The sequence below is a fragment of the Streptomyces sp. NPDC055239 genome (assembly GCF_053606205.1).
The window spans coordinates 1-112931 of sequence record NZ_JBSGRD010000008.1; the positions used below are offsets into that span (position 1 = coordinate 1).

Here is a 112931-nt window from a genome sequence, read left to right on the forward strand (position 1 = left end):
GGCATTTCTGCGGACGATGTCGGTCAGATTGCCGTCCGCGGGGACCTCGTACAGGGCCGGAAGGCTGAACTCGCGCAAGACTGCTGCTCCTACATAGGGCGCCGGCGCCACGACGTTGTGCGATGCGACGGTGCGGTCCAAGATCGGGCAGGTGCTCCGTGGAAATGGGGGGAAAGGCGGCTGGAGCACTACTGGACTGCCCGGACGTTACCCATGGGTATGGCTTGTTCGATAGGGGGTCCGGGCCAGATGTTCGGTGCGTCACACGTCGTTGTGGTCTGAACCGCACAGTACGCCACGCCATTCCCGACTCGTAAGTAACCGCAGGTCCGCCCCCTTCTCGATGCCTCTACCCACGTTTGCCCGCTCGTTCTAGGGTGATCGGCATGTCAGATTTCCGGGTCAACGTGGTCAGTGACGTGCACGGCAACACAAAGGATCTCGCCCGCGCGGGCGAGGGAGCCGACGCGCTCGTCTGTCTCGGTGATCTGGTCCTGTTTCTCGACTACGCGGACCACTCGCGCGGTATCTTCCCCGACCTCTTCGGCAAGGAGAACGCCGATCGCCTCGTCGAGCTGCGCACCGCACGCCGATTCGACGAGGCCAGAGACTTCGGCGCCCGGCTGTGGGCAGGCGTGGACCGCGGGTCCGCCATCGAGGGAGCGGTGCGCAAGCAGTACGCCGAGATGTTCGCCGTCCTCCCCACGCCGACGTACGCGACGTACGGAAATGTCGACATGCCGGCCCTGTGGCCGGAGTACGCGGGCCCCGGCACCACCGTCCTCGACGGCGGCCGAGCCGAGATCGGCGGCCGGGTCTTCGGGTTCGTCGGCGGTGGCCTCCGTACCCCCATGCGGACGCCCTACGAGATCAGCGACGAGGAGTACGCGGCCAAGATCGAGGCCGTCGGCGAGGTCGACGTGCTCTGCACGCACATCCCGCCGGACGTCCCGGAGCTCGTGTACGACACCGTCGCGCGCCGCTTCGAGAGGGGTAGCCGCGCTCTCCTCGCCGCCATTCACAAGACCCGCCCGAGGTACGCACTTTTCGGCCACGTCCACCAACCGCTGACCCCCCGTATGAGGATCGGGGCGACGGAGTGTGTGAACGTGGGGCACTTCGCGAGCTCGGGCAGGCCGTGGGCCCTGGAGTGGTGACAGTGGGCCACCCCATGCGCGGTAGCCTTCACGCGTCACACCCGTACACACACCAAGCCCCCCGTACCGGACCGCATCTGGAGGAGCCACAGCGATGGCGGAACACACCAGCTCGAGCATCACGATCGAGGCGGCACCGGCCGAGGTGATGAAGGTGATCGCCGACTTCGCGCGCTACCCGGACTGGACGGGTGAGGTGAAGGAGGCCGAGGTCCTCGACACCGACGACCAGGGCCGCGCCAAGCAGGTCCGCCTCGTCATGGACGCGGGCGCGATCAAGGACGACCAGACGCTCGGCTACACGTGGACCGGCGAGAACGAGGTCAGCTGGACCCTCGTCAAGTCGCAGATGCTGCGCTCCCTCGACGGGTCGTACCTCCTCAAGCCTTCGGGGACCGGCACGGAGGTCACGTACAAGCTGATCGTCGACGTCAAGATCCCCATGCTCGGGATGATCAAGCGCAAGGCGGAGAAGGTCATCATCGACCGGGCGCTCGCGGGCCTCAAGAAGCGCGTGGAGTCCGGCTCGAAGTAGCGGTGGCCGGGGGAGATCCGCCGCCGGGCGGCGGGCCTCCGCTCACGTACCGTTCACTCTTATGCGCACTCTCCTCGTCACCGGCCCCGGCGGCTCCGGCCGAACCACTGTCGCCGCGGCCACCGCGCTGTCCGCCGCCCGCGAGGGACACCGGGCCCTGCTGATCTCGGCGGACCGCGTCGAGGCCCTCGGCGTGGAACACGCGAACCTCACCGTCCGCGGTCTTGCCCCCGGCGACGAGTTCCGTGCCGACCTCATGGCCCTGCAGAAGCGCGCGGGCTCCGCGCTCGACCTGGTCGGCGCCGGACGCCTGGAAGCCGAGGAGCTCAGCCCGCTGCCCGGCAGCGACGAACTTGCCCTCCTTCGCGCCCTGCGCGACGCGGGCCAGGGCGCCTACGACACCGTGGTGGTCGATCTGCCCCCGGTGCACCGCGCCCTCGCCGTCCTCGCGCTCCCCGAGCAGCTGCGCCGCTACCTCCGCAGGCTCCTGCCGCCCGAGCGGCAGGCGGCCCGCGCCCTGCGCCCCATGCTCGGCCGCATAGCGGGCGTCCCGATGCCCGCCGCCTGGCTGTACGAGACCGCGGCCCGCTGGGACACCGAACTCGCCGCCGCGCAGGCCGTCATCGAGAACCCGGGCACGACGGTCCGCCTGGTCGCCGAGCCGGGCCCCGCGGGCGCCGACGCCGTGCGCGCCGCCGCCACCGGCCTCGCCCTCCAGGGCCTGCGCACCGACTCCCTGACCGCCAACCGCGTCCTCCCCGATGACACCGCCGACACCTGGTTCGCCGCTCTCATCGCCCAGCAGCGCAAGACACTGAGTGAGTGGGAGGAGACGTACGGCGAGAGCCTCGTTCCCCTCCGGCACCTGGGACGTGACCCGCGCGGCACCGACGATCTCGCCGCCCTCGGCGTGCCCGCCCCCGCCGCGGCCCCGGCCCCCGTGAAGTGGCCCGTCTTCGACGCCCTCGCCGAGGACGGCGTACTGGTCTGGCACATCCCGCTCCCCGGAGCCGTACGCGAGGAGCTCGGCCTCATCCGGCGCGGCGACGAACTGGTCGTCAGCGCGGGCCCGTTCCGGCGCATCGTCACGCTGCCCTCCGCCCTGCGCCGCTGCACCGTCGCGGGCGCCGGACTGCGCGAGGGCGAGCTGCGGGTGCGGTTCGCGCCCGACCCGGATCTGTGGCCGCAGACACGGTGAACGCGCAACCGCCGTTCGGGTAACGTCGAGAGTACGAATCCATCCGCCTCCGCAGGAGTCTGTCCGTCATGAGCGATGCCACCGAGCGCGAAGTGCCCGAACCCGAAGCGGCAGCCCCCGACGCCGACGCGTGGGAGAGGGCGTGCGCCGAGGACCTCGCGGCGGAGAAGGCCCGGCGCCGTGCCCAGTACGGACCGCCGCCCGGATCGGCGGCCGAGGAGCTGCGCAAGCTCGTCGACGCCGTCTCGGAGAAGCTGACGGGGCTCCAGACGCCGTTGCTCGGCGCGGTCGCGCAGGGCGCCGTCGAGCAGACCGTGAAGCAGGTCGTCCAGCAGGCGAAGGCCGCCGTCGAGCCGGTCATCGAGCGCAACCCCGACGTCTTCGACCACCTCGCCGCCGCCGGTGGCGAACTGCTCGCCGCCTACCGCTCCGCGGTCGAGGGCCAGGAGGGCCGCTGGACCCGCGGGAGCGACGCCGCGAAGGGCCCCGACCCGCGCGACGAGGGCCCCGGTCCCGCCGAACACATCGACCTGGACTGACTACCCCTCGGGTACGGTTGCCCATAGCGGGGCTCGACCGAAACTGAGGGACACATGGGACTCACCATCGGCGTCGATATCGGCGGCACGAAGATCGCGGCCGGAGTGGTCGACGAAGAGGGCACCATTCTCGACACCCACACGGTGCCCACTCCGCCGACCGCCGAAGGCATCGTGGACGCGATCTGTGCCGCCGTCTCCGGCGCCGGCAAGGGGAACGACGTGGAGGCCGTCGGCATCGGCGCCGCCGGTTACGTCGACGACAAGCGCGCCACCGTCCTCTTCGCACCGAACATCGACTGGCGCCACGAGCCGCTGAAGGACAAGGTCGAGCAGCGGGTCGGCATGCCGGTCGTCGTGGAGAACGACGCGAACGCCGCAGCCTGGGGCGAGTACCGCTTCGGCGCGGGCCAGGGCCACGAGGACGTCATCGTCATCACGCTCGGCACGGGCCTCGGCGGCGGCATCATCATCGGCAACAAGCTGCGGCGCGGACGCTTCGGCGTCGCCGCCGAGTTCGGGCACATCCGTGTGGTGCCCGACGGACTCCTTTGCGGCTGTGGCAGCCAGGGCTGCTGGGAGCAGTACGCATCCGGCCGCGCCCTCCTGCGTTACGGACAGCAGCGCGCCAACGCGACGCCCGAGTCCGCCGAGATCCTGCTCGGCCTGGGCGACGGCACCGTGGAAGGCATCGAGGGCAAGCACATCAGCGAGGCGGCCCGGCAGGGCGACCCCGTCGCCGTCGACTCGTACCGCGAGCTGGCCCGCTGGGTCGGCGCGGGCCTCGCCGACCTGGCCTCGCTCTTCGACCCCTCCGCGTTCATCGTGGGCGGCGGCCTCTCCGACGAGGGCGAGCTGGTGCTCGACCCGATCCGCAAGTCGTTCAGGCGCTGGCTCATCGGTGGGCAGTGGCGTCCGCACGCGCAGGTGCTCGCGGCGCAGCTGGGCAACAAGGCGGGGATGGTGGGCGCGGCCGACCTGGCCCGCCAGGGTTAGTCCCCGTTGACTTCCCGCTGCTCTCTCGCTGTTTTTCGCTGATGTCGACCGAGGCCCGCTGTCCCCTCCGGGGGGCGGCGGGCCTCGTCGTGGCGGCACGCTCGCACCGCGTATCTTGATCTCCATGGTGACGCTTCCCGACTCGCTTCCCAACTCCAGGACCGAGGACGACGGTTCAGCCGTGGTCCGGGTGCTCAGCTACAACATCCGGTCCATGCGGGACGACACCGACGCGCTCGCCCGGGTCGTCGCCGCCTGCGAGCCCGACCTCGTACTCCTCCAGGAAGCGCCCCGCTTCTTCCGGTGGCGCAAGAAGCTGGCGCGGCTCGCCCGCAAAGCCGATCTGGTGCTGCTCTCGGGCGGGGCCACCGCGTCAGGGCCCGCGCTGCTCTGCTCGCTGCGGGCCACCGTCGAGCGGACCGAGGACGTGCTGCTCCCGCTGACGCCAGGACTGCACCGGCGCGGCTTCGCGACCGCCGTCGTGCGGTTCGGCGGCGCGCGGCTCGGCGTCCTGAGCTGCCACTTGAGCCTGCAGAGCGACGAGCGGTACGCACAGGGCGGGATGCTGCTCGACCGGCTCGCCGGGATGGGCGTGGAGCACGCCGTCGCGGGCGGTGACCTCAACGACCGGCCCAAGGGCCGTACGTTCCGCAGGCTCGCCTCGGAGCTGCGGGACTGCTGGGCCACTACTCCCTGGGGCGGCGAGAACACCTCGACGCCGTGGGACCCGCATCAGCGCATCGACGCGATCTTCGCCACCTCGGGGGTCGAAATCCTCGGCTGCGGTGTGCCGTTGGAGCTCGACGGGGTGAGCGAGGCGGATCTGCGGGCGGCCACCGACCATCTGCCGGTGCTCGCCGCCCTCAGGATTCCCGCGGCCCAGGAGAGCGCGCGCGCCTAGACCACCGCGCCGCGGCCCGGATCCTCGTCCTCTTCGTCGTCACCCTTCATCCGCGCCACCAGCGTGGCGAAGCCGCCGAGGAAGCCGCCGATGCTGACCGTCGCCAGCCACCACGTCATCTGCCAGCCGAGCAGCACGGTGAGCAGAAGCAGCAGCGGTCCTCCCGTCACGGCCAGCCAGGCGAACTTCGCCGTGACGTCCGCTGCGGGCAGCGGCGGAGGCTCCGGCGGGACGAAGTGACCCTCGTCGTCCGCGTCCAGGTCGTCGTCGGACGGCTCGGGCGCCACGTGGTCACGCGGGCCGCCGCCCACGCCGGGGGCGAAGGAGACGGAGCCGCCCAGCGTCTTCTTGGAGCCTGAGTCGTCGGGGTCGTCCGGGGCGGTGGGGTTCTTGGTCTTCTCGGAGCCCGTCTTCTCGGAGCCCGCTCCCGCTCCCGCTCCCGATCCCGGAGTCTCGTTCGTCTCCGGTTCGAGCAGGGCCAGGTCCTCGATGGACTTGAACGGCTTGGCGCCCGGCGGGTCCGCCGGCTCCTGGCCGTACCCCGCGACGATCGCCTGCCAGGCCGCGTCCTCGTCGAGCGGCAGCCCCTGGGAGGGCTCATCGCGCTTCTCGGGCTCACGGCTCTCGGGCTCGCGGCTCTCGTCGCCGTCGGGTTCGATTCGGTCCTGCTCAGCCACCGGTGGCCGTCCCTTCCTTACCGACACTGGGGGCGAGCCGGCCGATGAACGCGTAGCTCTCCTCGAAGATCCGGTCCGCATCATGGTCCAACGTCGCGACGTGGTAGCTCTGTTCCAGGAGGGTCTCGGTGACGTCCGTGGACGACACCCGGCTGAGGATCCTGGCCGAGTCGACCGGCGGCACCACATGGTCCTGCGGGCTGTGCAGCAGGAGCAACGGCTGTGTCACCTGCGGCAGTTCACGGTCGAGCCGCTGGAAGAACCGGCGCATCGAGTGCGCCGCGTGCAGCGGAACCCGGTCGTAGCCGACCTCTGCCGAGCCCTCCAGGGCGATGTCGCTCGCGATGCCCTTCGTCGAGGGAACCAGATGCCGGGCGAGCGGCAGCGCGTGCGCGGCCAGGCCGTGCACCTTGTTCGCCGGGTTCACCAGAACGATGCCCCGCACCTCGTCGCCGTGCCTGGCCGCGAGCCGCAGCGTGAGCGCGCCGCCCATGGAGAGGCCGAAGACGAAGACGTCGGTGCACCGCTCCAGGAGCCCGCGCAGCTCGCGCTCCACCTCGGCGTACCAGTCCTGCCAGCCGGTGATCTGCATGTCCTCCCAGCGCGTGCCGTGCCCGGGAAGGAGCGGGAGCGAGACGGTCAGGCCACGGTCCGCGAGGTACTCGGCCCAGGGGCGCAGGGACTGCGGGGATCCGGTGAAGCCGTGACAGAGGAGGACGCCGACCTCGCCGCCCTCGTGGCGGTACGGCTCGGCTCCGGGGAGGACCGGCACTTCGGTCTCCTTCGTGAGATGTGGCTGCGTGGATGCGAGGAGTACTTCACCGTACGCGACCGGACTGACACCGACCAGGGCCGTCGGGCCCTTTGGGCTTACCGCGGGTTAAGGTCTGATCCACACATAACAGGAGGCACTCGGTTTGATCTACGGCGCAATGAAGGTCGCCATCGGAGGGCCGCTGAAGCTCGGCTTCAGGCCCTGGGTGGAGGGCCTTGAGAACGTACCCGCCGAGGGACCGGCCATCCTGGCGAGCAACCATCTCTCCTTCTCGGACTCCTTCTTCCTGCCCGCGGTCCTCGACCGCAAGGTCACCTTCATCGCGAAGGCGGAGTACTTCACGTCTCCGGGCGTGAAGGGCAAGCTCACGGCGGCCTTCTTCAAGGGCGTGGGCCAGCTGCCCGTGGACCGCTCCGGCGGACGCGGCGCGGGCGAGGCCGCCATCAAGAGCGGCATCGAGGTCCTGGAGCGCGGCGAGCTCTTCGGCATCTACCCGGAAGGCACGCGTTCGCCCGACGCGAGGCTCTACCGTGGCAAGCCGGGCGGCCTCGCGCGCGTGGCCCTCTCCACCGGGGCGCCCGTGCTCCCCGTGGCGATGATCGACACCGAGAAGATCCAGCCGCCCGGCAAGGTGATGCCGAAGCTGATGCGGCCGGGCATCAAGATCGGCAAGCCGCTCGACTTCAGCCGCTACCACGGCATGGATCACGACCGGTTCATCCTGCGGGCGGTGACCGACGAGGTCATGTACGAAATCATGAAGCTGTCCGGCCAGGAGTACGTGGACGAGTACGCGACGGCGGCCAAGCGCCGCATCTCGGACGCGGCGAAGGCCGAGAAGGAAGCGGAGAAGAAGGCGGAGAAGGCAGCGGCGGCGGCCGAGAAGGCAGCGGCGGCCGAGAAGGAACGGTCGGGCGCGTAGGAGCGTCGCTGCAAGGGGGAGCCGAGTGCCAGGGGGAGCCGCAGGGCACCCCAAGGGGTGGGGGACATGACCAAGCGCGTCCGTGTCATGAGGATGTCGGTCGAACAGCCGCTGTGGCGTGCGCTGACCGGCTACCGCGTACTGACGATGCTGTACGCGATCGGCCTCTTCGTGGCCGCGTACGAGAAGTTCGACCGCCCCTGGGTGGCCATCGGGTACTTCACGGTGCTCGCAGGATGGACCATCGGCACGCTGCCGAAGGTCGCCAACGCCGCGAGCTGCACCAAGCGGTTCCTGGTCACCGACCTGACCATCGCGATCGTCGGCATCCTGCTCACGCCGGTCGCCGACGCGCACCAGCGGATCGTCCACGACGGCCCGACGCTGCCCTCGATATGGACGGCGGGCGCGGTGCTCGCGTTCGCGATCAAGGGCGGCTGGCGGTGGGCGGCCTTCGCGTCGGCACTCGTCGGCGTCGCCAACATCGCGCAGCGCGGCAGGCCCACCCAGGACACGCTCCACAACGTCCTGCTCGTCTGTATCGCGTCCATCGCCATCGGATACGTCGTCGAGGTGGCCCGCGCCTCCGAGCGCACCCTCGCCCGCGCCCTGGAGATCGAGGCCGCGACCCGCGAGCGGGAGCGCCTCGCCCGCGACATCCACGACAGCGTGCTCCAGGTCCTCGCGATGGTGCAGCGGCGCGGCAGCGCGCTCGGCGGCGAGGCCGCGGAGCTCGGCAGGATGGCGGGGGAGCAGGAGGTCGCGCTGCGCACGCTGGTGGCGGGCGGCCTGGTGCGGACGTCGCACGAGTCCGAGGACGCCTCCCTCGGAGCCGTCGTCCGCGCGGTGGAGGAGCCCGACGACCACGCGGACGCCGATGACGGCGAGCCCTGCGACCTGCGCTCGCTCCTCTTCCCGTACGCGGGCGCGAAGGTGACCGTCTCGGAGCCGGGCGCTCCGGTCGGCCTCGCGCCGAGGGCCGCGCGGGAACTGGCCGCCGCGGTGGGCGCCGCCCTGGACAACGTCCACCGGCACGCGGGCCCGGACGCCGGTGCCTGGATCCTCGTGGAGGACGAGCCGGACTGCGTGATCGTGACGGTGCGGGACGACGGCCCCGGCATCCCCGAGGGCCGTCTCGCGGAGGCCGAGGGGGAGGGGCGGCTCGGTGTCGCCCTGTCGATCCGGGGGCGCCTGCGGGACATCGGCGGCACGGCGGAGCTGATCTCGGTGCCGGGCCAGGGCACGGAAGTGGAACTGAGGGTCCCGCGGGACTCGCCGAACGCAGGAAGCACACGGGGGAAGGCAGGAAAGGAACGATGAGCGAAAAGGAACAGCAGGAGGGCACCGTCAGGGTCATGGTCGTCGACGACCATCCGATGTGGCGGGACGCCGTCGCCCGCGACCTCGCGGAGGCCGGCTTCGACGTGGTCGCCACGGCGGGCGACGGCGAGCAGGCCGTGCGCCGCGCCCAGGCCGTCGTGCCGGACGTCCTCGTACTCGATCTGAACCTGCCCCTGAAGCCGGGCGTCCAGGTCTGCAAGGAACTCGTCGGCGCCGATCCCGCCCTGCGCGTGCTCGTCCTCTCGGCGAGCGGCGAGCACGCCGACGTCCTGGAGGCGGTCAAGTCCGGCGCCACCGGCTATCTCCTGAAGTCGGCCTCCACCGCCGAACTGACCGACGCGGTGCGCCGCACGGCCGTCGGCGACCCGGTCTTCACCCCGGGCCTCGCGGGTCTGGTCCTGGGCGAGTACCGCCGTCTGGCCTCCGATCCGGCGCCCGGCGCCCCGGACGAGCCGAAGGCCCCGCAGCTGACCGACCGCGAGACCGAGGTGCTCCGGCTCGTCGCCAAGGGGCTGAGCTACAAGCAGATCGCCGAGCGCCTGGTCATCTCGCACCGCACCGTGCAGAACCACGTGCAGAACACCCTGGGCAAGCTCCAGCTGCACAACCGCGTGGAGCTCGTGCGGTACGCGATCGAGCGAGGTCTCGACGACGCATGACCCTCGTATGAGTGAACTCGGGTGATCAACTCCCTTGTTCCGGCCAGGAATTGACCATCCGCACCGTCCCTGAGTGACCTGGATCACCATTAGCGTGACCCGCATACAGGTCACTCAGGGAAGGGACTTTTCTATGCGGGTCGGAGTACTGACCGGAGGCGGCGACTGCCCCGGGCTCAACGCCGTCATCCGGGGCGTCGTCCGCAAGGGCGTGCAGGAGTACGGCTATGACTTCGTCGGCTTCCGGGACGGCTGGCGCGGTCCACTGGAGGGCGACACCGTCCAGCTCGACATCCCGGCCGTGCGGGGCATCCTGCCCCGCGGCGGCACCATCCTCGGCTCCTCGCGCACCAACCCGCTCAAGGCGGAGAACGGCGTCCGCCGGATCAAGGAGAACCTCGCCAAGGAGGAGGTCGATTCCCTCATCGCGATCGGCGGCGAGGACACCCTCGGCGTCGCCGCGCGGCTCACCGACGAGTACGGCATCAATGTCGTCGGCGTACCGAAGACCATCGACAACGACCTGTCCGCCACGGACTACACCTTCGGCTTCGACACCGCGGTGGGCATCGCCACCGAGGCGATCGACCGGCTGCACACGACCGCCGAGTCGCACATGCGGGTCCTCGTGGTCGAGGTCATGGGGCGGCACGCCGGGTGGATCGCGCTGCACTCCGGGCTCGCCGGGGGCGCGAACGTCATCCTCATCCCCGAGCAGCGCTTCGACGTCGACCAGGTGTGTGCCTGGGTGACCTCGCGGTTCAAGGCGTCGTACGCGCCGATCGTCGTCGTCGCCGAGGGGGCCATGCCCAAGGACGGCGAGATGGTCCTCAAGGACGGGACGCAGGACTCCTTCGGGCATGTGCGGCTCTCGGGCGTGGGGGAGTGGCTGGCCAAGGAGATCGAGGGGCGTACGGGGAAGGAAGCGCGGACGACCGTCCTCGGGCACGTCCAGCGCGGCGGGACACCCAGCGCCTTCGACCGGTGGCTGGCCACACGCTTCGGCCTTCACGCGATCGAGGCCGTGCGGGACGGCGACTTCGGGAAGATGGTCGCGCTGCAGGGCACGGACATCGTGCGGGTCCCGATCGCCGAGGCGACGGCGAAGCTGAAGACGGTGGACCCGGAGCTGTACAAGGAGGTCGGGGTCTTCTTCGGCTGATCTTCTGCTGAGAAGGTCACGACGGGGCGGCGCCCGGCTTCCGGGTGCCGTCCCACCGGACGGTACATAGACTTCCCGCATGGAGATCCTCGCCTTCGGCGTGCAAGCCGACGAGCGGCCGCTGATCGAGAAGGCCTTCGCCGCGCACCACGACATCCGCTGCCTCGACGTCTTCCTCACCGAGGACACCGCCCCCATCGCCGCAGGCCACGAGATCGTCTCCACCAGCGTCAACGCCGACCTCGGCAGCCGCGTCCTGCAGACCCTCGCGGCGGGCGGGACGCAGATGATCGCCCAGCGTTCGACCGGGTTCAACAACATCGATCTTCAGGTCGCCGAACGCCTCGGCTTCACCATCGCCCGCGTCTCGTACTACTCGCCTTACTCCGTCGCCGAGTTCGCCTGGACCCTGGCGATGGCCGTCAACCGCCGCATCGTCCGCGCGAGCAACCGCACCCGCGACTTCGACTTCAGGCTCGACGGCCTGATGGGCAGGGACCTGCGCGGACGCACGGTCGGCGTGCTCGGCACCGGGAAGATCGGCGAGGCGTTCACACGGATCGCGCACGGCTTCGGCATGCGGCTGCTCGGCTGGGACGTCGCGGAGAACCCCGCGTGCGTCGAGCTCGGCATGGAGTACGTCGAGAAGGAGCGGCTCTTCGCCGACGCCGACCTCATCAGCCTGCACGTCCCGCTGCTCCCCTCCACGCAGCACATCGTCGGCGCCGACGCGCTGCGGATGATGAAGGACGACGCGATCCTGGTGAACTCAAGCCGCGGCGGCCTGATCGACACCGACGCCCTGGTCTCCGAGCTGCGGGCCGGGCGGTTCACGGGCGTCGGGCTCGACGTGTACGAGGCGGAGGCGGGGCTCTTCTTCCTCGACAAGTCCCTCGAGGTCGTCGAGGACGACACCCTGGCCCGCCTGGTGACGTTCCCGAACGTCGTGGTCACCTCGCACCAGGCGTACTACACCGTGGACGCCGTCGGGCAGATCATCGACACCACGGTGCAGAACGTACTGGACTACAGGGAGGGCCGCCGCAGCGAGAACGTGCTTGTCCCGGCGCCCCTCACGGCTTAGACGAGGACACCGGTCAGCAGCTCCCGCACGATCGCCGTCCCGCGCAGCGAGAGCACCGACTCCGGGTGGAACTGGACGCCCGCGAAACCGTGACCCCGCAGCGCGTGCACCTCTCCCGTGGCCGGGTCCCTGCTGACCTCGATGCCGTGCGCCGCCAGCTCCAGGGACGTCTCCTCGTCGCAGTGGGCCACGAAGCTGTTGTAGAAGCCGACCGTCTCCGGCCGCCCGAACAGGTCGATCCGCGTCTGAGCGCCCTGGTACGGGACCTCCTTGCGGACGATCTCCAGGCCCAGCTCGGCGGCAAGGAGCTCATGACCGAGGCAGACGCCGAGGACGCCGTGGCGGTGATCGCGGACGGCCTCGGCGGTCAGCGAGCGCAGGAAGCTCATCTTCGGGTCGGTCGAGTCCGAGGGATTGCCGGGCCCGGGGCCCAGGACCAGCGGGCCCTCGTGTTTCCGGACCGTCTCCCGCAGCCCCGGCTCGTCGTAGCGGCGTACGGAGACCGTGAGGCCCGATGAGCGCAGCAGATGCGCCAGCATCGCCGTGAACGTGTCCTCGCCGTCGATCACCAGGGCGTGCCCGGTCAGCTCGGCCGTCACCTCCTGCATCCGCAGCCAGAACGGCGCGAGCCCCGCCCGCCGCCCGTCGAGCGCGGCACGCACGCGCGGGTCGTCGGCGAGCGCGGGGCGTACGTGCTCGTCGCGGGGCCGCCCGGGACGTACGCCGAGCGCGGCGAGCACGCCCGCCGCCTTCGCGTGCGTCTCGGCCACCTCGCCCGCCGGGTCGGAGCCGCGCACCAGCGTCGCGCCGACCGGGACCCGCAGCTTCCCGTCCGCCGAGATGTCGGCGGTGCGGATCAGGATGGGGGAGTCGAGGGTCTGCGCGCCGCCCGCGTCGCGGCCGATGAGGGCGAGGGCGCCCGCGTAGTAGCCGCGCCCGCCCGCTTCGTGCCGCTCGATGACGCGGCAGGCGTTCTGCACGGGCGAGCCGGTGACGGTCGCCGCGAACATCGTCTCCTTGAGGACCTCGCGCACGTCGAGCGACGACTTGCCCCGCAACTCGTACTCGGTGTGCGCGAGATGTGCCATCTCCTTCAGCCGAGGACCGACGACGACACCGCCCATGTCGCCGACGGTGCACATCATCTTGAGCTCCTCGTCGACGACCATCGACAGCTCCTCGGTCTCCTTGCCGTCGGCGAGGAAACCGAGCAGATCGTCCGCAGTGGGGCCGTCGGCCGGGTAGCGGTACGTCCCGCTGATCGGGTTCATGACGACCGTCCCGCCGGACATCCGCACATGCACCTCGGGACTCGCCCCGACCAGGGTCCTGTCCCCGGTGTGCACGACGTACGTCCAGTAGGCGCCCCGCTCACCCACGAGCAGCCTGCGGAAGAGCGCGAGGGCGTCCGCCCTGCCGAAGCCGGGGATCTCACCCTCGTACGTACGCCGGATGACGAAGTTCGCGCCCTCGCCGCGCCCGATCTCCTCGCGCAGGACCCGCCCGACGATCTCCCCGTACGCGGCGTCGTCGACGTCGAAAGCCCCGCCCTCGACGCGCACGTCATGGGTGGGCAGCGTCGACAGGGCATCGGCGAGCGGGAGTTCGTACGTCTCGTCGGGCGTCAGGACCGCGAGCGGCGTGCCGTCGTCGCGTACGTCGAAGCCGCGCTCCCTGATCTGCCGGAAGGGGACGAGGGCGAGACCCTCGTCGGGGATGTCGGCGAGCCGGTCGTACGTGCCGACCTCGCCGATCAGGACCTCGACGGTGCCGTGGTCATGGCCGGGCGTGCGGCGGCGGAGCACGGCGAAGGGGCGGTCGTCGTCGACGAGATCGAGCAGGTGCGTCTTGGAATGCATCGGTTGGGTTCCTTCTCACTCGGAGAGGAACGGCCCCGGACCTGCGCAGGTCCACAAAACACTGAAGGCCGCCCCTCGGGCGGCCTTCGCGAGTCTTTGAGTACGCGCAGATTCAGTGGGCCGCCGGATGAGCGGGCCACCACCAGTTTCGGTTCGTCTGCGCGTGCATGTCCGGCACCATAGCGCATCGCCGCGCCCATGCCCGGCTGTGTCGGGTCCGTCTCACTTGGTGAGCGGGTGACTGTACGGCGGACATCACCCCGTAATGTTGTGGGGGTGACCGTGAACGCTAAGAGCACCCCATCCGGTGGCAACACCTGGCGAGACCTTCCCGCGGCGCAGCAGCCTGAGTACCCCGATGCCGAGGCTCTGCGCGATGTGATCGCGGAGCTCGAGTCGTATCCGCCGCTCGTCTTCGCGGGCGAGTGCGACCAGCTGCGCGCCCGACTGGCCTCCGTCGCCAAGGGAGAGGCGTTCCTGCTTCAGGGCGGCGACTGCGCCGAGGCTTTTGACGCCGTGTCGGCCGACCACATCCGAAACAAACTGAAGACGCTGCTCCAGATGGGCGCCGTCCTCACGTACGCGGCCTCCGTGCCCGTCGTGAAGGTCGGCCGCATCGCCGGGCAGTACTCGAAGCCGCGCTCCAAGGGCACCGAGACCCGCGACGGCGTGACCCTGCCGACGTACCGAGGCGACTCGGTCAACGGCTTCGACTTCGACGAGAAGTCCCGCATCCCGGACCCCGAGCGCCTGAAGCGGATGTACAACGCATCCGCGTCGACGCTCAACCTGGTGCGCGCCTTCACCACGGGCGGGTACGCGGACCTGCGCCAGGTGCACGCCTGGAACCAGGACTTCGTGAAGTCGTCCCCCTCGGGCCAGCGCTACGAACAGCTGGCGCGCGAGATCGACAACGCGCTCAACTTCATGCGCGCCTGCGGGACGGACCCGGAGGAGTTCAAGACCGTCGAGTTCTTCGCCTCGCACGAGGCGCTCCTCCTCGACTACGAGTCGGCCCTCACGCGCGTGGACTCGCGCACAGGACGGCTCTACGACACCTCGGGCCACATGGTCTGGATCGGTGAGCGCACCCGTCAACTGGACGGCGCGCACATCGAGTTCGCCTCCAAGGTGCGCAACCCGATCGGCATCAAGCTCGGCCCGACGACGACCTCGGAAGAGGCGCTGCAGTACATCGAGCGCCTCGACCCGGACCGCGAGCCCGGCCGTCTCACCTTCATCGTCCGCATGGGCGCCGACAAGGTCAGGGACAAGCTCCCCGAGCTGGTCGAGAAGGTCACCGCGTCCGGTGCGACCGTGGCCTGGGTCACCGACCCGATGCACGGCAACACCTTCGAGGCGGCGTCCGGGCACAAGACCCGCCGCTTCGACGACGTGCTCGACGAGGTCAAGGGCTTCTTCGAGGTCCACAAGGGCCTGGGCACGCACCCGGGCGGCATCCACGTCGAGCTCACCGGTGACGACGTCACCGAGTGCGTGGGCGGCGGCGACGAGATCTTCGTCGACGACCTGCACCAGCGCTACGAGACGGCCTGCGACCCGCGCCTGAACCGCAGCCAGTCCCTGGACCTGGCGTTCCTGGTGGCGGAGATGTACCGCGACCAGTAGACATCCAGATATTCCCGCGAGACGCGGCGGTGGGGCACGGATCCATGTGATCCGTGCCCCACCGGCGTATCGGGGGCTTTTGTGGACCCGGGGTCGTGGGTAAGGTTAGGTTAGCCTCACCGATTAATCGGGACGGCGCCGCCGATGAATCCTGCCCGGGAGGTGAACCGCGTGTACGTCTGCAACTGCTTCGGGGTCACCGAGGCGCAGGTGAAGCAGCACGCGGCGGACGGTGCCTGCACACCCCGCCAGATAGCGTCCGCCAGTAAGGCGGGCACCGACTGCGGTTCGTGTGTACGGAGCATTCAGGCGCTCCTGGGCCGGGGTGCGTGCCCCCGCAGGGAGCTGGCCAACCAGGGTGCGCCCGTCCTCACCGGCCTGGATTCCGGTCTGGGCGCCGATCTGGATACCGGCCTGAACGAGGCCGCCTAGCCCTAGCGCTAGTCCCAGCCCGCTGTCAGCTCTCCGGCTGCTCGATCAGCTGCGAGATGTAGAGCGGCTCGCCCAGCTTCTCGACCAGTTCGAGCTGGGTGTCGAGATAGTCGATGTGGTGCTCCTCGTCCGCGAGGATCGACTCGAAGATATTCGCGGAAGTGATGTCTCCCTTGCCGCGCATCACCTCGATCCCGCGCTTGAGGCGGTCGATCGCCTCCGCCTCGACCTGCCGGTCGGCCTGGAACATCTCCGTGACGGTCTGCCCCACGCGCACGTGGAAGAGCCGCTGATAGTTGGGCAGGCCGTCGAGGAAGAGGATCCGGTCGGTCAGGATCTCGGCGTGCTTCATCTCGTCGATCGACTCGGACCGGGTGTACTTGGCGAGCTTCGGCCAGCCGAAGTTCTCCTGCATCTTGGCGTGGAGAAAGTACTGGTTGATCGCCGTGAGCTCGGCGGTCAGCTGCTCGTTGAGAAATTCGAGGACCTCGGGGTCGCCCTGCATCGCAGAGGCTCCTTCCACGTGGTAACTGGGCAGGTTCCGCGCATCCTTGCACCGGCGCGAGAGACCGTCCAGTAAGTGCACGCTTAGTAGGAGTTGCCCCAATCGACGTCTGACCTGCGTACGACGAGGGCCTCATGGTCATGCCCACCGCCCCAGGTCTGTCAGGATGGAGACATGGGTCAGCCGGCGGATCGCGCATCTCGGGAAGCAGTGGAGCCTGAGCTCCCGCCGGGGCAGCGACTGCAGCGGGGCTGGCCGGTCACGCACTACGGCCCGGTGCCGAAGTTCCGCCCGGAGCGCTGGGAGTTCAGGGTCTTCGGGGCCACCGCCGACGGGGACAAGCACTGCTGGACGCACGAGGAGTTCTCCGCCCTTCCGTACGCCAGCGTGATCGGTGATCTGCACTGCGTCACGAAGTTCAGCATGCTCCGCGCCGAGTGGGGCGGTGTCTCAGCGCAGGCGCTCCTCGAGATCGCGCCGCCCGCGCCCGATGCCACGCACGTGATGATCTGGGCCGAGTACGGCTTCAGCTCGAATCTGCGGATGGCCGACTTCATGGACGAGCGCACGATTTTCGCCACCCACAAAGGCGGCGAGCTCCTGACCGCTGAGCACGGCTTTCCGCTGCGCCTCGTGGTGCCTCACCTCTACGCCTGGAAGGGCCCCAAGTGGGTCCGCGGTGTCGAGTACATGACTGCCGACCGCCGTGGCTTCTGGGAGGAGCGCGGCTATCACAACGTCGGCGACCCCTGGGTCGAGCAGCGCTACTCGTACCAGGAAGAGCCCGGGGACGGCCCCGAGCTCTAGTCCCGCCCGCGCTCATGGCTTCTGGCTGCCCCTGAGCTCCTTCAGGCGTGCCACGTCCGCCGCGTGCCCCTCCTTGCCGCCGGGCGTCTCGATGATCAGCGGTACGTTCTCGGTCGCGGGGTGGGCCATCAGCTCGCGGAAGGGCTCCTCGCCGATGTGGCCGGTTCCGATGTTCTCGTGACGGTCCTTGTGGGCGCCGACCACGTCCTTCGAGTCGTTGGCGTGCACCAGCTTCAGGCGGCCTTCGCCGACGGTGTCGACCAGCAGGTCGAGGGTCTGCTTCATGCCGCTCGGCCCGGTCAGGTCGTGGCCCGCCGCGAAGATGTGGCAGGTGTCCAGGCAGACGCCAAGCTTCGGGTGGGCGTCGAGCGCGTCGAAGTACGGGCCGAAGTCCCAGGTGCGCGAGCAGAGCGAGAAACCCTGGCCCGCGGTGGACTCCAGGAGGAGGAAGGGGTCGTCGTCGTGCGTCAGTTCGTCGAGGAGCGGCAGCATCCGCTCACGTACCTGCGCGAGCGCGACGGCGCGGTCCCGGCCGCCGGTCGCTGAGCCGGTGTGCACGACGACGCCGAGCGCGCCGATCTCGCGGCCCCGGCGCAGCGAGTGGCGCAGGGACTCCACGGACTTCTCGACGGTCGCCTCGGTGTGCGAGCCGAAGTTGATGAGGTAGGGCGCGTGGACGTACGCCGGAATCCGCTCGGCGGCGCAGGCCGCGCGGAACTCCTCGTCCTCCTTCGGGTTGCCGGGCCCGGTGGCCCAGCCGCGCGGGTTGGCCACGAAGACCTGGACGGCCTCGGCACCCAGTTCACGGGCGTACGGAAGCCCTACGGAGGCAAGGCCGCCGGCCACGGGGACATGGCCGCCGACGGGATTGCGGGACGGGGTGCTGGGGGAGTTCTCGCTGCTCACCCGCTCCAGGGTGGCACGGGTGCGCGCGGGACCTGCCCCCGGCCAGGACTAACGGATCTTGATGGTGATCGTCGAGCCCTTGGGCGCCTTGTCGCCGCCCTCCACCGACTGCCCCTTGACCGTGTCCCCGAAGAGGTTCAGGAAACCGCGGTCCTCGTCGACGTCGAAGCCCTTGTCCTCCAGCTGCTGCTTGGCGTCGTCGACGCTCATGCCCTCGACGTCCGGCACCTCGATCATCTCGGGGCCCTTGGAGAGCGTCAGCGTGACCGTGTCGCCCTCGGCGAGCTGCTTCTCGCCCTCCCTGGGCGACTGGTCGACGACGGTGCCCTTGTCCTCTTCGGAGTGCACCCGCTTCGCCGCGATCTTGACCTTGAGGCCCGCGTCCTCAAGATTGAGGGTCGCGTCCGACTGGGAGTCGCCCGTCACGTCGGGGACGTCGATCGCCTCACCCTTGCTGACGACCATCGCGATGGCGGAGCCCGCCTTGCGCTTGCTGCCCGAATCCGGGTCCGTGCTGATCACGGAGCCCTTGCGGACCTCGTCGCTGAAGGCCTTGGTCGTCATCCCGGGAGCCAGTCCGGCGTCCTTGAGCTTGCTCTTCGCCTCGGCGAGGGGAGTGCCCTCGAGGCCCGGGACCTTCACGATCTCGGGACCCATTGAGACGGTCAGCGTCACCCGGCCGTTGTCACGGATGCGCTCGCCCGACTTGGGGTCGGTCGCCATGACCGTGCCGCGCTTGTCGGTGTCGCTGTAGGCGCGCTTGACGTCCTTCACGTCGAGCCCGGCCTCGTCGAGGCGCTTCTTGGCCGCCGACTCGGTCTTCGCCAGGAGCGGCGGGACATTCGTGAACTGGCCGGAATTGATGTACCAGACGCCCGCGCCGAGACCCAGGGCGAGGAGGACGGCGGCGATGATCACGAGGACCCCGCGGCGCGGGGTGGCGCGGCGCCTGCGGTCGGGGGCCGCCGGTGGAGCGGGGGGCGGTGTCGCCAGGATGCTGGTGCGGTTGAGCTGGTCCTGTGGGTCCTGTCGGTCCCGCTGGTCCTGGATGCCGTCCGTGGGGAGCGGAAGCTGCACGGGCCGCACCGAGCGCGGGAGCACGTTCGTGCGGTCGTCGCTGTTGTCGCGCGGTTCGTGCTCCGCCGTACGCGCCTGCGGCGGCACCGCGTCGAGCTGATCCAGGGAGAGCGCGGCCCGCGCGTCCCTGGTCTGTCCGAGGAGCGCCACCGCGTCGTGCGGGCGGACCTCGGGGTTGCGGGCGGTGGCGGAGGCCACGAGGTCGTCGAGCTCGACGGCCAGGCCAGGAACGACCGCCGACGGGGGCGGCACGTCCTCATGGAGGTGTTGGTAGAGCACCTGGGCGGGCGACTCACCGGAGTGCGGCTTGGCGCCGGTCAGCATTTCGTAGAGCACGACCCCGCACGCGTACACGTCCACACGCGTGTCGGCCGTGCCGTGCTCTATCTGCTCGGGGGCGAGATAGGAGACCGTCCCGAGGATCGTGCCGGTCGTGTTCGTGACGGTGTCCACCGCGCGCACGAGTCCGAAGTCGGCGACCTTGACCCGGCCGTCATCCCCTATGAGGACGTTCTCCGGCTTCATGTCGCGGTGCACGAACCCGGCGCGGTGGGCCGCGCCGAGCGCGGCGAGGACCGGCTCCAAGATGTCGAGGGCCGCGCGCGGCTGCAGGGCGCCGCGCTCACGGAGCACGTCACGCAGGGTGCATCCCGCGATGTACTCCATCGCCAGATAGACGTACGCGCCGTCGGCGCCCTGGTCGTACACCCCCACCACGTTCGGGTGCGAGAGCCGGGCGATCGACTTGGCCTCGCGGATGAAGCGGTCGACGAACGAGACGTCGGCGGCCAGCGTCGGGTGCATCACCTTGAGCGCGAGCACGCGGTCGAGGCGGGTGTCCACGGCCCGGTAGACCGTGGCCATCCCGCCGACCGCGATCCGCCCGTCCACGCGATAGCGGCCGTCGAGCACCTGCCCGACGAGCGGGTCCTGAAGGGTCGTGTCCACGGAGGGAGTCTACGAGCCACCGCCGACAGCGATGCCCGCCCGGGCACGCTCGGGCCTCGACTGCAGCCGACCTGTAACAGGCGGGCGGGCCTTCGGAACGAGGCGGGCAGTCCTTCAGAACGCGGGCCGCTCCGGATCGAGCCGGGCCATCCCCTGCGCGGGCGACGACGCCTCGGCGAAGTGCCGACGTGGGATCCGTCCGGCCCGGTACGCGAGCCGCCCCGCCTCGACCCCGTGCCGCATGCCCTCGGCCATGAGGACCGGCTCCTGCGCCCGTGTAACGGCGGAGGCGAGCATCACGCCCGCGCACCCCAGCTCCATCGCGAGCGCCGCGTCGGACGCCGTCCCCGCCCCCGCGTCCAGAATCACCGGCACGCCCGCGCGTTCGACGATCAGCTGGAAGTTGTGCGGGTTGCGGATGCCGAGCCCGGAGCCGATGGGCGAGCCGAGCGGCATGATCGCCGCGCAGCCCACGTCCTCCAGCTTCCGGGCGAGGACCGGGTCGTCGTTCGTGTACGGAAGGACCGTGAAGCCGTCGTCGACGAGGATCTCGGCGGCGTCGATGAGCTCGATCGGGTCGGGGAGCAGCGTGCGCTCGTCCGCGATGACCTCCAGCTTGACCAGGTCGGTGCCGAGCGCCTCCCGCGCGAGCCTGGCGGTCAGGACGGCCTCGCCCGCGGTGAAGCAGCCCGCCGTGTTCGGCAGGACGCGGATGCCGAGCCGGTCGAGGACGGAGAGCACCGAGCCCTGCACGCCGGGATCGAGGCGCCGCATCGCGACCGTCGTCAGCTCCGTTCCGGAGGCGACGAGGGAGCGTTCGAGGATGTCGAGGCTCGGCGCACCGCCCGTACCCATGATCAGGCGTGAGGAGAGGGTGAGCCCGCCGATGACGAAGGGGTCGTCTGCCATGTCGGTTCAGCCTCCCTGGACTGCGGTGAGGACCTCGACGCGGTCCCCGTCGGTGAGCGGCGTGGTGGACCACCGCGTGCGCGGTACGACGGTTTCGTTGAGCGCGGCGGCGATCCCGGACGGGGCTTTGGTGAGCGTGGCGACGAGGGCTTCGAGCGTGGTGCCCGCGGCGACGTCGCGTGCCTCTCCGTTGACGGAGACGGCTGTTACGGCTGAGAGAGTCATGCGGGCTGCTCCATGAAGCGCTGCGTGAGGGGGTCGCCGGCGAAGCGCAGAGGAGTGAATCCCCTTGCCTCGTCGGGCAGTTCACCGGTGGTCAGGGCGTGCGCCATCACCTCACCGGTGACGGGTGTCAGGAGCACGCCGTTGCGGTAGTGCCCTGTCGCCAGCTGGAGGCCGGGGAGCGCGGTCGGGCCGAGCAGCGGCGCGTTGTCGGGTGAGCCGGGGCGCAGGCCCGCGCGGGTCTCGGTCAACGGCAGCTCCGTGATGCCCGGTACGAGCTCGTGGGCGTCCCGGAGCAGTTCGTACACGCCGCCCGCGGTGACAGTCGTGTCCCAGCCGAGCTCCTCGCTGGTCGCGCCGACGACGAGCTCGCCGTTCTCGCGCGGCACCAGGTAGACGTGGCTGCCGCGCACGACGGCCCGCACGGTGCGGCTCAGGAACGGCGCGTACCGCTGAGGCACCGTGAGCCGCAGGACCTGCCCCTTCACGGGGCGCACGGGCGGCAGCACGCCCTCCGGGACGCCGGAGAGGCGCCCGCTGAGGCTGCCCGCGGCGAGCACGGTCTGCCCGGCCTCCAGAGCGGTGCCGTCGGTGAGGACGACTCCGGTGGCCCGGTCACCTGCGACGGTGAGGCGCTCCGCCCACGCACGGTGGAAGATCACGCCCGCCCGCTCGCAGGCCACCAGGAGCGCCGCGGCGAGCCTGCGCGGATCGACCTGGTGGTCGCCGTCGACGCGCAGGCCGCCCCGGACCCCCGGTGCGAGCATCGGTTCGAGGCGGCGGCACTCGCGCCCGCTCAGCCACTCCGACGTGAGCCCCGACCGCTCCTGGAGGGCGTGCAGCTCACGCAGGTGGGCGCGGTCGTCGGAGTCGAGGGCGACAGCGAGCGTGCCGCACGCGCGGTAGCCGAGATCGCGGCCGCTCGCCTCCGTGAGCTCGGCCGCGAACTCCGGATAGCGCTGCGCGGAGGCCAGATTGAGGCCGAGCAGCGTCTGCTCGCCGTAGTGCAGCTCGGTGACGGCGGCCAGCATGCCCGCGGCGACCTGTGCCGCGCCGCCGCCGGGTTCGGGGTCCACGACCGCGGTGGACAGGCCGCGCTGGGCCGCCCGCCAGGCCGTGACCAGGCCGATGATGCCGCCCCCGATGACGACGACATCGGTCGCCTCGTGGGGTGATGTATGTGGATGCATGGGCGTCCAGCCCCTCCCTTCGCCGGCATGACCCGGATCAGGTTCGTACGGTCGGAGGCCGTCCCAGCCTCCCTCTCAGCCCGGTACGTCCGGGCTCCCGCGAGTGCTCTGCGTCCGCCACCCTAGTCCCTGGTCCCCGAGGACAGTAGGGGAGCTGTCCGGGTATGCGCCGTGACGGTGTGTCATAGATCTCCTCGTAGCGCTCTGCGAGGCTCGTCACCCGCCGCCCTACAGTGATCGGGTGAGCGAGCAGCGGAGGCAGGCAGAGCGGCGCGTTGTCATCGTCGGTGCGGGGATGGCGGGGGTGCAGACCGCCGTCGCCCTGCGCGAGCAGGGGTTCGCCGGTGCGGTCACCCTGATCGGCGCGGAGACCCACCGGCCGTACGACAGGCCGCCGCTGTCCAAGGCGGTGCTGCTCGGCAAGGCGGACGGCTCCGCCTTCGACATCGACTTCGAGGCGCTGGGCATCGAGCTGAGCCTGGGCCACGAGGTCACGGGCGTGCGCCCGGCGGACCACGCACTGGACACCGCGTCGGGCCCGGTGTCCTACGACACCCTGGTCATCGCCACCGGCGCCGAGCCGATCCTGCTGCCCGGCACTTCCGGGGTCCCCGGCGTCCACCTGCTGCGCACCCTCGACGACGCCGAGCGGCTGCGTCCCGTGCTCGCCGAGCAGCACCGTGTCGTGGTCATCGGCGCGGGCTGGATCGGCGCCGAGTTCGCGACCGCGGCGCGCGACGCGGGCTGCTCCGTCACTGTCGTCGAAGCAGCCGAGCGACCGCTCGCCGGGGCCCTGCCCGCGGAGGTCGCGGCGCCGATGACGTCCTGGTACGCCGACTCCGGGGCCGAACTGCGCACCCACGCGCGCGTGGACCGCGTCGAGCCCGGCAGCGTCCTCCTTGCCGACGGCACCCGGCTGCCCGCGGACGCGGTCGTCGTCGGCATCGGCGCACGCCCCGCCACCGGCTGGCTCGCGGACTCCGGCATCACCCTGGGCGCCCACCGGGAGATCGTCGCCGACGACCACCTGCGGACGTCGGAACCCGATGTGTACGCGGTCGGCGACTGCTCCTCCTTCCCTTCGGGAAGGTATGGCGAGCGGCTTCTCGTCCACCACTGGGACAACGCCCTCCAGGGCCCGCGCACGGTGGCCGCGAACATCATCGGCGAGACCCCTTCGGCGTACGACCCCGTGCCGTACTTCTGGTCCGAGCAGTTCGGCCGCTTCGTCCAGTTCGCCGGTCACCACGCGTCGGCCGACGAGCTGGTGTGGCGCGGCGACCCGTCGGGTGCGGCCTGGACCGTGTGCTGGCTCCGGCGGGGCGCCCTGGTGGCCGTCCTCGCGGTGGGCCGCCCCAGGGACCTCGCGCAGGGCCGCAAGCTGATCGAGGCGGCTGCCCGGCTCTCCCCGGAGCTCGCGTCGGATCCCGCGGTGCCGCTGAAGAAGGCAGTCCTTCCGTAAGCGCTGCCGTAGCCGGAGGGGTACCGCTGCCCGGCCGCTGTCAGTGGCCGGAGATACGCTTGTCCGTGTGACCGAGATTGACGCAAAGACTGATGCTCTCGTCCCCGAGTGGCTCCACCTCCCCGACATCGCAGAAATGCTCGACGTCGAGGTGACGCGTGTGCGCCAGCTGGTCAAGGAGGGCCAGCTGATCGCCGTGCGCCGTGGTGAGAACCGCGCGCTCGCGGTGCCTGCCGCCTTCATCGACGGCGACAAGATCGTCAAGGGCCTCACCGGCACCCTGACGCTCCTGCGGGACGACGGCTTCTCCGACGAAGAAATGCTGGAGTGGCTCTTCACTCCCGACGAGACCCTGCCCGGCACCCCCGCGCAGGCTCTGAGCGAGAATCGCGGCACGGAGGTGAAGCGTCGCGCCCAGGCGCTCGCCGTCTGACCGACCGACACGGAAAACCGTTGCGTACGGGCCGTGTGTCCCCCGGAGACCCGGGGACACGCGGCCCGTAGGCCACCGACGACATCGACGACACCGACGACCGGGGGGACCTCTTCATGGCCGCCAAGCCTGCCCGCGAGCAGCTCGCCGACGCCCGCCTCTACCTGTGTGTGGACGCCCGCAAGCGCCAGGGAGACCTCCCGGAGTTCCTCGACGCCGTCCTCGGCGGTGGTGTCGACATCGTGCAGCTGCGGGACAAGGGCATGGAGGCAGGCGAGGAGCTCGAACACCTCCAGGTCTTCGCCGACGCCGCCCGCCGGCACGGCAAGCTCCTCGCGGTGAACGACCGCGCGGACGTCGCGCACGCCATCGGCGCCGACGTCCTGCACCTCGGCCAGGGCGACCTGCCCGTGCCCGCGGCCCGCGGCATCCTGGGCGATGACGTCCTCATCGGCCGTTCCACGCACGCCGACGCCGAGGCCGCGGCGGCGGCGACCCAGGACGGCGTGGACTACTTCTGCACGGGCCCCTGCTGGCCGACCCCCACCAAGCCGGGGCGGCACGCCCCCGGCCTCGACCTGGTCCGGTACACGGCCTCGCTCGGCACGGACCGCCCGTGGTTCGCCATCGGCGGCATCGACGCGGGTAATCTGGACGAGGTGCTCGAAGCGGGCGCCCGCCGCGTCGTCGTCGTGCGGGCCATCACCGAGGCGGACGATCCGGCCGCCGCCGCGGCCGACTTCGCCAAGCGGTTGCGTTCGGCCTGATCGTCGATCTTCGGCCATCCTTCGGTGCTGCTGTCCGCAGGTTGGACGGAGATTGGCCGGTAGCGGTGCCCCGTCGCTAACCTGCCCGTATGGCCCTAGGCACTGCTTCCACCAGATCTGATCGCGCACGCACCGTGCGCGACATGCTCGCGACCGGCGAGACGACGTACTCGTTCGAGTTCTCGGCGCCGAAGACCGAGAAGGGCGAGCGGAACCTGTGGAACGCACTGCGCCGGGTCGAGGCGGTGGCTCCCAGCTTCGTCTCCGTGACGTACGGAGCGGGCGGCTCGACGCGTGCGGGCACGGTCAAGGAGACGCAGCAGATCGTCGCCGACTCGACGCTCACGCCGGTCGCCCACCTGACCGCCGTTGACCACTCCGTGGCCGAGCTGCGCAACATCATCGGGCAGTACGCGGACGCCGGCATCAGGAACATGCTCGCGGTCCGCGGAGACCCGCCCGGCGACCCGCTCGCCGACTGGATCAAGCACCCCGAGGGCCTCACGTACACCGCCGAACTGGTGCGCCTCATCAAGGAGTCGGGCGACTTCTGCGTGGGCGTCGCGGCCTTCCCCGCGATGCATCCGCGCTCGCCCGACTGGGACACCGACGTCCGGCACTTCGTCGACAAGTGCCGTGCGGGCGCCGACTACGCGATCACACAGATGTTCTTCTACCCGGAGGAGTATCTGCGCCTGCGCGACCGGGTCGAGGCCGCGGGCTGCTCGACGCCGATCATCCCCGAGATCATGCCGGTGACGAACGTGCGCATGCTGGAGCGGCTGCCCCAGCTCAGCAACGCTTCCTTCCCGCCGGAGCTCAAAGAGCGCATCCTCACAGCCAAAGATGATCCGGCGGCTGTACGCTCCATTGGCATCGAGTTCGCGACGGAGTTCTGCGCGCGGTTGCTGGCCGAGGGTGTCCCGGGACTGCACTTCATCACGCTCAACAACTCGACGGCGACTCTGGAAATCTACGAGAACCTGGGCCTGCATCACCCGCAGGCCTGACCGGCCGTACCCCTAGGGGGCGGCGGCCGCGGGGAGAGGGGCGTACATGGGCTGGACGGTCCTCTACATCGCGTTCGGATGCGTCGCGCTGTGGCTGCTCGGCGAAGTGCTGCTGCAGTACAAGGCGCGGCTGCGCTGGCGGCTGCTCGCCTTCGGCGGCTTCCTCGGCGTGGTCATCGGCGTGCTGCTTCCGTCGGTGGTGGTCATCGGGATCGGCGCGATCGCCTTCGCCACGGGGCAGACGTACGTGACGTTGTCGTTCCGCCGCGGCTTCTCGACCGGCTGGGCGCTCGGCGGCCAGCCCGGCCTGAGCAAGCGCCGCAAGTCGCCGCGAGGCGGGGGCGGCGAGGCTTCTCAGGAGCCGACGCTCCAGGTCTCCGACCTGGAGTACGAGGATGCGGGCCCGGCAGGGCCGCCGCCCGAGGCCGCTCCCGGCACCGGGGTCTACGCCCCGGAGCCGCTGCCCGACGACACCGGGCAGTACGGCGTCTACAGCGACGACGCGTACGCACAGCAACAGCATCAGCAGCAGCAACAGCAGCAACAGCAGCAACAGCAGCACCAGCAGCCCGGTCCGGCGGACAGCGGATACGGCTACGACACGTACGCCACCGCGGGCTATGACCCCCAGCAGCCGTACGCGTACGGCGAGACGGGGCAGCAGCAGTACGCCGCGTACTCCGACCCGTACATCGGGACGCAGACGTACGGCGGCGGGCAGGGCTACGACGCGTACGGCGACCAGCAGCAGTACGCGCCCTATCCCGCCGCCGATCCGTACGGCGCCGGGACCTACCAGGAGACGCCGCCCGGCGGAGTCTGGGTGCCCCAGCAGCGCAGCGTCGAGGACCCCTACGGCCAGCACGGCCAGCAGGGCCAGTACAGCGAGTACGGCGGCGAACTCCCGCCGGAGCAGCCGTACCCCTACCAGGGCGAGCAGCCCCAGGGGAACGGCTACGACGCGGGGTACAACGAGCAGTACCGCTACTGAGACCGGGGGGACCGGAGAGACGGGGAGGGCCGGGAGGACCGGGGGCTCACTGCGAGCCCCGGAAGTCCGGTCCCTCCACGATAAGACCGGCGGCCAGCGTGCCCGACATGCCCGCGTGCGGGAGTCCGCCGCCCGGGTGCGCCCAGCCGCCCACCGCGAAGAGCCCCGGCAGACGCGTGCTGTTGGCGGGGTGGAGCAGCCGTCCCTCGCCCGCCGCGAGCGACGGGGGCGGGACCGCGCCGCCGTCGGCGCCGGTGGCCTGCGCGATGTCGGCGGGGGCGTGGACCACGTGCCACAGCAGCCGCTCACGCAGGCCGGGGACGACGGACTCGGCGCGCGTCAGGAGCCGCTCCACGTCCGCGTCGGTGACCTCCGTGTGCGCGGGCACCGTGACCGTCAGCGTGAGCGCCTCGTGCTCGGCGTCGGGCGTGAGCGCGGGGTCGTCCGGGCGCAGCACCGTGAGGGTGGGGGCCAGGGGCAGCCCGGGGTGGTCGCCGAAGACCCGGTCGAGCTCGTCCTGGCGGTCGGGCGTGTGCAGCACCGTCCGATGAGGCGTCCCGCCCGGCCTCGCGCCGCGCAGCGCGAGGAAGACCATGAGACGGCTGGGCAGTCCGGAACGGGGCTGCACCTCACCCTCCGCCCGAATGTTCACACCGGAGGCGCCGGACATGCCGGATACACCGGACAACAAGCCGTCGAGTGCGCCGGGCGCGACACCGGCGACCACGAAGTCCGCCTCCTGTGCCGTCCCGTCCGCGAGCTCGACGCCCGTCGCGCGGCCGTCCTTCTCGACGATCCGGGCGACGGGGGAGTCGAACGCGAACTCGACCCGCCGGGCGAGGCACCGCTCGTACACGGCCCGCGCGAGCGCGCGCATCCCGCCGCGCACGGACCACGCGCCGAACGTGTGCTCCTGATAGGGCAGGACGGCCGCGCTCGCCGGGGTCGCCCGGGGGTCGAGGCCGCTCGCGAGGGCGTACTGCTCCAGGAGCGCCAGGAGCCGTGCGTCGCCGCCCAGTTCGAGCTCGCCGACCTCGGTGAGGGTCCTCGCGCGCCGCTCGCGCCGCAGGAGGCGCTTGTGCGGCACCGACGGATAGGGCTCGCGCTCGGCGAGGACCTGCCAGTTCGGCCAGAGCGGCTCTTCCAGGAGGGGGCGCCGGGTGCGGTCCCACGCCTCACGGGCGCGGTTCATGTACGCCGACCAGTGGGCGCCGGCGCCGCTGCCGAGCGCCGCGTCCAGGGCGTCGCCGACACCCGCGCGCGAGGCGTTCGGCAGGTCGGCCGCCGTGCCGTCCGCGAAGACGTGCCGCACGGCGGGCTCCACCTGGGACAGCTCGACGCACCGCTCCAGCGGCTCCTTGCCCGTTTTGACGAACAAGTCGCGGTAGACGGCGGGGAGCTGCAGGAGCCCGGGGCCCGTGTCGAAGACGAAGCCGTCACGCTCGACGCTGCCGAGCGCGCCCCCGTACGTACCCGACCGCTCGTGCACCACCACGCGGTGGCCCGCGACGGCGAGCCGGGCGGCGGCCGCCATCGCGCCCATCCCGGCGCCGATCACCACAATCCGTGCCATGCCAGGGACTTTATCGGCCGCCACTGACAGTCACGCCGGGAGCCCTCAGTCCGGCGGCCGTCCCCCGTGCGCCGCGAGCTGTTTCTCCTCGCGCCGCTGCGCCCTGCGCCGCAGGAACCGCCGGATCCGCGAGACCAGGAAGGTCAGTATGAGCAGGCCGAGCAGCAGAAGCACGGCCGCGATGATCGCCGCCGCCTCGGGGTAGAACATCGCGAAGCTGACGATCCCGCCGACCCCGAGATCCTCCGCCGTACTCACCGCGATGTTGCTGAACGGCTCGGGCGAGGTGTTGATCGCCATCCGCGTCCCGGCCTTGACGAAGTGGCTGGCCAGCGCCGTCGAACCGCCCACCGCGCCCGCCGCCAGGTCGGAGAGCGAACCGCTCTGGCCCGCGAGCAGCGCACCCACCACGGCGCCGGACACCGGCCGGATCACGGTGTGCACCGTGTCCCAGACCGAGTCGACGTAAGGGATCTTGTCGGCGACGGCCTCACAGACGAAGAGGACGCCCGCGGCGATCAGCACATCAGGACGTTGCAGCGCCTCGGGAACCTCGTCGCTGATCCCGGTCGCGCCGAAGACGCCGAGCAGCAGGACCACGGCGTACGCGTTGATCCCGCTTGCCCAGCCGCTGGTGAAGACCAGGGGGAGTACGGACACGGACGCGATCGTAACCAGTCGAGAAGATCTAGGCCTGGGGATGAGCACCCAGGTCTGAGTATCCGTACCTAGAGGTGGAGATGAGTATCAGCGCGGATGGGTCCCGACCTGCGAAGACGGAAGAGTGAGGGACACGGAGAAGGGCGCGGCGCCCGTACCGCCGACACGGGGCGGCGGAACGGCGCAGCGCCCTTGGCCGCTCCTCCCACCTCTTCGAAGGTGGGAGCGAGACACGGGGGAGACGGACGGCGACTCGGGGGTGACCACCCGAGGGGCCGAACGGGGGAAACGGGGGAGCGGGGAAACGGGGGAAACGGGGGAACGAAAGAAGCGCCGGTCCGGTGATGCCTGGAGATCAGGTGGCATCGGACCGGCGCTTCTTCGCGTGCGGTGTGCGCGGTCTGCGCGGCTCGCGCGATGCGCGCAGTGCCGGAGCGGCGGATCAGCGCCCGCCGCTCACCCGGCCCTGCAGCAGCCGGGAGAGCGCCGAGTGCACGTCGTCGAGGGAGCGCTCCGGCTGGAAGGCCTGCCAGTCGAGCGCCGCCACCAGGACCATCCCGACGAGTGCTGCGGCCGTCAGGGGGATGTCGATCTCCTCGCTGAGCTCGCCGTTCTCGACGCCTGCGCGCAGGACGTCCTCCACGACGGCCACCGCCTGCTGCCTGACCACCATCAGGGTGGACTGCCAGGCGCGGTTGGTGCGCCACAGCTCGGCGACGTAGAGCTGGGTGAAGGCCGGATAGCGGTCGATGAAGACCAGGCCCGCCCGGATCATCGCGTCAAGGGCGTCGACCTGCCGGCCGCCGTTCCCCGCCGTCTTCTCGGCCGCCTCCTTCAAGGAGGCCGTGAGCAGCCCGACGCCGTGCCGAAGGAGCTCCTCGAAGAGAACCGACTTGCTCGCGAAGTTGTAGTAGACCGTGCCCTTCGCGACCCCGGCCCGCTCGGCGATCTCGTCGACCGTCGTGGCCGAGAAGCCCTGCTCCGCGATGAGGGTGACGGCTGCCTCGTAGAGCTTCTGCCGGGTGGCCTCACGCCGGGTGCTGGTTGCGCTGCTGTCCATGGGCCCGATTCTCACAGGTCTTGACGCCCGCACAGGCGCGGTCGCGGGTCTCACAGGCTCAGCTCCGGGTGCAGACGGTCCAGGGTCCACACCTGTTTGCGGTGTGCGGAGAGCGCGGTGAGCGCGAGGGCGCCCGCGGTGAAGGCCGTCAGGACCACGCACGCCTCCCATACGGGGCCCAGTCCGCCGCCCGTGATGAGCCTGCGCAGCGCGTCGACGACGTAACTCATCGGCAAGAAGGGGTGGATCGCGCCGAAGAAGGACGGACTCGTCTGGACGGGGTACGTGCCGCCCGCCGAGGTCAGCTGGAGCATCAGGACCGCGAGGACGAGGATCCGCCCCGCCGCCCCGAAGCGTGCGTTCAGCCACTGCACGATCGCCGCGAAGCAGCACGTCACCAGGCAGAGGAAGCCCACCGTCCCGGCCGCCCGCGCCATCTGCAGGCCGAGCCCCCAGTGCAGCACCGACATCAGGGCCGCCGTCTGGAGCACGCCGAGTGCGGCGACCGGCAGCCAGCCCGCGAACGCGATCCGCCAGGCGGAGGCGCCCGCGGCGAGCGCGCGCCGGTTGAGCGGCTGGATCAGCATGTACGCCACCATCGCGCCGACCCACAGGGACAGCGGGATGAAGTACGGGGCGAAGCCCGTGCCGTAGTTGGGTGCCTTGTGCATCGACTGGGAGGCGAGCTGCACCGGGTCGGCCATGACGTCGGTGCGCTGGTTGCGGTCGTTCTTGTCGTAGTCGGGGATCTTCTTGACGCCGTCGTGCAGCCCGCCGGACAGCTTCTCGGAGCCGTCGGCCAGCTTGAACATGCCGCCCTTGAGGTCACTCGCGCCCGTCTGGAGCTTCCCCACGCCCGTGTCGAGGTCCGTGGCGCCTGTCTTGGCGGTGCCGAGGCCGGTGTGCAGCTTCTTGGCGCCCTTGGTGACCTTCGCCGCGCCCGTGTTGAGGTCATTGATCTGGGTGACGGCCGTGTTCAGGTCCTCGTCGAGGTGCGGTGCACGTTCGGCCAGGTCCTGGGACTTCTTCTGCAGCGTGGTCAGGTGCCTCTTGAGCTTCTTGACGTCGCTGTTCTGGTCCTTGACCACGGTGTTCATGTCGTCCGCGACGGTCGACACGTTGTCCGCGGCTGTCTTGGCCTCCTTGAGCTTCGGGCAGGCCGCGTCGGGCACCGGGAGGTCCACGCAGCGCTCCGTGTAGAGGTCGCCGATGGTCTCGGCCCCCTTCTTGGCGCCGTCGGCCGCCACGGGAGCGAGCTTGACCCAGGTGTCCAGGTGGTTCTTCAGGGCCTTGGAGGAGTCGGCGACGAGCTGGGCCGTGTCCCCGACGGTCTTGCCGTTGTCCTTCAGGAAGGGCCGCACCTGGTCCGCGGTGCCGTTGACCTTGTCGGCCAGCTTCTGGGTGCCGTCCGAGACCTTCTTCGAACCGTCCTGGAGGTCGCTGGCGCCCTTGTCGAGCTTCTTGATGCCCACGGCCAGGTCGCTGCTGCCGTCCTTGGCGTCGTCCAGGCCGGTCGCGAGCTTCTTGGAGCCCTTCTTGGCCTCGCCGATGCCGCTGTCGAGCTTGTCGGCCCCCTTGGCGGCCTTCTCCGTCGCCCCGTGGATGTCGGAGAACGAGATGAAGATCTTGTCGAGGAAGGAGCGCGACGCCTTGGTGGAGGCCGCCGTACGCACCTCGGAGAAGACCGTCCGGGAGATCTGCCCGACGATGTAGTTGTTGGCGTCGTTCGTACGGACGCGCAGAGCGCCCGTCTCCGGAGAGTCCCCGGAACTCGACGCGACGCGCTTGCTGAAGTCGGACGGCATCGTCAGGGACAGGTAGTACGTCCCGTCCTCGACGCCCTTGCGGGCCTCGGCGGAACTCACCTCGTGCCAGTCGAAGGTCTTGCTGTCCTCGAGGCCGTCGACGATGCCGTCGCCCACCGCGAGCTTCTTGCCCGCGGCCGTGGCTCCCTTGTCGTCGTTGACCAGAGCCACCGGTATGCGGTCGAGACGGCCGTACGGGTCCCAGAAGGAGCACAGGTACAGCGCGCCGTACAGCAGGGGCAGCAGCAGGAGCGCGACCAGCGCCATGCGCGGCAGCTTCCCCCTGCCGAAGCGCCTGAGCTCAAGCGCGGCCAGCTTCGGCGAGCGCATCGGCCGTCTCCTTGTCGTCGTCGTTCCGGCTGTCGTCGTCGTCCCGGTCTTCCGACCCGGACTCCGTGGTCTTTCGGTCCGTGGACACGGCGACCGCGTCCTCAGGTGCCTCGTTGCACACGGCGACGACGGTGATGCCGCTCTGTGTGAGGGACCTCAGCAGGGCCCAGGCCTCGTCCCGTTCGGCGTCCGACAGCTTGAGGTCGACGTCGTCGACGGCAAGGAGCAGGGGCCGCCCGATCAGGGCCAGGGCCACCGAGAGCCGCAGCGCCTCGAGGCGCTCCAGATCGCGCACGGAGGTCCGTCGGCCCTTGGGCAGCGACTCCATGTCGAGCCCGGCGGAGGTCAGCGCCGTGTCGATCCGCAGCCGCGCCTCGGCGGTCCGCTCGGCACGCGGCCTCAGCAGACCCCGTAGCGAACCGCCGAACCGACGCTCCAGGAGCGCCCGTTCGCGCAGATGCTCGGCGACGGTCAGCGCCGGATCGAGATCCGTCACGCCGGGTACGGGCCCGAGCGCGCTGATCCGGCGCACCGCCGCGAGCTGCTTGGGCAGCCGGAAGCCCCCGACGGAGGCCTCGCCCTCGGTGGGGCGCATCCGTCCGGTGAGCGCGAGCAGCAGACAGGTCCGGCCCGACCCCGAAGGCCCCTCGACCGCGATCAGCGACCCGGGCTCCGCCTCGACATCGACCGCACGGAACGCCCAGCCCCGTGGCCCTTTGAGCCCGAACCCCCGCACTGTGACGGCGGCTCCCCGCGTCCCGTCGTTCGGCCCGTCCACACTTCCCCCTCGCGTCTTCTCTCGAGCTGAGTTCTCTTGAACCGAGCCTTTTTGAACTGACTGGTCAGTGCAAAAACTAACGCGAACCCGCGATCGGGGCAAAGTCGCAGGTCAGAGCCGATTGTCAGTGGCGTACTACACGATGTGCACATACGGCCACATAGCCGTTACGCGACGACAGGAGGTTCGTCATGGCCAGCACTTCCGCAGCAGCCGCACGTCGGCACCACCCCGTCGGCCCTGCCCCTTCGAGTTCCGGCCCCGCGACCGACGTCCACCCCGTCCTGCGCCGGGCCACCGCCCCGCCCGCCGCACTCGAACTGCTCGCCCAGGCCCGCGCCGGCATCGACGAGGCCGAGCACCTGGAGACCTCGAACGAGCGCTATGCCACGGCGCACCTCGCGGCCCTGCGCACCGCGGCGGCCGTCCTCGCCGCCCGCGGTCGCCCCGAGTTGACCCCGCGACGCAGGCAGCGGATCCGAAGCGCCTGGGAAGTGCTCCCCGAGATAGCCCCCGAACTGACGGAGTGGAGCGCCCTGTTCGCCTCCGGCGCGGCGCGCAGAGCCCGCGCCGAGGCGGGCATACAGGGCGCGGCCACCATCCGTGACGCGGACGACCTGCTGCGTGACGTGGCGATGTTCTTGCGCCTCGTCGAGCGGATGCTCGTGCTGCAGCCCGTACTGCCCCAGCCCAGGCAGGAGCCGTCGCAGGAGCCGCCGGACGCGAGCCGGGAGGGGTGAAGAGGGGTGACGGGACAGTCGGCCGAAGGCAATAGGGTGGGAGCGCCCGCACCCTCCTGTCTGCCGCGAGCGCAGGCGGAGGGAACCCCCTAGCTCCGCCGCGGACGTGCGGTGGACGCGCCGAGGAGTCAACTGCCGTGTCGGACCCGATGCGCCCCCGCGCTTCTCTCCGTACCGCCGTGGTCTGGGAGGTCCTCAAGGACGCCCTCGATCGCCGGGTCAAGGCCACGAGCCAGGAGTCGCCCTCCCTCGACGTCCTTGACACCGGAGGCGGCAGCGGCAACTTCGCCGTGCCCGTCGCCCGCCTCGGCCACCGCGTCACCGTCGTCGACCCCAGCCCGAACGCCCTCTTCGCCCTTGAGCGCCGGGCCGCCGAGGCGGGCGTCGCCGACCGGGTGCGCGGCGTCCAGGGCGATGTGCACGGCCTCTTCGACGTCGTGGAGCGTGCCGGGTTCGACGCCGTCCTGTGCCACGGCGTCCTGGAGTACGTGGACGACCCCGCCGAGGGCGTGCGCAACGCGGTCGGCGCGCTGCGCCCCTCAGGCACCCTCAGCCTGCTCGCCGCCGGTCTCGGCGGAGCCGTGCTCGCCAGGGCGCTCGCCGGGCACTTCACCGAGGCCAGGCACGCGCTCGGCGACCCGGCAGGACGCTGGGGCGACGCCGACCCCGTGCCCAGGCGCTTCACCGCGGACCAGCTGACCGATCTTGTCGAGGGCGCGGGCGTCAGGGTCGACGCGGTGCACGGAGTGCGGGTCTTCGCCGACCTGGTCCCGGGCGTCCTCGTGGACACCGAACCCGGCGCCCTGGAGGCCCTCCTCAAGCTGGAGGCGGCCGCCGCCGAGCTCGCCGCGTTCCACTCCGTGGCCACCCAGTTGCACGTGCTCGGCGAGACCAGGGATGCCTCCGAGGGCTGACGTTCGCCCCGGCTGCCCCGCTGATCAGCACCGCAGCCGCACATGGAGTAGGGCACATACCCCCCGAACGGGCTATGGGCGCCGTATGATCGAGGCAGACCGTCCGGCATGCCGGACCGGCCGCTGGGGAATGTTTGTTTCAGTGAGCCGGAGCGGCAGGGTGGTCCGGTTTGGCGAAGTTGGCGCAGAGGGGCGGGTTTCACGGGGGCGATTCCCTGCCTATCCTGAAGGGGACCCCCGGTCGCCCCCGGCGACTGCACAATGAGGAGGACTCCGTGCCGCTCTCGGAGCACGAGCAGCGCATGCTCGAGCAGATGGAGCGAGCGCTGTACGCCGAAGATCCCAAGTTCGCGACAGCGCTCGAGGGAAGCGGGCTGCGTACGTACACCCGGCGACGGGTCTACCAAGCGGTCGCGGGCTTCCTTGTGGGAATCGCCCTTCTCATGGCCGGAATGGTCGCCCAGCAGATTTGGGTGAGCGTGGTGGGATTCCTCGTCATGCTGGGATGTGCGGTGCTCGCCGTCACCGGATGGCGCAAAGCGCCGAAACCGGGTGAACAGCCGGCAGCCGGTACGCCCACGGCACCGGGCAGCGCCCCGGCCCGTCGGCAGACCCGGCAACGGAAATCGATGATGGACCGGATCGAACAGCGTTGGCAGCGCCGCCGCGACGAACAGGGCCAGTGAGCTTTTAGATTTTTGGATTATGAGCTTTCACGTAAGGGGTGACCGCCCAGGCGGTCACCCCTTACGTATGTCCTCAGGCCCCCGCCGGGGGCCGGGCTCAGCCCTCCTGCTGCGAAGGCCTCCGCAGCGTCTCCCATCGCTTGGCGATCCGCTCGGACCACCTCGCCTTGAGCGCCGTCCAGCGGTCCGAGAGCGCCCACACCACCCGTGCGGCCGAACGCGGGGCGAGCGTCACCCGCAGCCGGGTCGCACGGCCCACGGTCGCCCCGAGGCCGTCGGACACCCGGCGCACGTCGTCGGCCAGACCGGCCGTCGGCTGCGGCCGTGGCGCGTAGAGGACCTGCTCGACCGCCGCGGCCAGGCGATGGACGGACTCCGCGGGTGCCGCGGCGAGCTGCCCGACCCGGACGATCCGGGCCGCCGCCTTGCGCGGGGTCTGCGACTCGTCCGGCGTAATGCCGTGGTCCCAGGCCGTGTCCGTCACCTCGAGCCAGGCCGCAAGGGTCCGCGCGGCAGCGTCCGCCTCCGTACGGCCGGTGGAGCCCAGACGTACCGCACGGATCCGCTTGCGCCACAGCATCGGCAGCAAGGGCAGGCCGAGGACCACGAGCGCTCCGAGGACCACGGCAAGGATCATGCCGATCGGTGGTCCGTCGCCGCCCGAGCCGCCCGCCAGCGCCGGGGCCGTGCTCGCGCAGCCGCCCTGCTTCTGCTGGTCGGCCGGGCAGCTCTTGGAGGCCGAAGGCTGGTCGGACGGAGCCGTCGTCGATGACGGCTCGGGCACCGCCGGATCGCTCGCGCCGTCGGACGGGGTGTCCGGGCGCGTGTAGTCCGGCACCGAGCCGCGGTTCGGGGTCGGCTCGAAGCGGGTCCAGCCCACACCCTCGAAGTACAGCTCGGGCCAGGCGTGCGCGTCCCGCAGGCCGACCGACATCGAACCGTCCCCCTGCGCGGCACCGGGCGTGAAGCCCACCGCGACGCGCGCCGGGATGTTCAGTGTCCGCGCCATCGAGGCCATGGCGAACGAGAAGTGGACGCAGAAGCCCTCCTTCTGCTCCAGGAAGCGCGCTATCGCCGCAGGTCCGCTGCCCGCCCGGACCTGCGTGTTGTACGTGAAGCCGCCCTCCGACGCGAACCAGTCCTGGAGCTTGACGGCCTTCTCGTAGTCGTTCGACGTGCCCTTGGTGATGCGGCGGGCCTCGGACGCCACCACGGACGGCAAGGTGTCGGGGACTTTGGTGAACTCGTCGGCGATCTGCTTGGGCGGCTTGGAGGCGCCCGCGAGCTGCTCGGCCGTCGGTTCCACGATGAGGCTCTTGACCTCGTACTGCGCGCCGCGCGTCGTCTGGCCGCGGTCGCCGACCAGGGCGCGGCCCACCGGCTCGTACCGCCAGCGGCCGTCGATCTTCACCTGGCTCGCCGGGTAGGGCATCGGCAGCCAGTTCTGCGCATAGCTGTCGGCGGCCGAGATGTTGGTCTGGATCTCGGTCCTGCGGACGTCGGGGTAGAGCCCGGGCGGGTCCTCGAGGCGCGACGGCACGTCGTCGATGGACCGGACGGTGGTCTTCCACGTCGTGCCGTCGAACTGGTCGAGGGAGACGATCCGCAGATAGAGGCTCTCGGTGGTCTTGGCGTTCGTCTTGTACGAGATGACCTCGCGGTCGTCCGGTTCGTTCAGGCTGTCCTGGAGCGCGACCAGCGGATTCACCGCGGAGATCGTGCCGCCACCGCCGGAGCCCGAGCCTCCGGCGCCGCCGGAACCGTCGAGGAGCCCGCCGTCGAGGGCGGGCAGCGCGAGCGGCACCACCAGGGCGATGCCAAGGGCGACCGCGCCGATGCGCCGCCCCGTGCGGACCGGCGCGATCGCACCGTTGTCGGTCTCGAGGCCTCCCGAGATCCGTCCTGGCGCACGCGCGGCGCCCCCGAAGACGCGCCCCCACTGGGAGAGCCGGTCCCGGCCCTCCGCCAGGAGCAGCAGCAGATATCCGGCGGCCGCGAGCAGGAACCACAGCCACCCCGCCCCGTCCCCGGAGAGCCCCGCGGCGACCGAGTACAGCGCGAGCAGCGGAAGACCCGCGGGCGCCGCCGTACGGAACGTCACCGCGAGGGCGTCCACCGCGAGGCCGATCACCAGGACGCCGCCGACCAGCATCAGCCGGATGCCGTCACTGAGCGGCGCCGGAATCGCGTACTGCCCGACGTCGTTGCCGCCCGCCTGGAGCAGCTGCCCGAACTCCCGGAACACGTCGGGGCCCGGCACCACCCCGCCGATCGCCTGCTCACGGGCGAACACCAGAGTGAGCAACAGGAGTGTCACCAGGGCCTGTACGCCGACCGTGACCGGCCGGGCGAGCGGGACACGCCGGGTGAGCGCGCCCACGCCGCTCTGCACCGCGAGCAGGATCGCCGCCTGGACGAACCACGTCGCCGGATCGACGAGCGGAAGCAGCGCCCCCGACGCCATCAGCGTGGCCGCCGTGGCACAGAGCGCGAGTCGCGCGCGCCCACTCATGAACATCCCCCTGTTGTCATACGCGTCGTACACGTCGTGCCCGCGGTCCCGCCGGAAGACGGCCCGTCGCTCATCCCCAGCCCCCGGTCGTCGTCCCCGCCGCCGGAGCGGGGCCCGTGCTCGCCCGCAGATGGTCCGCCTGGCGCCACAGATCCACCAGGGCGACCCCGGGAGGCACCGCCACGGCCGTCCAGCCCGCCTCGCGCAGCATCCGGACCCGCTCGTCGCCGGGGCCCGACGGAGCGCCGCCAGGGCCCTGGGCCCAGGCCGTGCTGTCCAGGACGAAGGCGACCGCGGCGCCGCTGCGTTGCCGCATCTTGGCGGCCACCGTCGCCTGCTCCTCGTCGAGGTCGCCGAGGAAGGCGATGAGGAGGCCTTCGTTGCCCCCGCGCAGCACGTCGTACGCGGGGGAGAGACCCGCGCCGTCCGAGTGGTCGATCACCGCGAGGGTGTCCATCATCAGCCCCGCCGCGTCCGCCGACTCCTGGCTCGCGCCCGCGAAACCGCCCGAGCCCTCGCCGGGCACGGAGTTGCCGGTGTCGGTCAGGAGCCGCACCGAGAAGCCCCGTTCCAGCATGTGCACCAGGGCGGACGCCGTGCCCGACACCGCCCACTCGAACGCCGAGTCGGGACCCGCGCCCCGGAAGGCGTGCGCCCGGGTGTCCAGGAGCACCGTGCAGCGGGCCCGCTGCGGCTGCTCCTCGCGGCGCACCATGAGCTCTCCGTAGCGAGCCGTGGAGCGCCAGTGGACGCGGCGCAGGTCGTCGCCGTGGCGGTAGCCCCGCGGGATCACGTCGTCCTCGCCCGCGAGAGCGAGCGAGCGGTGCCGCCCGTCGCCGTACCCCTTGGCCTCGCCGGTCAGACGCACCGGAGGCAGTGCCTCCACGCGCGGGATGACCGTCAGGGTGTCGTGCGTGGAGAACGAGCGGGTCAGCTCGCACATCCCGAAGGGGTCGGTCAGGCGCAGTTGGAGCGGGCCGAGGGGGTAGCGCCCGCGCAGGTCCGAGCGGACGCGGTAGGACACCTCGCGGCGGCCCCCGGCCTCCACCCGGTCGAGCACGAAACGGGGCCGCGGCCCCAGGACGTAGGGCACCCGGTCCTGGAGCATCAGGAGGCCCGTGGGCAGGCGCGAGACGTTGTCCATCCGCAGATGGACACGGGCCTCCGAACTGGCGGGCACGCGCGCGGGGGAGAGCCTGCGGCTGCCCGCGACGCGGTAGCGGGTGCGGTAGAGCACGGTCGCGCACACCAGCGGAAGGACGGCGAGCAGCAGCCCGACCCGGAGCAGATCGCTCTGCCCCAGGACGTACGCGCAGACGGCGGCGGCGATCCCGGCCGCGAGGAACGAACGCCCGCGTGTGGTCAGACCCGCGAGCGCGGTCCGCAGTCCGCCCTTGTCCTCATCGGCCTGCGTCGGCTGCGGCCCCCCGTCCGCCATCACAGCCTCCGCGCGCCGGGCGGCTGCTGGTTGAAGTAGCCGCTGTTGGGCTGTGCGGCGGCCGGTACGGGCGTGCGCTGGAGGATCTCCTGGATGACCGATTCGGCCGTACGACGGTTCAACTGGGCCTGTGCCGTGGGCAGCAGCCGGTGCGCGAGCACCGCCACGGCGAGGGCCTGCACATCGTCCGGCAGGGCGAACTCCCTGCCGCTGAGCGCGGCGGAGGCCTTGGCCGCCCGCAGCAGGTGCAGCGTGGCGCGCGGTGATGCCCCGAGTCTCAGGTCCGGGTGGTTGCGGGTCGCCCCGACCAGTTCGACGGCGTACCGCCGTACGGAGTCGGCCACGTGGACCGTGCGGACCGCGTCGATGAGCTTCACGATGTCGTGCGCGTGCGCCACCGGCTGGAGGTCGTCCAGCGGCGAGACACCGCCGTGCACGTCCAGCATCTGCAGCTCGGCCTCCGCGCTCGGATAGCCGATCGAGACGCGCGCCATGAAGCGGTCGCGCTGCGCCTCGGGCAGGGGATAGGTCCCCTCCATCTCGACGGGGTTCTGCGTCGCCACCACCATGAAGGGGCTCGGCAGTTCATAGGTCTGCCCGTCGATGGTGACCTGGCGCTCCTCCATGGACTCCAGGAGCGCGGACTGCGTCTTCGGTGACGCGCGGTTGATCTCGTCGCCGATCACGATCTGCGCGAAGATCGCGCCGGGCTTGAACTCGAAGTCCCGGCGCTGCTGGTCGAAAATGGACACACCGGTGATGTCCGACGGCAGCAGATCAGGCGTGAACTGGATACGCCGCACCGAGCAGTCGATGGACCGCGCGAGTGCTTTGGCGAGCATGGTCTTTCCCACGCCCGGTACATCTTCGATCAGCAAGTGCCCCTCGGCGAGGAGCACGGTCAGCGAAAGCCGTACGACCTCTGGCTTACCTTCGATCACACCCTCGACCGACCTGCGGACACGCTCCGCTGTGGCGGTCAGATCTGTGAGGCTCGCTCGATCGTCATAGGTCGTCACCCGGCCCTCCTCGGACACGTTCTCCGGGCCGACGCATGTGTGTGCGGCCCGGCCCACCCCGAAACACGGACACCGCGCGTGAATGGTTCAGCGCGATGCCACACACGCATTCTTGTTGGGCATACCGGGTTGTGTCACTCGCCCGCGGATAACTGGCGGCGGTATGTCAGCTCTTACGCCCTTTTGACTGCCGCATCGATCCGGAAAGGTCTGCTCCAGAACCGGTCACGCAGGGTCGATCTCCCGCAGCAGACCCGTGGTCACATCGAAGACGAATCCGCGCACATCGTCGGTGTGCAGGAGGAACGGCGAGGTCCGCACGCGCTGCATCGACTGCCGTACGTCCTGATCGACGTCGCGGAAGGCCTCCACCGCCCAGGCGGGCCGCTGGCCGACCTCGAGTTCGAGCTCGTGCCGGAACTCCTCGGTGAGGCTCTCCAGACCGCAGCTCGTGTGGTGGATCAGTACGACGCTCTTCGTGCCGAGGGCGCGCTGGCTGATCGTCAGGGAGCGCATGACGTCGTCGGTGACCACGCCACCCGCGTTGCGGATGGTGTGGCAGTCGCCCAGTTCGAGGCCGAGCGCGTCGTGCAGGTCGATGCGGGCGTCCATGCAGGAGACGACGGCCACGCCCAGGACGGGGCGTGCGTCCATACCGGGGTCGGCGAAGCCGGAGGCGTACCGCTGGTTGGCCTCGACGAGGCGGTCCGTGACGGTGCCGTCGGCGGTTATGCCACCGATCGGCTCTGCGGGGGAGTTTCCCGTAGGGGATGCGGAAGTCGACATGGCTATGACGGTAGTCGGCACTGATCGCCGGGGCCCGCTGTGAGAAGGGACAAAGAACGTCAATGAGTCTTGTTGTGAGCTAACCCACAGGAGTGCGCCGGCTACGCCCGAACGGGTGACGGGGCGCGATGTGCGGCTCCTTCGACGACCCGTCCGCGACGCGCAGGCCAGTTGATTGACCGGGCGACAGGGTGGACTAAAGTGACGCGAAGTGGGAGGGCCGTGACCTGCTCCCCGCTGGACTGTTCACCCGGGGATTGCCTTAAATCCCCCCGCGTACGCGGCGCGTACGTACGGCTCGGCCTCCTCCCGCTCCCGGTCGGCTGACGCCACTTCCCCGGCGCCAGCAGGCCATTCACCTTCCCGGGCGGGCGGGGACCCGGCCGTGCGCACGTCTCGCCGCGCCGGACCTGAGAGGGCCCTTTGAGCCACACCCGACATGTCCCGGTGATGCTCCAGCGATGCCTGGACCTGTTGGCCCCCGCGCTCGCCCAGCCGGGTGCGGTCGTCGTCGACTGCACCCTCGGACTCGGCGGCCACAGCGAGGCGCTGTTGTCCACGTTCCCGTCGGCCCGCCTGATCGGCCTCGACCGCGACAAGGAAGCGCTGCGGCTCTCCGGGGAGCGGCTCGCCCCCTTCGGCGACCGGGCCGAACTGGTCCACGCGGTCTATGACGAGCTCCCCGAGGTACTGGACCGGCTCGGCATCGCGAAGGTGCAGGGCGTCCTCTTCGACCTCGGTGTCTCCTCCATGCAACTCGACGAGGCGGACCGGGGCTTCGCCTACGCCCAGGACGCGCCCCTCGACATGCGCATGGACCAGACGACCGGCGTCAGCGCCGCCGAGGTCCTCAATACGTACGCGCCGGGCGAACTGGTGCGGATCCTGCGCCAGTACGGCGAGGAGAAGCAGGCCAAGCGCATCGTGGGCGCCGTCGTGCGCGAGCGGGAGAAGGAGCCGTTCAGCAACAGCGCGCGGCTCGTCGAGCTGATCCGCGACTCCCTGCCGCAGGCCGCCAAGCGCACCGGCGGCAACCCCGCCAAGCGCACCTTCCAGGCCCTGCGCATCGAGGTCAACGGCGAGCTGAGCGTCCTGGAGGCGGCCATCCCGGCTGCCGTGAAGACGCTCGCCGTGGACGGCCGCATCGCCGTCCTCTCCTACCACTCGCTCGAGGACCGCCTGGTCAAGCAGGTGCTCGCGGCAGGCGCCGCGACGACCGCGCCGGCCGGCCTGCCCGTCGTCCCCGAGCGCTACCAGCCCCGGCTCAAGCTGCTCACGCGCGGCGCGGAACTGCCCACCGAGGAAGAGATCGCCGAGAACCGCAGGGCGGCACCGGCGCGGCTGCGGGGTGCGATGCGCATCCGCGAGGAGGCTCTGTGAAGCGAGAGGCTCTATGACACGTGCCTGCCAGGAGCACCCGTGAACGGCGTCCCCCAGGAGGCCCCATGAGCAAGAAGCCGGAGTTGCGCGGAAGGGCCGCCCGGCTCGCGCGGCTCCTTCCGTCGGGGCCGAGCCAGGCCGCGCGCACGCCTTTCGTGCTGCTCGTCGTGCTGCTGCTCGGCGGTGGTCTGATCGGCCTTCTCATCCTGAACTCCTCCCTCAACGAAGGCTCGTTCCAGCTGAGCGAGCTCAAGAAGGAGACGACGGAGCTCACCGACCAGGAGCAGGAGCTCCAGCGTGACGTGGACGCCTACGCCGCCCCTGACGCCCTCCAGCGCCGCGCCCGTGAGCTCGGCATGGTGCCGGGCGGCGACCCGGCCTTCCTGAACCCGGACGGCACCGTGCGCGGCGTTCCCGGCGCCGCCGAGCGGACCTCCGTGCTGCGGCCCGAGCCGCGCCCGCAGGAGGTGGCGTCCCCGGCGCCCTCGGTCTCGGTCCCGGCGCCGCCCGCCCCGTCGGCCTCGCAGCCCTCGCCGCCCCAGGCGTCCCCGGCCCCCGCCGCCCCCTCGCAAGCCCCGCCCGTGCCCACCCCCTCCGCGAAGCCCGGCCCCACGACCTCCGGCAGGTGACGTAAGTGACGGACCGCCAACCCCCGCGACGCAGGGTCCCGGGTCCCGCGCGGCCTTCGCGCCCCGCCCGCCCCGGCGAACAGCGCCGCCCGGGATCAGGGGCCCGCCCCGCCGCCCGCCGCCCGCGCCCCGCCGCCAAGGCCCGCACCATCAGGCTCGGCAGCCCGCGGCCCCGCCTGCGCATGGTGAGCCTCGGCCTGACCCTGGTGATGCTGGCCTTCGTCGTACGCCTCCTCCAGGTGCAGGCGGTCGACGCGAGCGTCTACACCACCAAGGCCGAGAAGAACCGCTACTTCAGCCACGTACTGACCGCCGAGCGCGGCGGCATCACCGACCGCAGCGGCGTCGAGCTCGCCGCCAGCGTGGACGCGTACGACATCACGGCCGACCCCACGATGTTCACGGCGAAGGAGATGGGCATCAAGGACGGGCCCGAACAGGCCGCGGCCCTCCTCGCCCCGATCCTCGACAAGGACGTCGACCGGCTCACCGAGCAGCTCAAGACCCCCAAGACGCGCTACGTCCTGCTCGCCCGCCGGCAGACCCCGCAGGTCTGGAAGCAGATCAAGGACCTGCGCGGCGCGCTCGACGACAAGGCGAGCACCGACAAGAAGAGCGCCAACGTCCTCGCGGGCGTCTTCCAGGACCCCAGCAGCAAGCGCGTGTACCCGAACGACAGCCTGGGCGCCGGGATACTGGGCTGGGTCAACGCCGAGGGTAAGGGCGCGGGCGGCGTGGAGCAGCAGCTCAACAAGGAGCTCTCGGGCAAGGACGGCAAGATCAGGTACGCCCAGTCCGGCGGCCACCAGGTGCCGACCGCGGGCAGTACGGAGACGCCCGCCGTGCCCGGCTCGGACGTCGAGCTCACCATCGACCGCGACATCCAGTGGGCCGCGCAGAACGCCATCACCGAGCAGGTCAAGAAGTCCCAGGCGGACCGCGGCTACGTGATAGTGCAGGACAACAAGACCGGCGAGATCCTCGCGATGGCCAACTCCCCGGGCTTCGATCCGAACGACCTCTCGCAGGCCGACGGCACGGCCCTGGGCAACGCCTCGCTCCAGGACGCCTACGAACCGGGCTCGACCGCCAAGGTCATGTCCATGGCCGCCGTCCTGGAGGAGAACGCGGCCACGCCCGGCACGCACGTGACGGTCCCCAACCGGCTGCACCGAGGCGACCGGCTCTTCAAGGACGACATCGACCACCCGACCTGGCACCTCACGCTCAGCGGCGTGCTCGCCAAGTCCAGCAACATCGGCACGATCCTGGCCACCGGCGAGCTGGGCAAGACCCAGCGGGACGCCAACAAGTCGCTCTACTCCTACCTGCGCAAGTTCGGCATCGGCAGGGAGACCGGGCTCGGCTTCCCCGGAGAGACGTCCGGCATCCTCGCGCCGGCCGACAAGTGGTCCACCTCGCAGCAGTTCACGGTCCCGTTCGGCCAGGGCTTCTCGATCAACGCGATGCAGGCGGCCTCCGTCTACTCGACCATCGCCAACGACGGCGTACGCATCGAGCCCACGCTGGTGCGCGGCATAAAGGGCCCCGACGGCCGCTTCACGCCCGCGCAGAAGCCCAAGAAGACCCGCGTGGTGAGCGAGAAGACCGCCAAGACGGTGTCGCACATGCTCGAGTCCGTCGTCGACGACGAAGAGGGCACGGGCGCCAAGGCCCGCATTCCCGGCTACCGGGTCGCGGGCAAGACGGGTACGGCCAACCGGGTCGACCCCGAGACCGGCAAGTACAAGGGCTACACCTCGTCCTTCGCCGGGTTCGCGCCCGCCGACAAGCCGCGCGTCACCGTCTACTGCGCGATCCAGAACGCCACCAAGGGAAGCTACTTCGGCGGCCAGATCTGCGGTCCCATCTACAAGGAAGTCATGCAGTTCGCCCTCAAGACGCTCCAGGTCCCGCCCACAGGCAAAAGCGAGGCCCGGCTCCCCGTCACCTTCGAACCCTGAGCCCTACCAGGACAAACCCGTGACAACGATCACTCCGACGCCGGGCAACCAGCCTCCGCCACACCGCCCGCTTCGCCCTGAGCCCGGTGAGCCCGGTACGCTCACCGCCGTGCCACACGCTGATCAGTCCCAAACCACCCAGAAGGGCGTTCCCGTGACATATCCGGGACCGCCGCGGCCGGTCCAGGTCTCCGCGACGCCGCTCGCCAGGATCGCCGATCAGCTGGGCGTAGCCGCCCCGGGCACGGGGGAGGTCAGCGGCATCACGCACGACTCCCGCGCGGTCCGCCCCGGCGACATCTACGCCGCGCTGCCCGGCGCCCGGCTGCACGGCGCCGACTTCGTCGCCCAGGCCGCCGACCTCGGCGCCACCGCGATCCTCACCGATCCGACGGGCGCCGAGCGCGCGGCCGTCACGGACCTGCCGGTCCTGGTCGTCCCCGACCCGCGCGGCTCCATGGGGGAGCTCGCGGCCACGGTGTACGGCCATCCGGGGCGCGATCTGCTCCAGATCGGCATCACCGGCACGTCCGGCAAGACCACGACGGCCTATCTCGTCGAGGGCGGCTTCAAGGGCGTCCGGTCGACCGGTCTCATCGGCACGGTCGAGATGCGCATCGGCGACGAGCGGATCAAGTCCGAACGTACGACCCCTGAAGCGACCGACCTCCAGGCGCTGTTCGCGGTGATGCGCGAGCGCGGCGTCGAGGCCGTCGTCATGGAGGTCTCCAGTCACGCCCTCGTGCTCGGCCGGGTGGACGGCTGCGTCTTCGACGTCGCCGTCTTCAACAACCTCAGCCCGGAGCACATGGAGTTCCACTCCGACATGGAGGACTACTTCCAGGCCAAGGCGCAGCTGTTCAGCAAGCAGCGCTCCCGGCTCGGAGTGGTGAACTTCGACGACGAGTACGGGCGCAGGCTCATCACCGAGTCCGAGGTCCCCGTCACCACCTTCTCGGCGGAGGGCCACCCCGACGCCGACTGGCGGGCGGAGGACGTCGAGGTCATGCCGTTCGACTCCACGTTCGTCGCGGTCGGCCCGAAGGGGGAGCGGATCACCGCACGGTCCCCGCTGGCCGGTCCCTTCAACGTCGCCAACACGCTCGCCGCGATCGTCTCGCTCGCCGTCGCCGGGATCGACCCGCAGCAGGCCGCTGACGGGGTCGCCGCGGTGCCGGGCGTTCCTGGCCGCCTGGAGCGCATCGACGTGGGCCAGCCCTACCTCGCGGTCGTCGACTACGCCCACAAGACGGACGCCGTCGAATCGGTCCTGCGCGCCCTGCGCAAGGTCACCGAGAACAAACTGCACATCGTCCTCGGCTGCGGCGGCGACCGGGACAAGACCAAGCGGATGCCGATGGGCGCCGCGGCGGCCAGGCTCGCCGACACCGCCGTACTGACCGCCGACAACCCCCGCGGCGAGGACCCCCTCGCGATCCTCGCCACGATGCTCGCTGGCGCCGCCGACGTGCCGTCCCACGAGCGCGGCGACGTCGCCGTGTTCGAGGACCGCGCCACCGCCATCCGCGCGGCCGTCGCACGGGCCGAGCCCGGCGACACGGTGCTCGTCGCGGGCAAGGGCCATGAGCAGGGACAGGACATCGCCGGGGTGGTACGCCCCTTCGACGACCGCCAGGTACTTCGCGAAGCTATCCAGCAAACCCAGGGATGAATCTGTGATCGCCCTCTCCCTCGCCGAGATCGCCACTGTTGTCGGCGGGCAGACCTACGACATACCGGATCCGTCCGTCCAGGTCACCGGACCGGTCGTCAGGGACTCCCGTGAAGTGGAGCCCGGAAGCCTCTTCGTCGCGTTCGTCGGCGAGCGCGTCGACGGACACGACTACGCCTCCGCGGTGGTCGAGGCGGGCGCCGTCGCCGTCCTCGCCGCGCGACCCGTCGGCGTACCCGCCATCGTCGTCGACGACGTGCAGGCAGCCATCGGCGCCTTGGCGCGGCACGTCGTGGAGCGCCTCGGCGCCACGCTCGTCGCGCTCACCGGATCCGTCGGCAAGACCAGCTCCAAGGACCTGCTCGCCCAGGTCCTGCGGAGCAAGGCGCCCACGGTCTTCACGCCCGGCTCGCTCAACAACGAGATCGGCCTGCCGCTCACCGCCCTCAGCGCCACCGACGAGACGCGGTTCCTCGTCCTGGAGATGGGCGCGCGCGGCGTCGGCCACATCCGCTACCTCACCGGCCTCACCCCGCCGAAGATCGGCCTCGTGCTCAACGTCGGAACCGCCCACATCGGCGAGTTCGGCGGACGCGAGCAGATCGCAGAGGCGAAGGGTGAACTCGTCGAGAGCCTGCCCGCCGACGGCACCGCCGTCCTCAACGCCGACGACCCGCTCGTCCGCGCCATGGCTTCGCGCACGAAGGCGCGCGTCCTCTTCTTCGGAGAGGCCGCCGACGCCGAGGTACGTGCCGAGAATGTCCGGCTCACGGACAACGGACAGCCTGCCTTTAGGTTGCACACACCCTCCGGGTGCAGCGACGTGACCTTGCGGCTGTACGGTGAGCACCACGTGTCGAACGCGCTTGCCGCGGCCGCCGTCGCCCATGAGCTGGGCATGTCCGCAGACGAGATCGCCCGCGCGCTCTCCGAGGCGGGCACGCTGTCCCGCTGGCGGATGGAGGTCACCGAGCGCCCGGACGGCGTGACGGTCGTCAACGACGCCTACAACGCGAACCCCGAGTCCATGCGAGCCGCCCTGCGCGCGCTCGCGGCCATGGCCAAGGGGCGTCGTACGTGGGCGGTGCTCGGTCATATGGCCGAGCTCGGTGACGACGGGCTCGTCGAACACGACGCGGTCGGACGGCTCGCTGTCCGGCTGAACGTGAGCAAGCTCGTGGCAGTCGGGGGCAGGGAAGCGTCCTGGCTCCAACTGGGCGCATACAACGAGGGTTCGTGGGGTGAGGAGTCGGTGCACGTGTCCGACGCACAGGCGGCGATCGACCTGCTGCGCAGCGAGCTGCGCCCGGGAGACGTCGTGCTGGTGAAGGCTTCCAGATCGGTCGGTCTCGAGCGGGTCGCCACGGCGCTGCTCGATGACTCCGCGTCATCAGAGGGGCAGGTCGCCGGCCGATGAGGCAAATCCTCTTCGCGGGTGTGATCGGGCTCTTCCTGACCCTGGTCGGAACCCCGCTCCTCATCAAGTTCCTGGCCCGCAAGGGTTATGGACAGTTCATCCGGGACGACGGCCCGCGCGAGCACCACAGCAAGCGCGGTACACCGACCATGGGTGGTATCGCCTTCATCCTGGCCACGTTCGTCGCGTACTTCCTCACGAAGATCATCACGGGTACGGAGACCACGCTCTCCGGCCTTCTGGTGCTCTTCCTGATGGGCGGCATGGGCCTCGTCGGCTTCCTCGACGACTACATCAAGATCGTCAAGCAGCGCTCGCTCGGCCTGCGCGCCAAGGCGAAGATGGCCGGACAGCTGATCGTCGGCATCGGCTTCGCCGTGCTCGCGCTGAACTGGCCCGACAACCGCAACCAGACCCCGGCCTCCACCAAGCTGTCGTTCGTCACGGACTTCGGCTGGTCGATCGGCCCGGTGCTCTTCGTGGTCTGGGCGCTGTTCATGATCCTCGCGATGTCGAACGGCGTGAACCTCACCGACGGCCTCGACGGCCTCGCCACGGGCGCCTCCGTGATGGTCTTCGGCGCGTACACCTTCATCGGTGTCTGGCAGTACCAGGAGTCCTGCGCCAACGCGGTCACGCTGACCAACCCACAGGCGTGTTTCGAGGTCAGAGACCCACTTGACCTAGCTGTTGTGGCCTCCGCCCTTATGGGTGCCTGCTTCGGCTTCCTGTGGTGGAACACCTCGCCCGCCAAGATCTTCATGGGTGACACCGGCTCGCTCGCCCTCGGCGGCGCACTCGCCGGACTCGCGATCTGCTCGCGCACGGAGATGCTCCTCGCCCTGCTCGGCGGCCTCTTCGTCCTGATCACGATGTCGGTCGTCATCCAGGTCGGCTCCTTCCGCATGACCGGGAAGCGTGTCTTCCGCATGGCGCCACTGCAGCACCACTTCGAACTCAAGGGGTGGTCCGAAGTCCTTGTGGTGGTCCGCTTCTGGATCATCCAGGGCATGTGCGTGATCGTCGGACTCGGCCTCTTCTACGCAGGATGGGCAGCCAAGAAGTAATGACTTGGGCAGGCAAGAACGTCACTGTCGCGGGGCTCGGCGTCTCGGGCATCCCGGCGGCCCGCGTGCTGCACGGCCTGGGCGCCGTCGTCACCGTCGTGAACGAGGGCGACGACGAGCGCTCCCGCACACAGGCCGCCGAACTCGAGGCCCTGGGCGTCACCGTCCGCCTCGGTGACGGCGACACCCTGCCCCAAGGCACCGAACTCGTCGTCACGACGCCCGGCTGGAAGCCCGGCAAGCCGCTCTTCACGGCCGCCGCGGAAGCGGGCGTCGAGGTGTGGGGCGACGTCGAGCTCGCCTGGCGCCTGCGCGGCCCTGACGCAGCACCGTGGCTCGCGGTCACCGGCACGAACGGCAAGACCACGACCGTACGGATGCTGGCCTCGATCCTGGAGGCGGCGGGCCTGCGCACCGCGGCCGTCGGCAACATCGGGGTCTCGCTCCTCGACGTGGTCACCGGCGACGAGACGTACGGTGATCTCGATGTACTCGCCGTCGAGCTCTCCAGCTACCAGCTGCACTGGGCGCCCTCGCTGCGCGCCCACTCCGCGGCCGTCCTGAACCTCGCGCCCGACCATCTGGACTGGCACGGCTCCATGGAGGCGTACGCCGCCGACAAGGGCCGCGTGTACGAGGGCAATCAGATCGCCTGCGTCTACAACCTCGCCGATCAGGCCACCGAGGACCTCGTCCGCGAGGCCGACGTCGAAGAGGGCTGCCGCGCCATCGGTTTCACGCTGAACGCGCCCGCGCCCTCGCAACTGGGCGTCGTGGACGGCATTCTGGTCGACCGTGCCTTCGTGCCGGACCGTCAGAAGCAGGCCCAGGAGCTCGCCGAGATCTCCGACGTGCAGCCGCCCGCGCCGCACAACATCGCCAACGCCCTGGCCGCGGCGGCGCTCGCGCGCGCCTACGGCGTACCGGCGACGGCCGTCCGCGACGGTCTGCGCGCCTTCCGTCCGGACGCCCACCGCATCGAGCACGTCGCCGACGTGGCCGGTGTGGCGTACGTCGACGACTCCAAGGCCACCAACACCCACGCGGCGGAAGCCTCGTTGGCGGCGTACGAATCGATCGTCTGGATCGCGGGCGGACTCGCCAAGGGCGCCACCTTCGACGAGCTCGTCACCAAGTCGGCGAAGCGCCTTCGGGGCGTCGTCCTGATCGGCGCCGACCGCGCGCTGATCCGCGAAGCCCTCGCGCGACACGCGCCCGAGGTCCCGGTCGTCGACCTCGACCGGACCGACACTGGGGCGATGTCCGAGGCTGTACGACAGGCGGCACGGCTCGCCGAGCCGGGGGACACCGTACTGATGGCTCCGGCCTGTGCGTCGATGGACATGTTCACCAACTACAACAAGCGTGGTGACGCGTTCGCGGACGCGGTCCGCGAACGCGGCGCGAGCGCCTGACGCGGGCCCCTGTGGTCCGGGGGCGCCCGGCACCCTTAGGAGGGCACGTGGCAGCGTCGTGGTGTCTTGGCGGGGGCTTTGATGGCAGGCAGTAGCGGACGCGCGCCCACGCGCCTGGCCAGACGGCCCGCTCCGGTCCGTTCCGCGGGAGCGCCACGGCCGCCCAGGGAGAGCGCGCTGCGGCGGTCCTACACCCGGGTCAAGCGCGCCTGGGACCGGCCCCTTACGGCGTACTACCTCATCTTCGGCAGCAGCCTGCTGATCACCGTGCTCGGCCTGGTCATGGTCTATTCGGCGTCGATGATCCAGGCGCTGCAGCTCGACCTGCCCGCCGCGTACTTCTTCCGCAAGCAGTTCGTCGCGGCCGTGCTCGGCTCGATCCTGCTGCTCGTGGCCATGCGGATGCCCCTCAAGCTGCACCGGGCGCTCGCCTATCCCATCCTCGCGGTGACCGTCTTCCTGATGGTGCTCGTGCAGGTCCCCGGGATAGGGCGCAGCGTCAACGGAAACCAGAACTGGATCTATCTGGGCGGCCCGTTCCAGCTCCAGCCCAGTGAGTTCGCCAAGCTCGCCCTCGTCCTGTGGGGCGCGGACCTGCTCGCCCGTAAACAGGACAAGCGCCTGCTCGCCCAGTGGAAGCACATGCTGGTGCCGCTCGTCCCCGTCGCCTTCATGCTGCTCGGACTGATCATGCTGGGCGGCGACATGGGCACGGCGATCATCCTCACGGCGATCCTTTTCGGCCTGCTCTGGCTCGCGGGGGCGCCGACGCGGCTCTTCGCGGGCGTGCTCTCGATCGCCGCGCTGCTCGGTGTGATCCTCATCAAAACCAGCCCCAACCGCATGGCGAGGCTCGCCTGCATCGGTGCCACCGATCCGGGCCCCGGTGACCAGTGCTGGCAGGCCGTGCACGGGATCTACGCCCTGGCCTCCGGCGGATTCTTCGGTTCCGGCCTCGGTGCGAGTGTGGAAAAATGGGGTCAACTGCCGGAACCGCACACCGACTTCATCTTCGCGATCACAGGGGAGGAACTCGGCCTGGCGGGGACGCTGTCGGTGCTCGCTCTGTTCGCGGCTCTAGGCTATGCGGGTATCCGCGTGGCCGGACGCACGGAGGACCCCTTCGTACGGTATGCCGCGGGAGGCGTGACCACCTGGATCACGGCGCAGGCCGTGATCAATGTCGGTGCGGTGCTCGGTCTGCTGCCGATCGCCGGAGTCCCGCTCCCGCTGTTCTCCTACGGAGGCTCAGCCCTGCTGCCGACCATGTTCGCCATCGGACTCCTCATCGCCTTCGCGCGGGAGGACCCGGCGGCAAAGGCGGCCCTTGCCATGCGGCAACCTCGGGTGAGATGGAACACGATGAGACGGCGCGTCAAGGCGCGTTCGTCCGGAGAGCGGTGAATTTCGGTGCATGTCGTACTCGCCGGTGGGGGGACCGCCGGCCACATCGAGCCCGCGCTCGCCCTCGCGGACGCCCTGCGTAGGCAGGACCCGACCGTGGGCATCACGGCCCTGGGCACGGAGCGTGGACTCGAGACCCGGCTCGTACCCGAGCGGGGCTACGAACTCGCGCTGATCCCGGCCGTTCCGCTGCCGCGCAAGCCCACCCCTGAGCTGATCACCGTCCCGGGGCGGCTGCGCGGCACGATCAAGGCGGCGGAGCAGATCCTGGAGCGTACGAAGGCGGACTGCGTGGTCGGCTTCGGCGGCTACGTCGCGCTGCCGGGGTACCTCGCTGCCAAGCGGACCGGGACGCCGATCGTCGTGCACGAGGCCAACGCGCGTCCCGGCCTCGCCAACAAGATCGGTTCCCGGTACGCCGCCGGGGTGGCCGTCGCCACGCCGGACAGCAAGCTGCGCAACTCCCGCTACATCGGCATCCCGCTGCGCCACACCATCGCCACGCTCGACAGGGCCCGGGTCCGCCCGGAGGCGCGCGCCGCCTTCGGCCTCGACCCGAACCTGCCGACGCTGCTCGTCTCCGGTGGTTCACAGGGCGCCCGGCGGCTCAACGAGGTCGTCCAGCAGGTCGCTCCGGTCCTGCAGCGCGCGGGGATCCAGATCCTGCACGCGGTCGGCCCGAAGAACGAAATGCCGTACGTCGAGAACATGCCCGGTATGCCGCCCTACATCCCGGTACCGTACGTGGACCGGATGGACCTCGCGTACGCCGCGGCGGACATGATGCTCTGCCGCGCGGGCGCGATGACCGTCGCCGAACTCTCCGCCGTCGGGCTTCCGGCCGCCTACGTACCGCTGCCCATCGGCAACGGCGAACAGCGGCTGAACGCCCAGCCGGTGGTCAAGGCGGGAGGCGGACTCCTCGTGGACGACGCCGAACTGACGCCCGAGTGGGTGCAGGGAAACGTCCTCCCGGTGCTCGCCGACCCGCACCGGCTGTACGAGATGTCCCGTGCGGCGTCGGAGTTCGGCCGCAGGGATGCCGACGACCTCCTCGTCGGCATGGTGTACGAGGCGATCGCGTCCCGCCGCAACGGGTGAGACGGCACTAGAAGGCACAGAAGGCAGGGGACCGTGGCCGGACCGACCACCGCCGAACGGCAGAAGTCTGCTTCTGGTGGGTCCCGCCCGCCCCGCCCTCTGCGTTTTCTGGGTTCCCGCGTACGTATCCCGCGGACGCGCACCCTGATCCTCTCGCTGATCGCACTCGTGGTGCTCGGCGCGGGAGGCATCTGGCTGCTCTACGGCTCGCAGTGGCTGCGCGTGGAGCGCGTGACGACTTCAGGGACACGGATTCTGACGCCGGAAGAAGTGCGCGAAGCCGCCGCCGCCCCGGTCGGCGCGCCACTGATTTCGGTCGACACCGACGCTCTCGAAGAGCGGCTGCGGAAGAAACTTCCGCGTATCGACACGGTCGACGTCGTCCGTTCCTGGCCACATGGAATCGGTCTGAAGGTGACCGAACGCAAGCCTGTTCTCCTTATCGAAAAGGGCGGAAAGTTCGTCGAAGTGGACGCCGGGGGCGTGCGATTCGCCACGGTCGGACAGGCGCCGAAGGGCGTTCCGCTCCTGGAATTGACGCCGGATCGGCAGAACGCGTCGGAGAGCCTGCGCCGTTTCGACTCCCACCACCTGCGGCGCGAGTCGGTACGGGTCGCGGGTTCGCTTCCGGATGCGGTCGCCCGCGATACCCGGGTCGTCAAGGTCCGTTCGTACGACTCGATCTCGCTGGAGTTGAGCGGCGGACGCACCGTAGCGTGGGGCAGCAGCGAGAAGGGGCGGACGAAGGCAAGCACACTCACCGCCCTGATGAAAGCGGCCCCCAAGGCACGGCACTTCGACGTAAGTGTCCCCACCGCCCCTGCGTCATCCACGAGTTGACGCATATCGTCGCAGGCCAGCACCCTGGTTCGGCGGCGCTACGGCTGATCACATAGGGTGAAAAGAAAAACGGGAGGTTCGGCGTGTTCGTTGAACGTGCGCCACTTGTCGACTTAGTGTCCTGTTCGGAAGAGTCCAAGGAACAGACACACTGGTAACCCTAAACTTCAGCGTTAGGGTTCGGGTCGGCGTTCGGACCGTCCCATTCGGCATCAGTCGTCGCGGCGCTTGACCGCGAGGCGGCGACACGTAACTCGAGGCGAGAGGCCTTCGACGTGGCAGCACCGCAGAACTACCTCGCAGTCATCAAAGTCATCGGTGTCGGCGGCGGTGGTGTCAATGCCATCAACCGGATGATCGAGGTCGGTCTCAAGGGCGTCGAGTTCATCGCCATCAACACCGACGCGCAAGCCCTGTTGATGAGCGACGCCGACGTCAAGCTCGACGTCGGCCGTGAACTCACCCGTGGCCTCGGCGCCGGCGCCAACCCGGCAGTCGGCCGCAAGGCGGCAGAAGACCACCGCGAGGAGATCGAGGAGGTCCTCAAGGGGGCCGACATGGTCTTCGTCACCGCCGGCGAAGGCGGTGGCACCGGCACGGGCGGCGCACCTGTCGTCGCCAACATCGCTCGCTCACTCGGCGCCCTGACCATCGGCGTCGTCACCCGGCCGTTCACCTTCGAGGGCCGTCGTCGCGCCAACCAGGCCGAGGACGGGATCGCGGAGCTGCGCGAAGAGGTCGACACCCTCATCGTCATCCCCAACGACCGGCTCCTGTCCATCTCGGACCGGCAGGTCAGCGTTCTGGACGCCTTCAAGTCGGCGGACCAGGTCCTGCTCTCCGGTGTCCAGGGCATCACCGACCTCATCACGACCCCGGGTCTGATCAACCTCGACTTCGCCGACGTGAAGTCGGTCATGTCCGAGGCCGGTTCGGCCCTCATGGGCATCGGTTCGGCGCGCGGCGACGACCGCGCGGTGGCCGCCGCCGAGATGGCGATCTCCTCGCCCCTGCTCGAGGCGTCCATCGACGGAGCGCGGGGAGTCCTGCTCTCCATCTCCGGCGGCTCCGACCTCGGCCTCTTCGAGATCAACGAAGCGGCCCAACTGGTCAGCGAGGCGGCCCATCCCGAGGCCAACATCATCTTCGGCGCCGTCATCGACGACGCCCTGGGCGACGAGGTACGGGTCACCGTCATCGCGGCGGGCTTCGACGGCGGACAGCCGCCGTCCAAGCGCGACACCGTCCTGAGCGCGTCGTCGGGCAAGCAGCGTGACGAGCAGCCGGCGGCCCCGAGCCGTCCTGCCGAGTCCCGTTCGCCGTACGGCGGTCTGGGCAGCGTCACGTCGCACGACGAGCCGTCGACCCCGGAGCCCATCGAGGTCTCCCCGGTCAACGAAACCCCGTCGGCGCCCGTGGCCCCGCAGGTTCCGCCGGCCCGTCCCTACCAGGACAGCACGGCCGAAGAGCTGGACGTGCCGGACTTCCTGAAGTGATAAACCGGCACAGCACGGAGAGCGGCGCGCACTTCGCCTTCACCGACAGGTGGGGCGGGGTGAGCGCCGTTCCGTACGAAGAGCTCAATCTCGGCGGTGCGGTCGGCGACGACCCCCAGGCCGTACGGAAGAACCGTGCGCTTGCCGCCGAGTCCCTCGGCATCGACCCGGCGCGGGTCGTCTGGATGAACCAGGTCCACGGCCCCGACGTCGTCGTGGTCGACGGACCCTGGGGCTCCGACGCCGAGATCCCGGCGGTCGACGCCGTGGTGACCGCCCGCAGGGGCCTGGCCCTCGCGGTCCTCACCGCGGACTGCACGCCCGTCCTGCTCGCCGACCCGGTCGCCAAGGTCGCGGCTGCGGCTCACGCGGGGCGGCCCGGGATGGTGGCGGGGGTCGTTCCCGCCGCCGTCGAGGCGATGGTGAAGCTGGGCGCGGACCCGGCCCGCATCATCGCCCGCACCGGACCCGCCGTCTGCGGCCGCTGCTACGAAGTACCCGAGGCGATGCGCGCCGAGGTGGCGGCGATCGAGCCCGCGGCGTACGCCGAGACGAGCTGGGGTACTCCGGCGGTCGACGTGACCGCGGGGGTGCACGCCCAGCTGGAGCGGCTCGGGGCGCACGACCGGGAGCAGTCGCCGGTGTGCACCCTGGAATCCGGTGACCACTTCTCGTACCGCCGCGACCGGACCACCGGTCGGCTCGCGGGCTATGTCTGGCTGGACTGATAGGGCATGACGGACCGTAAGTCTCAACTCGCCGCAAATCTGGCGGAGGTCGAAGAGCGCATCGCGGCCGCGTGTGCGGCGGCCGGGCGCAAGCGGGAAGAGGTGACCTTGATCGTGGTCACCAAGACCTATCCCGCGAGCGATGTGCGGATTCTCTCGGAACTCGGTGTGCGCCATGTCGCCGAGAACCGCGACCAGGACGCGGCCCCCAAGGCCGCCGACTGCTCCGGCCTTCCCCTTGCCTGGCACTTTGTCGGTCAATTGCAGACCAACAAGGTCCGTTCTGTGATCAGTTATGCCGATGTGGTCCAGTCCGTGGACCGTCCCAAGCTCGTCACGGCCCTGTCGGCGGGCGCCGTGCGCGCGGAGCGGGAGCTCGGCTGTCTGATCCAGGTCGCCCTCGACGCCGAGGAGAACGGGCGGGGTGAGCGCGGGGGTGTGGGACCCGGCGGAATCGAAGAGCTCGCCGCACTCGTGGCGGAGGCTCCGGGGCTGCGGCTCGACGGTCTGATGACCGTGGCGCCGCTCACCGGTCCGTACGCGGGGCGGCAACAGGCGGCGTTCGAGCGGCTGATGGAATTCTCAACCCTCATGCGCGCGGCTCATCCGGCTGCGAACATGGTATCGGCAGGGATGAGTGCGGACCTCGAACAGGCCGTGGCGGCCGGGGCGACACATGTGCGCGTCGGTACGGCGGTACTCGGAGTCCGACCCGGGCTCGGGTAACGTCGCCAAGAAGTCGGACCACAGCAGAAAATATGGTCATTCTCGCTGTTGGGCGGGGAGGCCTCGTGGATCGCGGGCAGTTGGTGACGACAGCCGATCCACCACAGAGCGGAGGACTCAGAGCATGGCCGGCGCGATGCGCAAGATGGCGGTCTACCTCGGCCTCGTGGAGGACGACGGGTACGACGGTCCGGGGTTCGACCCCGATGACGAGTTCGAACCCGAGCCGGAGCCCGAGCGGGACCGCCGGCGGCATGAGCCGCCTCACCAGTCACATCAATCCCGTCAGGCGCACGCGTCTGAAAGGGACGAATCGGTACGAGTGGTGCAGCCCCCCGCACAGCGTGAGCCCGTCGCCCATTCCGCTTCGCTAGGCGCGGAATCCGGACGTCCGGCGCGAATCGCCCCCGTGGCATCCATCACACCTGAACGCCAGAGCCTGGAGAAGAACTCACCGGTGATCATGCCCAAGGTCGTGTCCGAGCGGGAGCCCTACCGCATCACCACGCTGCACCCGCGGACCTACAACGAGGCCCGTACCATCGGGGAACACTTCCGTGAGGGCACTCCGGTGATCATGAATCTGACCGAGATGGATGACACGGATGCGAAGCGACTTGTCGACTTTGCCGCCGGTCTCGTCTTCGGCCTCCATGGCAGCATTGAGCGAGTGACGCAGAAGGTGTTCCTGTTGTCGCCTGCTAACGTCGATGTAACGGCGGAGGACAAGGCTCGCATCGCAGAGGGCGGGTTCTTCAACCAGAGCTGAGACGTAAGTGACGCAGTAACGCAGAACCGGCAAACGCAGCACGAGCAACATGGGGAGAGGGAACCGCCAACATGGGCGTGGTCTTGCAGGTGCTTTACATCGCGCTGATGTGCTTCCTCATCGTGCTGATCTTCCGGTTGGTCATGGACTACGTCTTCCAGTTCGCCCGCTCATGGCAACCCGGCAAGCCGATGGTGGTCGTTCTGGAGGCCACCTACACTGTCACTGATCCACCGCTCAAGCTTCTGCGGCGGTTCATCCCGCCGCTGCGTCTCGGGGGCGTGGCACTCGACCTGTCCTTCTTCGTATTGATGATCATCGTCTACATCCTGATCATGGTTGTGAGCGGCGTGTGAACGATACGGTCTTGCCGAATGCCGACGACTACGTTGAGGTGAAGAGATGCCGTTGACCCCCGAGGATGTGCGGAACAAGCAGTTCACGACCGTCCGCCTCCGAGAAGGCTATGACGAGGACGAGGTCGATGCCTTCCTCGATGAGGTCGAAGCCGAACTGACTCGCTTGCTCCGCGAGAACGAGGATTTGCGCGCCAAATTGGCCGCTGCCACCCGCGCCGCTGCGCAGAACCAGCAGCAGGGCGGCATGCGCAAGCCTCCAGAACCCCAGGACCAACGCGGTCCAGGGGCCCCCGTGCCCGCCGCAATATCGGGCCCGCAGCCGGTGCCGCCGCAGCAGCAGCACCCGCAGCAGCATCCGCAGCACCAGCAGATGGGCGGTCCGCCGCAGCTGCCCGGTGGCGCGCCGCAGCTGCCCGCAGGGCCCAGTGGGCACAACCCGCAGCAGGGTGGTCCGCAGGGTCCGGGCCCGATGGGTCAGGGCGGTCCGATGGGCCAGGGTGGTCCGATGGGCGGCCCCATGGGTGGTCCCATGGGCGGCCACGGTCCGCAGATGCCCCAGCCCGGTCAGGGCCCCGGCGGCGACAGCGCCGCGCGCGTGCTCTCCCTTGCTCAGCAGACCGCCGACCAGGCGATCGCGGAGGCCCGTTCCGAGGCCAACAAGATCGTCGGCGAGGCGCGTTCGCGTGCAGAGGGCCTCGAGCGCGACGCCCGTGCCAAGGCCGACGCCCTGGAGCGGGACGCGCAGGAGAAGCACCGCGTAGCGATGGGCTCCCTGGAGTCCGCTCGCGCCACGCTCGAGCGCAAGGTCGAGGACCTGCGCGGCTTCGAGCGCGAGTACCGCACGCGTCTGAAGTCCTACCTGGAGTCGCAGCTCCGTCAGCTGGAGACCCAGGCCGACGACTCGCTGGCTCCTCCGCGGACCCCGGCGGCCGCATCCCTTCCGCCGTCCCCGGCGCCTTCCATGGCACCGGCCGGCGCGGGCGCCCCTTCGTACGGCGGCCAGCAGTCGATGGGCGGCAACCAGCCCACCGCGGGACCGTCCTACGGCGGCCAGCAGCAGATGTCCCCGGCGATGACCCAGCCGATGGCGCCGGTGCGGCCGCAGGCCCCGCAGCCCATGCAGCAGGCTCCGTCGCCGATGCGTGGCTTCCTCATCGACGAGGACGACAACTGACGGCCGTTTCCACGCCTTAGGCGTCGGCAGCGTTCAGGGCGGGGCCCCCAGATCTTCTGGGGGCCCCGCCCTTTTGTATGGGCGGGGTGAGTACACAACGCGGAAGGCCCGGACTCGCCAGGTTCTCTGGTGGGTCCGGGCCTTCGCGGCTTCCTGCTGTGGCTACGCCTTGCGGAGGCGGAACGTCAGGGACAGCGACTCGTCCGTGAACGTCTCGCCGTACGCGTCGTCGGCCTCGCCCTGTCCGAAGTCCGTGGCGAGCACCTCGTCCGCGATCAGCTCGGCGTGGTCGGACAGGGCCGTGATCACGGCCGGGTCCGTGGAGGTCCAGCGCAGGGCGATCCGGTCCGCGACGTCCAGGCCGCTGTTCTTGCGGGCCTCCTGGATCAGGCGGATCGCGTCACGGGCCAGACCGGCCCGGCGCAGCTCCTCCGTGATCTCCAGGTCGAGGGCGACCGTGGCGCCGGAGTCGGACGCCACCGACCAGCCCTCGCGCGGGGTCTCCGTGATGATGACCTCATCCGGGGCCAGCGTGATCTTCTCCCCGTCGACCTCGACCGACGCCGTTCCCTCGCGCAGGGCCAGGGAGAGCGCGGCGGCGTCGGTGTCGGCGACGGCCTTGGCGACCGCCTGGACGCCCTTGCCGAACCGCTTGCCCAGGGCGCGGAAGTTGGCCTTGGCGGTGGTGTCGACCAGTGAGCCGCCGACCTCGGAGAGCGATGCGAGCGAGGAGACGTTGAGCTCCTCGGTGATCTGGGCGTGCAGCTCCGGGTTGAGCGACTCGAAGCCGGTGGCCGCGATCATGGCGCGGGACAGCGGCTGGCGGGTCTTGACGCCGGACTCGGCGCGCGTGGCACGGCCCAGCTCCACCAGACGACGTACGAGGACCATCTGCCGCGACAGGTCAGGGTCGATCGCCGACAGGTCGGCCTCGGGCCAGGACGTCAGGTGGACCGACTCCGGGGCGTCCGGGGTGACCGGCACCACCAGGTCCTGCCAGACGCGCTCCGCGATGAACGGCGTCAGCGGGGCCATGAGGCGGGTGACCGTCTCCAGGACCTCGTGCAGGGTGCGAAGCGCTGCCTTGTCGCCCTGCCAGAAGCGGCGTCGTGAGCGGCGTACGTACCAGTTGGAGAGGTTGTCGACGAACGTGGACAGGAGCTTGCCCGCGCGCTGGGTGTCGTAGCCCTCAAGGGCCTGCGTGACCTGGTCGGTCAGCGCGTGCAGCTCGCTGAGCAGCCAGCGGTCCAGGAGCGGGCGCTCCGAGGGTGCCGGGTCGGCGTCGCTGGGTGCCCACTTCGACGTACGGGCGTACAGGGCCTGGAAGGCGACCGTGTTCCAGTACGTCAGGAGCGTCTTGCGGACGACTTCCTGGATGGTGCCGTGGCCCACACGGCGTGCCGCCCACGGGGAGCCGCCGGCCGCCATGAACCAGCGCACCGCGTCGGCGCCGTGCTGGTCCATCAGCGGGATCGGATCCAGGGTGTTGCCCAGGTGCTTGGACATCTTGCGGCCGTCCTCGGCGAGGATGTGGCCGAGGCACACGACGTTCTCGTACGACGACTTGTCGAAGACCAGGGTGCCGACGGCCATCAGCGTGTAGAACCAGCCGCGCGTCTGGTCGATGGCCTCCGAGATGAACTGCGCCGGGTACCGGCTCTCGAAGAGCTCCTTGTTCTTGTACGGGTACCCCCACTGCGCGAACGGCATCGAACCGGAGTCGTACCAGGCGTCGATGACCTCGGGGACGCGCGTCGCGGTCTCCTGGCAGGTCGGGCAGGGGAAGGTGACCGCGTCGATGTACGGGCGGTGCGGGTCGAGCTCCGACTGGTCGGTGCCCGTCAGGTCGGAGAGCTCGGCGCGCGATCCCACGCACGTCAAGTGGCCTTCCTCGCAGCGCCAGATGGGCAGCGGGGTGCCCCAGTAGCGGTTGCGGGAGAGCGCCCAGTCGACGTTGTTCTGCAGCCAGTCGCCGAAGCGGCCGTTCTTGACCGAGTCAGGGAACCAGTTGGTCTTCTCGTTCTCCTCGAGGAGACGGTCCTTGATGGCCGTGGTGCGGATGTACCAGGACGGCTGCGCGTAGTAGAGGAGCGCCGTGTGGCAGCGCCAGCAGTGCGGATAGCTGTGCTCGTACGGGATGTGACGGAAGAGCAGACCGCGTTCCTGGAGGTCCTCGGTCAGCTTTTCGTCGGCCTTCTTAAAGAAGACACCGCCCACGAGGGGGACGTCCTCCTCGAAGGTGCCGTCGGGGCGCACCGGGTTCACGATCGGGAGGCCGTACGAACGGCAGACCTTGAGGTCGTCCTCACCGAAGGCGGGGGACTGGTGGACCAGACCGGTGCCGTCCTCGGTGGTCACGTAGTCGGCGTTGACCACGTAGTGCGCGGGGGCCGGGAACTCCACCAGGTCGAAGGGCCGCTGGTAGTTCCAGCGCTCCATCTCGGCGCCGGTGAAGGACTGCCCCGTGGTCTCCCAGCCCTCGCCGAGAGCCTTCTCGACGAGCGGCTCGGCCACGACGAGCTTCTCCTCGCCGTTCGTCGCGACGACGTACGTGACGTCGGGGTGCGCGGCGACGGCGGTGTTGGAGACGAGGGTCCACGGAGTGGTCGTCCACACCAGGAGGGCCGCCTCGCCCGCGAGGGGGCCGCCGGTGAGCGGGAAGCGGACGAAGACGGACGGGTCGACGACCGTCTCGTAGCCCTGAGCCAGCTCGTGGTCCGAGAGGCCGGTGCCGCAGCGCGGGCACCAGGGGGCGACGCGGTGGTCCTGGACGAGGAGGTCCTTGTTGAAGATCTCCTTCAGGGACCACCAGACCGAGTCGACGTACTCCGGGTTCATGGTGCGGTACGCGTCGTCGAGGTCGACCCAGTAGCCCATGCGGTTCGTGAGGTCGGTGAAGGCGTCGGTGTGCCGGGTCACGGACTCGCGGCACTTGGCGTTGAACTCGGCGATGCCGTACGCCTCGATGTCCTTCTTGCCGCTGAACCCGAGTTCCTTCTCGACCGCGAGCTCGACCGGGAGGCCGTGGCAGTCCCAGCCGGCCTTGCGGGCGACGTGGTAGCCCCGCATGGTGCGGAAGCGCGGGAAGACGTCCTTGAAGACGCGGGCCTCGATGTGGTGGGCGCCCGGCATGCCGTTGGCGGTGGGCGGGCCCTCGTAGAAGACCCACTCCGGGCGGCCCTCGGACTGCTCCAGGCTCTTGGCGAAGATCTTCTGCTCGCGCCAGAAGTCGAGCACGGCGTGCTCGAGGGCGGGCAGGTCGACCTGGGCGGGCACCTGGCGGTACTGCGGCTGCGTATTCAACGGCTGCGTGTTCAACGCGCTTCCTCCGGCGGACGATTCCGTTCCGTCGGAGGGACGAGAGGCGCTTGGCGCGCTCCCGCGGTACCACCCTCCTTGGCCTTCCTGACGCGTGTGGCGCTCGGAAAGCCCCCTCATTGGGGTCGCGATACCGGGTCTACTGGCCTGCGGCGGGCCTGAGGGCCCACTGCCGGTGGTTCTTCCGGCGGCTCCGGGGTGATCTTCGCGTCGCGCCAGCCCCCGGGCTCACACCGTCCCCGGGTCGCTCATGGCCGCGTACGCCGCTACTCGTCCCCATCCACGCTTCTCGCTGCGCCCAGTGTACGGGGCCGGGGCGGACGAGGCCGACTGCTTATCCGGGCGGGGCGGAGGGGGCCGATTCCGCCCCGGAACGAGCTTGTGCCCCGTGGTGCCGGGACGGCCGGGACTGACCCGAATGGCGACACACGAGGTGACCGGATCCTGAGCCGTCGTACCGGGCGGATTACCGCGCTGGGAGCTGGGCACAACGCATGCATGCTTTTCGCGCGCACCCGTGGGGCGGGCGGATCGGGCGGCGTGCCCCGTTGCCGCGGGCTCTGAGTCGATTTATCGTCCCAGCACGATTCGCGTGCAAGATCACAAAATGTGAAGGGGCCGCGGCCATGGTGGCGAAGAAGACCGCCGTACAGGATTCGGCGTCGGGCAGATCCACGGGCGCGGCCACGAAAAAGACCGCCGCCAAGAAGGCGGTGGCGAAGAAGGCGGCCGCCAAGAAAGCCGTCGCGAAGAAGGCGGTCGTGATGGTCGCCGACGCCGGCAAGAAGACAGCAGCCGAGGAGGGCGCTACCAAGGAGCCCGCCACGGCAAAGAAGGCCTCCGCGGCGAAGAAGGCTCCCGCGGCGAAGAAGGCAGCCGCCAAGAAGAGCACGGCCAAGAAGAGCACAGCCAAGAAGACGGCTGCGACAGCGGCCGAGGGTGCGGCTCAGGCCGCGGAGACGACGGGAGCCACGACAGTGGTTACGAAGAAGACTCCGGGCACGGCGACGGCAGCGAAGAAGCCGACGGCGGTGCCCAAGGCGCGTATCGCCGCCGCAGACCCCGGTGAGCTGGCCGTAAGGCCCGGCGAGGACCCCTGGACCCCGGACGAGGTCGCGGAGGCCCGTGCGGAGCTCCAGAGCGAGGCGCTGCGGCTCGGAGCCGAGATCTCCACCTCCGAGGACGCCCTGGCGGGCCTGATGCGTGACTCCGGGGACGGCGCGGGCGACGACGACGCGGACACCGGCACGAAGAACATCACGCGGGAGCACGAGATGTCGCTGGCCGCCAACGCGCGCGAGATGCTCGAGCAGACCGAGCGCGCCCTGGAGCGTCTCGACGCGGGAACGTACGGCATCTGCGAGAACTGCGGTAATCCCATCGGCAAGGCGCGGATGCAGGCGTTCCCGCGCGCGACCCTGTGCATGGACTGCAAGCAGAAGGAGGAGCGCCGCTACTGAAGGCGGGCCTGACCGCCTGCCGCCGTACGTGTGTGCCGTACTCTCGTCCCCAGTCAGGTACCTAGGTTGAGGGACTCACGTGGCAGAGGCGGAGCGCATCATCGGTACGCCGGACATCCCTGAGGCGGCTGGGCAGGACGAGGCAGGCGAGCAGGCATCGTCCGGCGAGCAGTCCTCGCCGGACGAGCAGTCCGCGCCGGACGAGCAGCGGCCCAAGGGCAAGCGCAAGATCCTCGTCCTGTTCGCGGTCGCCGTGCTTGCGTACGCCCTGGACCTCGTCAGCAAGATGATCGTCGTCGCGAAGCTCGAGCACCACGCGCCGATCGAGATCATCGGCGACTGGCTCCAGTTCAACGCCATCCGGAACGCGGGCGCCGCCTTCGGGATCGGCGAGGCCTTCACCGTGATCTTCACCTGCATCGCTGCGGCCGTGATCGTGGTGATCGCCCGCCTGGCCCGCAAGCTCTACAGCATGCCGTGGGCGATCGCCCTCGGCATGCTGCTCGGCGGCGCCCTGGGGAACCTCACCGACCGGATCTTCCGCGCCCCCGGAGTGTTCGAGGGAGCGGTGGTCGACTTCATCGCGCCGAAGGGCTTCGCGGTGTTCAACCTCGCGGACTCGGCGATCGTGTGCGGCGGCTTCCTGATCGTGATCCTCTCGTTCCGCGGTCTGGACCCGGACGGCACCGTCCACAAGGACTGACCAGGGGCTGAGCAGGGCCTGAGCAGCGGCGGGGCCTCCTGTGGGGGCTCTCGTGGTGTGGGAGTGTCGGTGGCCTCCTGCATACTCAATGGGTGAGCACGATTCCCGAGATCCGTACCCTGCCCGTGCCGGACGGCCTGGAGGGCGAGCGCGTCGACGCCGCCATCTCTCGCATGTTCGGTTTTTCCCGCACGAAGGCCGCCGAGCTTGCGGCGGCAGGCAAGGTGATGGTCGACGGCAGCGTGGTCGGCAAGTCCGAGCGCGTGCACGGCGGCGCCTGGCTGGAGGTGGAGATGCCGCAGGCGCCCGCTCCGGTGCAGATCGTCGCCGAGCCCGTCGAGGGCATGGAGATCATCCATGACGACGACGACATCCTCGTGATCGTCAAGCCGGTGGGCGTGGCCGCGCACCCGAGCCCCGGCTGGACGGGCACCACGGTGATCGGCGGCCTCGCAGCCGCCGGGTATCGCATCTCGACCTCCGGAGCCGCCGAGCGCCAGGGCATCGTGCACCGCCTCGACGTGGGCACGTCCGGTCTCATGACCGTCGCCAAGTCGGAGCGCGCGTACACCTCCCTGAAGCGGCAGTTCAAGGAACGCACGGTCGACAAGCGCTACAACGCGCTTGTGCAGGGCCACCCCGACCCGATGAGCGGCACGATCGACGCCCCCATCGGACGCCACCCGCAGCACGACTACAAGTGGGCGGTCACGGCCGAGGGCAAGCCCTCCGTCACGCACTACGACCTCATCGAGGCGTTCCGCGCCGCCTCCCTGCTCGACATCAAGCTGGAGACGGGGCGCACCCACCAGATCCGCGTGCACATGGCGGCCCACCGCCACCCGTGCGTGGGCGACCTGACGTACGGCGCCGACCCGACGTTCGCCAAGCGGCTCGGTCTCACGCGCCAGTGGCTGCACGCGGTGCGGCTCGGCTTCGAGCACCCCGGCGACGGGCAGTGGGTGGAGTTCGAGAGCACCTATCCGGACGACCTCCAGCAGGCTCTCGACCGGGTGCGGGCAGAGAGCGAATGAGCGTCGGGGTCAGCTGCCGGATCGCGGTCGAGGCCGACGACCTGGAGGCCTGCTTCAGGGTCCGCAAGGAAGTCTTCGTCGTCGAGCAGCAGGTCCCCGAGGACCTGGAGTACGACGCGTACGACGCCGACGCGGTGCACGTCCTCGCGGTCCGCGACGACGGCCTTCCGCTGGGCACGGGCCGTCTGCTCACCGGCGCGGCGGCCGCGGCCAAGAACGGCGGGGACAGCGAGGTGGGCGCCCTCGGCCGCCTCGCGGTGACCCGCGACGCGCGCGGACTCGGTGTCGGCGCGGCCCTGGTGCGGACGATCGAGGACGCGGCACGCGCGCGTGGCCTCACCGCCGTCGACCTGCACGCACAGACCCACGCCCTGGGGTTCTACGAACGCCTTGGTTACGTGGTCTACGGCCCCGAGTTCCCGGACGCGGGCATCCCCCACCGGGCGATGCGCAAGCCACTGGGCTGAGCGCCGGACAGCGGCAGCGGTACCGGAGGGGCATCGGCCCGGTTCGTGCGGACCCGTGGCAGGGTTGAGGTCTTGATCGTCTGAGTCCCGGACTTTTGAGTCCCGGACCTTCTCGAACTGACCGACACCGCCGGAGGCCGCACCGTGGATCAACTGGCGCTGCTGCTCATTCTGCTGCTCGGCGCCGTGGTGACGGTGCCGCTCGGCGAGCGGCTCGGGCTGCCCGCGCCCGTCCTGATGACGCTGGCCGGGATCGTCCTCGCCTTCGCCCCCTGGGTCCCGAACGTCGAGATTCCGCCCGACTACATCCTTCCGCTGGTCCTTCCGCCCCTCCTTTACGCGGCCGTCCAGCGCACCTCGTGGCGGCAGTTCGCCGCCAACAGACGCCCCATCTTCCTGCTCGCCGTGGCCCTCGTCTTCGTGACGACCGCGGCGGTCGCCGCGATCGCGAACTCGGTCGTCCCCGGCCTTCCGATCGCTGCCGCCGTGGCGCTCGGCGCGCTCGTGGCGCCGCCCGACCCGGTCGCCGCGACCGCCGTCGCAGGGTCGCTCGGGCTGCCGCGGCGGCTCGTGTCGATCCTGGAGGGGGAGGGGCTCTTCAACGACGTCACGGCGATCGTGCTCTACCACGTGGCGATCGCGGCGGCGGTCAGCGGGACGTTCTCCTGGCCGTCGGCGGTGGGGCAGCTTGCGCTCTCCGCGGTGGTCGCCGTCGCCATAGGGATCGCGCTGGGCTGGATCACCAACAAGCTCATGGGGATCCTCGGCGAGGCCACCCTGCAGACCGGCCTGACGCTGCTCGTCCCCTTCGTGAGCTACGTCATCGCCGAGGAGCTGATGGGCTCCGGCGTGCTCGCCGTACTGACCACCGCGCTCTACCTCGCCGAGCACGGCGCCGACGCCGACGACGTCCTCGGACGGATCACCGGGCAGACGTTCTGGAGCATCGTCGACACACTGGTCACCGGCGTCGCCTTCGGGCTCATCGGGCTCGAACTGCACAACGTCTTCGGCACGGCGAGCGGCCGTGAGTGGCAGATGATCGGCTGGGGAGCGGCGGTCGTCGCGGTCGTCGTCGGCGTACGACTGCTGTGGCTGCTGCCCGCGACCTACCTCGCCAAGCGGCTGCACAAGCTGCGGGACATCGACGAGGAGATCCCGACGACCTGGCGCGAGACCGTGGTCATGTGGTGGTCCGGGATGCGCGGCGTGGCGTCGGTCGCCCTCGCCCTCGCCATTCCGCTGAAGACGGACAGCGGCGATCCCTTCCCGGCCCGGGACGAGATCATCTTCATCGCCTTCTGCGTCATCATGGCGACCCTCGTCGTCCAGGGGCTCACCCTGCCCTGGCTGGTGAAGAAGCTCGGGGTGCGTGCGGACACCGACGTCGAGCGGGCCATCGAGCGGGACCTTGCCATCCGGGCAGCCAAGGCGGCCAAGCGCCGCCTCAAGGAGATCGAAGAGGTCGAGGAGCTGCCCGAGGACCTCTCGGAGCGGCTGCTGCGCGGGGCCTTCGACATCGGCGCCAGGATCAGCCCCGACATCGTCGACGACGAACGGCGCGAGCGGTACTCCAAGCGCGCCGTCCGTCTCAAGGCGGTCCAGCGCATCCAGCGCGACATGATGTCGGCCGCCCGCCACGAGATCCTCGCCGCGCGCAGCGAACCCGGCGCCGACCCCGAGATCGTCGACCGGGTCCTGCACCATCTCGACGTACGCAGCCTGCGGTCCTGACGGCCGGCGGCCGGCGGAGGGGGCGGCTCAGCCCCGGCCGGTGCGCGGCACGGCCGACCGGGGCGGATGCGGCTGCTCGTCCTCCGGCGGCAGTTCCGCCCAGGCCGTGTTGACCCGCGGCAGGGCGTAGGCGTGGCGCTCGGTCAGCCAGCGGATCAAGTGCTCGCGCACCGTGACCCGCACCGTCCAGATGTCGTCCGCGTCCTTGGCGGTGACCAGGGCGCGCACCTGGATCGTGTTCGGCGTCGTGTCCGTGACCGCGAGTCCCCAGTCCCTGCCGTCCCAGGCGGCGCACTCGCGCAGGATGTCCTGGAGCTTCTCGCGCATCTCGGCGACGGGCGCCGTGTGGTCCAGCTGGAAGAAGACCGTGCCGGTCATCTGGGAGCCGCCGCGCGACCAGTTCTCGAAGGGCTTCGACACGAAGTACGACACCGGCATCGTGATCCGGCGCTCGTCCCAGGTGCGTACGGCGAGGAAGGTCAGTGTGATCTCGTCCACGGTGCCCCACTCGCCGTCCACGACGACCGTGTCGCCGATCCGCACCATGTCGCCGAAGGCGATCTGCAGCCCCGCGAAGAGATTGGCGAGCGTGGACTGGGCGGCGACGCCCGCGACGATGCCCAGAAGCCCCGCCGACGCGAGCAGTGATGTTCCGGCGGCCTGCATGGCGGGGAAGGTGAGCAGCATCGCCCCGACGGCCACGACGCCGACGATCGCGGTGACCACCCGCTGGATGAGCGTGACCTGTGTGCGCACCCGGCGGACCCGGGCCGGATCGCGGTGGGCATTGGCATAGCGCGCGTACGTGGACTCGACGATGGCCGTCGCGATACGGACGAGGAGCCAGGCCACGGACCCGATGAGCACCAGGGTCAGCGTCTGCCCGATGCCCGGCGAATGGTCCTTGGCGATCTTCGCCTGTTCGAAGGAGCCGCGCAGCAGGGCGGCACAGAGGACAAGTTGGAAAGGGAGTCGGCAGCGGCGCAGCAGACCCCACAGGGGGTTGTCGGGGTGGCGGTCGTCGGCCCGGCGCAGCAGCACATCGGCCAGCCACACCACGGCCAGCGTGATCACGACCGAGCCGCCGACCACGATCAACGGACGCAGTACGTTCTCCATGCCCCCGAGGGTAAGTGGCACGATGGCCTCATGAACATCATGCTTTTCCACTCGACGTACGGGCTCGTGCCCGCGGTGCACGCGGCGGCCGACCGGCTGCGCGCCGAGGGGCACGAGGTGTGGACGCCCGATCTGTTCGAGGGGCGCACTTTCGGCACCGTCGAGGAAGGCATGGCCTTCAAGGACGAGCTCGGCAAGGAAGAGCTCCTCAAGCGGGCGATTCTGGCCTCCGCGCCCTACTCCGAGCGGGGTCTGGTCTACGCGGGCTTCTCGTTCGGCGCCGCCACCGCCCAGACCCTCGCCCTCGGCGACGACAAGGCGCGCGGCCTGCTGCTCCTGCACGGCACGTCCGACATCGCGGAGAGCGCGACGGCGGACGAGCTGCCGGTGCAGCTGCACGTCGCCGAGCCGGACCCGTTCGAGACGGACGACTGGCTGAGCGCGTGGTACCTGCAGATGGGACGGACCGGCGCCGACGTCGAGGTCTACCGCTACGCGGGAGCGGGCCACATCTACACAGACCCCGACCTGGACGACTACGACGCCGAGGCGGCGGAAGCGACGTGGCGGACGGCCATCGGCTTCCTGGAGACGCTGTAGCGGCGAGTGCCGCCGTTCACGCGCGCGTGCAGCGTCCCACCGGGGCGCTCACGGGCGGCTTGCACTGCAGGCCGTAGTCGCCGCCGCTTGAGCTGAGGTAGCGCCCGGCGCATTCGTTGCCGCTGGTCCTGCCGCGCTCGGCGCAGAACCGCAGAGCGGCCCGGCCGTCCGCGAAGGGCCCGGGAGCGTAGATCACCCAGAAGCCCGGCCGCAGCGACGCGTAGTCGTCGCTGCGCAGGTACTCCGCCTCCGGCACGTCCTTGCGCACGGCCGCGAGCCTGCGGTCGCGAGTGGCCGAGCCGGAGCCGACGGGCTCTGAGAAGAGCTGGGCGACCCAGCTGCCCGATGCGGGCGGGGCGCCGGGCGATGACGCGGGCGGCGTGGTCGTGCCGTCGGACGGATCGGGTTTCTTGGATGCCTTCGTGGCCGCGGGGGACGCTTCGGGCGAAGCTCCCGCGGAGGTGCTCGCGCCGCCCTTGCCTTCCTCCCTGTCCGTCCCCGGCCCGCCCCGCAGCGCGAGCACCAGTGCGGCTCCGGCGACCGAGGCGAGCACCACGGCGGCCACCGCGGCGATCGCAGGCGTACGTCTTCGGGGCGCGGCGGGCGGCGGCGCCACGCTGACGGACGGCCGCCCCGAAATCTCCGTCGGCTGCCAGGCGATCCCGTTCGCCACCGCGGCGAGCATCGCGTCCAGGCGCTCCGAGTCGGGGCGCCGCGCTGGGTCCCGCACGAGGAGGGCGCTCAGGACCGGGGCGAGCGGCCCGGAGCGCACCGGCGGCGGCACCGGGTCGTCGAGCACGGCGGCGAGCGTGGCAAGCGTCGAGGCGCGGCGCATGGGACTGACGCCCTCCACGGCGACGTACAGGACCAGGCCGAGCGACCAGAGGTCGGCCGCCGTGCCCTCGTCCGCCGTGCCGCGGATGCGCTCGGGCGCGATGTACTCCGGCGAACCGATCAGGTCTCCGGTGGCGGTGAGCTGATCGGAGCCCAGCAGCGAGGCGATGCCGAAGTCGGTCAGGACCACGGAGACGCCCGAGCCGCCGGGGGCCTCGTCCCGCAGCAGGATGTTGGCGGGCTTCACGTCCCGGTGCAGGATGCCCGCCGCGTGGGCGACGCGCAGCGCCGAGAGGAGTTCGCGGCCGATGCGCGCCGCTTCGTGCGGTGCCAACGTGCCCTGTTCCAGGAGGTCCTGGAGCGTGCGCCCCGGCAGCAGCTCCATCACCAGCCAGGGGTGTGGGCCCGTGTCCACGATGTGGTGGATCGTCACCACGTGCGGGTGGTTGAGCCGGGCGAGCGCCCTGGCCTCGCGCAGCACCCGCTCCCGCAGGACGCGCGACTGTTCGTCCGTCAGCTCGTGCCCCGCGGGCCGCACCTCCTTGATGGCCACCTCGCGGTGCAGCACGGTGTCGCGTGCCCGCCACACCGTGCCCATGCCCCCGCTGCCCAGCCGTTCGAGCAGCTCGAAGCGCCCGTCCACCACATCCCCCGTGCCGCTCATGTCGCAAGAGTAGAGGGCGGCACCGACACAGGTGACCCGGTCAGCGCACCGGGGCCGGCGCTCGCTCGACCTTCTGGGTGCCGCTGAGGGTGCGGTACGAACGGGCCCACCTGGACGTCGCCTCGGGGTCCTTGCGGTCGGACAGGACGTAGTAGTCCATCTGCGAGCGCTCGGCGGTGACATCGAGGACGCCGTAGCCGTGCGAGTCCATGTCCAGCCACTTCACATGGCGGTTGGCAGCCTTCACCGCGCCCACCGCGACCAGCGAGAGGGTGTGCGGGGCGACGTGCAGCATGTCGTCCACGTTGTCCGAGGTCACGGACGTGACGACGAACTCCGTGGCCGCGGAGGGCGATCCGGGGTACGTGGCGGCCCTGACCGGTACGTCGTTCGCCCAGGCCATGTGGATGTCGCCGGTGAGGAAGACCGTGTTCCGGACGGCCTTGTCGACCAGGTGCGAGATGAGCTCCTTGCGGTCGTCGGTGTAGCCGTCCCACTGGTCGCCGTTGACGGCGAGGCCCTCCTTGGGCAGGCCGAGCAACTCCGCGATGGGCTGCAGCAGATGGGCCGGTACGGAGCCGAAGGCGACCGGAGAGATCATCACCGAGGTGCCGACCAGCTTCCAGGAGGCGTCGGACGAGGCGAGGCCCGCCTTCAGCCAGTCGAGCTGGGCGCGGCCCGTGATCGTACGGCCTGGGTCGTCCACGTCACCGCTGCCGAAGCCCGCCTGCTCGGAGCGGAAGGAGCGCAGGTCGAGCAGGTGCAGATCGGCCAGCTTGCCGAAGCGCAGGCGGCGGTAGACGGTCCCTTCAGTAGAAGGGCGTACGGGCATCCACTCGAAGTACGCCTGCTTGGCGGCCGCCATGCGCTGCGCCCAGCCCCCCTCGGTCTCCGGGGAGTGGTTCACCGCCCCGCCCGACCAGGCGTTGTCGGCGAACTCGTGGTCGTCCCAGATCGCGATCAGCGGGTGCGTGGCGTGCATCGCCAGCGCGTCCGGGTCGGTCTTGTGGACGCCGTGCCGGGTGCGGTAGTCGGCGAGGCTGACGATCTCGTGCCGCGGCTCGTGCTGCCGCACTCCGTACTCGGCGGCCGGGTACTCGCCGCTCTCGTACTCGTAGATGTAGTCGCCGATGTGCAGCACCGCGTCGAGTTCGGTGCGGGCCGCGAGATGGCGGTAGGCGGAGAAGTAGCCGGCCTCCCAGTTGGCACAGGACACCACACCGAACCGGACACCGGGCGATGCCGCCTCGTGGGCGGGAGTGGTGCGGGTGCGTCCCACGGGGGAGTGCACCGGGGTGCCGCCGTTACTGTCGCTGTCACCGTTGCCGTCGTCCACGGAGAAGCGGAAGTAATAGGTGGTGGCTGGGCTCAAGCCCCTTACATCGGCCTTGACCGTGTGGTCGGCCGCGGCCCGTGCGGTCGTGCTGCCGCGGCCGACGACCCGGGTGAAACCCTTGTCCTCGGCCATCTCCCACCGCACCTCGGTGTCCGGCCCCTTGCCGGAGCCCGGCGAGGCCTCCGGTGTCGGCGTCACGCGGGTCCACAGGAGGACTCCGTCGGGCAGCGGGTCACCCGAGGCGACTCCGTGACGGAAGGCGGGCCCGTCGGCTGCGTGCGCGAGGGGAGCGGCGGCGAGCGGCGCGAGTGCCGCGGTGGCGGCAGCGGCCTTGACGACCGTACGGCGGCTCGGGGCCGGGGAGCTGAGCGGTCTGTGTGTGCTGATTCGACTGGTCACGGGCGATTACCCTACTGATCGGTAATCGCCAAGAGCGGGCGAACGGTGAAACGTTCGCCCGCTCTTCTCCGGTTGGGTGCTTCAGCCCTTCAGCGCCGCGTCGATGGCCTTCTTGTAGTCCTCGACCGTCGAAGGAGCGTTCTTCTTGTCGGGGCCGGTCACCTTCTTGCCGTCCATGACGAAGGAGGGCGTGCCCTCGACGCCGTCCTTGTTGTCGTCGAACATCTTCGACATCTCAAGGGCCCAGCGGTCGTACGTGCCGTCCTTGACGTCCTTCGCGAAGGTCTTGCTCTTCTTGAGCTCGGGGACCTCGTTCGCGATCTTGGTCAGGAGCGCGTCGTCCTTGAACTTGTCCTCCGTCTCGGAGGGGTGGTTCTCCTTGGAGAACAGGGCCTTCTTGTAGTCCAGGAAGGCCTGGTCGCTCACGTTCAGGGCGGCACCGAGCGCGCTGAGCGCGTTCTTGGAACCCTCACCGGTGAGGTTGCGGTCCAGGAACGTGGCGCCGACGAACTGGATCTTGTACTTGCCGTCCTTCAGGTCCTTCTCGACCGTCGGGCCCACCGTCTGCTCGAAGCTGGCGCAGACGGGGCAGCGCGCGTCCTCGTAGACCTTGAGGGTCTTCTTGGCGCTGTCCTTGCCGATGACGACGGTCGTGCCGTCCTTGCCCGAGGTGTTCGCGGGCTTGACCAGCTTCTCGTCGGCGGCGGCTTCCCAGTGGCCGGGCTTGTTGGACTGCATGACGGCGTAGCCGATGCCGCCCGCGATCGCCAGGACCGCGACGACGGAGACGCCGACGAGCAGCGACCGCTTCCGCTTCTGCCGCTTGCGCTCGGCTTCCTGCTGGGCGCGGATCCGCTCGCGGGCCGCCGACTTGGCCGCCTGGCTGTTGCGCTTGCTCATGATGATGTTCTCCGTAGGGGTGACATACGTGGGGACGGTGGTGCTCAGGCGAAGACGGCCGAGCAGGGCGGTCCACGCCGTCCCACGAAATGCACGAGAAGCCGCGAACGCGCGGTCCGCACCCGGCGCGCGGGGCGCGGGGCACGGCGCACGGGCCGCACGCGGATGCTCACCGCGGCGACCGCGATAAGCAGCGGCCGGAAGGTGCACGCGGCCATCGCGCGCAGGACCTGGGCCAGGGCGCGCTCGCCGCGCCGCAGCCAGGCCGCCGCGAGCAGACCGACCCCGATGTGCGCGCCGAGCAGCAGCCAGGCGGCGCTCGGCTCGGCGTCGGCGAGCAGCACGGCGGCACGGTGACCGTCGCCGGTCATCCGGGCCAGCGGTGTGCCGACGCTGCCGCCGCCGCACAGCACGTCGAAGCCGACGGAGCGCAGGGGACCCGCGACGGGTCCGCCCGCCTGGCCGTAACAGACGTGCTGCCCCGCGGTGAACACCGTGTCGGCGGCCAGTTCCAGGGGGATGAGCAGGGCGGCGATGCGGCCGTAGCCGCGCTCGCGCCCCGCCAGGGCGTACGCGATGACGAAGACCGCGCCCGCGATGACGGCGACGGTGGTCAGCGGCAGCGGGGCGCGGGACAGCAGGACGTGCGACGCGGCGGAGAGCGTCACGACGAGCGTCGTGAAGAGCGCCGCGCGCACGGCTCTGAGCTGGGTTCCGGATATGTCCATCGCGCAGCCGAGTCTGTCACGTGCTCCCGTAAGGCATCCCTAAAGGGTGCCTATGAGTTACACGATGGCCTGCAGACCCGGAATCCGACCGTTACGGAACAGGTCGACGAAGATCTGGTGGTCCTTGCGGGCGCGCGCCCCGTAATCATGGGCGAAGTCCACGAGCAGGTCCCCGAAGCCCTCCTCGTCCGCCGCGATGGCGGCGTCGATCGCGCGCTCCGTGGAGAACGGCACCAGGTCGGAGTGGCCGCTCTCGTCGTCGGCGGCGGAGTGCATCGTGGCGGTGGCGCGGCCCAGGTCGGCGATGACCGCGGCGATCTCGTCCCAGTCGTCGATGTCCGACCAGTCCAGGTCCACGGCGTACGGAGAGACCTCGGCGACCAGCTGTCCGGTGCCGTTCAGCTCGGTCCAGCCGAGCCAGGGGTCGGCGTGCGCCTGGAGCGCGCGCTGCGAGATGACCGTGCGGTGGCCCTCGTGCTGGAAGTAGTCACGGACCGCGCCGTCGGTGATGTGCCGCGAGACGGCCGGGGTCTGGGCCTGCTTGAGGTAGATCACGACGTCGTTCTCCAGGGCGTCGCTGTTGCCCTCGAGCAGGATGTTGTACGAGGGAAGGCCCGCGGAGCCGATGCCGATGCCGCGGCGGCCGACGACGTCCTTCACGCGGTACGAGTCGGGGCGGGTGAGCGAGGACTCGGGGAGCGTCTCCAGATAGCCGTCGAAGGCGGCGAGCACCTTGTAGCGGGTGGCCGCGTCGAGCTCGATCGAGCCGCCGCCCGGGGCGAAGCGGCGCTCGAAGTCGCGGATCTCCGTCATGGACTCCAGGAGCCCGAAGCGGGTCAGCGAGCGCGCGTCGCGCAGCGCGTCCAGAAGCGGGCCCTGGGCGGTGTCGAGGGTGAAGGGCGGCACCTCGTCGCTCTTGGCGCCGGTCGACAGGTCGTGGATGCGCTCGCGGTACGCCGCCGCGTAGATCCGCACCAGGTCGGTGATCTGCTCGTCGCTGAGCGCCTTCGTGTACCCGATCAGGGCCACGGAGGCGGCGAAGCGCTTCAGGTCCCAGGTGAAGGGGCCGACGTACGCCTCGTCGAAGTCGTTCACGTTGAAGATCAGACGGCCCTGGGCGTCCATGTACGTGCCGAAGTTCTCCGCGTGCAGGTCGCCGTGGATCCACACCCGTCCCGTGCGCTCGTCCAGGTACGGACCGCCGTGCTGCTCGCGCTCCAGGTCCCCGTAGAAGAGGCAGGCCGTGCCGCGGTAGAACGCGAAGGCGGAGGCGGCCATTTTCCGGAACTTCACCTTGAAGGCGGCGGGGTCCGCGGCGAGCAGCTCGCCGAACGCGGTGTCGAAGACGGAGAGGATCTGCTCGCCGCGCTGATCAGCGGTGGGCTGCGGTTCCGACATCGCGGGGTGCCTCCTGGTACAGGTCGTGCATGACATGTGGGACGGGTGTTCAGAACATTTGGGACAGGCGTTCCGACCTGTCCAACGCACGACGGTACCCCCGAGTGCCCGTCGCTTGTCAGTGCTCCGGATTAGACTTCCACGCTGTCCCCCCAGACTGCCCGCAGTCCGTTGCCCGATGTTCTCCGGAGGCCTTCCACCGTGACCAAGCCGCCCTTTACGCACCTCCACGTCCACACCCAGTACTCGCTGCTGGACGGTGCCGCGCGGCTGAAGGACATGTTCAACGCCTGCAATGAGATGGGCATGACGCACATCGCCATGTCCGACCACGGCAACCTCCATGGGGCGTACGACTTCTTCCACTCCGCGCAGAAGGCGGGCGTCACGCCGATCATCGGCATCGAGGCGTACGTGGCGCCGGAGTCCCGCCGCAACAAGCGGAAGGTGAAGTGGGGCCAGCCGCACCAGAAGCGCGACGACGTGTCCGGTTCGGGTGGTTACACGCACAAGACGATCTGGGCGTCGAACAGCACCGGCCTGCACAACCTCTTCAAGCTCTCCTCGGACGCGTACGCCGAGGGCTGGCTCCAGAAGTGGCCGCGCATGGACAAGGAGACGATCTCCCAGTGGTCGGAGGGGCTCATCGCCTCCACCGGCTGCCCCTCAGGAGAGCTCCAGACCCGACTGCGCCTGGGCCAGTTCGACGAGGCGGTGAAGGCTGCCGCCGAGTACCAGGACATCTTCGGCAAGGACCGCTACTTCCTGGAGCTGATGGACCACGGCATCGACATCGAGCGCCGGGTCCGCGACGACCTCCTCCGGGTCGGCAAGAAGCTCGGCATCCCGCCGCTGGTGACGAACGACTCGCACTACACGTACGCGCACGAGTCCGTCGCGCACGACGCCCTGCTCTGCATCCAGACCGGCAAGAACCTCTCGGACCCGGACCGGTTCCGCTTCGACGGCACCGGCTATTACCTGAAGTCCACGGACGAGATGTACGCCGTGGACGCCTCGGACGCCTGGCAGGAGGGGTGCCGGAACACGCTTCTGGTGGCCGAGCAGATCGACACCACCGGGATGTTCGAGAAGCGCGACCTCATGCCCAAGTTTGAGATCCCGGACGGCTTCACCGAAGTCACCTGGTTCCAGGAGGAGGTCCGGGTCGGCATGGGCCGCCGCTACCCGGGCGGTGTCCCCGACGACCGGCAGAAGCAGGCCGAGTACGAGATGGACATCATCATCCAGATGGGGTTCCCGGGGTACTTCCTCGTGGTCGCCGACTTCATCATGTGGGCCAAGAACAACGGCATCGCGGTGGGCCCGGGACGAGGCTCGGCGGCCGGCTCGATCGTCGCGTACGCCATGGGCATCACCGACCTCGACCCCATCACGCACGGCCTGATCTTCGAGCGGTTCCTCAACCCCGAGCGCGTCTCCATGCCCGATGTCGACATCGACTTCGACGAGCGCAGGCGCGTGGAAGTCATCCGGTACGTGACCGAGAAGTACGGCGCCGACAAGGTCGCCATGATCGGCACGTACGGAAAGATCAAGGCGAAGAACGCCATCAAGGACTCCGCGCGCGTGCTCGGATATCCGTACGCGATGGGCGACCGCCTCACCAAGGCGATGCCCGCAGACGTCCTCGGCAAGGGCATCGACCTCTCCGGCATCACCGACACCAAGCACCCTCGCTACAGCGAGGCGGGCGAGATCCGGGGGATGTACGAGAACGAACCGGACGTGAAGAAGGTCATCGACACCGCCAAGGGCGTCGAGGGCCTGGTCCGGCAGATGGGTGTGCACGCGGCCGGCGTGATCATGTCCAGCGAGCCGATCGTCGACCACGCGCCTCTCTGGACGCGGCACACGGACGGCGTGACCATCACGCAGTGGGACTACCCCCAGTGCGAGTCGCTCGGCCTGCTCAAGATGGACTTCCTGGGCCTGCGAAACCTCACCATCATGGACGACGCCGTCAAGATGGTGCGGGCGGGCAAGGGCATCGACCTGGAGATGCTCTCGCTCCCGCTGGACGACCCGAAGACCTTCGAACTGCTCTGCCGCGGTGACACGCTGGGTGTCTTCCAGTTCGACGGCGGACCGATGCGTTCGCTGCTCCGCCAGATGCAGCCCGACAACTTCGAGGACATTTCCGCCGTCTCGGCCCTGTACCGGCCGGGCCCGATGGGCATGAACTCGCACATCAACTACGCGGAGCGCAAGAACGGCCGCCAGGAGATCACGCCGATCCACCCGGAGCTCGAAGAGCCCCTGAAGGAGACGCTCGGCCTGACCTACGGCCTCATCGTGTACCAGGAGCAGGTGCAGAAGGCCGCGCAGATCATCGCCGGTTACTCCCTGGGCGAAGCCGACATCCTGCGCCGCGTGATGGGCAAGAAGAAGCCCGACGAGCTGGCGAAGAACTTCGTCCTCTTCCAGGAGGGAGCGAAGAAGAACGGCTTCTCGGACGCCGCGATCCAGGCCCTGTGGGACGTCCTGGTCCCCTTCGCCGGATACGCGTTCAACAAGGCGCACTCATCGGCGTACGGCCTCGTCACGTACTGGACCGCCTACCTCAAGGCGAACTACCCCGCCGAGTACATGGCCGCGCTGCTCACTTCGGTGAAGGACGACAAGGACAAGTCGGCCATCTACCTGAACGAGTGCCGGCGCATGGGCATCAAGGTCCTTCCGCCCAACGTGAACGAGTCCGTGCACAACTTCGCCGCCCAGGGCGACGACGTGATCCTCTTCGGACTGGAGGCGGTCCGCAACGTCGGTACGAACGTGGTCGAGTCGATCGTCCGCTCGCGCAAGGCCAAGGGGAAGTTCGCCTCCTTCCCCGACTACCTCGACAAGGTCGAGGCCGCCGCCTGCAACAAGCGGACCACGGAGTCGCTGATCAAGGCGGGCGCCTTCGACACGATGGGGCACACCCGCAAGGGACTCACCGCGCAGTACGAACCCATGATCGACAACGTGGTGCAGGTCAAGCGCAAGGAAGCGGAAGGGCAGTTCGACCTCTTCGGAGGCATGGGCGACGAGGGCGGCGACGAGCCGGGCTTCGGGCTCGACGTGGAGTTCTCCACCGACGAGTGGGAAAAGACGTATCTGCTCGCCCAGGAGCGGGAGATGCTCGGTCTCTACGTCTCCGACCACCCGCTCTTCGGTCTGGAGCACGTCCTCTCCGACAAGGCCGACGCGGGCATCGGACAGCTCACCGGCGGTGACTACTCGGACGGCTCGATCGTCACCATCGGCGGCATCATCTCCGGCCTCCAGCGCAAGATGACCAAGCAGGGCAACGCCTGGGCGATCGCGACCGTCGAGGACCTCGCGGGCTCCATCGAGTGCATGTTCTTCCCGGCGACGTATCAGCTGGTGTCGACGCAACTCGTCGAGGACGCCGTGGTGTTCGTCAAGGGCCGCCTCGACAAGCGCGAGGACGTGCCGCGCCTCGTCGCCATGGAGATGCAGGTCCCCGACCTGTCGAACGCGGGCACCAACGCGCCGGTCCTGATCACCATCCCGACGGTGCGGGTGACCCCGCCGATGGTCAGCCGCCTCGGCGAGATCCTCAGCCACCACCGGGGCAACAGCGAGGTGCGGATCAAGCTCCAGGGCGCGCAGAAGACGACGGTGCTGCGGCTCGACCGCCACCGCGTACAGCCGGATCCCGCCCTTTTCGGAGACCTGAAGGTGCTGCTCGGCGCGTCCTGTCTGGCCGGATAGGTCCAGGACCGACGGCAAGGGGGCGCACCCGGAAGTCCGGGTGCGCCCCTTCACGTATATACGCCTGTGCGCGCGTCAGTTGTGGCCGAAGCGACGCTGATGCTTGCGGGCGACCTCGGCCGGGCTGCCCTGGGACTGAACCGCGGACTGAACCCGCTGCTCGGCCTGGTCCGCAGACGACTTGGCCTGCTCCTGCGCCTGCTCCGCGGCCGAAGCGCGGTTCTGGTCGTCGCCCTGCTTGCGGTTCTTGTTCTTGGCCATAGTGATCTTCCTCCTGAAGGAAATCTGGGGGCCAGGACGCGACCAGATTCACATATGCCGACAAGCTGCGCATTTCAGAGAATTACCGTGCGTAATAAGGCCTGTCGTAGCCCCGTCGAAGAGCGAAGTCACGACGCGCCACGCCGAAGATCGAGTTCCGGCCGTTAACCTCCGCAGGGTCGGGCAGACTCGAAGGAAACCCGAACCATTGCTTCCAGGGAATCTCCAGGGAAAGAGGGTGGATCGCGTGGACCGCTGCATCGTCCTGGTGGACGCCGGGTATCTGCTGGGTGCCGCCGCGAGTCTCCTCGCGGGCGAGCCGTCCCGGTCCCGGATCACCGTCGATCACACCGCCCTGATCCAGGGCATCCGTGAGCGCGCCGAATCCGACACCGAGCGCCCCCTGCTGCGGATCTACTGGTTCGACGGCGCCCCCGACCGCGTACCGCAGCCCGAGCACCGAAGGCTGCGGGTCATGCCGCGCGTGACGGTCCGGCTCGGCGCGCTGACCCGGAGCGACGGGCGGTGGGCCCAGAAGGGCGTCGACGCCGCCATGCACGCCGAGCTGACGGAGCTGGCCCGCAACCGCGCCTGCTCGGACATCGTGCTCATCACCGGCGACGGGGATCTGCTGCCCGGCATGATGGCCGCCAAGGAGCACGGCGTCGCCGTCCACCTGTGGGCCGTGCAGGCCGCCGACGGGGACTACAACCAGTCCGAGGACCTCGTGGCCGAGGCCGACGAGCGCCGCGTCCTCGACCGGACCTGGATCACCAAGGCCGTACGCCCCAAGGAGCTCACCGGCGTCTGCGCGCCCTCTCCGATTCCGCGCCCCGAGATCGCCGCGATCCTCTCCGCGCCCCTGCCGGAGTCCGCCCTCGCTGCCAGCGCCCAGCGGGCCGCCGACGAGGCCGCAGGCGTGCACCACGGCCAGCACTCTCAGCACGGCCAGCACGTGGAGGCCGGGACCAACGGCGATGGCGGCGGCGCCCACCACATCCCCCCGGGCAAGGGCGTGCCCACCCCCAAGGACCTGGCCGCCCTGCGCGGACCCGGCACACAGGCCGCACAGCACCCCACCAACGCCACGCTGCGCTGGTCGTCGGACAAGGGCTGGGTCGAGCGCCCCGGCGGCGCCGCCGAGAGCCCGGAGGCCGCGGCCCTGCCGACGCTCGCCCAGCTGACGACGGCCGAGCAGCGCTGGGCCGACCGCGAGGAGGACATCACCACCGTCGGCGGTGACCCCTTCGAGGTCGGACAGGTGTTCGCGCGCCGCTGGATGGCCCGCCTGCCGGAACAGCACAACCTGCAGAAGCTCTCGACGATGTACCCGCGCATCCCGCACCGCGTCGACGGCGAGCTCCTGCGGTACGCGGCCCGCTTCGGCCTGCTCGCCCACAAGGACGACCAGATCGACGAACACGACCGGTACGCGATCAGGGCGGGCTTCTGGCGCGAGATCGACGTCCACACGGCGGTCGAGCACGCGCCGGTGGGCGACCGCGCGGGCGAGTGACCGAACAGGCACACCAACGGGGGACGGAACAGCGGGCGCAGATGACTGATACGGGGCGTACGGGGCGCCCCGGGCGTCGCAGTGGGCACCGGACCCCGTAGTCTCGTCCTTCGTGAGTACGCGCTCGGCACAGGCAGTCCGACAGGGACTCCGACAGGGTCACGGCAGCAATGCCGTCTGCGCGGTGCGCGACCTCGTCAAGACATATCCCGCCGCCCGTGGCAGGCGCGGCAGGCCCGCGACCCCCGAGGTGCGCGCCACCGACGGCATCAGCCTGGAGGTCAGGCGCGGCGAGATCTTCGGCCTCCTCGGCCCCAACGGCGCCGGCAAGTCCACCCTCGTACGCCAGCTGACCGGCCTGATGCGGCCCGACAGCGGGAGCGTCGAGATCCTCGGGCACGACATCCTGCGCCACCCCGAGCGGGCCGCGCGGATCCTCGCGTATCTGGGCCAGGAGTCCACCGCGCTCGACGAGCTGACCGTCTCGCTCGCCGTCGAGACGACCGCGCGGCTGCGCGGCCTCGACGTGCGTGCGGCACGGGCCGAGCGGGACGGCGTACTCGAAGAGCTCGCGCTCACCCCGCTCGCCTCGCGGCCCCTGAAGAAGCTCTCCGGCGGCCAGCGCAGGCTCGCCTGCTTCGCCACCGCCCTGGTGGGGGAGCGGCCGCTGCTCGTCCTCGACGAGCCGACGACCGGCATGGACCCCATCGCGCGGCGCGCCGTCTGGGGCGCGGTCGACCGGCGCAGGGCCGAGCGCGGCACGACGGTGCTGCTCGTCACCCACAACGTCATCGAGGCCGAGACGGTCATGGACCGCGTCGCCGTCCTCGACCACGGCAAGGTCATCGCCTGCGACAGCCCCGTGGGGCTGAAGGAGCAGGTCGCGGGCGAGGTGCGGGTGGAGCTCGTCTGGCGGGAGAGGGCGCCGCTCGACGTCCCCGAGGTCATGGCGCTCCGCTCCTCCGCGGTGGAGTCCGGGCGGCGCTGGTCCTTGCGGCTCGCGCCTGATGAGGCGCGGGCCGCCGTCGCCGCGGTCACTGGCGGGGCCGCCTTCTCCGCCTTGGACGACTTCACCCTGGCCACGCCCAGCCTGGAGGACGTGTACCTCGCCCTGGGCGGGAACGGGGAAGGGCTGGTGAAGGGGTGACCTTCGCCGGGCGGAAGAACAGCAACAGCAGGAGGAGCGTCCGATGAGTGCGGTTCCTTTGGAAGCCGCTGTGCGGACCGACGACCGCGAGCGGCAGTCCGACGTCGCCGCCCCCCTGGGGCCCCGCGCGCGGCTGTTTCCCGCGCTCGCGGCCGTCTACCGGGCCCAGCTGTCCCGGGCGCGGGTCGCGCGGATTCCGCTGCTCTTCGTGGCGACCTTCCAGTCCGTCGGGATCATGATCCTGATGCGGGGCGTCGTCGACGGGGGCGGCGAGGCGCGTGCCGTCGTCGCCGGGTCCTCCGTGCTCGTCGTCGCGTTCGTCGCGCTCAACCTGCTCGCGCAGTACTTCGGGCAGCTGCGGGCCGACGGCGGCCTCGACCACTACGCCACGCTGCCCGTGCCGCCCGCCGCGGTGGTCCTGGGCGCCGCGGCCGCCTACGCCTCGTTCACCGTGCCGGGCACGCTCGTCACCGCGGTGGTCGGGTGCGGCCTCTTCGGGCTCCCGCTGGGGCACCTGTGGGTGCTCGTCGCGGTGATCCCGCTGGCCGGTGCCGCACTCGCCGGGCTCGGCGCCGCCCTCGGGCTGCTCGCACCCCGGCCCGAACTGGCCACGCTGCTGGGCCAGTTGGGCATGTCGGCGGCGCTGCTCCTCGGGGTGCTCCCGGCCGAGCGGATGCCGGGCGTCCTGCAGTACGCGCGTGATCTGCTGCCTTCGACGTACGGCGTCGAGGCGTTCGCCCGTACCTTCGGGCCGCATCCGGACTGGGCGGCCGTCGCCCTGGATCTCGCGGTCTGCGCGGGGGTCGGCGTCGCCTCGCTCGCCATCGCCACCTGGGCCTACCGCCGTGCGGCTGTGCGGTGACGCGGCGCTCAGTCAGTACTGGCACCATGTGTGGGTGACTGCACCGCTGACGCCCTCCCAGCCGCCCCACGACCAGCCCCCGCACGACGCCTGGCAGCAAGCCGCTCAGCCGTCCGGAGCCGTTCCCACGTCGGCGCATGAGGAGGACGGTCCTGGTATGAAGAACGAAGTGCGGCAGGCCGCAGTGATCATGGTCGCGATGGCGGTCTGTGGCCTCCTGCTCGGGCTCCTGTGGATGTGGCTCTCGCCACGGGTCCCGTTGATCGCGAACAACGAGGCGGTGTACCTCTACGACACCGAGGGCGAGCAGGCGATCGGGGTCGACGGAACGTTCACCTTGCTCGCGCTCGCGTTCGGCGCGGTGAGTGGCGCCGTGGTGTTCCTGCTGCGCAAGCGGGGCGGGATTCCGCTGGTCATCGGGCTGACGGCCGGGGGCCTTCTCGCGGCCGTGGTCGCCTGGCGCTTCGGGATCTTCCTCGGCCCGGAGACGGACGTCGTCGCCCACGCGAAGGCCGTGGGCAAGGGCGTCGCCTTCGACGCCCCGCTGGAGCTCAAGGCGAAGGGCGCGCTCCTTGCCTGGCCGGTGGCCGCGCTGCTCGTGCACCTGGGACTCACCGCGCTCTTCGGGCCGCGTGACCCCGACCCCTACCCCCTGCCCTACGGGGACCCCGGCCGGACCGGCGAGGGCCCGTCCGGGGACTAGGTCCTGACGTCAGGCGGGGCGCCTCCCGTGGTTGGCCTTGCCCTTCTTCACCCGCCACTTCCTCTTGCGCGTCTTCTTCGACATGAGGGTGGTACTAGTCGAACCGACGGCCCGCGTCGAGGGCCTATTCACGCCCGATCGGGGCCAGTACCGCGCCCGTGAGACGCGCCAGGTCGCCGGGGTCGAGCTCCACTTCCAGACCCCTGCGGCCCGCCGACACACAGATCGTGGCGTGCGACGATGCCGAGTCGTCAAGGACGGTGCGCAGCTTCTTGCGCTGGCCGAGCGGTGAGATGCCGCCCCGTACGTACCCCGTGGTGCGCTCGGCGGCCGCGGGGTCGGCCATCACCGCGCGCTTGCCGCGGACCGCCGTGGCCAGGGCCTTGAGGTCCAGGGTGCCCGCCACGGGGACCACGGCCACCGTCAGCTCACCGTCGACCTCGGCGACCAGGGTCTTGAAGACCCGGTCGGGGGAGACACCCATGGCCTGCGCCGCCTCTTCGCCGTACGAGGGATGCGCGGGGTCGTGTTCGTACGCGTGGAGGGTGTAGTCCGCGCCCGCCGCCGTGAGGGCGACCGTCGCGGGAGTGCCGCCCGCGCCCGGCTGCTTCTGCTTCTTCGCCACAGCGCTCGCGCCTCATGTCGGTTACGGCTTGTGTCGGTACGGCTTGTGTCAGTTGAGACTGGTCGTGCCGCGCGTGAGGTCCGTCGCGGGCAACGACGGCAGATTACGGATGATCGCCGTCTCGGCGCGAAGGACTTTCAGCTCCTCGTGCAGGCGCGAAGCCGTGTCCGTCGCCTCCAGGAGCCGCTGCTTCGTGGGGGTGTCGAGGACGGCCGCGGCCGCGACCAGATACGACACCACCGACGGGTCGTCCGGCAGGTCGGCGCCGGTGGAGAGGGACCGCTCGCGCGCTCCCGCGAGCCGCTTCTGGTAGGCGCGGAACGCCCGCAGGACGCCTTCGGCCAGCGCTCCTGCCTCCTCGCCCTGATCCTCGGGCAGCTCCTCGACCTCCGCGGTCAGGAAGGCCCCGGACGTGTCGACCGAGTGCAGCCGTACGCGTGAGGTGCCGGTGGCGAGGACCTCGAAGCCGCCGTCGGCGCGCTCCCTGATCGTCGCCGCGTCGGCCACGCAGCCCACCGCGTGGAAGGCCTTGAGCGGGTCATCGCCGAAGCCGGCGGTCGGCCCCTGCTCGGGCTGCGCGGTGGGGTCGGGGAGGCCGGGGGCGCTCGGCGCCACCTCGAGGCCGTCGCGGATCGCGACGACCGCGAAGAGGCGCTGCTCCTCTTCGGGAGTCTTGAGCAGGTCGCGCATCATGGCGCGATAACGCTCCTCGAACACGTTCAGCGGGAGGACGAGCCCCGGGAACAGCACCGAGTTGAGCGGGAAGAGCGGAAGCCGGACGGTGGTCACGAGCGTGAAGCCTAATGGTCCTCGGGGCGCGCACGTCCGCCACCGGTGCGCAGCGGGGTCCTGGAGGCCACCTCGATGCGTACGCCGTCGCGCAGTTCCAGGAACTGGCCGAGCGGGTCGTCGGACAGGCGGTCCCAGGGGAAGGACGTCGCATGGGGCCCGATGAGGCGCAGTTGTTCCAGGGCGTCGCTCCATCGCTCCAGGCGCATGAGGACGTACGCGAGGAGGTTGCGGACCTCCGCGGGCCAGGGATCCCCGGCCTCGTACTCCCGCGACGCGGCGATCCCGAGGTCTGCCGCGGCGTCCAGACGCTCGCGCGGCACGCTCCCCGACGCGCTGGTGAGATACGCGAAAGCGGCCCGCGCGGGCAGCGCCTGGATCAGCGAGCCCGGCAGCGCGTCCCGCGCGGCCTGCTCGGCGAAGTCGAAGCACTGGCGGTGCGAGCCGTACCAGTCGGCCGACAGGTACTGGAGTGCGGAGGCGTGGCAGCCGTAGTGGTGCGAGGCGCGGTGCACCGCCTCGGCCCGGATCGCGTCGAAGACCGACTGCGGGGCATGCGTGCCGCGCGCGTGGTCCAGGGCGATCCGCCACGGCACGGGGTCGCGCGGGTCCGCGTCGGCGGCGGCGGTGATCAGGGGCGCCGTCTGGCGAAGCAGCTCGGCGCGGGCGGGCGACTCCCAGCCGCGGACGACCGCGAGTTCCGCCTTGACGAGGAGCGCGTCCGGATCGTGCGGCGCGGCGGACTGCCAGTCGTCGAACCACTCGGAGCGGGAGCGGGCGAAGGCGGCCAGGCGCGTCGTGTAGCGGTCGCGGTTCTCCCACTCGTGGCCCTCGCGGGTCATGGCGAGCAGCTTGGCCGCGGGGTCGTAGTCGCCCCGGCCCGCGGCGACGAGCGCGGGGCCGAGCCGGTCGTCGGGTGCGTCGAGAAGCACCTCGTCGTCGGGGGCGAGGCCGGTCGCCAGGAGCGGGGTGTTCCTGACCATGCGTGCGGTGCGGATCAGGGCGTGCAGGAATGCCATCGTGTGGGTATTGAAAGCCGCAGGTCGGGGCAGCTGCCAGGGGGCGGCCGGTGAAGCTTTCGTATCGGTCGTTAGGTTGCCTGACGCATGGTCAAGGGAAGGTAAAATCTCTGCTCCTGGAGGGCCTCCGCGCCCCCGTCAGTTCCTCCGCAGCAGCCGCGTCGCCCCCGCCGCGACCGTCGTGGCGAGGACCCACCCGAGCAGGATGAGGATCGCCGCGAACCACTGCCAGCCGCCGCGCAGCTGCCAGTAACTGTCCTGGCCGAGGTCGATGACCGGGAGCAGCAGGTCGAGGGAGAAGAGCGCGGGGTTCCAGTTCGGATGCTCGCCCGGCTTGATCGCGGGATGGTCGGAGTGCGAGAAGGCGACCGCGCTCACCGCCCAGAGCACCGCCATCCACAGGGCGGCCCGCCCCGGCCGGTAGCCGTAGGCCACCGTCCAGTCCTGCGCGAAGCCCCAGAGTTTGGCCGCGAGAGGCAGGGTCTCGCGGCGTCGGCGCTGCTTGGCGAGCAGGACCTCGCGGGCGTCGGCGTCCTCGCCGCCGTTGCGCAGGACGGTCGCCAGCTTCTCGTACGGCTCGGGGTTGTACTCGGCGGTCGCGGCCGCCACCCAGGCCAGCCGCCGGGAGAGCGGGAAACTGCCCTGCGGGACGAGGCTCTCGTAGCTGAAGCCGCCCATCTGGAGGCCGCCGGGGCCCGGCCAGCTGGTCGACTTGTCGATGAGGTTGACGACCTTCATGCCGGACAGGATGATCTTGCCGCGCTGCGGGGCCTCGCCGAGGAAGCGCAGCTCGGGGGTCTGGACGCGGCGCAGCGAGACCTCCTGGTCGTTCTCCAGGACGAAACGCGCCTGGGCCAGGTCGACGGCGTCCCCGAAGCGCCCGTCGTCGAGCCGTATGCCGCCCTGACACTCGAAGCGCTGGACGCGGGTGCCGCGCGGGGGAGTCGTGCCGCTGGTCATGGGGGGATCGCCGAGCGCGGCGGGCGTCATGTAGAGCGTGCGTTCCACGGTCATCTGCGGGGCGTTCAGCGCCCGCTGGCCGTACGGATTGGCCAGCTTGCTGCCGCGCAGGCTGAAGGAGACGCCGACCTTCGCGCCGCGCAGGCTCAGCTGGCCGTGCGACTCCATCATCTCGGCCTGGAGGTCCTGCCCGACCGAGAGCCCGTCGCCCATGATCGAGTTGCCGCGCCGGTCGCGGTAGATCACGGCCTGGTTGATGAGCAGGTCGGTGCCGATCTGGGCGTCCGTGAGCCGCATGCCGTTGTGGATGCGGCAGCGCGGCAGATGCAGATCGCCCTCCGTGTGCACGCGGGCCGCCTCCACGCGCGGGATCGAGCAGTTGACCAGGCGCAGGGTGGTGAACTTGGCCTCGGGGACGAGTACTTCCTTCTCGAAGCGGCAGTGCTTCAGCTCGGCGTAGGGATGGACATCGCCGCCCGCCAGATCGAGTACGTCCGTGATCTGGAGGCCCGAGAGCTTCAGCGACGAGACCCGGCCCGAGAGCGCGGGCGGCCCTTCGAGGAGCAGCCAGCACACGATGCGCGCGCGCACGCTGCGTTCCGGGCCCCAGGGGTGGCCGCCGTGCGGATCGTCCGCCATCGCGTCCCCCGACCTGAGGTCATAGACGCTGCCGTTGCGGAAGGCCTGCCACATGCCGATCTCGGCGGCGGTCAGTCCGTCCGGCGGGTCACCGATGCCGGTGTCGTCGACCACTGCTGTTGTCCTCCCCGTACCGCGGTCCCGTACCGCAATCCCGCACCGCGTTCTCGTCCTGCGATGCGCCCTGGTCTCGTACACCTGTTTCATGCCCGCTCAGTGACTGGCTGAACGCTAGTGGTGAACGAGGTCTTCCGGGATCTATATCAGCCAGTGATACGGCGTCGGGCCCGGAATCCGGGTCTGAGAGAATTGGCCACGTGATCTCCCGAATCGATCTGCGCGGCGACGCCCTCCCCGAGGGACCCGCCCTGCGCGCCCTGCTGCCCCGAGCCGACTTCGACGTAGCGGCCGCCCTGGACAAGGTGCGGCCCATCTGCGAGGACGTGCATCATCGTGGCGACGCGGCGCTGATCGAATACGCGGAGAAGTTCGACGGAGTACGCCTGACGCGGGTCCGTGTCCCGGCGGCCGCCATCGCCGAGGCTCTGACCGGCCTCGACCCCGTCGTGCGCGAGGCCCTCGAGGAATCGATCCGGCGCGCCCGCATCGTCCACCGCGAACAGCGCCGCGCCCCGCACACGACCCAGGTCGTGCCCGGCGGCTCGGTCACCGAGAAGTGGGTGCCGGTCGAGCGCGTGGGGCTCTACGCGCCGGGCGGACGCTCCGTCTACCCGTCCTCCGTGATCATGAACGCGGTCCCGGCACAGGAGGCCGGCGTCGAGTCGATGGCGCTCGCTTCCCCGCCGCAGAAGGACTTCGACGGGCTCCCGCACCCCACGATCCTCGCCGCCTGCGCCCTCCTCGGCATCGACGAGGTGTACGCGGTGGGCGGCGCCCAGGCCGTCGCGATGTTCGCGTACGGCACCGAGACCTGCGCCCCGGCCAACATGGTCACCGGGCCCGGCAACATCTGGGTCGCGGCCGCCAAGCGCTACTTCACGGGACGCATCGGCATCGACACCGAAGCGGGCCCGACCGAGATCGCGGTCCTCGCCGACGACACGGCCGACGCCGTGCACGTCGCCTCCGACCTGATCAGCCAGGCCGAGCACGACCCGCTCGCCGCCGCCGTCCTCGTCACCGACTCCCTGGCCCTGGCCGACGCGGTCGCCAAGGAGCTCGAACCGCAGGTCGCGGCGACCAAGCACGTCCAGGACCGGATCGTCCCCGCCCTTGAGGGCAGGCAGTCCGCGATCGTCCTGGTCGACGGCCTGGAAGAGGGCCTGCGCGTCGTCGACGCGTACGGCGCCGAGCACCTGGAGATCCAGACCGCGGACGCCGCGGCCGTCGCCGACCGGGTGAAGAACGCCGGTGCGATCTTCGTCGGCCCGTGGGCCCCCGTCTCGCTCGGCGACTACTGCGCGGGCTCCAACCACGTACTCCCGACCGGCGGTTGCGCCTGCCACTCCTCGGGGCTCAGCGTCCAGTCCTTCCTGCGCGGCATCCACATCGTCGACTACACGCGAGACGCACTCGCCGAAGTCGCCCGCCACGTGGTGACGCTGGCAGAGGCCGAGGACCTGCCCGCGCACGGTGCGGCCGTCAAGGCGAGGTTCGGATGGAAGGTGCCGGAGACCAAGTGACGAACAACGCCCCCTTGTCCCCCTGGGACGAACTTCCCATCCGCGACGAACTGCGCGGCAAGTCCCCCTACGGCGCGCCCCAGCTCGACGTACCCGTACGCCTGAACACGAACGAGAACCCCTACCCGCTCCCCGAGCCGCTCGTCGAGCGCATCACCGAGCGCGTCCGCGAGGCGGCCCGCGACCTCAACCGCTACCCCGACCGTGACGCGGTCGAGCTGCGCACCGAGCTCGCGCGCTACCTCACGGACACCGGCGGCCACGAGGTCACCCTCGCGAACGTCTGGGCGGCCAACGGCTCGAACGAAGTCATCCAGCAGCTCCTGCAGACCTTCGGCGGGCCAGGACGCACCGCCATCGGCTTCGAGCCCTCGTACTCGATGCACGGCCTCATCGCGCGCGGCACCGGCACGGGCTGGATCTCGGGCCCCCGCGGCGAGGGCTTCACCATCGACGCCGACGCGGCGGCGCGGACCATCGCCGAGAACCAGCCGGACGTCGTCTTCATCACCACGCCCAACAACCCCACGGGCAACGCGGTCTCGGCCGACACGGTGATCGCGCTCTACGAAGCCGCGCAGGCCGCGAAGCCCTCGATGGTCGTGGTCGACGAGGCGTACGTCGAGTTCAGCCACGGCGACTCGCTGCTCCCGCTCCTCGCGGGACGGCCGAATCTCGTCATCTCGCGCACCATGTCGAAGGCCTTCGGCGCGGCCGGGCTCCGCCTCGGCTACCTCGCCGCCGACCCGGCGGTCGTCGACGCCGTGCAGCTCGTACGCCTGCCGTACCACCTGTCGGCCGTCACGCAGGCCACCGCGCTGGCTGCCCTCGAGCACACCGACACGCTCCTGAAGTACGTCGAGCAGCTGAAGGGCGAGCGCGACCGTCTGGTGAGCGAGCTGCGTGCGATCGGCTACGAAGTGACCGACTCCGACGCCAACTTCGTCCAGTTCGGGCGATTCGAAGACTCCCACGCCGTCTGGCAGCGGATCCTCGACCGGGGCGTCCTGGTCCGGGACAACGGAGTGCCCGGCTGGCTGCGCGTCAGCGCCGGAACCCCCGAAGAGAACGACGCGTTCCTCGATGCGGTACGCGAACTGAAGAAGGAGCAGCAGGCATGAGCCGCGTTGGACGGGTCGAACGCACCACGAAGGAGACATCGGTCCTCGTCGAGATCGATCTCGACGGCACCGGCGAGGTGGCGGTATCGACAGGGGTCGGCTTCTACGACCACATGCTCGACCAGCTCGGCCGCCACGGCCTCTTCGACCTCACGGTCAAGACCGAGGGCGACCTGCACATCGACACGCACCACACCATCGAGGACACCGCCCTCGCCCTGGGCGCCGCCTTCAAGCAGGCGCTCGGCGACAAGGTCGGCATCTACCGCTTCGGCAACTGCACGGTCCCGCTCGACGAGTCGCTCGCCCAGGTGACCGTCGACCTGAGCGGCCGCCCCTACCTCGTGCACACCGAGCCCGAGACCATGGCACCGATGATCGGCACGTACGACACGACGATGACCCGGCACATCCTGGAGTCCTTCGTCGCGCAGGCCCAGATCGCCCTGCACGTCCACGTGCCTTACGGCCGCAACGCCCACCACATCGTGGAGTGCCAGTTCAAGGCCCTCGCCCGCGCACTGCGCTACGCGTCCGAGCACGACCCGCGCGCCGCCGGGATCCTCCCCTCCACGAAGGGCGCGCTGTAAAGCCATGACCGGTCTCAACACCATCCTGATCGTCGTCGGCCTCTTCCTGATCGGCGGCATCATCTCCTTCGTCAAGCAGGGGATGCCCAAGAGCCTGATCACGCTGCTCTCCATCGGCGCGGCCATGTGCATCGTCGCGGGCGTCATGCGCCTCGACTACTGGAACTGACGGGAGCTGATCCACGTATGACACGTACGACCGCTCCCAAGAAGGTCGTCGTCTTCGACTACGGCTTCGGGAACGTCCGTTCCGCCGAGCGCGCCCTGGCGCGCGCGGGCGCGGACGTCGAGATCACCCGTGACTACGACACGGCCATGAACGCCGACGGCCTCCTCGTCCCCGGCGTCGGTGCCTTCGCCGCCTGCATGCAGGGGCTCAAGGAGGCGCGCGGCGACTGGATCGTGGGCCGCAGGCTCGCGGGCGGCCGTCCCGTGATGGGCATCTGCGTCGGCATGCAGATCCTCTTCGCGCGCGGCATCGAGCACGACGTGGAGGCCGAGGGCCTCGACGAATGGCCCGGCACCGTCGAGCCGCTGAAGGCCGACATCGTCCCGCACATGGGCTGGAACACGGTCGCCGCGCCCGAGGGCTCGCAGCTCTTCGCGGGCCTCGACGCCGATGCCCGCTACTACTTCGTGCACTCGTACGCCGTACAGCACTGGGACTTCGAGGCGGGCAACCCCGCCTTCCGCGCGCCCAAGGTCGCCTGGACCACGCACGGCGAGCCGTTCGTGTCCGCCGTCGAGAACGGCGCGCTGTGGGCCACGCAGTTCCACCCCGAGAAGTCCGGCGACGCCGGCGCCCAGCTCCTCACCAACTGGATCGGAACCCTCTAGGGATGTCAGGGATTTCTGTGAGCAAGCTCGAACTCCTCCCCGCCGTCGACGTCCGCGACGGCCAGGCCGTACGCCTCGTGCACGGCGAGTCCGGATCGGAGACCTCCTACGGCTCCCCGCTGGAGGCCGCCCTCTCCTGGCAGCGGTCGGGCGCCGAGTGGCTGCACCTGGTCGACCTGGACGCCGCGTTCGGCACCGGCGACAACCGCGCCCTGATCGCCGAGGTCGCGGACGCCATGGACATCAAGGTCGAGCTGTCCGGCGGCATCCGCGACGACGACACGCTCGCCGCGGCCCTCGCCACCGGCTGCACCCGCGTGAACCTCGGCACCGCCGCCCTGGAGACCCCGGAGTGGGTCGCCAAGATCATCGCCGAGCACGGCGACAAGATCGCGGTCGGCCTCGACGTCCGCGGCACGACCCTGCGAGGCCGCGGCTGGACCCGCGACGGCGGCGACCTCTACGAGACCCTGGCACGTCTCGACTCCGAGGGCTGCGCCCGCTATGTCGTCACCGACATCGCCAAGGACGGCACGCTGCAGGGCCCGAACCTGGAGCTCCTGCGGGGCGTCTGCGCGGCCACGGACCGCCCGGTGGTCGCCTCCGGCGGCGTCTCGTCGCTCGACGACCTGCGCGCGATCGCCGAGCTCGTCCCGCAGGGCGTCGAGGGCGCCATCGTCGGCAAGGCGCTGTACGCGAAGGCCTTCACGCTCGAAGAGGCCCTCGCAACGGTGGCGTCATGAGTGACATCGTCCGCAGGGTCGGCTCGGGCGGACCGTGGGAGGAGGCCATCGGCTACTCCCGCGCCGTCGAGCTGCCCAACGGCCTCGTCCTGGTGTCGGGCTGTACGTCGGTGGTCAACGGCGTCATAGACGCCGGTACCCCCTACGAGCAGGCGGCCAACGCCTTCCGCGTCGCCGTCGAGTCGCTCCAGCAGCTGGGCCTCGGCCGCGAGCACGTCGTACGCACCCGCATGTACCTCACCCACGCGCGGGACGTCGAGGACGTCGGCCGGGCCCACAAGGAGCTCTTCGACGACGTCCGTCCGGCGGCGTCGATGCTCATCGTCTCCGGCTTCGTCGACCCGAGCCTGGTCGTCGAGGTCGAGGTGGAGGCGTACCGGGGAGCCTCGGGAACCCGGGGAGCTGAGACGTCATGACCCTCGCGGTACGCGTGATCCCCTGCCTGGACGTGGACAACGGCCGGGTCGTCAAGGGCGTCAACTTCCAGAACCTGCGCGACGCGGGCGACCCCGTCGAGATGGCCAAGGTGTACGACGCCGAGGGCGCCGACGAGCTCACCTTCCTGGACATCACCGCGTCCTCCGGCAACCGCGAGACGACGTACGACGTGGTCCGCCGCACCGCCGAGCAGGTCTTCATCCCGCTCACGGTGGGCGGCGGTGTCCGCACCGCCGACGACGTCGACAAGCTCCTTCGCGCCGGTGCCGACAAGGTGGGCGTGAACACGGCCGCCATCGCACGGCCTGAGCTGATCCGCGAGATCGCGGAGCGGTTCGGGCGCCAGGTGCTCGTGCTCTCGGTCGACGCCAGGCGGACTGCGTCCGGGGGCTTCGAGGTCACGACCCACGGCGGCCGTAAGTCCGCCGGGATCGACGCCGTCGAATGGGCGCACCGGGCCGCCGAGTTGGGCGCGGGCGAGATCCTGCTCAACTCGATGGACGCGGACGGCACGAAGGACGGCTACGACATCGAGATGATCGCGGCGGTACGCCGTCACGTCACCGTCCCCGTCATCGCGTCCGGCGGCGCGGGCCGCCTTGACCACTTCCCGCCCGCGATCGCGGCGGGGGCGGACGCGGTGCTCGCCGCTTCGGTCTTCCACTTCGGGGATCTGCGGATCGGCGAGGTCAAGGACACGTTGCGGGGGGCGGGGCACCCCGTGCGCTGAGCGGTTTCTGTGCCTGAGCCCTGAGCCCTGAGCCCTGAGCCCTGGTCACCGGGTGGCCAGGGCTCTCTGCTCGAGAGATAGGAAGCGAAACTTGCGCAATTTATATTGCGCAAGTTTTCTTTCGTATCTACGGTGGCGGTATGGAGAACCCCGAGAACCCCCGCCGCATCACCGACCTCGGCACGCTCAAGGCCTTGGGGCACCCGCTGCGTCTGAGGGTCTACGGCACGCTGCGGGTCTCGGGCCCGTCGACCGCCTCGCAGCTCGCCTCGCAGGTCGACGAGGCGGTCTCGCTCGTCAGTTACCACCTGCGCAAGCTCGCCGAGCACGGCCTCATCGAGGAGGCCGAGGTGCAGAGCGAGGACGCGCGGGAGCGGTGGTGGCAGGCGGCGCAGGACACGCTGAGCTTCCGGCACGAGGACTTCAAGGACACACCGGAGGGGGCGGCTGCGCACGCGGCCGTCGTCCGCAGCCTGATCACGTACCGCCAGGAGCAGTACGAGACCTACCTCGACCAGCAGGCGGCGTGGGGCGCCGAGTGGCGCGTCGCGGCCGACCAGTCGGACTTCCTCGCCCGCCTGAACCCCGCCGAACTCACCCGGCTCAACGCCGAGATCCACGCCCTGATCAGGACGTACGAGGAGCAGGGCAAGGCCGCCGAGGCGGCGGGCGACACCGAGGGGCGCGAGAACGTCGCCGTCCACATGGCCAGCTTCCCCTTCCGGCTCTGAGAGGGCTGCCCCACATGACCACCACCGGCTTACGCACGGTCCCTGCTCCCGCCTCCGAGGAGCCCGCCTCCGAGAAGCCCGCGCACCGGGACGGCAACGTCCTGCGCTGGCTCGGTGCCTACAGCGCCTCCGCTGTCGGCGACAACGTCTTCTACCTCGCCCTGTCCTGGGCAGCCATCCGGTCCGGGAGCCCCGCGCAGGCGGGTGTGATCATGGCCGTCAGTGCTGTACCGCGTGCGCTCCTGATGCTGGGCGGGGGAGTCGTCGCCGACCGGTTCGGGCCGCGCCGGGTCGTCATCGGCAGTGACGCGGTGCGGTGCGTCGCGGTGTTCGCGGTGGCGGGGCTGCTCATCGGGACGGGCCCCGCGCTGTGGCTGCTCGCCGCGCTCGGCTTCGTCTTCGGCATGGTCGACGCCCTGTTCATGCCGGCGGTGGGGGCGCTGCCCGCACGCATCACCGGGCGGCACCAACTGGCCCGTGTGCAGGGCATGCGGGGCCTCGTGATCCGTCTCGCCAACGTCGTGGGCGCGCCGCTCGGCGGTCTCGGCGTCGCACTCGGCGGCTCGGCCGCGGCGTTCGGCATCGCCGGGCTGCTCTTCGCGGCGTCACTGCCGCTGCTGATGTCCCTCCGCGTCGGGAAGCTGCCCGCCGACGAGGAGGCACAGGGCGGGCGGACCGCGTGGCGTGAACTCGGCGACGGGATCCGGTACATCCGGCGCCACCGGATCCTCGCCCCGCTGATGGTGGTCGTCGCGCTGGGGGACCTGGGATTCGTCGGGCCGCTGAACATCGGGCTCACCCTGCTGGCCGACGAGCGCGGCTGGGGCGCGTCCGGTGTGGGCCTGGTTCTCGCCGGGTTCGGCGCGGGGGCCGGGGGATCGGCGCTCCTGCTGACCGTGCGGGGGCGACTGCCGCGTGCGGGGCTCGTGCTGTCCGGTACGTGCGCCGTGGGCGCCGTCGGGATCGGCGCCGTGGCGTACGTGCCGAGCCTGCCGGTGGCGGCCGGGGTGGCGCTGCTCGTCGGTCTCCTGATCGGACTCACCGGGGCCCTGGCCGCGGCGCTGATGCAGACCGAGGCGGACCCCGCGTACATCGGCCGGGTCACCGCGGTCGGCGGCCTGGTCAGCCTGGGCGTGGCGCCACTGACGTATCCCCTGACGGGGTGGGCCGTCGGGATCTGGGGGACGGCCCCCGTCTTCACCGCCAGCGCTGCGGCGTGTGCGCTCGCCGGGCTCTGCGGGCTGTGCTCGCGGGCGCTGCGGGCGGCCGAGCTGCCGACCGCCCCGCCCCGGCCGTGACGCGTGCTGCTACCCCGCGGACGCGTCCTGCATCAGCTGCACCAGATTCCCCACCGAGTCATCGAGCACCGCGGTGATCACAGGCCCCTGCTCCTCGGGCCCCTGCGTGAACCGGACCCCGAGGCCGACGAGCCGTTCGTGTTCGGCGCGTACATCGTCGACCCCGAAGACGATGCACGGGATCCCCGCCTCGTGCAGCGCCTTGCGGTAGGGCTCCGCGATGGGGCCCTCGCCCGGCTCGAGGAGCAGTTCCACATCGCCCTGACCGCCCGCCGCCCCGACGGTGACGAAGACCTGGCCCGCCACCATGTCGACGTGGTGCCGGGTCTCGAAGCCGAGTACGTCCGTGTAGAAGGCGTGGGCTCTGGCCACGTCGTCGACGTACACGCCGGTCATGGCGATCTTGATCATCAGAGACCCAGTTGCTTCGTCTCGTGCAGCTGGGCGATCGCGTCCTTGTCGCCGTCCAATTCGACCTTGGCCGCGTCCTGCCGCCCGTGCGCGAACATGAGCAGCTCGGAGGGCTCTCCGGTGACCGTCACCACGGGCGTGCCGCGGTGCGCCACCGCCGTCTGGCCGTCGGGGCGCCGCAGGACCAGGCCCACCGGCGCCTTGCGGCCCACCAGGCGGGCCATCCGTTCCAGGCGGGACCACAGGGCGTCCGAGAAGACCGGGTCGATCTCGCGCGGCGTCCAGTCCGGCTGGGCGCGGCGCACGTCCTCGGTGTGGACGTAGAACTCGACGGCGTTCGACGCCTCGTCGATCTGCTTGAGGGAGAAGGGCGAGAAGCGCGGAGGTCCTGTCCTGATCAGCTGGATCAGTTCCTCGTAGGGCTTCGCGGCGAACTCGGCCTGGACACGCTCCAGGCGCGAGGCGAGCTGCTTGATCAGCAGCCCGCCCGCGGCGTCCGCGCGGCGCTCGCGGACCACCACGTGGGCCGCGAGATCACGGGTGTTCCAGCCCTCGCAGAGGGTCGGGGCATCAGGGCCCTGTGCCTCCAACAGATCGGCGAGGAGAAGTCGTTCACGCTTGGCATGGGTCGACATACGGTCCAGCCTACGACTCGCTCCCCGGCCCGCCCAGTGGACACGGCCCGGTCGAGTTCCCGAGGCGCGGCACAATGGGCCCATGACCGCCACGCCTCCGCCCAGCAGCCTCGACCCCGAGATCGCCGCCCGCATCAAGCGCGACGCCGACGGACTCGTCCCCGCCATCGCCCAGCAGTACGACACCGGCGAGGTGCTCATGCTGGGCTGGATGGACGACGAGGCGCTGCACCGCACGCTCACCACGGGGCGCTGCACCTACTGGTCGCGCAGCCGCCAGGAGTACTGGGTCAAGGGCGACACGTCCGGGCACTTCCAGTACGTGAAGTCCGTCGCCCTCGACTGCGACGCGGACACCGTCCTGGTCCAGGTCGACCAGATCGGCGCCGCCTGTCACACGGGCACGCGCACGTGCTTCGACGCCGACTCGCTCACCGTGTCCTTCACCGGCACAGGAATCAGCGGCACCGAAGAGTGATCGTCTCGCCGTCCCGCAGCACGATGCGGGACGGATCACCGGCCTTCGGGCGCCCGCCGACAGCGGCGCCACACCTCTCCCGTACGCCGCTCACGCCCCACTCGGTCATGAACTGCCCCAGGGTGAAGTCCCGCCACCGCTCCGACTCCACATGCAGGGTGCCGGTGGTGTCGTGCGTGTGCAGCGGGCTGTAGCGGGGCTTGGGGCCCGAGCGGTCGATGCCGATGTCCGCGGGAACCGTGACGGGACGGCCGCCGGAGAACACCTTCAGGGTGGTGTGGATGTGCATGTCCATCGCCTCGTTGTCGAGCATCTGAAGGCCCGCGGCCCGCACCCTCTCGGGTACGTCCTTGGGGGCGGGCCACACCACGGGGTCGGGTGCGGCGGCCGCGAACGCGGTCGAGGCGAGAACGAGGACAAGGGCAGGCAGCGTACGGCGGTTGGTCATCGTCCAGTTGTAGCGGCCGGCGTTTCGCCCGGCGGTCCGCGACACCGTCCGCCACCCGCACGGCCGTAAGCTCCTCCCATGGATGTCGAGACCTTCCGCAAGCTCGCGAGCGACCGCCGAGTGATCCCCGTCAGCCGCAAGCTCCTCGCGGACGGCGACACTCCCGTCGGGCTCTACCGCAAGCTCGCCGCAGAGCGGCCCGGCACGTTCCTCCTGGAGTCCGCGGAGAACGGCCGGTCATGGTCTCGCTACTCCTTCGTCGGCGTCCGCAGCGCCGCCACCCTCACCACCCGCGACGGCGAGGCCCACTGGCTCGGCGCCCCGCCCGTCGGCGTGCCCACATCCGGCGACCCGCTCGACGCCCTGCGCGTCACCGTCGAGGCCCTGCACACGCCCCGTGACCTGGCATCCGGGATGCCGCCCTTCACGGGAGGGATGGTCGGGTACCTCGGCTACGACATCGTGCGGCGCCTGGAGAAGGTCGGCCCCGGCGAGCACGACGACCTCCAGCTGCCCGAGCTGACGATGCTGCTCACCAGCGATTTGGCCGTCCTCGACCACTGGGACGGATCCGTGCTCCTGATCGCCAACGCGATCAACCACAACGACCTGGGCACGGGCGTCGACGAGGCGTACGCCGACGCGGTCGCCCGCCTCGACGCCATGGAGGCCGACCTGTCGCGGGCCGTCTCCCAGCCCCCGGCCGCGCTGCCGCCTTCCGAGCTGCCGGAGTACACGCAGCTGTGGGGCGGCGAGCAGTACCAAGAGGTCGTGGAGGACATCAAGGAGCGCATCCGCGCGGGCGAGGCCTTCCAGGTCGTCCCCTCGCAGCGCTTCGAGACGCCCTGTGAAGCCAGCGCCCTCGACGTCTACCGCGTACTGCGGGCCACGAATCCGTCGCCGTACATGTACCTCTTCCGCTTCGACGGGTTCGACGTCGTCGGGTCGTCGCCCGAGGCCCTCGTCAAGGTCGAGGACGGGCGCGCCATGGTGCACCCCATCGCGGGCACCCGGCCGCGCGGCGCGACCCCGCAGGAGGACCAGGCGCTCGGCGACGAACTGCTCGCCGACCCCAAGGAGCGGGCCGAGCACCTGATGCTGGTCGACCTGGGCCGCAACGACCTGGGGCGCGTCTGCGAGCCAGGATCGGTCGAGGTCGTCGACTTCATGTCCGTCGAGCGGTACTCCCACGTCATGCACATCGTCTCGACGGTCACCGGCCAGGTCGCCGAGGGACGCACCGCCTTCGACGTCCTCACCGCCTGCTTCCCCGCGGGCACCCTCTCCGGCGCCCCCAAGCCCCGCGCGATGCAGATCATCGACGAGCTCGAACCCTCCCGGCGCGGTCTGTACGGCGGCTGTGTCGGATATCTCGACTTCGCGGGCGACTCCGACACCGCCATCGCCATCCGCACCGCGCTGCTGCGGGGCGGCACGGCGTACGTCCAGGCGGGAGCCGGGGTCGTCGCCGACTCCGACCCGGTGGCCGAGGACACCGAGTGCCGCAACAAGGCGGCGGCGGTCCTGCGCGCCGTCCACACGGCCAACCGGCTGCGGCGTCCCGATGGACGTGAGGGATAGTGGAGAGGTGACTTCTGCCGTACCACCGCCCCGCACCCAGGCCGCCGACGCCTCCGAGGCCGACGCCGAGCCCGAGACCAGGGCTCAGCGCAGCGGTCGGCGAAGTATCGCCGTGGCCCTGCTGTTCGGCGCGGTCGGCGCGGCCCTCGCGCTGCTCGCGTCCCGCCAGACCTGGGCCAAGGGAACCGTTTCCGTCGCGGGCGGCGAGCTGCCGCTGAGCGCCACGGGCAGCGACGTCACGGGCGTTCCGGCGGCCCTGGCCATAGTGGGTCTCGCCGCGCTCGTCGCCGTCTTCGCCGTCCGCAAGGCCGGGCGGATGCTCGTCTCGCTGCTGCTCGCGCTGAGCGGCGCGGGCACCGTGGCCGCCGCCCTCCTCGCCGCCGACGACAGCGGCGCGCTCGACGAGAAGGCCGCGGAGGCCTCCGGCGACGCCGCCGCCACGATCGGTGATCTCAGCCACACCGCCTGGCCGTACGCCGCCGCCGTCGCGGGCGCGCTGATCCTGATCGCCGGACTGCTCGCCCTGACGTACGGCAAGTCCTGGCCCGCGATGTCGGGACGCTACGAACGCGACGGCGCCCCGCGCCCCCGCAAGGCGCCGCCCACAGTGGACCCGGACCGGCCCGAAGACCTGTGGAAGGCCCTCGACCGCGGCGAGGACCCCACGCGCGAGACGTGACCCCGGGCTCACGCCTGCGCGTGAGTGCGGGACAATGGAGCGGTGAGCGTTCGGCTCACCCCATGTGTCACCCCGTGCACCAACCCATGCATCACCACCACGCACACAGCAACGAGGAGCAAGCCATGTCAGGCACCAGCCACGGACACACCCCGGCCGCCTGGACCGGTGTCATCATCGCCGTCATCGGTTTCTGCGTAGCGGGTGCCTTCGTGGTGATGGCCAACCCGCTGGGCGTCGTGGCCGGCATGGTCATCGTCATCGGCGGTGGCGTCGTGGGCATGATCATGAGCGCCGCGGGCCTCGGCCAGGCGAAGCGCAAGCCGCAGCCGACGGGCCAGCTCGCGCACTCCGAGGGCTGAGTCCTCGACCGACGTACGGGGGAGGTGGTTCCGGCAGATGTGCCGGAACCACCTCCTTCCGCGTTTCCTTGCCGGGCGCAGGCCGCCGCCGGAGGGCACAATGCGTCGGGTGAACGCTGAACCCGAGAGCGCGGCACCAGCCGTCGGCCCCGCACTGCGGCGCCTCGCCGTGCCCGTCGGCGTGCTGGGCTCGGTGATCGCCGCCTTCGCCTACGTCGGCACGGTCGACCCGAACGAGCCGGGCCACTACCCCACCTGCCCGCTGCTCCAGCTCACCGGCATCTTCTGCCCCGGCTGCGGCGGCCTGCGCAGCGCCCACGCCTTCATCCACGGCGACTTCACCACGGCACTTGGCGCCAACGCGCTCGCCGTCGTCGGGTACGTCGTCTTCGCGCTCGTCTGGACCCTCTGGGCGGCCCGTGCGGCGCGCGGACGAGGGCTGCGGATCGATCTCGGTTCGGCGCAGCTGTACGGGATCGGGGTCCTCATCGCCGTCTTCACCCTCGTACGCAATCTGCCGTTCGGGGCATGGCTGCATCCTTGACATATCGAGAAACCGCAGGCCGCAGGGGTGGCGGGCGTCCAGGTCGTGGGACTGGCGTCAACCGGATGCGGGGCCTTCGCCCTCCTGCGGATACCATCGCAGTGACCATCGGAATGCCTGATGAGGCAGCCGAACAGCTTGAGGTTCAAACAGCAGCTTCACCGTCAGGGAAGGGGGCCGCTCGCGTGAGTGTGCTCGACGAGATCATCGACGGAGTCCGTGCCGACCTCGCGGAACGGCAGGCGCGCGTCAGCCTCGACGAGCTCAAGGAGCGCGCGGCGAAGGCTCCTGCGGCCAAGGACGGGGTCGCCGCGCTGCGCGGCGACGGCGTCAAGGTCATCTGCGAGGTCAAGCGATCAAGCCCGTCCAAGGGCGCGCTCGCCGCGATCGCGGACCCGGCCGGACTCGCCGCCGACTACGAGGCGGGCGGCGCCGCCGTCATCTCCGTGCTCACCGAGGAGCGCCGCTTCGGCGGCTCGCTCGCCGACCTGGAGGCCGTCCGCGCCAAGGTCGACATCCCGGTGCTGCGCAAGGACTTCATCGTCACCTCGTACCAGCTCTGGGAGGCGCGGGCGTACGGCGCCGACCTCGCCCTGCTCATCGTGGCCGCCCTGGAACAGCCCGCCCTGGAGTCGCTCATCGAGCGCGCCCATTCGATCGGCCTCACGCCGATCGTCGAGGTGCACGACGAGGACGAGGCCGAGCGGGCCGTGGACGCGGGAGCGCGGGTCATCGGCGTCAACAACCGCGACCTCAAGACCCTGAAGGTCGACCGCTCCACCTTCGAGCGCGTCGCGCCCGAGCTGCCGGACAACGTAGTCAAGATCGCCGAGTCCGGTGTGCGCGGGCCGCACGACCTCATCGCGTTCGCCAACGCGGGCGCCGACGCGGTCCTCGTCGGGGAGTCCCTCGTCACCGGCCGCGACCCGAGGTCCGCGGTCTCCGACCTCGTCGCCGCGGGCGCACACCCCGCCCTCCGTCACGGGCGGAGCTGACCCCTCCCGATGACCGCCTTCGCCCGCCTCGCACCCGGCTGCCGCCCTCGCGGCTGCCGGGCGCCCGCGCGGCGCGTGCATGGTCGCAGGGTGCGGTACGTCATCGGCGATGAGCCGGGTCAGGTGAACGGGATGCGATGGCCGAGCGCCCCGTCAGGGGCGCGGGGAACTGCGCGACCAGCCACGGCGTCGCGTCGGCCGGACGAATCGTCTGCCCTTCACGGCGCGTAGCCGTCCTCACCCAGGTGGGGCTTGCTCGCGCAGTTCCCCGCGCCCCTGGCGGGGGTCGATCGCACCGCAGATCACCCATTCACGCCACGTGAGGTAGAGGCATGTCCAGCGAGTACTTTCACCCCGACCCCGAGGGTCAAGTCCCCAGCGCCGAAGGCTACTTCGGCGCGTTCGGCGGCAAGTTCATCCCGGAGGCCCTCGTCGCCGCCGTCGACGAGGTCGCCGTCGAGTACGACAAGGCCAAGAGCGACCCCGAGTTCGCCCGCGAGCTCGACGACCTCCTGGTCAACTACACCGGCCGCCCCAGCAGCCTCACCGAAGTGCCCCGGTTCGCCGAGCACGCCGGTGGCGCGCGGGTCTTCCTCAAGCGCGAGGATCTGAACCACACCGGCTCGCACAAGATCAACAACGTGCTCGGCCAGGCCCTGCTCACCAAGCGCATGGGCAAGACGCGCGTCATCGCGGAGACCGGCGCGGGCCAGCACGGCGTCGCCACCGCCACCGCCTGCGCGCTCTTCGGCCTCGAATGCACCATCTACATGGGTGAGATCGACACCGAGCGCCAGGCCCTGAACGTGGCCCGCATGCGCATGCTCGGCGCCGAGGTCATCGCCGTGAAGTCCGGCAGCAGGACCCTGAAGGACGCCATCAACGAGGCGTTCCGCGACTGGGTCGCCAACGTGGACCGCACGCACTACCTCTTCGGGACCGTGGCGGGCCCGCACCCCTTCCCCGCCATGGTGCGCGATTTCCACCGTGTCATCGGAGTGGAGGCACGGCGCCAGATCATCGAGCGCGCGGGCCGTCTCCCCGACGCCGCCGTCGCGTGTGTGGGCGGTGGCTCCAACGCCATCGGCCTCTTCCACGCCTTCATCCCGGACGCCGACGTCCGGCTCATCGGCTGTGAGCCCGCGGGCCACGGCATCGAGACCGGCGAGCACGCGGCGACGCTGACCGCCGGTGAGCCGGGAATCCTGCACGGCTCACGGTCCTACGTCCTCCAGGACGAGGAAGGGCAGATCACCGAGCCCTACTCGATCTCCGCCGGACTCGACTACCCGGGCATCGGCCCCGAGCACGCCTACCTCAAGGACAGTGGCCGCGGCGAGTACCGCGCGGTCACCGACGACGCGGCCATGCAGGCCCTGCGTCTCCTTTCGCGCACGGAGGGCATCATCCCGGCCATCGAGAGCGCCCACGCGCTCGCCGGGGCGCTCGAAGTGGGCAAGGAGCTCGGCAAGGACGGGCTGATGATCATCAACCTGTCCGGGCGCGGCGACAAGGACATGGACACGGCCGCCCGCTACTTCGGCCTGTACGACACGGACGCCGCCGTCGAGGCGGACGCGGCCGGCACCGGCGCGGAGATCGAGGGAGACGCCAAGTGAGCGGCAACATCCACCTGCTGGACGACACCCTCGCGGCCGCCAAGGCCGAGGGGCGCTCCGCCCTCATCGCCTACCTCCCGGCCGGGTTCCCGACCGTGGACGGCGGCATCGCGGCCATCAAGGCCGTCTTCGACGGCGGCGCCGACGTCGTCGAGGTCGGCCTCCCGCACAGCGACCCCGTCCTGGACGGTCCCGTCATCCAGACCGCCGACGACATCGCGCTCAAGGCGGGCCTGAAGATCGCCGACGTGATGCGCACGGTGCGCGAGGCCCACGAGGCGACCGGCAAGCCGGTGCTCATCATGACGTACTGGAATCCGATCGACCGCTACGGCATCGAGCGCTTCACCGCCGAACTCGCCGAGGCGGGCGGCGCCGGGTGCATCCTGCCCGACCTGCCCGTCCAGGAGTCGGCGACCTGGAGGGAGCACGCCGAGAAGCACGGCCTCGCGACCGTCTTCGTCGTCGCGCCGAGCAGCAAGGACGAGCGGCTCGCCACCATCACGGCGGCCGGTTCCGGCTTCGTCTACGCGGCATCGCTCATGGGCGTCACGGGTACCCGTGCGTCCGTGGGGGAGCAGGCGCAGGAGCTGGTGCGGCGTACCAAGGCCACCACCGACCTGCCGGTCTGTGTCGGCCTCGGCGTCTCCAACGCCCGCCAGGCCGCCGAGGTCGCGGGCTTCGCCGACGGCGTGATCGTCGGCTCCGCCTTCGTACAGCGGATGCTGGACGCGGAGGACGAGGCCGCGGGCCTCGCCGCCGTCCGTGCGCTCGCCGGTGATCTCGCCCAGGGAGTTCGCGGCAACGCGTGACTCCGTAACTCGTATGGGTGGACATGGGACCGGGGAGGCACGCTCGTGCCTCCCCGGTTCGTTGGCCGGGTGTGAGCGAGAAGAACCGTGAGGGAAAGCGCGCGGCCCGCGACCGGCTGGCGGAAGAGCGAGAGCGGCAGAAGTCGCGGGACAAGCAGCGCAGAGTGTTGATCGTGAGTGCCGCCGTCGTGGGCGTGCTCGCGCTCGCCGCCGTGGTCGGCCTGGTCGCCGCCAACTCGGGTGACGACAAGGACACTTCGAGCGGCCCCTTGTCCGCCCCCAAGGGCGCGAACGGCGAGGACCAGCTCTCGATCCCCGTCGGCAAGGCCGGCGCCAAGTCCACCCTCACCATCTGGGAGGACTTCCGCTGCCCCGCCTGCAAGCAGTTCGAGGACACGTACCGCAAGACGATCCACGAGCTCGCCGACAGCGGCCAGCTCAAGGTCGAGTATCACCTGGCGACGATCATCGACGGGAACATGGGCGGCAGCGGCTCCCTGCGCGCGGCCAACGCGGCGGCCTGCGCCCAGGACGTCGGAAAGTTCACCGAGTACCACGACGTGTTGTACGAGAACCAGCCCGCGGAGCCGGACGACGCGTTCAGCAAGAACAGCAAGCTGATCGACCTCGCGGGCAAGGTGGACGGCCTCGTCACCGACCCCTTCAAGAAGTGCGTGGACGACGGCAAGCACGACAGCTGGGCCACCAAGTCGAACAAGGCGTTCCAGGAATCGGGCCTGAAGGGCACGCCGAGCGTGCTGCTCGACGGCAAGAACATCTTCGGTGACCAGAAGAATCCGCTGACCCCGGCGAAGCTGAAGGCGAAGGTGGAGGCGGCGAACAGGGGCTAGCCAGGGGGCGACCGCGCCTTCGGGCGGGTCTTGGGCGGGCCTTGGACGGGCCTTGGACGGGGTCCTGTTATGGAGACGTAGCCGGGCTGGTTGCCTTGGATACCGCCCGGCACGATAGCGTCGGACCTGCCATGGACCTTGCCTTCATTCCCAGCCCCTCGCGCGGAGTGGTCGAACTCGGCCCCATTCCGCTGCGCGGCTACGCGTTCTGCATCATCATCGGCGTCTTCGTCGCCGTCTGGCTCGGCAACAAGCGGTGGATCGCTCGCGGGGGCCGCCCAGGCACCGTGGCCGACATCTCCGTCTGGGCCGTGCCGTTCGGCCTCGTCGGCGGGCGTCTCTACCACGTGATCACGGACTACCAGCTGTACTTCAGCGAGGGCCGTGACTGGGTGGACGCCTTCAAGATCTGGGAGGGCGGCCTCGGTATCTGGGGCGCGATCGCGTTCGGCGCGGTCGGCGCCTGGATCGGCTGTCGCCGGCGCGGCATCCCGCTGCCCGCCTGGGCCGACGCCCTCGCCCCCGGCATCGCCTTCGCCCAGGCGATCGGCCGCTGGGGCAACTGGTTCAACCAGGAGCTGTACGGCAAGGCCACGGATCTGCCGTGGGCGTTGAAGATCACGTCGGCGGAGGACGGCCGGGTCCCCGGCACGTACCACCCGACGTTCCTCTACGAGTCCCTCTGGTGCATCGGCGTCGGCTTCCTGGTCATCTGGGCCGACCGCCGCTTCAAGCTGGGACACGGCAGGGCCTTCGCGCTGTACGTCGCCTCGTACTGCGCGGGCCGCGGCTGGATCGAGTACATGCGGGTCGACGACGCGCACCACGTGCTCGGAGTGCGCCTCAACGTCTGGACCGCCATCGCGGTCTTCGTCCTCGCCGTCGTCTACTTCGTGCTCTCGGCGAAGAAGCGCCCCGGTCGCGAGGAGATCGTCGAGCCCGTGCCCGAGGGTGAGGAAGCCTCGGAGGGCGATGACGCGAAGCCGTCCCTGTCCAAGCCCGAGTCCACGGACGACGAGGCCGATGCCGAAGCCGAAGCGTCCAAGGACGCGGAGGACGTGGGCGAGTCCGCCAAGAAGGGCTGACACGCTCTCTGCTCAGTACATCTGCTTCGTAGTACGTCGCTGGGGCCGCCGGATCACCGATCCGGCGGCCCCAGCGCTATGCGCGCCGCCGCGCGAGGTCGAGGACCCGACGCGCGCCCTCCACCACGGCCTTGTCCACGAACGTGCCGTCCGGGAGAGCCAGGGCGCCCGCCTCCGTCGTGGCCGCCTTGACGATCTGCTCGGCGTGGTCGATCTCCTCAGAGGTGGGGAGATAGGCGCGTTCGATGGCGGGGAGCTGGCGCGGGTGGATCGCGGCGCGGCCCAGGAAGCCCAGGGAACGGCCGTGCGCACAGGACGCCGTCAGGCCCGCGATGTCACGGATGTCCGTGTAGACCGACTGTGCGGGCGGTGCCAGGCCCGCCGCCCGCGCGGCCACCACCACGCGCGCACGGGGCCAGTCGAGGCCCGCGTCGTCACGTACGCCCAGGTCCGCGCGGAGATCCGCCTCGCCGATGGAGAGCCCGTGCACGGCCGGGTGCGCGGTGGCGATGGCGAAGGCGTGCTCCAGGCCGACGGCCGATTCGATGAGGGCGTGCAGTGCGGGGGCGCCGCCGTCCGCCGGGGCCGCTCGTTCCGCGACACGGACGACGTCGGCGGGGCAGGTCACCTTGGGCAGGCGCAGGCCGAAGACCCCGGGGAGGTGCGCGATCGCCCGGAGGTCGGCATCGGACAGAGGGCTGTCCAGGGCGTTCACGCGGACGTGGACCGGGACGGCGGGGATCTCGGAGAGCAGCTCGGCCGTCGCCGCTCGCGCGTACTCCTTGCGGTCGGGGCCGACCGCGTCCTCCAGGTCGATGATGACGGCGTCGGCGCCCGCGAGCAGGGCCTTCGCCACCACGGACGGCCGGTCGCCGGGGGCGTACAGCCAGGTCAGAGGCGTGTCCTTCACAGCGCGCCCTCCTCGCGCAGGCCCGCGATCTCCCGTTCCGTCAGGCCGAGTTCGGTCAGGACGTCCTGCGTGTCCGCTCCGTGCGGGCGGCCCGCCCAGCCGATCGATCCTGGTGTCTCGGAGAGGCGGAAGAGGACGTTCTGCATGCGCAGCGGGCCGAGCTCCGGGTCGTCGACCGTGGTGACGGTGTCCAGGGCCGCGTACTGGGGATCCGTCATGACATCTCGTACGTCCTGGATGGGAGCGACCGCCGCCTCCGCCTTCTCGAAGGCCTCGATCACCTCCGTGCGGGTGTGCCGGGCGATCCAGCCGCCGACCGCCCCGTCGAGCACGTCCGCGTGGGCCGCGCGGTCCGCGCCCGTCGCGAACCACGGCTCGGAGATCAACTCCGGGCGGCCCACCAGGCGCATCACGCGCTCGGCGATCGACTGGGCCGACGTGGAGACGGCGACCCAACTGCCGTCCGCAGTGCGGTAGGTGTTGCGGGGCGCGTTGTTGGTGGAGCGGTTGCCGGTACGGGGCTGCACATGACCCAGCTGGTCGTACCAGAGCGGCTGCGGGCCGAGCACCGTGAGGATCGGCTCGATGATCGCCATGTCCACCACCTGGCCCTTGCCCGTCCGGTCGCGGGCCGCGAGCGCCGTCATCACCGCGTACGCCGTCGCGAGCCCCGCGATCGAGTCGGCGAGGCCGAAGGGCGGCAGGGTCGGCGGCCCGTCCGGTTCGCCGGTGATCGCGGCGAAACCGCTCATCGCCTCCGCGAGCGTGCCGAAGCCGGGGCGCCGTGAGTACGGGCCGAACTGGCCGAAGCCCGTGACACGGGTCAGGACGAGACGGGGATTCACCTCGCTCAGCTCCTCCCAGCCCAGGTCCCACTTCTCCAGGGTTCCCGGGCGGAAGTTCTCGACGATCACATCCGCTGTCGCGGCAAGGCGCAGGAGGGTCTCGCGGCCCCCCGGTGTGGAGAGATCGAGCGTCATCGTGCGCTTGTTGCGGCCGAGCAGCTTCCACCAGAGGCCGACGCCGTCCTTCGACGGGCCGTGTCCCCGGGACGGGTCGGGCCTGCGCGGGTGCTCGACCTTGATGACCTCCGCGCCGAAGTCGCCGAGCATCGTGGCGGCGAGCGGCCCCGCGAAGAGCGTCGCCAGGTCCAGGACGCGGAGGCCGGTGAGGGGTGCGGTCACGAGGTCGCCCCATTGACCTGGGTGTCGATCTCGGAGCGGAACGGCATGGACGACGATGCTCCTGTCCGCTGTACGGAGAGCGCCGCCGCCGACGCCGCCCAGGCCAGCGCGTCCGGCACGGAACGGCCTTCCGCGAGCGCCACCGCCAGGGTTCCGACGAGCGTGTCGCCCGCACCGGTCGTGTCCACGGCGGTGACGTTCGGGGCCGCCACCAGGACAGGCTCCGCGCCCCGGGCCGCGTACAGGCTGCCGCGCGCGCCGAGCGTGACGACGACTTCGGGGACCTGGGAGAGGAGCGAACGGGCGGCGTCGTGCGCGTCGGTCAGTCCGGTGAGGGTGGCCGCCTCGTGCTCGTTCGGCATCAACAGGTCGATGGAGGAGAGGAGTTCGGGGGAGAGGGGCTGGGCGGGCGCCGGGGTGAGGATGGTGCGCACGCCGTGCCTGCGGGCGGCCTGTGCGGCGGCGAGCACCCCGTCGACGGGGATCTCCAGCTGGAGCAAGAGGGTGTCGGCTGAGGCGATCAGGCCCTCGTCGCCGGGGGCGAGCGCGGTGAGCGTGGCGTTGGCGCCGGGGATGACGACGATCGCGTTGCCGCCCTCGTCGTCGACGACGATGTGCGCGGTGCCGGTGGCGGCCTCGACGGTACGCAGCAGGTCGGTGTCGACGCCGGAGTGTTCGAGTGCGGCGCGGAGCTGGGTGCCGTAGGCGTCGTTGCCGACCGCGCCGATCATCGACACCGCGTCGGCGCCCGCGCGGGCTGCTGCGACGGCCTGGTTGGCGCCCTTGCCGCCGGGGAGCGTACGGAACTCGCGCCCGGTGACGGTCTCTCCGCGCTGCGGGGCCTTGGCGACGTACGCGACGAGGTCCATGTTCGTGCTGCCGAGCACGGCGATGTGGGTCATGGGTGGGTTCTCTCCTGGGCGAGTTCGGTGGTGAGGTCCGCGAGGGTGTCGAAGCCGGTGCCGTCGAAACCCGGGACGGAGCTGGCGAGACGGTTCTTGAGCGGCGATGTCCAGCGCTCCGGCAGCGCGTCCGGGTGACCCGCGAGCAGGCCCGCGATCGAGCCCGCGGTCGCGCCGTTCGAGTCGGTGTCCCAGCCGCCGGACACGGCGCGGGTGATGGAGCCGGTGAAGTCGCCGTCGGCGTGGGTGAGGGCGGCGGACAGGAGTGCGGCGTTGGGGATGACGTGGACCCAGTGGTGATGGCCGTAGGTGGCGTGCAGGTCGTCCACCACGAGGTCGAAGTCCGTTGCCCGCTCGGCCAGTTGGACGCCGTGCCGGATCGCGCGGGCCAGGCGCGAGTCCTGCGGTACGACGGTCAGGCCCGTGCGGAGGCAGTGGTGGACGTCACCGGTGCCTGCCGCAGCCTCTGCGATGGTGGCCGCCGCGAACATCGCGCCGTACACGCCGTTGGCGGTGTGGGTCAGGCACGCGTCGCGGTAGGCGCTGTCGGCTGCCGCCGTGGGGGCGCCGGGGTGGGTCCAGCCGTGGACGTCGGCGCGGATCAGGGCGCCGATCCATTCGCGGAACGGGTTGTGGTGGGTGGCGGTGTGCGGGGGTTCGATGCCGTTGAGGAGATTGCGGTAGGCGACGCGTTCGGCGGTGAAGGTGCGGGCGGCGGGCAGCTCGTCCAGCCAGAGCCTCGCCACGTCCGTGGTGGTGAAGTCCCGTCCGTGGCGTTGGAGGAGACGGAGGTTGAGGAGGGGGTAGTTGAGGTCGTCGTCCTCGGGCATGCCGTCGATGTTCTCGGCGAGGGAGGTGGGCGCGGAGCGCTTGTTCCAGGGGTACGTTTCGTTCAGTTCCCTGGGTACGCCTCTCTCCGTGAACCAGGTGTTCAGGGGCCAGTTGCCTGTTGCTTTGGCGAGGCTCCTGATGCCGTCCAGGGGGAGTTTCTCCACCGGTTTACCCAGGAGGCAGCCTGCCGCCCTGCCCAGCCAGGCGGCGTGGAGGCGCTGACGCAGGGCCTTCTTTTCCCCCATCCCGCCCCTTCCCGAAACCGCCTGCCGCGGGGCCTTGTTCTCCGGTGCGGCGCCCGCCCACAACGCGGGCGACAGTTCGTCGAGAAGCTGTTTCGCCAGTGCTCGGAGGTGGGGTGGGGCCGGAGACGGTGATGCTCCTGCCGTCGTGGGCGCCAAGTGGCCGCCCGCCGCCAGCCAGCGGGAACGTACGGAGCTCGCGTCCTTGCCCTCCTCCTGTGCCTGGCGGAGTTCGTGGCCCACCAGGTCCTCCGGCTGGACCCAGGTGAGGCGGATCATGGGGTGGCCGTCAGGGCCGCGTACGCCGACTCGTGGGCGCGGCGGCGCCGTACGTCGCGGGTGAAGATCTCCTGGGCGACCTCCGCGAGCGTCGCCGCGGGGGCGTGCAGGTCCAGGCGGCTCGCCTCCGCGACCGTCTTCGACCACTCGGGCGGGGCGTCCGAGCCGAGGGCGCCCGCGATCGCGCCGCTCATGGTCGCGATGGAGTCGCAGTCACGGCCGTAGTTGACCGAGCCGAGCACCGTGTGGCGGTAGTCGCCGTCGCCCACCAGGAGCATGCCGAGCGCGACGGGGAGTTCCTCGATGGCGTGCAGGCGGGAGGGGCGGCGGGCGCCGAGCGACGGGGCACGGTAGTCGGGGCCGACCGTGTCGAACGGGGTGACCGCGGTGCGCAGCGGGGTCAGCGCCGACTCGAAGTCGTGGTGATGGGCGGCCACTTCGACCACCGACTCGATCGCGGCCCGCGTTCCGTCCTTCGCGAGACCGAGGGCGGTGTCGATCACCGAGGTCGGCGTGGCGCCCGGTGCGCACGCCGCCGCCACCGCCGCCGCGAAGACCGCGGCCGCCTCACGCCCGTACGACGACTGGTGCGCGCCCGCGATGTCGAGGGCCTCGGCGTACGCGCCCTTCGGGTTCGCCGCGTTGACCAGGCCGACCGGCGCCATGTACATCGCCGCACCGCAGTTGACGATGTTTCCCGTACCTGCCTCGCGCGGGTCGACGTGGCCGTAGTGGAGGCGGGCGACGATCCACTTCTCGGCGAGGAAGAGGCGGTGGAGAGGGATGGCCTCCGCTTCCAGTTCCGGGATCCAGCGCGGGGTCGTCATGAGGTCGGGCACCAGGTGGTCGGCGACCGCGTAGGCGTCCAGGTGGTCGCGGACGGAGGCGTACACGCGGATGAGCGCGTGCGTCATCAAGGTGTCGTCGGTGACGTGCCCGTCGCCCTTGTGGTACGGCGCGATGGGGCGGGCGGTGCGCCATTGGTCGCCGTTCCAGGGCCCGACGATGCCGTGTACGCGACCGCCGTGCCGTTCGACGATCTGCTCGGGGGAGTAGCCCTCGACCGGCCCGCCGATCGCGTCGCCGACGGCTGCTCCGACCAGGCAGGCGGTGATGCGTTCAGGGAGATCCGGTCCTGTTGGGTCCATTGATGACGTCATGTCGGGATTGTCCTCCTGGAGCGGTCAGTTCCGTGGCTGCCAGGTGCCCGGCGAGTTCCACCAGGTCGGTGCCCGCGAGGCGGGGGAGCGCGCAGCCGGAGAGCGTGCGGCAGGCGTCGCGCCAGGCTTCGGGAATGGCGGCGGCCGTGCCGAGTACGCCGGTCAGCGCACCGGCGAGGGCGGGGGCGGAGTCGGCGACGCGGGAGAGACAGGCGGCGGCGGGCACCGCGTCGCGGATGCGGCCGCGGGCCGCGGTGGTCAGGGCGAGGGCGACCGGGACGGTCTCGGCTGCGGCGATGCC

At 70.5% G+C, this 112931-nt stretch carries 109 protein-coding genes and 1 riboswitch (1 of these 110 running past the window's edge); of the genes, 70 read left to right on the forward strand and 39 right to left on the reverse strand.

Features of this window, described 5'->3' with window-relative positions:
• Positions 1-386 precede the first annotated feature (386 nt).
• The 6 genes from ACWFRJ_RS24400 (at position 387) to ACWFRJ_RS24425 (ending at position 5326) form a co-directional block, all read left to right on the forward strand.
• Positions 387-1157, forward strand: a complete 771-nt coding sequence (locus ACWFRJ_RS24400; RefSeq protein WP_453534676.1) for a metallophosphoesterase family protein — start codon at positions 387-389, stop codon at positions 1155-1157.
• 94 nt (positions 1158-1251) lie between these two features.
• Complete coding sequence (locus ACWFRJ_RS24405; RefSeq protein WP_453534679.1) at positions 1252-1692, forward strand: SRPBCC family protein; 441 nt, start codon at positions 1252-1254, stop codon at positions 1690-1692.
• A 61-nt stretch (positions 1693-1753) separates the two neighbouring features.
• The gene (locus ACWFRJ_RS24410) at positions 1754-2890 is read left to right on the forward strand and encodes an ArsA family ATPase (RefSeq protein ID WP_453534682.1); all 1137 of its coding nucleotides are present in this window, start codon (positions 1754-1756) and stop codon (positions 2888-2890) included.
• Positions 2891-2958: 68 nt separating this feature from the next.
• Entirely contained in the window at positions 2959-3429 is a 471-nt protein-coding gene (locus tag ACWFRJ_RS24415; protein WP_453534685.1) for a DUF5304 domain-containing protein, read from the forward strand.
• Positions 3430-3483: 54 nt separating this feature from the next.
• Positions 3484-4425, forward strand: a complete 942-nt coding sequence (locus ACWFRJ_RS24420) for an ROK family glucokinase (protein WP_383270463.1) — start codon at positions 3484-3486, stop codon at positions 4423-4425.
• Positions 4426-4549: 124 nt separating this feature from the next.
• Positions 4550-5326 (forward strand): endonuclease/exonuclease/phosphatase family protein, encoded by a 777-nt coding sequence (locus ACWFRJ_RS24425; RefSeq protein WP_453534688.1) that lies wholly within the window; start codon positions 4550-4552, stop codon positions 5324-5326.
• Here ACWFRJ_RS24425 and ACWFRJ_RS24430 read toward each other — a convergent pair.
• Both ACWFRJ_RS24430 and ACWFRJ_RS24435 read right to left on the reverse strand, forming a co-directional pair.
• Positions 5323-6003, reverse strand: coding sequence for a hypothetical protein (locus tag ACWFRJ_RS24430; protein ID WP_453534691.1), 681 nt, complete (start codon positions 6001-6003; stop codon positions 5323-5325). The genes ACWFRJ_RS24425 and ACWFRJ_RS24430 overlap by 4 nt on opposite strands.
• Complete coding sequence (locus ACWFRJ_RS24435; protein WP_453534694.1) at positions 5996-6775, reverse strand: alpha/beta hydrolase; 780 nt, start codon at positions 6773-6775, stop codon at positions 5996-5998. The genes ACWFRJ_RS24430 and ACWFRJ_RS24435 overlap by 8 nt, the downstream gene beginning before the upstream one ends.
• A gap of 160 nt (positions 6776-6935) precedes the next feature.
• On the opposite strand from ACWFRJ_RS24435, the gene ACWFRJ_RS24440 reads away from it, so the two are divergent.
• The 5 genes from ACWFRJ_RS24440 (at position 6936) to ACWFRJ_RS24460 (ending at position 11946) form a co-directional block, all read left to right on the forward strand.
• Complete coding sequence (locus ACWFRJ_RS24440) at positions 6936-7700, forward strand: lysophospholipid acyltransferase family protein (RefSeq protein ID WP_453535699.1); 765 nt, start codon at positions 6936-6938, stop codon at positions 7698-7700.
• A gap of 66 nt (positions 7701-7766) precedes the next feature.
• The gene (gene macS / locus ACWFRJ_RS24445) at positions 7767-9020 is read left to right on the forward strand and encodes a MacS family sensor histidine kinase (protein WP_453534697.1); all 1254 of its coding nucleotides are present in this window, start codon (positions 7767-7769) and stop codon (positions 9018-9020) included.
• A complete protein-coding gene (locus ACWFRJ_RS24450; protein ID WP_453534700.1) occupies positions 9017-9700 on the forward strand; it encodes a response regulator in 684 nt (227 codons plus the stop codon). The genes macS and ACWFRJ_RS24450 overlap by 4 nt, the downstream gene beginning before the upstream one ends.
• 133 nt (positions 9701-9833) lie before the next feature.
• The gene (locus tag ACWFRJ_RS24455) at positions 9834-10862 is read left to right on the forward strand and encodes a 6-phosphofructokinase (protein WP_453534703.1); all 1029 of its coding nucleotides are present in this window, start codon (positions 9834-9836) and stop codon (positions 10860-10862) included.
• Between the two features lie 79 nt (positions 10863-10941).
• The gene (locus ACWFRJ_RS24460) at positions 10942-11946 is read left to right on the forward strand and encodes a 2-hydroxyacid dehydrogenase (protein WP_453534706.1); all 1005 of its coding nucleotides are present in this window, start codon (positions 10942-10944) and stop codon (positions 11944-11946) included.
• On the opposite strand, the gene ACWFRJ_RS24465 is transcribed toward ACWFRJ_RS24460, so the two are convergent.
• Positions 11943-13805: an anthranilate synthase family protein gene (locus ACWFRJ_RS24465; RefSeq protein ID WP_453534709.1), complete on the reverse strand. Its 1863-nt coding sequence runs from the start codon at positions 13803-13805 to the stop codon at positions 11943-11945. The two genes, ACWFRJ_RS24460 and ACWFRJ_RS24465, sit on opposite strands and share 4 nt — an antisense overlap.
• Before the next feature lie 276 nt (positions 13806-14081).
• On the opposite strand from ACWFRJ_RS24465, the gene ACWFRJ_RS24470 reads away from it, so the two are divergent.
• Positions 14082-15434, forward strand: coding sequence for a class II 3-deoxy-7-phosphoheptulonate synthase (locus ACWFRJ_RS24470; RefSeq protein WP_453534712.1), 1353 nt, complete (start codon positions 14082-14084; stop codon positions 15432-15434).
• A 144-nt stretch (positions 15435-15578) separates the two neighbouring features.
• The gene (locus ACWFRJ_RS24475; protein ID WP_453534715.1) at positions 15579-15866 is read left to right on the forward strand and encodes a (2Fe-2S)-binding protein; all 288 of its coding nucleotides are present in this window, start codon (positions 15579-15581) and stop codon (positions 15864-15866) included.
• Between the two features lie 25 nt (positions 15867-15891).
• On the opposite strand, the gene bfr is transcribed toward ACWFRJ_RS24475, so the two are convergent.
• Positions 15892-16371, reverse strand: a complete 480-nt coding sequence (gene bfr, locus ACWFRJ_RS24480; protein ID WP_453534718.1) for a bacterioferritin — start codon at positions 16369-16371, stop codon at positions 15892-15894.
• Between the two features lie 174 nt (positions 16372-16545).
• Between bfr and ACWFRJ_RS24485 the strand changes: the two genes are divergently transcribed.
• A complete protein-coding gene (locus ACWFRJ_RS24485) occupies positions 16546-17178 on the forward strand; it encodes a sulfite oxidase-like oxidoreductase (RefSeq protein WP_453534721.1) in 633 nt (210 codons plus the stop codon).
• Positions 17179-17190: 12 nt separating this feature from the next.
• Here the strand turns inward: ACWFRJ_RS24485 and ACWFRJ_RS24490 are convergent, their stop codons facing one another.
• The 5 genes from ACWFRJ_RS24490 to thiO all read right to left on the reverse strand — a co-directional run bounded on the left by ACWFRJ_RS24490 (position 17191) and on the right by thiO (position 22430).
• On the reverse strand, positions 17191-18084 hold the full coding sequence (locus ACWFRJ_RS24490) for a deoxyribonuclease IV (protein WP_453534724.1): 894 nt from the start codon (positions 18082-18084) through the stop codon (positions 17191-17193).
• Positions 18085-18132: 48 nt separating this feature from the next.
• Complete coding sequence (gene pknB / locus ACWFRJ_RS24495; protein WP_453534727.1) at positions 18133-20109, reverse strand: Stk1 family PASTA domain-containing Ser/Thr kinase; 1977 nt, start codon at positions 20107-20109, stop codon at positions 18133-18135.
• Positions 20110-20223: 114 nt separating this feature from the next.
• Positions 20224-21018, reverse strand: coding sequence for a thiazole synthase (locus ACWFRJ_RS24500; protein WP_453534730.1), 795 nt, complete (start codon positions 21016-21018; stop codon positions 20224-20226).
• A gap of 6 nt (positions 21019-21024) precedes the next feature.
• Positions 21025-21243 carry a sulfur carrier protein ThiS gene (thiS, locus tag ACWFRJ_RS24505; protein ID WP_453534733.1) on the reverse strand — a complete coding sequence of 73 codons (219 nt, stop codon included), beginning with the start codon at positions 21241-21243 and terminating at the stop codon, positions 21025-21027.
• Entirely contained in the window at positions 21240-22430 is a 1191-nt protein-coding gene (gene thiO, locus ACWFRJ_RS24510; protein ID WP_453534736.1) for a glycine oxidase ThiO, read from the reverse strand. Before thiO ends, thiS begins: the two co-directional genes overlap by 4 nt.
• Positions 22428-22541: riboswitch (TPP riboswitch) on the reverse strand. It overlaps the preceding gene by 3 nt.
• Before the next feature lie 184 nt (positions 22542-22725).
• On the opposite strand from thiO, the gene ACWFRJ_RS24515 reads away from it, so the two are divergent.
• The 5 genes from ACWFRJ_RS24515 to ACWFRJ_RS24535 all read left to right on the forward strand — a co-directional run bounded on the left by ACWFRJ_RS24515 (position 22726) and on the right by ACWFRJ_RS24535 (position 27093).
• Positions 22726-23892 (forward strand): NAD(P)/FAD-dependent oxidoreductase, encoded by a 1167-nt coding sequence (locus tag ACWFRJ_RS24515; protein WP_453535702.1) that lies wholly within the window; start codon positions 22726-22728, stop codon positions 23890-23892.
• A gap of 67 nt (positions 23893-23959) precedes the next feature.
• A complete protein-coding gene (locus ACWFRJ_RS24520; RefSeq protein WP_361045514.1) occupies positions 23960-24325 on the forward strand; it encodes an Rv2175c family DNA-binding protein in 366 nt (121 codons plus the stop codon).
• A gap of 116 nt (positions 24326-24441) precedes the next feature.
• Complete coding sequence (gene thiE, locus ACWFRJ_RS24525; protein WP_453534740.1) at positions 24442-25092, forward strand: thiamine phosphate synthase; 651 nt, start codon at positions 24442-24444, stop codon at positions 25090-25092.
• 89 nt (positions 25093-25181) lie between these two features.
• Positions 25182-26102 carry a methylenetetrahydrofolate reductase [NAD(P)H] gene (gene metF / locus ACWFRJ_RS24530; protein WP_453534743.1) on the forward strand — a complete coding sequence of 307 codons (921 nt, stop codon included), beginning with the start codon at positions 25182-25184 and terminating at the stop codon, positions 26100-26102.
• A 46-nt stretch (positions 26103-26148) separates the two neighbouring features.
• On the forward strand, positions 26149-27093 hold the full coding sequence (locus ACWFRJ_RS24535) for a hypothetical protein (RefSeq protein WP_453534746.1): 945 nt from the start codon (positions 26149-26151) through the stop codon (positions 27091-27093).
• Positions 27094-27139: 46 nt separating this feature from the next.
• Here ACWFRJ_RS24535 and ACWFRJ_RS24540 read toward each other — a convergent pair whose 3' ends face one another.
• From ACWFRJ_RS24540 to ACWFRJ_RS24560, 5 genes are all read right to left on the reverse strand, one after another.
• A complete protein-coding gene (locus ACWFRJ_RS24540) occupies positions 27140-28666 on the reverse strand; it encodes a phytoene desaturase family protein (protein WP_453534749.1) in 1527 nt (508 codons plus the stop codon).
• A 45-nt stretch (positions 28667-28711) separates the two neighbouring features.
• Positions 28712-29326, reverse strand: coding sequence for a DUF4126 domain-containing protein (locus ACWFRJ_RS24545; RefSeq protein ID WP_453534752.1), 615 nt, complete (start codon positions 29324-29326; stop codon positions 28712-28714).
• 442 nt (positions 29327-29768) lie between these two features.
• Complete coding sequence (locus ACWFRJ_RS24550) at positions 29769-30386, reverse strand: TetR/AcrR family transcriptional regulator (RefSeq protein WP_453534754.1); 618 nt, start codon at positions 30384-30386, stop codon at positions 29769-29771.
• A gap of 50 nt (positions 30387-30436) precedes the next feature.
• The gene (locus ACWFRJ_RS24555) at positions 30437-32521 is read right to left on the reverse strand and encodes a YhgE/Pip family protein (protein ID WP_453534757.1); all 2085 of its coding nucleotides are present in this window, start codon (positions 32519-32521) and stop codon (positions 30437-30439) included.
• Positions 32493-33299 carry an ATP-binding cassette domain-containing protein gene (locus tag ACWFRJ_RS24560; RefSeq protein ID WP_453534760.1) on the reverse strand — a complete coding sequence of 269 codons (807 nt, stop codon included), beginning with the start codon at positions 33297-33299 and terminating at the stop codon, positions 32493-32495. Before ACWFRJ_RS24560 ends, ACWFRJ_RS24555 begins: the two co-directional genes overlap by 29 nt.
• A gap of 191 nt (positions 33300-33490) precedes the next feature.
• On the opposite strand from ACWFRJ_RS24560, the gene ACWFRJ_RS24565 reads away from it, so the two are divergent.
• The 3 genes from ACWFRJ_RS24565 to ACWFRJ_RS24575 all read left to right on the forward strand — a co-directional run bounded on the left by ACWFRJ_RS24565 (position 33491) and on the right by ACWFRJ_RS24575 (position 35639).
• Entirely contained in the window at positions 33491-34039 is a 549-nt protein-coding gene (locus tag ACWFRJ_RS24565; RefSeq protein WP_453534763.1) for an SAV_6107 family HEPN domain-containing protein, read from the forward strand.
• A 137-nt stretch (positions 34040-34176) separates the two neighbouring features.
• Positions 34177-34953, forward strand: coding sequence for a class I SAM-dependent methyltransferase (locus tag ACWFRJ_RS24570; protein ID WP_453534766.1), 777 nt, complete (start codon positions 34177-34179; stop codon positions 34951-34953).
• A 275-nt stretch (positions 34954-35228) separates the two neighbouring features.
• Positions 35229-35639 (forward strand): DUF3040 domain-containing protein, encoded by a 411-nt coding sequence (locus ACWFRJ_RS24575; RefSeq protein ID WP_383285357.1) that lies wholly within the window; start codon positions 35229-35231, stop codon positions 35637-35639.
• A 97-nt stretch (positions 35640-35736) separates the two neighbouring features.
• Here the strand turns inward: ACWFRJ_RS24575 and ACWFRJ_RS24580 are convergent, their stop codons facing one another.
• From ACWFRJ_RS24580 to ACWFRJ_RS24595, 4 genes are all read right to left on the reverse strand, one after another.
• Positions 35737-38151 carry a transglutaminase TgpA family protein gene (locus ACWFRJ_RS24580; RefSeq protein WP_453534769.1) on the reverse strand — a complete coding sequence of 805 codons (2415 nt, stop codon included), beginning with the start codon at positions 38149-38151 and terminating at the stop codon, positions 35737-35739.
• A 70-nt stretch (positions 38152-38221) separates the two neighbouring features.
• The gene (locus ACWFRJ_RS24585; RefSeq protein ID WP_453534772.1) at positions 38222-39589 is read right to left on the reverse strand and encodes a DUF58 domain-containing protein; all 1368 of its coding nucleotides are present in this window, start codon (positions 39587-39589) and stop codon (positions 38222-38224) included.
• Entirely contained in the window at positions 39589-40608 is a 1020-nt protein-coding gene (locus ACWFRJ_RS24590; protein ID WP_453534775.1) for an AAA family ATPase, read from the reverse strand. Before ACWFRJ_RS24590 ends, ACWFRJ_RS24585 begins: the two co-directional genes overlap by 1 nt.
• A gap of 225 nt (positions 40609-40833) precedes the next feature.
• A complete protein-coding gene (locus ACWFRJ_RS24595; protein ID WP_453534778.1) occupies positions 40834-41457 on the reverse strand; it encodes a beta-class carbonic anhydrase in 624 nt (207 codons plus the stop codon).
• Between the two features lie 360 nt (positions 41458-41817).
• Between ACWFRJ_RS24595 and rsmH the strand changes: the two genes are divergently transcribed.
• The 16 genes from rsmH to ACWFRJ_RS24675 all read left to right on the forward strand — a co-directional run bounded on the left by rsmH (position 41818) and on the right by ACWFRJ_RS24675 (position 59535).
• Positions 41818-42774: a 16S rRNA (cytosine(1402)-N(4))-methyltransferase RsmH gene (rsmH, locus tag ACWFRJ_RS24600; RefSeq protein WP_453534781.1), complete on the forward strand. Its 957-nt coding sequence runs from the start codon at positions 41818-41820 to the stop codon at positions 42772-42774.
• Positions 42775-42839: 65 nt separating this feature from the next.
• On the forward strand, positions 42840-43403 hold the full coding sequence (locus ACWFRJ_RS24605; protein ID WP_453534783.1) for a hypothetical protein: 564 nt from the start codon (positions 42840-42842) through the stop codon (positions 43401-43403).
• A 5-nt stretch (positions 43404-43408) separates the two neighbouring features.
• On the forward strand, positions 43409-45367 hold the full coding sequence (locus ACWFRJ_RS24610) for a peptidoglycan D,D-transpeptidase FtsI family protein (protein ID WP_453534786.1): 1959 nt from the start codon (positions 43409-43411) through the stop codon (positions 45365-45367).
• A 19-nt stretch (positions 45368-45386) separates the two neighbouring features.
• Positions 45387-47039, forward strand: coding sequence for a UDP-N-acetylmuramoyl-L-alanyl-D-glutamate--2,6-diaminopimelate ligase (locus tag ACWFRJ_RS24615; RefSeq protein ID WP_453534789.1), 1653 nt, complete (start codon positions 45387-45389; stop codon positions 47037-47039).
• A 4-nt stretch (positions 47040-47043) separates the two neighbouring features.
• Positions 47044-48456 carry a UDP-N-acetylmuramoyl-tripeptide--D-alanyl-D-alanine ligase gene (locus ACWFRJ_RS24620; RefSeq protein WP_453534792.1) on the forward strand — a complete coding sequence of 471 codons (1413 nt, stop codon included), beginning with the start codon at positions 47044-47046 and terminating at the stop codon, positions 48454-48456.
• Positions 48453-49523, forward strand: coding sequence for a phospho-N-acetylmuramoyl-pentapeptide-transferase (gene mraY, locus ACWFRJ_RS24625; protein ID WP_383279983.1), 1071 nt, complete (start codon positions 48453-48455; stop codon positions 49521-49523). Before ACWFRJ_RS24620 ends, mraY begins: the two co-directional genes overlap by 4 nt.
• Positions 49505-50938: a UDP-N-acetylmuramoyl-L-alanine--D-glutamate ligase gene (gene murD, locus ACWFRJ_RS24630; RefSeq protein ID WP_453534795.1), complete on the forward strand. Its 1434-nt coding sequence runs from the start codon at positions 49505-49507 to the stop codon at positions 50936-50938. Before mraY ends, murD begins: the two co-directional genes overlap by 19 nt.
• A gap of 81 nt (positions 50939-51019) precedes the next feature.
• Complete coding sequence (gene ftsW / locus ACWFRJ_RS24635; protein WP_453534798.1) at positions 51020-52342, forward strand: putative lipid II flippase FtsW; 1323 nt, start codon at positions 51020-51022, stop codon at positions 52340-52342.
• A 6-nt stretch (positions 52343-52348) separates the two neighbouring features.
• Positions 52349-53443, forward strand: coding sequence for an undecaprenyldiphospho-muramoylpentapeptide beta-N-acetylglucosaminyltransferase (gene murG / locus ACWFRJ_RS24640; RefSeq protein WP_361188817.1), 1095 nt, complete (start codon positions 52349-52351; stop codon positions 53441-53443).
• Between the two features lie 33 nt (positions 53444-53476).
• Positions 53477-54283 (forward strand): cell division protein FtsQ/DivIB, encoded by an 807-nt coding sequence (locus ACWFRJ_RS24645; RefSeq protein WP_453534802.1) that lies wholly within the window; start codon positions 53477-53479, stop codon positions 54281-54283.
• Between the two features lie 275 nt (positions 54284-54558).
• Positions 54559-55779: a cell division protein FtsZ gene (gene ftsZ, locus ACWFRJ_RS24650; RefSeq protein ID WP_453534805.1), complete on the forward strand. Its 1221-nt coding sequence runs from the start codon at positions 54559-54561 to the stop codon at positions 55777-55779.
• Positions 55776-56507, forward strand: coding sequence for a peptidoglycan editing factor PgeF (gene pgeF, locus ACWFRJ_RS24655; RefSeq protein ID WP_453534808.1), 732 nt, complete (start codon positions 55776-55778; stop codon positions 56505-56507). Before ftsZ ends, pgeF begins: the two co-directional genes overlap by 4 nt.
• A gap of 6 nt (positions 56508-56513) precedes the next feature.
• Positions 56514-57233, forward strand: coding sequence for a YggS family pyridoxal phosphate-dependent enzyme (locus ACWFRJ_RS24660; RefSeq protein WP_453534811.1), 720 nt, complete (start codon positions 56514-56516; stop codon positions 57231-57233).
• A 124-nt stretch (positions 57234-57357) separates the two neighbouring features.
• Positions 57358-58002 (forward strand): cell division protein SepF, encoded by a 645-nt coding sequence (locus tag ACWFRJ_RS24665; RefSeq protein WP_453534814.1) that lies wholly within the window; start codon positions 57358-57360, stop codon positions 58000-58002.
• Positions 58003-58073: 71 nt separating this feature from the next.
• Complete coding sequence (locus ACWFRJ_RS24670) at positions 58074-58358, forward strand: YggT family protein (RefSeq protein WP_383280007.1); 285 nt, start codon at positions 58074-58076, stop codon at positions 58356-58358.
• A 46-nt stretch (positions 58359-58404) separates the two neighbouring features.
• Positions 58405-59535, forward strand: coding sequence for a DivIVA domain-containing protein (locus tag ACWFRJ_RS24675; protein ID WP_453534817.1), 1131 nt, complete (start codon positions 58405-58407; stop codon positions 59533-59535).
• A gap of 162 nt (positions 59536-59697) precedes the next feature.
• Here ACWFRJ_RS24675 and ileS read toward each other — a convergent pair whose 3' ends face one another.
• Positions 59698-62838 (reverse strand): isoleucine--tRNA ligase, encoded by a 3141-nt coding sequence (gene ileS, locus ACWFRJ_RS24680; RefSeq protein WP_453535705.1) that lies wholly within the window; start codon positions 62836-62838, stop codon positions 59698-59700.
• Positions 62839-63479: 641 nt separating this feature from the next.
• Between ileS and ACWFRJ_RS24685 the strand changes: the two genes are divergently transcribed.
• The 5 genes from ACWFRJ_RS24685 (at position 63480) to ACWFRJ_RS24705 (ending at position 68251) form a co-directional block, all read left to right on the forward strand.
• Entirely contained in the window at positions 63480-64313 is an 834-nt protein-coding gene (locus ACWFRJ_RS24685) for a TraR/DksA family transcriptional regulator (protein WP_453534820.1), read from the forward strand.
• Positions 64314-64392: 79 nt separating this feature from the next.
• On the forward strand, positions 64393-65016 hold the full coding sequence (gene lspA / locus ACWFRJ_RS24690; RefSeq protein ID WP_453534823.1) for a signal peptidase II: 624 nt from the start codon (positions 64393-64395) through the stop codon (positions 65014-65016).
• A gap of 92 nt (positions 65017-65108) precedes the next feature.
• Positions 65109-66050, forward strand: a complete 942-nt coding sequence (locus ACWFRJ_RS24695) for an RluA family pseudouridine synthase (RefSeq protein WP_453534826.1) — start codon at positions 65109-65111, stop codon at positions 66048-66050.
• On the forward strand, positions 66047-66517 hold the full coding sequence (locus ACWFRJ_RS24700; RefSeq protein ID WP_453534829.1) for a GNAT family N-acetyltransferase: 471 nt from the start codon (positions 66047-66049) through the stop codon (positions 66515-66517). Before ACWFRJ_RS24695 ends, ACWFRJ_RS24700 begins: the two co-directional genes overlap by 4 nt.
• Before the next feature lie 144 nt (positions 66518-66661).
• Positions 66662-68251, forward strand: coding sequence for a Na+/H+ antiporter (locus ACWFRJ_RS24705; RefSeq protein WP_453534832.1), 1590 nt, complete (start codon positions 66662-66664; stop codon positions 68249-68251).
• Positions 68252-68278: 27 nt separating this feature from the next.
• Here the strand turns inward: ACWFRJ_RS24705 and ACWFRJ_RS24710 are convergent, their stop codons facing one another.
• Entirely contained in the window at positions 68279-69370 is a 1092-nt protein-coding gene (locus ACWFRJ_RS24710) for a mechanosensitive ion channel family protein (protein ID WP_453534835.1), read from the reverse strand.
• A 30-nt stretch (positions 69371-69400) separates the two neighbouring features.
• Here ACWFRJ_RS24710 and ACWFRJ_RS24715 point away from each other — a divergent pair, with 30 nt between their 5' ends.
• A complete protein-coding gene (locus ACWFRJ_RS24715; RefSeq protein ID WP_453534838.1) occupies positions 69401-69970 on the forward strand; it encodes a dienelactone hydrolase family protein in 570 nt (189 codons plus the stop codon).
• 16 nt (positions 69971-69986) lie between these two features.
• Here ACWFRJ_RS24715 and ACWFRJ_RS24720 read toward each other — a convergent pair whose 3' ends face one another.
• From ACWFRJ_RS24720 to ACWFRJ_RS24740, 5 genes are all read right to left on the reverse strand, one after another.
• Positions 69987-71468, reverse strand: a complete 1482-nt coding sequence (locus tag ACWFRJ_RS24720; protein WP_453534841.1) for a serine/threonine-protein kinase — start codon at positions 71466-71468, stop codon at positions 69987-69989.
• A gap of 40 nt (positions 71469-71508) precedes the next feature.
• The gene (locus tag ACWFRJ_RS24725; protein WP_453534844.1) at positions 71509-73203 is read right to left on the reverse strand and encodes an alkaline phosphatase D family protein; all 1695 of its coding nucleotides are present in this window, start codon (positions 73201-73203) and stop codon (positions 71509-71511) included.
• 81 nt (positions 73204-73284) lie between these two features.
• Positions 73285-74103, reverse strand: a complete 819-nt coding sequence (locus ACWFRJ_RS24730; RefSeq protein WP_453534847.1) for a thioredoxin domain-containing protein — start codon at positions 74101-74103, stop codon at positions 73285-73287.
• A 44-nt stretch (positions 74104-74147) separates the two neighbouring features.
• Positions 74148-74831, reverse strand: coding sequence for a hypothetical protein (locus ACWFRJ_RS24735; protein WP_453534850.1), 684 nt, complete (start codon positions 74829-74831; stop codon positions 74148-74150).
• A gap of 57 nt (positions 74832-74888) precedes the next feature.
• The gene (locus ACWFRJ_RS24740; protein ID WP_453534853.1) at positions 74889-76229 is read right to left on the reverse strand and encodes a DUF2252 domain-containing protein; all 1341 of its coding nucleotides are present in this window, start codon (positions 76227-76229) and stop codon (positions 74889-74891) included.
• Between the two features lie 201 nt (positions 76230-76430).
• Between ACWFRJ_RS24740 and dnaE the strand changes: the two genes are divergently transcribed.
• Positions 76431-79970 (forward strand): DNA polymerase III subunit alpha, encoded by a 3540-nt coding sequence (gene dnaE / locus ACWFRJ_RS24745; protein WP_453534856.1) that lies wholly within the window; start codon positions 76431-76433, stop codon positions 79968-79970.
• A gap of 75 nt (positions 79971-80045) precedes the next feature.
• Here the strand turns inward: dnaE and ACWFRJ_RS24750 are convergent, their stop codons facing one another.
• On the reverse strand, positions 80046-80231 hold the full coding sequence (locus ACWFRJ_RS24750; protein WP_453534859.1) for a hypothetical protein: 186 nt from the start codon (positions 80229-80231) through the stop codon (positions 80046-80048).
• Between the two features lie 247 nt (positions 80232-80478).
• Between ACWFRJ_RS24750 and ACWFRJ_RS24755 the strand changes: the two genes are divergently transcribed.
• The 4 genes from ACWFRJ_RS24755 to ACWFRJ_RS24770 all read left to right on the forward strand — a co-directional run bounded on the left by ACWFRJ_RS24755 (position 80479) and on the right by ACWFRJ_RS24770 (position 84459).
• Complete coding sequence (locus tag ACWFRJ_RS24755; RefSeq protein WP_453534862.1) at positions 80479-81747, forward strand: NYN domain-containing protein; 1269 nt, start codon at positions 80479-80481, stop codon at positions 81745-81747.
• 112 nt (positions 81748-81859) lie between these two features.
• Positions 81860-82894, forward strand: a complete 1035-nt coding sequence (locus ACWFRJ_RS24760) for an ABC transporter ATP-binding protein (protein WP_453534865.1) — start codon at positions 81860-81862, stop codon at positions 82892-82894.
• 43 nt (positions 82895-82937) lie between these two features.
• Complete coding sequence (locus ACWFRJ_RS24765) at positions 82938-83756, forward strand: ABC transporter permease (RefSeq protein WP_453534868.1); 819 nt, start codon at positions 82938-82940, stop codon at positions 83754-83756.
• 34 nt (positions 83757-83790) lie between these two features.
• Entirely contained in the window at positions 83791-84459 is a 669-nt protein-coding gene (locus ACWFRJ_RS24770) for a DUF2567 domain-containing protein (RefSeq protein ID WP_453534871.1), read from the forward strand.
• A 124-nt stretch (positions 84460-84583) separates the two neighbouring features.
• Here ACWFRJ_RS24770 and ybaK read toward each other — a convergent pair whose 3' ends face one another.
• From ybaK to ACWFRJ_RS24790, 4 genes are all read right to left on the reverse strand, one after another.
• Positions 84584-85084, reverse strand: coding sequence for a Cys-tRNA(Pro) deacylase (gene ybaK / locus ACWFRJ_RS24775; protein ID WP_453534874.1), 501 nt, complete (start codon positions 85082-85084; stop codon positions 84584-84586).
• A 48-nt stretch (positions 85085-85132) separates the two neighbouring features.
• Positions 85133-85873: an LON peptidase substrate-binding domain-containing protein gene (locus tag ACWFRJ_RS24780; RefSeq protein WP_453534877.1), complete on the reverse strand. Its 741-nt coding sequence runs from the start codon at positions 85871-85873 to the stop codon at positions 85133-85135.
• Between the two features lie 11 nt (positions 85874-85884).
• Positions 85885-86892 carry a hypothetical protein gene (locus tag ACWFRJ_RS24785; protein WP_453534880.1) on the reverse strand — a complete coding sequence of 336 codons (1008 nt, stop codon included), beginning with the start codon at positions 86890-86892 and terminating at the stop codon, positions 85885-85887.
• 138 nt (positions 86893-87030) lie between these two features.
• The gene (locus tag ACWFRJ_RS24790) at positions 87031-88545 is read right to left on the reverse strand and encodes an oxidoreductase (protein WP_453535708.1); all 1515 of its coding nucleotides are present in this window, start codon (positions 88543-88545) and stop codon (positions 87031-87033) included.
• Between the two features lie 263 nt (positions 88546-88808).
• Here ACWFRJ_RS24790 and hisD point away from each other — a divergent pair, with 263 nt between their 5' ends.
• The 10 genes from hisD to ACWFRJ_RS24840 all read left to right on the forward strand — a co-directional run bounded on the left by hisD (position 88809) and on the right by ACWFRJ_RS24840 (position 96622).
• Positions 88809-90134 (forward strand): histidinol dehydrogenase, encoded by a 1326-nt coding sequence (gene hisD, locus ACWFRJ_RS24795; protein ID WP_453534883.1) that lies wholly within the window; start codon positions 88809-88811, stop codon positions 90132-90134.
• Entirely contained in the window at positions 90110-91255 is a 1146-nt protein-coding gene (locus tag ACWFRJ_RS24800; RefSeq protein ID WP_453534886.1) for a histidinol-phosphate transaminase, read from the forward strand. The genes hisD and ACWFRJ_RS24800 overlap by 25 nt, the downstream gene beginning before the upstream one ends.
• Complete coding sequence (gene hisB, locus ACWFRJ_RS24805; RefSeq protein ID WP_383271190.1) at positions 91252-91845, forward strand: imidazoleglycerol-phosphate dehydratase HisB; 594 nt, start codon at positions 91252-91254, stop codon at positions 91843-91845. Before ACWFRJ_RS24800 ends, hisB begins: the two co-directional genes overlap by 4 nt.
• A gap of 4 nt (positions 91846-91849) precedes the next feature.
• The gene (locus tag ACWFRJ_RS24810) at positions 91850-92014 is read left to right on the forward strand and encodes a hypothetical protein (RefSeq protein ID WP_202121127.1); all 165 of its coding nucleotides are present in this window, start codon (positions 91850-91852) and stop codon (positions 92012-92014) included.
• Between the two features lie 17 nt (positions 92015-92031).
• Positions 92032-92682, forward strand: a complete 651-nt coding sequence (gene hisH, locus ACWFRJ_RS24815; protein WP_453534890.1) for an imidazole glycerol phosphate synthase subunit HisH — start codon at positions 92032-92034, stop codon at positions 92680-92682.
• A gap of 17 nt (positions 92683-92699) precedes the next feature.
• Complete coding sequence (gene priA / locus ACWFRJ_RS24820; RefSeq protein WP_453535711.1) at positions 92700-93425, forward strand: bifunctional 1-(5-phosphoribosyl)-5-((5-phosphoribosylamino)methylideneamino)imidazole-4-carboxamide isomerase/phosphoribosylanthranilate isomerase PriA; 726 nt, start codon at positions 92700-92702, stop codon at positions 93423-93425.
• The gene (locus tag ACWFRJ_RS24825) at positions 93422-93841 is read left to right on the forward strand and encodes a RidA family protein (protein ID WP_453534893.1); all 420 of its coding nucleotides are present in this window, start codon (positions 93422-93424) and stop codon (positions 93839-93841) included. Before priA ends, ACWFRJ_RS24825 begins: the two co-directional genes overlap by 4 nt.
• Positions 93838-94593, forward strand: coding sequence for an imidazole glycerol phosphate synthase subunit HisF (hisF, locus tag ACWFRJ_RS24830; RefSeq protein ID WP_453534896.1), 756 nt, complete (start codon positions 93838-93840; stop codon positions 94591-94593). The genes ACWFRJ_RS24825 and hisF overlap by 4 nt, the downstream gene beginning before the upstream one ends.
• A 140-nt stretch (positions 94594-94733) precedes the next feature.
• Positions 94734-95324 (forward strand): ArsR/SmtB family transcription factor, encoded by a 591-nt coding sequence (locus ACWFRJ_RS24835; protein WP_453534899.1) that lies wholly within the window; start codon positions 94734-94736, stop codon positions 95322-95324.
• Positions 95325-95338: 14 nt separating this feature from the next.
• On the forward strand, positions 95339-96622 hold the full coding sequence (locus tag ACWFRJ_RS24840) for an MFS transporter (RefSeq protein ID WP_453534902.1): 1284 nt from the start codon (positions 95339-95341) through the stop codon (positions 96620-96622).
• 9 nt (positions 96623-96631) lie between these two features.
• On the opposite strand, the gene ACWFRJ_RS24845 is transcribed toward ACWFRJ_RS24840, so the two are convergent.
• Complete coding sequence (locus ACWFRJ_RS24845) at positions 96632-97033, reverse strand: VOC family protein (RefSeq protein ID WP_453534905.1); 402 nt, start codon at positions 97031-97033, stop codon at positions 96632-96634.
• Positions 97033-97668 carry a TIGR03085 family metal-binding protein gene (locus ACWFRJ_RS24850; RefSeq protein ID WP_453534908.1) on the reverse strand — a complete coding sequence of 212 codons (636 nt, stop codon included), beginning with the start codon at positions 97666-97668 and terminating at the stop codon, positions 97033-97035. Before ACWFRJ_RS24850 ends, ACWFRJ_RS24845 begins: the two co-directional genes overlap by 1 nt.
• Positions 97669-97750: 82 nt before the next feature.
• Here ACWFRJ_RS24850 and hisI point away from each other — a divergent pair, with 82 nt between their 5' ends.
• The gene (gene hisI, locus ACWFRJ_RS24855) at positions 97751-98146 is read left to right on the forward strand and encodes a phosphoribosyl-AMP cyclohydrolase (protein WP_453534911.1); all 396 of its coding nucleotides are present in this window, start codon (positions 97751-97753) and stop codon (positions 98144-98146) included.
• On the opposite strand, the gene ACWFRJ_RS24860 is transcribed toward hisI, so the two are convergent.
• A complete protein-coding gene (locus tag ACWFRJ_RS24860; protein ID WP_453534914.1) occupies positions 98127-98594 on the reverse strand; it encodes a hypothetical protein in 468 nt (155 codons plus the stop codon). The genes hisI and ACWFRJ_RS24860 overlap by 20 nt on opposite strands.
• A gap of 78 nt (positions 98595-98672) precedes the next feature.
• On the opposite strand from ACWFRJ_RS24860, the gene ACWFRJ_RS24865 reads away from it, so the two are divergent.
• From ACWFRJ_RS24865 to lgt, 10 genes are all read left to right on the forward strand, one after another.
• A complete protein-coding gene (locus ACWFRJ_RS24865) occupies positions 98673-100175 on the forward strand; it encodes an anthranilate synthase component I (protein ID WP_453534917.1) in 1503 nt (500 codons plus the stop codon).
• The gene (locus tag ACWFRJ_RS24870) at positions 100159-100854 is read left to right on the forward strand and encodes a TIGR02234 family membrane protein (protein ID WP_453534920.1); all 696 of its coding nucleotides are present in this window, start codon (positions 100159-100161) and stop codon (positions 100852-100854) included. The genes ACWFRJ_RS24865 and ACWFRJ_RS24870 overlap by 17 nt, the downstream gene beginning before the upstream one ends.
• 125 nt (positions 100855-100979) lie before the next feature.
• Positions 100980-101216 (forward strand): HGxxPAAW family protein, encoded by a 237-nt coding sequence (locus tag ACWFRJ_RS24875; RefSeq protein ID WP_453534923.1) that lies wholly within the window; start codon positions 100980-100982, stop codon positions 101214-101216.
• Positions 101217-101316: 100 nt separating this feature from the next.
• The gene (locus ACWFRJ_RS24880) at positions 101317-101760 is read left to right on the forward strand and encodes a DUF2752 domain-containing protein (protein WP_453534926.1); all 444 of its coding nucleotides are present in this window, start codon (positions 101317-101319) and stop codon (positions 101758-101760) included.
• Positions 101761-101945: 185 nt separating this feature from the next.
• A complete protein-coding gene (gene trpC, locus ACWFRJ_RS24885; protein ID WP_453534929.1) occupies positions 101946-102755 on the forward strand; it encodes an indole-3-glycerol phosphate synthase TrpC in 810 nt (269 codons plus the stop codon).
• A gap of 9 nt (positions 102756-102764) precedes the next feature.
• Positions 102765-102986 carry a tryptophan biosynthesis modulator TrpM gene (gene trpM, locus ACWFRJ_RS24890; RefSeq protein WP_383271168.1) on the forward strand — a complete coding sequence of 74 codons (222 nt, stop codon included), beginning with the start codon at positions 102765-102767 and terminating at the stop codon, positions 102984-102986.
• Positions 102987-103087: 101 nt separating this feature from the next.
• Positions 103088-104374 (forward strand): tryptophan synthase subunit beta, encoded by a 1287-nt coding sequence (gene trpB, locus ACWFRJ_RS24895; RefSeq protein WP_453534932.1) that lies wholly within the window; start codon positions 103088-103090, stop codon positions 104372-104374.
• Complete coding sequence (trpA, locus tag ACWFRJ_RS24900; protein ID WP_453534935.1) at positions 104371-105186, forward strand: tryptophan synthase subunit alpha; 816 nt, start codon at positions 104371-104373, stop codon at positions 105184-105186. Before trpB ends, trpA begins: the two co-directional genes overlap by 4 nt.
• A 71-nt stretch (positions 105187-105257) precedes the next feature.
• Complete coding sequence (locus tag ACWFRJ_RS24905) at positions 105258-106037, forward strand: DsbA family protein (protein WP_453534938.1); 780 nt, start codon at positions 105258-105260, stop codon at positions 106035-106037.
• 131 nt (positions 106038-106168) lie between these two features.
• Complete coding sequence (gene lgt, locus ACWFRJ_RS24910) at positions 106169-107122, forward strand: prolipoprotein diacylglyceryl transferase (RefSeq protein WP_453534941.1); 954 nt, start codon at positions 106169-106171, stop codon at positions 107120-107122.
• A gap of 76 nt (positions 107123-107198) precedes the next feature.
• On the opposite strand, the gene ACWFRJ_RS24915 is transcribed toward lgt, so the two are convergent.
• The 6 genes in view from ACWFRJ_RS24915 to ACWFRJ_RS24940 are tightly spaced (each overlapping or abutting the next) and all read right to left on the reverse strand, a layout consistent with a single transcriptional unit that may run on beyond the window.
• On the reverse strand, positions 107199-108032 hold the full coding sequence (locus ACWFRJ_RS24915) for an HpcH/HpaI aldolase/citrate lyase family protein (RefSeq protein WP_453534944.1): 834 nt from the start codon (positions 108030-108032) through the stop codon (positions 107199-107201).
• A complete protein-coding gene (locus tag ACWFRJ_RS24920; protein WP_453534947.1) occupies positions 108029-109216 on the reverse strand; it encodes a CaiB/BaiF CoA transferase family protein in 1188 nt (395 codons plus the stop codon). Before ACWFRJ_RS24920 ends, ACWFRJ_RS24915 begins: the two co-directional genes overlap by 4 nt.
• Entirely contained in the window at positions 109213-110118 is a 906-nt protein-coding gene (gene rbsK, locus ACWFRJ_RS24925; RefSeq protein WP_453534949.1) for a ribokinase, read from the reverse strand. The genes ACWFRJ_RS24920 and rbsK overlap by 4 nt, the downstream gene beginning before the upstream one ends.
• The gene (locus ACWFRJ_RS24930; RefSeq protein WP_453534952.1) at positions 110115-111470 is read right to left on the reverse strand and encodes an ADP-ribosylglycohydrolase family protein; all 1356 of its coding nucleotides are present in this window, start codon (positions 111468-111470) and stop codon (positions 110115-110117) included. The genes rbsK and ACWFRJ_RS24930 overlap by 4 nt, the downstream gene beginning before the upstream one ends.
• Positions 111467-112630: an ADP-ribosylglycohydrolase family protein gene (locus ACWFRJ_RS24935; protein WP_453534955.1), complete on the reverse strand. Its 1164-nt coding sequence runs from the start codon at positions 112628-112630 to the stop codon at positions 111467-111469. The genes ACWFRJ_RS24930 and ACWFRJ_RS24935 overlap by 4 nt, the downstream gene beginning before the upstream one ends.
• A protein-coding gene (locus tag ACWFRJ_RS24940) for an ADP-ribosylglycohydrolase family protein (RefSeq protein WP_453534958.1) crosses the window boundary here: on the reverse strand, positions 112590-112931 show its 3' end. It continues 873 nt past the right edge of the window; the window shows 342 of its 1215 coding nt (coding positions 874-1215); its start codon lies beyond the right edge, outside the window; it ends in the stop codon at positions 112590-112592. Before ACWFRJ_RS24940 ends, ACWFRJ_RS24935 begins: the two co-directional genes overlap by 41 nt.

Bases quoted from the DNA above. Each gene is read 5' to 3' on its own strand.
- ACWFRJ_RS24400 (WP_453534676.1), top strand. From the start codon at position 387: ATGTCAGATTTCCGGGTCAACGTGGTCAGTGACGTGCACGGCAACACA.
- ACWFRJ_RS24405 (WP_453534679.1), top strand. From the start codon at position 1,252: ATGGCGGAACACACCAGCTCGAGCATCACGATCGAGGCGGCACCGGCC.
- ACWFRJ_RS24410 (WP_453534682.1), top strand. From the start codon at position 1,754: ATGCGCACTCTCCTCGTCACCGGCCCCGGCGGCTCCGGCCGAACCACT.
- ACWFRJ_RS24415 (WP_453534685.1), top strand. From the start codon at position 2,959: ATGAGCGATGCCACCGAGCGCGAAGTGCCCGAACCCGAAGCGGCAGCC.
- ACWFRJ_RS24420 (WP_383270463.1), top strand. From the start codon at position 3,484: ATGGGACTCACCATCGGCGTCGATATCGGCGGCACGAAGATCGCGGCC.
- ACWFRJ_RS24425 (WP_453534688.1), top strand. From the start codon at position 4,550: ATGGTGACGCTTCCCGACTCGCTTCCCAACTCCAGGACCGAGGACGAC.
- ACWFRJ_RS24440 (WP_453535699.1), top strand. From the start codon at position 6,936: ATGAAGGTCGCCATCGGAGGGCCGCTGAAGCTCGGCTTCAGGCCCTGG.
- macS (WP_453534697.1), top strand. From the start codon at position 7,767: ATGACCAAGCGCGTCCGTGTCATGAGGATGTCGGTCGAACAGCCGCTG.
- ACWFRJ_RS24450 (WP_453534700.1), top strand. From the start codon at position 9,017: ATGAGCGAAAAGGAACAGCAGGAGGGCACCGTCAGGGTCATGGTCGTC.
- ACWFRJ_RS24455 (WP_453534703.1), top strand. From the start codon at position 9,834: ATGCGGGTCGGAGTACTGACCGGAGGCGGCGACTGCCCCGGGCTCAAC.
- ACWFRJ_RS24460 (WP_453534706.1), top strand. From the start codon at position 10,942: ATGGAGATCCTCGCCTTCGGCGTGCAAGCCGACGAGCGGCCGCTGATC.
- ACWFRJ_RS24465 (WP_453534709.1), bottom strand. From the start codon at position 13,805: ATGCATTCCAAGACGCACCTGCTCGATCTCGTCGACGACGACCGCCCC.
- ACWFRJ_RS24475 (WP_453534715.1), top strand. From the start codon at position 15,579: ATGAATCCTGCCCGGGAGGTGAACCGCGTGTACGTCTGCAACTGCTTC.
- bfr (WP_453534718.1), bottom strand. From the start codon at position 16,371: ATGCAGGGCGACCCCGAGGTCCTCGAATTTCTCAACGAGCAGCTGACC.
- ACWFRJ_RS24485 (WP_453534721.1), top strand. From the start codon at position 16,546: ATGGGTCAGCCGGCGGATCGCGCATCTCGGGAAGCAGTGGAGCCTGAG.
- ACWFRJ_RS24500 (WP_453534730.1), bottom strand. From the start codon at position 21,018: ATGGCAGACGACCCCTTCGTCATCGGCGGGCTCACCCTCTCCTCACGC.
- thiS (WP_453534733.1), bottom strand. From the start codon at position 21,243: ATGACTCTCTCAGCCGTAACAGCCGTCTCCGTCAACGGAGAGGCACGC.
- thiO (WP_453534736.1), bottom strand. From the start codon at position 22,430: ATGCATCCACATACATCACCCCACGAGGCGACCGATGTCGTCGTCATC.
- ACWFRJ_RS24515 (WP_453535702.1), top strand. From the start codon at position 22,726: ATGGCGGGGGTGCAGACCGCCGTCGCCCTGCGCGAGCAGGGGTTCGCC.
- thiE (WP_453534740.1), top strand. From the start codon at position 24,442: ATGGCCGCCAAGCCTGCCCGCGAGCAGCTCGCCGACGCCCGCCTCTAC.
- metF (WP_453534743.1), top strand. From the start codon at position 25,182: ATGGCCCTAGGCACTGCTTCCACCAGATCTGATCGCGCACGCACCGTG.
- ACWFRJ_RS24535 (WP_453534746.1), top strand. From the start codon at position 26,149: ATGGGCTGGACGGTCCTCTACATCGCGTTCGGATGCGTCGCGCTGTGG.
- ACWFRJ_RS24540 (WP_453534749.1), bottom strand. From the start codon at position 28,666: ATGGCACGGATTGTGGTGATCGGCGCCGGGATGGGCGCGATGGCGGCC.
- ACWFRJ_RS24550 (WP_453534754.1), bottom strand. From the start codon at position 30,386: ATGGACAGCAGCGCAACCAGCACCCGGCGTGAGGCCACCCGGCAGAAG.
- ACWFRJ_RS24555 (WP_453534757.1), bottom strand. From the start codon at position 32,521: ATGCGCTCGCCGAAGCTGGCCGCGCTTGAGCTCAGGCGCTTCGGCAGG.
- ACWFRJ_RS24565 (WP_453534763.1), top strand. From the start codon at position 33,491: ATGGCCAGCACTTCCGCAGCAGCCGCACGTCGGCACCACCCCGTCGGC.
- ACWFRJ_RS24580 (WP_453534769.1), bottom strand. From the start codon at position 38,151: ATGAGTGGGCGCGCGCGACTCGCGCTCTGTGCCACGGCGGCCACGCTG.
- ACWFRJ_RS24585 (WP_453534772.1), bottom strand. From the start codon at position 39,589: ATGGCGGACGGGGGGCCGCAGCCGACGCAGGCCGATGAGGACAAGGGC.
- ACWFRJ_RS24605 (WP_453534783.1), top strand. From the start codon at position 42,840: ATGAGCAAGAAGCCGGAGTTGCGCGGAAGGGCCGCCCGGCTCGCGCGG.
- mraY (WP_383279983.1), top strand. From the start codon at position 48,453: ATGAGGCAAATCCTCTTCGCGGGTGTGATCGGGCTCTTCCTGACCCTG.
- murD (WP_453534795.1), top strand. From the start codon at position 49,505: ATGGGCAGCCAAGAAGTAATGACTTGGGCAGGCAAGAACGTCACTGTC.
- ftsW (WP_453534798.1), top strand. From the start codon at position 51,020: ATGGCAGGCAGTAGCGGACGCGCGCCCACGCGCCTGGCCAGACGGCCC.
- ACWFRJ_RS24660 (WP_453534811.1), top strand. From the start codon at position 56,514: ATGACGGACCGTAAGTCTCAACTCGCCGCAAATCTGGCGGAGGTCGAA.
- ACWFRJ_RS24665 (WP_453534814.1), top strand. From the start codon at position 57,358: ATGGCCGGCGCGATGCGCAAGATGGCGGTCTACCTCGGCCTCGTGGAG.
- ACWFRJ_RS24670 (WP_383280007.1), top strand. From the start codon at position 58,074: ATGGGCGTGGTCTTGCAGGTGCTTTACATCGCGCTGATGTGCTTCCTC.
- ACWFRJ_RS24675 (WP_453534817.1), top strand. From the start codon at position 58,405: ATGCCGTTGACCCCCGAGGATGTGCGGAACAAGCAGTTCACGACCGTC.
- ACWFRJ_RS24685 (WP_453534820.1), top strand. From the start codon at position 63,480: ATGGTGGCGAAGAAGACCGCCGTACAGGATTCGGCGTCGGGCAGATCC.
- ACWFRJ_RS24700 (WP_453534829.1), top strand. From the start codon at position 66,047: ATGAGCGTCGGGGTCAGCTGCCGGATCGCGGTCGAGGCCGACGACCTG.
- ACWFRJ_RS24710 (WP_453534835.1), bottom strand. From the start codon at position 69,370: ATGGAGAACGTACTGCGTCCGTTGATCGTGGTCGGCGGCTCGGTCGTG.
- ACWFRJ_RS24715 (WP_453534838.1), top strand. From the start codon at position 69,401: ATGAACATCATGCTTTTCCACTCGACGTACGGGCTCGTGCCCGCGGTG.
- ACWFRJ_RS24720 (WP_453534841.1), bottom strand. From the start codon at position 71,468: ATGAGCGGCACGGGGGATGTGGTGGACGGGCGCTTCGAGCTGCTCGAA.
- ACWFRJ_RS24730 (WP_453534847.1), bottom strand. From the start codon at position 74,103: ATGAGCAAGCGCAACAGCCAGGCGGCCAAGTCGGCGGCCCGCGAGCGG.
- ACWFRJ_RS24735 (WP_453534850.1), bottom strand. From the start codon at position 74,831: ATGGACATATCCGGAACCCAGCTCAGAGCCGTGCGCGCGGCGCTCTTC.
- ACWFRJ_RS24740 (WP_453534853.1), bottom strand. From the start codon at position 76,229: ATGTCGGAACCGCAGCCCACCGCTGATCAGCGCGGCGAGCAGATCCTC.
- ACWFRJ_RS24750 (WP_453534859.1), bottom strand. From the start codon at position 80,231: ATGGCCAAGAACAAGAACCGCAAGCAGGGCGACGACCAGAACCGCGCT.
- ACWFRJ_RS24765 (WP_453534868.1), top strand. From the start codon at position 82,938: ATGAGTGCGGTTCCTTTGGAAGCCGCTGTGCGGACCGACGACCGCGAG.
- ACWFRJ_RS24785 (WP_453534880.1), bottom strand. From the start codon at position 86,892: ATGGCATTCCTGCACGCCCTGATCCGCACCGCACGCATGGTCAGGAAC.
- ACWFRJ_RS24790 (WP_453535708.1), bottom strand. From the start codon at position 88,545: ATGTGGCAGGCCTTCCGCAACGGCAGCGTCTATGACCTCAGGTCGGGG.
- ACWFRJ_RS24800 (WP_453534886.1), top strand. From the start codon at position 90,110: ATGGAAGGTGCCGGAGACCAAGTGACGAACAACGCCCCCTTGTCCCCC.
- hisB (WP_383271190.1), top strand. From the start codon at position 91,252: ATGAGCCGCGTTGGACGGGTCGAACGCACCACGAAGGAGACATCGGTC.
- ACWFRJ_RS24810 (WP_202121127.1), top strand. From the start codon at position 91,850: ATGACCGGTCTCAACACCATCCTGATCGTCGTCGGCCTCTTCCTGATC.
- hisH (WP_453534890.1), top strand. From the start codon at position 92,032: ATGACACGTACGACCGCTCCCAAGAAGGTCGTCGTCTTCGACTACGGC.
- ACWFRJ_RS24825 (WP_453534893.1), top strand. From the start codon at position 93,422: ATGAGTGACATCGTCCGCAGGGTCGGCTCGGGCGGACCGTGGGAGGAG.
- hisF (WP_453534896.1), top strand. From the start codon at position 93,838: ATGACCCTCGCGGTACGCGTGATCCCCTGCCTGGACGTGGACAACGGC.
- ACWFRJ_RS24835 (WP_453534899.1), top strand. From the start codon at position 94,734: ATGGAGAACCCCGAGAACCCCCGCCGCATCACCGACCTCGGCACGCTC.
- ACWFRJ_RS24840 (WP_453534902.1), top strand. From the start codon at position 95,339: ATGACCACCACCGGCTTACGCACGGTCCCTGCTCCCGCCTCCGAGGAG.
- ACWFRJ_RS24845 (WP_453534905.1), bottom strand. From the start codon at position 97,033: ATGATCAAGATCGCCATGACCGGCGTGTACGTCGACGACGTGGCCAGA.
- ACWFRJ_RS24850 (WP_453534908.1), bottom strand. From the start codon at position 97,668: ATGTCGACCCATGCCAAGCGTGAACGACTTCTCCTCGCCGATCTGTTG.
- hisI (WP_453534911.1), top strand. From the start codon at position 97,751: ATGACCGCCACGCCTCCGCCCAGCAGCCTCGACCCCGAGATCGCCGCC.
- ACWFRJ_RS24860 (WP_453534914.1), bottom strand. From the start codon at position 98,594: ATGACCAACCGCCGTACGCTGCCTGCCCTTGTCCTCGTTCTCGCCTCG.
- ACWFRJ_RS24865 (WP_453534917.1), top strand. From the start codon at position 98,673: ATGGATGTCGAGACCTTCCGCAAGCTCGCGAGCGACCGCCGAGTGATC.
- ACWFRJ_RS24870 (WP_453534920.1), top strand. From the start codon at position 100,159: ATGGACGTGAGGGATAGTGGAGAGGTGACTTCTGCCGTACCACCGCCC.
- ACWFRJ_RS24875 (WP_453534923.1), top strand. From the start codon at position 100,980: ATGTCAGGCACCAGCCACGGACACACCCCGGCCGCCTGGACCGGTGTC.
- ACWFRJ_RS24880 (WP_453534926.1), top strand. From the start codon at position 101,317: ATGCGTCGGGTGAACGCTGAACCCGAGAGCGCGGCACCAGCCGTCGGC.
- trpM (WP_383271168.1), top strand. From the start codon at position 102,765: ATGACCGCCTTCGCCCGCCTCGCACCCGGCTGCCGCCCTCGCGGCTGC.
- trpB (WP_453534932.1), top strand. From the start codon at position 103,088: ATGTCCAGCGAGTACTTTCACCCCGACCCCGAGGGTCAAGTCCCCAGC.
- lgt (WP_453534941.1), top strand. From the start codon at position 106,169: ATGGACCTTGCCTTCATTCCCAGCCCCTCGCGCGGAGTGGTCGAACTC.
- rbsK (WP_453534949.1), bottom strand. From the start codon at position 110,118: ATGACCCACATCGCCGTGCTCGGCAGCACGAACATGGACCTCGTCGCG.
- ACWFRJ_RS24930 (WP_453534952.1), bottom strand. From the start codon at position 111,470: ATGATCCGCCTCACCTGGGTCCAGCCGGAGGACCTGGTGGGCCACGAA.
- ACWFRJ_RS24935 (WP_453534955.1), bottom strand. From the start codon at position 112,630: ATGACGTCATCAATGGACCCAACAGGACCGGATCTCCCTGAACGCATC.